The organism is Modestobacter sp. VKM Ac-2983 (assembly GCF_026967885.1).
Taxonomy (GTDB): domain Bacteria; phylum Actinomycetota; class Actinomycetes; order Mycobacteriales; family Geodermatophilaceae; genus Modestobacter.
In genome coordinates, this window is record NZ_JAPVBK010000005.1 from 132,225 (window position 1) to 245,697 (window position 113,473).

Annotated in this window: 111 protein-coding genes and 5 tRNA genes (2 of these 116 only partly in view); 88 read left to right on the top strand and 28 right to left on the bottom strand. The window is 73.7% G+C overall.

Going from position 1 to position 113,473, the window contains the following annotated elements; genetic code table 11:
* The 4 genes from gltB to O2W18_RS19390 all read left to right on the top strand — a co-directional run.
* Positions 1-3,218, top strand: partial view of a glutamate synthase large subunit gene (gene gltB, locus O2W18_RS19375; RefSeq protein WP_269189069.1) — the 3' portion only. Its footprint begins 1,459 nt before the window's first position; 3,218 of the gene's 4,677 nt are visible here — the last part of the coding sequence; its start codon lies off the left edge, out of view; it ends in the stop codon at positions 3,216-3,218.
* Complete coding sequence (locus O2W18_RS19380) at positions 3,211-4,695, top strand: glutamate synthase subunit beta (protein ID WP_269189070.1); 1,485 nt, start codon at positions 3,211-3,213, stop codon at positions 4,693-4,695. Before gltB ends, O2W18_RS19380 begins: the two co-directional genes overlap by 8 nt.
* A gap of 160 nt (positions 4,696-4,855) precedes the next feature.
* Positions 4,856-6,271: a pyruvate kinase gene (pyk, locus tag O2W18_RS19385; protein ID WP_269189071.1), complete on the top strand. Its 1,416-nt coding sequence runs from the start codon at positions 4,856-4,858 to the stop codon at positions 6,269-6,271.
* A complete protein-coding gene (locus tag O2W18_RS19390; RefSeq protein WP_269189072.1) occupies positions 6,268-7,155 on the top strand; it encodes an acyl-CoA thioesterase in 888 nt (295 codons plus the stop codon). The genes pyk and O2W18_RS19390 overlap by 4 nt, the downstream gene beginning before the upstream one ends.
* 83 nt (positions 7,156-7,238) lie before the next feature.
* On the opposite strand, the gene O2W18_RS19395 is transcribed toward O2W18_RS19390, so the two are convergent.
* Together O2W18_RS19395 and O2W18_RS19400 are read right to left on the bottom strand one after the other, a co-directional pair.
* Positions 7,239-9,047, bottom strand: coding sequence for a pyridoxal-dependent decarboxylase (locus O2W18_RS19395; protein WP_269189073.1), 1,809 nt, complete (start codon positions 9,045-9,047; stop codon positions 7,239-7,241).
* Positions 9,048-9,166: 119 nt separating this feature from the next.
* A tRNA-Leu gene (locus tag O2W18_RS19400) sits at positions 9,167-9,240 on the bottom strand.
* Between the two features lie 68 nt (positions 9,241-9,308).
* Here O2W18_RS19400 and O2W18_RS19405 point away from each other — a divergent pair.
* Together O2W18_RS19405 and O2W18_RS19410 are read left to right on the top strand one after the other, a co-directional pair.
* Entirely contained in the window at positions 9,309-9,929 is a 621-nt protein-coding gene (locus tag O2W18_RS19405; protein ID WP_269189074.1) for an ANTAR domain-containing response regulator, read from the top strand.
* A 222-nt stretch (positions 9,930-10,151) separates the two neighbouring features.
* Entirely contained in the window at positions 10,152-11,480 is a 1,329-nt protein-coding gene (locus tag O2W18_RS19410) for an ABC transporter substrate-binding protein (RefSeq protein ID WP_269189075.1), read from the top strand.
* A gap of 118 nt (positions 11,481-11,598) precedes the next feature.
* Here the strand turns inward: O2W18_RS19410 and O2W18_RS19415 are convergent, their stop codons facing one another.
* The 6 genes from O2W18_RS19415 to O2W18_RS19440 all read right to left on the bottom strand — a co-directional run bounded on the left by O2W18_RS19415 (position 11,599) and on the right by O2W18_RS19440 (position 16,983).
* On the bottom strand, positions 11,599-12,015 hold the full coding sequence (locus O2W18_RS19415) for a DUF1772 domain-containing protein (RefSeq protein WP_269189076.1): 417 nt from the start codon (positions 12,013-12,015) through the stop codon (positions 11,599-11,601).
* 79 nt (positions 12,016-12,094) lie between these two features.
* The gene (locus O2W18_RS19420; protein WP_269189077.1) at positions 12,095-12,982 is read right to left on the bottom strand and encodes an ABC transporter ATP-binding protein; all 888 of its coding nucleotides are present in this window, start codon (positions 12,980-12,982) and stop codon (positions 12,095-12,097) included.
* Positions 12,979-14,022, bottom strand: a complete 1,044-nt coding sequence (locus O2W18_RS19425; protein ID WP_269189078.1) for an ABC transporter ATP-binding protein — start codon at positions 14,020-14,022, stop codon at positions 12,979-12,981. Before O2W18_RS19425 ends, O2W18_RS19420 begins: the two co-directional genes overlap by 4 nt.
* On the bottom strand, positions 14,012-15,010 hold the full coding sequence (locus O2W18_RS19430; RefSeq protein ID WP_269189079.1) for a branched-chain amino acid ABC transporter permease: 999 nt from the start codon (positions 15,008-15,010) through the stop codon (positions 14,012-14,014). Before O2W18_RS19430 ends, O2W18_RS19425 begins: the two co-directional genes overlap by 11 nt.
* Positions 15,011-15,013: 3 nt before the next feature.
* Complete coding sequence (locus O2W18_RS19435) at positions 15,014-16,267, bottom strand: branched-chain amino acid ABC transporter permease (protein WP_269189080.1); 1,254 nt, start codon at positions 16,265-16,267, stop codon at positions 15,014-15,016.
* A gap of 308 nt (positions 16,268-16,575) precedes the next feature.
* Positions 16,576-16,983, bottom strand: coding sequence for a PaaI family thioesterase (locus O2W18_RS19440; protein ID WP_269189081.1), 408 nt, complete (start codon positions 16,981-16,983; stop codon positions 16,576-16,578).
* 83 nt (positions 16,984-17,066) lie between these two features.
* Between O2W18_RS19440 and polA the strand changes: the two genes are divergently transcribed.
* On the top strand, positions 17,067-19,817 hold the full coding sequence (gene polA, locus O2W18_RS19445) for a DNA polymerase I (RefSeq protein WP_269189082.1): 2,751 nt from the start codon (positions 17,067-17,069) through the stop codon (positions 19,815-19,817).
* 18 nt (positions 19,818-19,835) lie between these two features.
* Here the strand turns inward: polA and O2W18_RS19450 are convergent, their stop codons facing one another.
* Positions 19,836-20,402 (bottom strand): 2'-5' RNA ligase family protein, encoded by a 567-nt coding sequence (locus tag O2W18_RS19450; protein ID WP_269189083.1) that lies wholly within the window; start codon positions 20,400-20,402, stop codon positions 19,836-19,838.
* 107 nt (positions 20,403-20,509) lie between these two features.
* Positions 20,510-21,370 carry a class I SAM-dependent methyltransferase gene (locus tag O2W18_RS19455; RefSeq protein WP_269189084.1) on the bottom strand — a complete coding sequence of 287 codons (861 nt, stop codon included), beginning with the start codon at positions 21,368-21,370 and terminating at the stop codon, positions 20,510-20,512.
* A 230-nt stretch (positions 21,371-21,600) separates the two neighbouring features.
* On the opposite strand from O2W18_RS19455, the gene rpsA reads away from it, so the two are divergent.
* Positions 21,601-23,067, top strand: a complete 1,467-nt coding sequence (gene rpsA, locus O2W18_RS19460; RefSeq protein WP_269171741.1) for a 30S ribosomal protein S1 — start codon at positions 21,601-21,603, stop codon at positions 23,065-23,067.
* Between the two features lie 324 nt (positions 23,068-23,391).
* Here the strand turns inward: rpsA and O2W18_RS19465 are convergent, their stop codons facing one another.
* A complete protein-coding gene (locus O2W18_RS19465) occupies positions 23,392-23,649 on the bottom strand; it encodes a hypothetical protein (protein WP_269182824.1) in 258 nt (85 codons plus the stop codon).
* Between the two features lie 152 nt (positions 23,650-23,801).
* Between O2W18_RS19465 and coaE the strand changes: the two genes are divergently transcribed.
* Positions 23,802-24,398, top strand: a complete 597-nt coding sequence (coaE, locus tag O2W18_RS19470) for a dephospho-CoA kinase (protein ID WP_269189085.1) — start codon at positions 23,802-23,804, stop codon at positions 24,396-24,398.
* An 81-nt stretch (positions 24,399-24,479) separates the two neighbouring features.
* Positions 24,480-24,971, top strand: coding sequence for a VOC family protein (locus O2W18_RS19475; protein ID WP_269189086.1), 492 nt, complete (start codon positions 24,480-24,482; stop codon positions 24,969-24,971).
* An 82-nt stretch (positions 24,972-25,053) separates the two neighbouring features.
* Here the strand turns inward: O2W18_RS19475 and O2W18_RS19480 are convergent.
* The 4 genes from O2W18_RS19480 to O2W18_RS19495 all read right to left on the bottom strand — a co-directional run bounded on the left by O2W18_RS19480 (position 25,054) and on the right by O2W18_RS19495 (position 26,001).
* A tRNA-Val gene (locus O2W18_RS19480) sits at positions 25,054-25,128 on the bottom strand.
* A 53-nt stretch (positions 25,129-25,181) separates the two neighbouring features.
* A tRNA-Cys gene (locus tag O2W18_RS19485) sits at positions 25,182-25,252 on the bottom strand.
* Positions 25,253-25,294: 42 nt separating this feature from the next.
* Positions 25,295-25,366 (bottom strand) — tRNA-Gly (locus O2W18_RS19490).
* A gap of 119 nt (positions 25,367-25,485) precedes the next feature.
* Positions 25,486-26,001: an SsgA family sporulation/cell division regulator gene (locus O2W18_RS19495; RefSeq protein WP_269189087.1), complete on the bottom strand. Its 516-nt coding sequence runs from the start codon at positions 25,999-26,001 to the stop codon at positions 25,486-25,488.
* Positions 26,002-26,173: 172 nt separating this feature from the next.
* Between O2W18_RS19495 and O2W18_RS19500 the strand changes: the two genes are divergently transcribed.
* The 25 genes from O2W18_RS19500 to O2W18_RS19620 all read left to right on the top strand — a co-directional run bounded on the left by O2W18_RS19500 (position 26,174) and on the right by O2W18_RS19620 (position 48,564).
* Positions 26,174-26,800 carry a sigma-70 family RNA polymerase sigma factor gene (locus O2W18_RS19500; protein ID WP_269189088.1) on the top strand — a complete coding sequence of 209 codons (627 nt, stop codon included), beginning with the start codon at positions 26,174-26,176 and terminating at the stop codon, positions 26,798-26,800.
* Positions 26,797-27,699, top strand: coding sequence for an anti-sigma factor (locus tag O2W18_RS19505; protein ID WP_269189089.1), 903 nt, complete (start codon positions 26,797-26,799; stop codon positions 27,697-27,699). Before O2W18_RS19500 ends, O2W18_RS19505 begins: the two co-directional genes overlap by 4 nt.
* A gap of 14 nt (positions 27,700-27,713) precedes the next feature.
* The gene (locus tag O2W18_RS19510) at positions 27,714-28,205 is read left to right on the top strand and encodes a TIGR02611 family protein (protein WP_269189090.1); all 492 of its coding nucleotides are present in this window, start codon (positions 27,714-27,716) and stop codon (positions 28,203-28,205) included.
* A gap of 26 nt (positions 28,206-28,231) precedes the next feature.
* Positions 28,232-28,303, top strand: a tRNA-Val gene (locus O2W18_RS19515).
* Positions 28,304-28,414: 111 nt separating this feature from the next.
* Positions 28,415-28,822, top strand: a complete 408-nt coding sequence (locus O2W18_RS19520) for an HNH endonuclease (protein WP_269189091.1) — start codon at positions 28,415-28,417, stop codon at positions 28,820-28,822.
* Between the two features lie 10 nt (positions 28,823-28,832).
* The gene (locus O2W18_RS19525; RefSeq protein ID WP_269189092.1) at positions 28,833-29,390 is read left to right on the top strand and encodes an MOSC N-terminal beta barrel domain-containing protein; all 558 of its coding nucleotides are present in this window, start codon (positions 28,833-28,835) and stop codon (positions 29,388-29,390) included.
* Positions 29,391-29,436: 46 nt separating this feature from the next.
* Positions 29,437-30,567 carry a CapA family protein gene (locus tag O2W18_RS19530; protein WP_269189093.1) on the top strand — a complete coding sequence of 377 codons (1,131 nt, stop codon included), beginning with the start codon at positions 29,437-29,439 and terminating at the stop codon, positions 30,565-30,567.
* Positions 30,568-30,649: 82 nt separating this feature from the next.
* Entirely contained in the window at positions 30,650-32,695 is a 2,046-nt protein-coding gene (gene thrS, locus O2W18_RS19535) for a threonine--tRNA ligase (RefSeq protein ID WP_269189094.1), read from the top strand.
* Complete coding sequence (locus tag O2W18_RS19540) at positions 32,692-33,312, top strand: HIT family protein (RefSeq protein ID WP_269189095.1); 621 nt, start codon at positions 32,692-32,694, stop codon at positions 33,310-33,312. Before thrS ends, O2W18_RS19540 begins: the two co-directional genes overlap by 4 nt.
* The gene (pgsA, locus tag O2W18_RS19545) at positions 33,313-33,966 is read left to right on the top strand and encodes a phosphatidylinositol phosphate synthase (protein ID WP_269189096.1); all 654 of its coding nucleotides are present in this window, start codon (positions 33,313-33,315) and stop codon (positions 33,964-33,966) included.
* A complete protein-coding gene (locus O2W18_RS19550; protein ID WP_269189097.1) occupies positions 33,963-34,925 on the top strand; it encodes a phosphatidylinositol mannoside acyltransferase in 963 nt (320 codons plus the stop codon). The genes pgsA and O2W18_RS19550 overlap by 4 nt, the downstream gene beginning before the upstream one ends.
* On the top strand, positions 34,925-36,151 hold the full coding sequence (locus O2W18_RS19555) for a glycosyltransferase family 4 protein (RefSeq protein WP_269189098.1): 1,227 nt from the start codon (positions 34,925-34,927) through the stop codon (positions 36,149-36,151). The genes O2W18_RS19550 and O2W18_RS19555 overlap by 1 nt, the downstream gene beginning before the upstream one ends.
* Positions 36,152-36,162: 11 nt before the next feature.
* The gene (locus O2W18_RS19560) at positions 36,163-36,699 is read left to right on the top strand and encodes a hypothetical protein (protein WP_269189099.1); all 537 of its coding nucleotides are present in this window, start codon (positions 36,163-36,165) and stop codon (positions 36,697-36,699) included.
* Positions 36,700-36,763: 64 nt separating this feature from the next.
* Complete coding sequence (gene pdxS, locus O2W18_RS19565; RefSeq protein WP_442929153.1) at positions 36,764-37,669, top strand: pyridoxal 5'-phosphate synthase lyase subunit PdxS; 906 nt, start codon at positions 36,764-36,766, stop codon at positions 37,667-37,669.
* Complete coding sequence (gene pdxT, locus O2W18_RS19570; RefSeq protein ID WP_269189100.1) at positions 37,666-38,385, top strand: pyridoxal 5'-phosphate synthase glutaminase subunit PdxT; 720 nt, start codon at positions 37,666-37,668, stop codon at positions 38,383-38,385. The genes pdxS and pdxT overlap by 4 nt, the downstream gene beginning before the upstream one ends.
* Complete coding sequence (locus tag O2W18_RS19575; RefSeq protein WP_269189101.1) at positions 38,382-39,134, top strand: YebC/PmpR family DNA-binding transcriptional regulator; 753 nt, start codon at positions 38,382-38,384, stop codon at positions 39,132-39,134. The genes pdxT and O2W18_RS19575 overlap by 4 nt, the downstream gene beginning before the upstream one ends.
* A 74-nt stretch (positions 39,135-39,208) precedes the next feature.
* Positions 39,209-39,790: a crossover junction endodeoxyribonuclease RuvC gene (gene ruvC / locus O2W18_RS19580; RefSeq protein WP_269171760.1), complete on the top strand. Its 582-nt coding sequence runs from the start codon at positions 39,209-39,211 to the stop codon at positions 39,788-39,790.
* Positions 39,787-40,422, top strand: coding sequence for a Holliday junction branch migration protein RuvA (gene ruvA / locus O2W18_RS19585; protein WP_269182842.1), 636 nt, complete (start codon positions 39,787-39,789; stop codon positions 40,420-40,422). The genes ruvC and ruvA overlap by 4 nt, the downstream gene beginning before the upstream one ends.
* Positions 40,419-41,546, top strand: coding sequence for a Holliday junction branch migration DNA helicase RuvB (gene ruvB, locus O2W18_RS19590; RefSeq protein ID WP_269171762.1), 1,128 nt, complete (start codon positions 40,419-40,421; stop codon positions 41,544-41,546). Before ruvA ends, ruvB begins: the two co-directional genes overlap by 4 nt.
* Before the next feature lie 158 nt (positions 41,547-41,704).
* On the top strand, positions 41,705-42,040 hold the full coding sequence (yajC, locus tag O2W18_RS19595; RefSeq protein ID WP_269171763.1) for a preprotein translocase subunit YajC: 336 nt from the start codon (positions 41,705-41,707) through the stop codon (positions 42,038-42,040).
* A gap of 13 nt (positions 42,041-42,053) precedes the next feature.
* On the top strand, positions 42,054-43,700 hold the full coding sequence (gene secD, locus O2W18_RS19600; protein WP_269189102.1) for a protein translocase subunit SecD: 1,647 nt from the start codon (positions 42,054-42,056) through the stop codon (positions 43,698-43,700).
* Positions 43,697-45,193: a protein translocase subunit SecF gene (gene secF, locus O2W18_RS19605; RefSeq protein WP_269189103.1), complete on the top strand. Its 1,497-nt coding sequence runs from the start codon at positions 43,697-43,699 to the stop codon at positions 45,191-45,193. Before secD ends, secF begins: the two co-directional genes overlap by 4 nt.
* On the top strand, positions 45,190-45,777 hold the full coding sequence (locus O2W18_RS19610) for an adenine phosphoribosyltransferase (RefSeq protein ID WP_331254089.1): 588 nt from the start codon (positions 45,190-45,192) through the stop codon (positions 45,775-45,777). Before secF ends, O2W18_RS19610 begins: the two co-directional genes overlap by 4 nt.
* A 100-nt stretch (positions 45,778-45,877) precedes the next feature.
* Entirely contained in the window at positions 45,878-48,283 is a 2,406-nt protein-coding gene (locus O2W18_RS19615; protein ID WP_269189104.1) for a RelA/SpoT family protein, read from the top strand.
* A complete protein-coding gene (locus O2W18_RS19620) occupies positions 48,283-48,564 on the top strand; it encodes a hypothetical protein (protein WP_269189105.1) in 282 nt (93 codons plus the stop codon). The genes O2W18_RS19615 and O2W18_RS19620 overlap by 1 nt, the downstream gene beginning before the upstream one ends.
* 49 nt (positions 48,565-48,613) lie before the next feature.
* On the opposite strand, the gene O2W18_RS19625 is transcribed toward O2W18_RS19620, so the two are convergent.
* Positions 48,614-49,258, bottom strand: coding sequence for a class I SAM-dependent methyltransferase (locus O2W18_RS19625; protein ID WP_269189106.1), 645 nt, complete (start codon positions 49,256-49,258; stop codon positions 48,614-48,616).
* A gap of 41 nt (positions 49,259-49,299) precedes the next feature.
* Complete coding sequence (locus O2W18_RS19630) at positions 49,300-50,103, bottom strand: peptidylprolyl isomerase (RefSeq protein ID WP_269189107.1); 804 nt, start codon at positions 50,101-50,103, stop codon at positions 49,300-49,302.
* 160 nt (positions 50,104-50,263) lie between these two features.
* Between O2W18_RS19630 and O2W18_RS19635 the strand changes: the two genes are divergently transcribed.
* From O2W18_RS19635 to aspS, 4 genes are all read left to right on the top strand, one after another.
* Positions 50,264-50,947, top strand: coding sequence for an MBL fold metallo-hydrolase (locus O2W18_RS19635; RefSeq protein WP_269189108.1), 684 nt, complete (start codon positions 50,264-50,266; stop codon positions 50,945-50,947).
* Positions 50,947-52,212 (top strand): histidine--tRNA ligase, encoded by a 1,266-nt coding sequence (gene hisS, locus O2W18_RS19640; RefSeq protein WP_269189109.1) that lies wholly within the window; start codon positions 50,947-50,949, stop codon positions 52,210-52,212. The genes O2W18_RS19635 and hisS overlap by 1 nt, the downstream gene beginning before the upstream one ends.
* Complete coding sequence (locus tag O2W18_RS19645; protein ID WP_269189110.1) at positions 52,209-53,222, top strand: aldo/keto reductase; 1,014 nt, start codon at positions 52,209-52,211, stop codon at positions 53,220-53,222. Before hisS ends, O2W18_RS19645 begins: the two co-directional genes overlap by 4 nt.
* A 61-nt stretch (positions 53,223-53,283) precedes the next feature.
* Entirely contained in the window at positions 53,284-55,062 is a 1,779-nt protein-coding gene (aspS, locus tag O2W18_RS19650) for an aspartate--tRNA ligase (protein ID WP_269189111.1), read from the top strand.
* 64 nt (positions 55,063-55,126) lie between these two features.
* Here aspS and O2W18_RS19655 read toward each other — a convergent pair whose 3' ends face one another.
* Together O2W18_RS19655 and O2W18_RS19660 are read right to left on the bottom strand one after the other, a co-directional pair.
* On the bottom strand, positions 55,127-55,996 hold the full coding sequence (locus O2W18_RS19655) for a DUF559 domain-containing protein (RefSeq protein ID WP_269189112.1): 870 nt from the start codon (positions 55,994-55,996) through the stop codon (positions 55,127-55,129).
* Positions 55,997-56,196: 200 nt separating this feature from the next.
* Entirely contained in the window at positions 56,197-57,054 is an 858-nt protein-coding gene (locus tag O2W18_RS19660; RefSeq protein WP_269189113.1) for an aldo/keto reductase, read from the bottom strand.
* A 34-nt stretch (positions 57,055-57,088) separates the two neighbouring features.
* Between O2W18_RS19660 and O2W18_RS19665 the strand changes: the two genes are divergently transcribed.
* The 15 genes from O2W18_RS19665 to nusB all read left to right on the top strand — a co-directional run bounded on the left by O2W18_RS19665 (position 57,089) and on the right by nusB (position 71,397).
* On the top strand, positions 57,089-58,423 hold the full coding sequence (locus O2W18_RS19665; protein WP_269189114.1) for a replication-associated recombination protein A: 1,335 nt from the start codon (positions 57,089-57,091) through the stop codon (positions 58,421-58,423).
* A 104-nt stretch (positions 58,424-58,527) separates the two neighbouring features.
* Complete coding sequence (locus O2W18_RS19670; protein ID WP_269189115.1) at positions 58,528-58,953, top strand: DUF948 domain-containing protein; 426 nt, start codon at positions 58,528-58,530, stop codon at positions 58,951-58,953.
* Complete coding sequence (locus O2W18_RS19675; protein WP_269189116.1) at positions 58,953-59,249, top strand: hypothetical protein; 297 nt, start codon at positions 58,953-58,955, stop codon at positions 59,247-59,249. The genes O2W18_RS19670 and O2W18_RS19675 overlap by 1 nt, the downstream gene beginning before the upstream one ends.
* 59 nt (positions 59,250-59,308) lie before the next feature.
* Positions 59,309-61,978 carry an alanine--tRNA ligase gene (alaS, locus tag O2W18_RS19680; RefSeq protein ID WP_269189117.1) on the top strand — a complete coding sequence of 890 codons (2,670 nt, stop codon included), beginning with the start codon at positions 59,309-59,311 and terminating at the stop codon, positions 61,976-61,978.
* A gap of 158 nt (positions 61,979-62,136) precedes the next feature.
* Positions 62,137-62,541 carry a Holliday junction resolvase RuvX gene (gene ruvX / locus O2W18_RS19685; RefSeq protein ID WP_442929154.1) on the top strand — a complete coding sequence of 135 codons (405 nt, stop codon included), beginning with the start codon at positions 62,137-62,139 and terminating at the stop codon, positions 62,539-62,541.
* Entirely contained in the window at positions 62,538-64,601 is a 2,064-nt protein-coding gene (mltG, locus tag O2W18_RS19690) for an endolytic transglycosylase MltG (protein WP_269189118.1), read from the top strand. The genes ruvX and mltG overlap by 4 nt, the downstream gene beginning before the upstream one ends.
* 28 nt (positions 64,602-64,629) lie before the next feature.
* On the top strand, positions 64,630-65,421 hold the full coding sequence (locus O2W18_RS19695) for a shikimate dehydrogenase (protein WP_269189119.1): 792 nt from the start codon (positions 64,630-64,632) through the stop codon (positions 65,419-65,421).
* Between the two features lie 10 nt (positions 65,422-65,431).
* The gene (locus tag O2W18_RS19700) at positions 65,432-66,100 is read left to right on the top strand and encodes a prepilin peptidase (RefSeq protein WP_269189120.1); all 669 of its coding nucleotides are present in this window, start codon (positions 65,432-65,434) and stop codon (positions 66,098-66,100) included.
* Positions 66,101-66,135: 35 nt separating this feature from the next.
* Positions 66,136-67,314: a chorismate synthase gene (aroC, locus tag O2W18_RS19705; RefSeq protein ID WP_269189121.1), complete on the top strand. Its 1,179-nt coding sequence runs from the start codon at positions 66,136-66,138 to the stop codon at positions 67,312-67,314.
* Positions 67,311-67,841, top strand: coding sequence for a shikimate kinase (locus O2W18_RS19710; protein ID WP_269189122.1), 531 nt, complete (start codon positions 67,311-67,313; stop codon positions 67,839-67,841). Before aroC ends, O2W18_RS19710 begins: the two co-directional genes overlap by 4 nt.
* A complete protein-coding gene (gene aroB / locus O2W18_RS19715; RefSeq protein ID WP_269189123.1) occupies positions 67,838-68,902 on the top strand; it encodes a 3-dehydroquinate synthase in 1,065 nt (354 codons plus the stop codon). The genes O2W18_RS19710 and aroB overlap by 4 nt, the downstream gene beginning before the upstream one ends.
* Positions 68,899-69,333, top strand: coding sequence for a type II 3-dehydroquinate dehydratase (gene aroQ, locus O2W18_RS19720; protein WP_036335050.1), 435 nt, complete (start codon positions 68,899-68,901; stop codon positions 69,331-69,333). Before aroB ends, aroQ begins: the two co-directional genes overlap by 4 nt.
* On the top strand, positions 69,330-70,427 hold the full coding sequence (locus O2W18_RS19725) for an aminopeptidase P family protein (RefSeq protein WP_269189124.1): 1,098 nt from the start codon (positions 69,330-69,332) through the stop codon (positions 70,425-70,427). The genes aroQ and O2W18_RS19725 overlap by 4 nt, the downstream gene beginning before the upstream one ends.
* Positions 70,428-70,988 (top strand): elongation factor P, encoded by a 561-nt coding sequence (gene efp, locus O2W18_RS19730; RefSeq protein WP_269156862.1) that lies wholly within the window; start codon positions 70,428-70,430, stop codon positions 70,986-70,988.
* A 4-nt stretch (positions 70,989-70,992) separates the two neighbouring features.
* Positions 70,993-71,397 carry a transcription antitermination factor NusB gene (gene nusB, locus O2W18_RS19735; protein WP_269189125.1) on the top strand — a complete coding sequence of 135 codons (405 nt, stop codon included), beginning with the start codon at positions 70,993-70,995 and terminating at the stop codon, positions 71,395-71,397.
* Between the two features lie 116 nt (positions 71,398-71,513).
* On the opposite strand, the gene bldD is transcribed toward nusB, so the two are convergent.
* A complete protein-coding gene (gene bldD, locus O2W18_RS19740; RefSeq protein WP_269171790.1) occupies positions 71,514-72,056 on the bottom strand; it encodes a transcriptional regulator BldD in 543 nt (180 codons plus the stop codon).
* A 253-nt stretch (positions 72,057-72,309) separates the two neighbouring features.
* Here bldD and pyrR point away from each other — a divergent pair, with 253 nt between their 5' ends.
* From pyrR to O2W18_RS19810, 14 genes are all read left to right on the top strand, one after another.
* Positions 72,310-72,933: a bifunctional pyr operon transcriptional regulator/uracil phosphoribosyltransferase PyrR gene (gene pyrR / locus O2W18_RS19745; RefSeq protein ID WP_269171791.1), complete on the top strand. Its 624-nt coding sequence runs from the start codon at positions 72,310-72,312 to the stop codon at positions 72,931-72,933.
* The gene (locus tag O2W18_RS19750) at positions 72,930-73,859 is read left to right on the top strand and encodes an aspartate carbamoyltransferase catalytic subunit (protein WP_269189126.1); all 930 of its coding nucleotides are present in this window, start codon (positions 72,930-72,932) and stop codon (positions 73,857-73,859) included. Before pyrR ends, O2W18_RS19750 begins: the two co-directional genes overlap by 4 nt.
* Entirely contained in the window at positions 73,856-75,160 is a 1,305-nt protein-coding gene (locus O2W18_RS19755; RefSeq protein WP_269189127.1) for a dihydroorotase, read from the top strand. The genes O2W18_RS19750 and O2W18_RS19755 overlap by 4 nt, the downstream gene beginning before the upstream one ends.
* A complete protein-coding gene (carA, locus tag O2W18_RS19760; protein ID WP_269189128.1) occupies positions 75,157-76,317 on the top strand; it encodes a glutamine-hydrolyzing carbamoyl-phosphate synthase small subunit in 1,161 nt (386 codons plus the stop codon). The genes O2W18_RS19755 and carA overlap by 4 nt, the downstream gene beginning before the upstream one ends.
* On the top strand, positions 76,317-79,631 hold the full coding sequence (gene carB, locus O2W18_RS19765; protein WP_269189129.1) for a carbamoyl-phosphate synthase large subunit: 3,315 nt from the start codon (positions 76,317-76,319) through the stop codon (positions 79,629-79,631). The genes carA and carB overlap by 1 nt, the downstream gene beginning before the upstream one ends.
* Before the next feature lie 13 nt (positions 79,632-79,644).
* Positions 79,645-81,009: a dihydroorotate oxidase gene (locus tag O2W18_RS19770; protein ID WP_269189130.1), complete on the top strand. Its 1,365-nt coding sequence runs from the start codon at positions 79,645-79,647 to the stop codon at positions 81,007-81,009.
* On the top strand, positions 81,006-81,884 hold the full coding sequence (pyrF, locus tag O2W18_RS19775) for an orotidine-5'-phosphate decarboxylase (protein ID WP_269189131.1): 879 nt from the start codon (positions 81,006-81,008) through the stop codon (positions 81,882-81,884). Before O2W18_RS19770 ends, pyrF begins: the two co-directional genes overlap by 4 nt.
* Positions 81,881-82,201, top strand: coding sequence for a hypothetical protein (locus O2W18_RS19780; RefSeq protein WP_269189132.1), 321 nt, complete (start codon positions 81,881-81,883; stop codon positions 82,199-82,201). The genes pyrF and O2W18_RS19780 overlap by 4 nt, the downstream gene beginning before the upstream one ends.
* Positions 82,202-82,408: 207 nt before the next feature.
* Positions 82,409-82,738 carry an integration host factor, actinobacterial type gene (mihF, locus tag O2W18_RS19785; protein ID WP_269171799.1) on the top strand — a complete coding sequence of 110 codons (330 nt, stop codon included), beginning with the start codon at positions 82,409-82,411 and terminating at the stop codon, positions 82,736-82,738.
* Positions 82,739-82,788: 50 nt separating this feature from the next.
* On the top strand, positions 82,789-83,364 hold the full coding sequence (gmk, locus tag O2W18_RS19790; RefSeq protein ID WP_269189133.1) for a guanylate kinase: 576 nt from the start codon (positions 82,789-82,791) through the stop codon (positions 83,362-83,364).
* 83 nt (positions 83,365-83,447) lie between these two features.
* Positions 83,448-83,711 (top strand): DNA-directed RNA polymerase subunit omega, encoded by a 264-nt coding sequence (gene rpoZ / locus O2W18_RS19795; RefSeq protein WP_036335031.1) that lies wholly within the window; start codon positions 83,448-83,450, stop codon positions 83,709-83,711.
* Positions 83,712-83,841: 130 nt separating this feature from the next.
* Positions 83,842-85,080, top strand: coding sequence for a bifunctional phosphopantothenoylcysteine decarboxylase/phosphopantothenate--cysteine ligase CoaBC (coaBC, locus tag O2W18_RS19800; RefSeq protein ID WP_269189134.1), 1,239 nt, complete (start codon positions 83,842-83,844; stop codon positions 85,078-85,080).
* Between the two features lie 126 nt (positions 85,081-85,206).
* On the top strand, positions 85,207-86,427 hold the full coding sequence (gene metK, locus O2W18_RS19805) for a methionine adenosyltransferase (protein WP_269189135.1): 1,221 nt from the start codon (positions 85,207-85,209) through the stop codon (positions 86,425-86,427).
* Positions 86,428-86,512: 85 nt separating this feature from the next.
* Entirely contained in the window at positions 86,513-88,486 is a 1,974-nt protein-coding gene (locus O2W18_RS19810; RefSeq protein WP_269189136.1) for a primosomal protein N', read from the top strand.
* A gap of 19 nt (positions 88,487-88,505) precedes the next feature.
* On the opposite strand, the gene O2W18_RS19815 is transcribed toward O2W18_RS19810, so the two are convergent.
* Positions 88,506-89,000 carry a hypothetical protein gene (locus tag O2W18_RS19815; RefSeq protein ID WP_269189137.1) on the bottom strand — a complete coding sequence of 165 codons (495 nt, stop codon included), beginning with the start codon at positions 88,998-89,000 and terminating at the stop codon, positions 88,506-88,508.
* Between the two features lie 62 nt (positions 89,001-89,062).
* Here O2W18_RS19815 and def point away from each other — a divergent pair, with 62 nt between their 5' ends.
* Genes def through O2W18_RS19830 form a run of 3 tightly spaced genes read left to right on the top strand, consistent with a single transcriptional unit; the run spans position 89,063 to position 91,970 of the window.
* Positions 89,063-89,620 (top strand): peptide deformylase, encoded by a 558-nt coding sequence (def, locus tag O2W18_RS19820; protein WP_269189138.1) that lies wholly within the window; start codon positions 89,063-89,065, stop codon positions 89,618-89,620.
* Positions 89,545-90,558, top strand: a complete 1,014-nt coding sequence (fmt, locus tag O2W18_RS19825; RefSeq protein ID WP_269189139.1) for a methionyl-tRNA formyltransferase — start codon at positions 89,545-89,547, stop codon at positions 90,556-90,558. Before def ends, fmt begins: the two co-directional genes overlap by 76 nt.
* Positions 90,555-91,970 carry an RsmB/NOP family class I SAM-dependent RNA methyltransferase gene (locus O2W18_RS19830; RefSeq protein WP_269189140.1) on the top strand — a complete coding sequence of 472 codons (1,416 nt, stop codon included), beginning with the start codon at positions 90,555-90,557 and terminating at the stop codon, positions 91,968-91,970. Before fmt ends, O2W18_RS19830 begins: the two co-directional genes overlap by 4 nt.
* 64 nt (positions 91,971-92,034) lie before the next feature.
* Here O2W18_RS19830 and O2W18_RS19835 read toward each other — a convergent pair whose 3' ends face one another.
* Positions 92,035-92,472 carry a hypothetical protein gene (locus tag O2W18_RS19835; RefSeq protein WP_269189141.1) on the bottom strand — a complete coding sequence of 146 codons (438 nt, stop codon included), beginning with the start codon at positions 92,470-92,472 and terminating at the stop codon, positions 92,035-92,037.
* Between the two features lie 82 nt (positions 92,473-92,554).
* Positions 92,555-94,033 carry an aldehyde dehydrogenase family protein gene (locus O2W18_RS19840; RefSeq protein ID WP_269189142.1) on the bottom strand — a complete coding sequence of 493 codons (1,479 nt, stop codon included), beginning with the start codon at positions 94,031-94,033 and terminating at the stop codon, positions 92,555-92,557.
* A gap of 372 nt (positions 94,034-94,405) precedes the next feature.
* Here O2W18_RS19840 and rpe point away from each other — a divergent pair, with 372 nt between their 5' ends.
* The 8 genes from rpe (at position 94,406) to O2W18_RS19880 (ending at position 100,369) form a co-directional block, all read left to right on the top strand.
* Complete coding sequence (gene rpe / locus O2W18_RS19845; RefSeq protein WP_269189143.1) at positions 94,406-95,071, top strand: ribulose-phosphate 3-epimerase; 666 nt, start codon at positions 94,406-94,408, stop codon at positions 95,069-95,071.
* A gap of 19 nt (positions 95,072-95,090) precedes the next feature.
* Positions 95,091-96,146 carry a bifunctional diaminohydroxyphosphoribosylaminopyrimidine deaminase/5-amino-6-(5-phosphoribosylamino)uracil reductase RibD gene (gene ribD, locus O2W18_RS19850; RefSeq protein ID WP_269189144.1) on the top strand — a complete coding sequence of 352 codons (1,056 nt, stop codon included), beginning with the start codon at positions 95,091-95,093 and terminating at the stop codon, positions 96,144-96,146.
* A 1-nt stretch (position 96,147) separates the two neighbouring features.
* Positions 96,148-96,765, top strand: coding sequence for a riboflavin synthase (locus O2W18_RS19855; RefSeq protein ID WP_269189145.1), 618 nt, complete (start codon positions 96,148-96,150; stop codon positions 96,763-96,765).
* On the top strand, positions 96,762-98,057 hold the full coding sequence (locus O2W18_RS19860; RefSeq protein WP_269189146.1) for a bifunctional 3,4-dihydroxy-2-butanone-4-phosphate synthase/GTP cyclohydrolase II: 1,296 nt from the start codon (positions 96,762-96,764) through the stop codon (positions 98,055-98,057). Before O2W18_RS19855 ends, O2W18_RS19860 begins: the two co-directional genes overlap by 4 nt.
* 84 nt (positions 98,058-98,141) lie before the next feature.
* On the top strand, positions 98,142-98,651 hold the full coding sequence (ribH, locus tag O2W18_RS19865; RefSeq protein ID WP_269189147.1) for a 6,7-dimethyl-8-ribityllumazine synthase: 510 nt from the start codon (positions 98,142-98,144) through the stop codon (positions 98,649-98,651).
* Positions 98,648-98,911, top strand: coding sequence for a phosphoribosyl-ATP diphosphatase (locus tag O2W18_RS19870; RefSeq protein WP_269189148.1), 264 nt, complete (start codon positions 98,648-98,650; stop codon positions 98,909-98,911). Before ribH ends, O2W18_RS19870 begins: the two co-directional genes overlap by 4 nt.
* Before the next feature lie 95 nt (positions 98,912-99,006).
* Positions 99,007-99,873: an ATP phosphoribosyltransferase gene (gene hisG, locus O2W18_RS19875; RefSeq protein WP_269189149.1), complete on the top strand. Its 867-nt coding sequence runs from the start codon at positions 99,007-99,009 to the stop codon at positions 99,871-99,873.
* 19 nt (positions 99,874-99,892) lie between these two features.
* Positions 99,893-100,369: an SSI family serine proteinase inhibitor gene (locus O2W18_RS19880; RefSeq protein ID WP_269189150.1), complete on the top strand. Its 477-nt coding sequence runs from the start codon at positions 99,893-99,895 to the stop codon at positions 100,367-100,369.
* Positions 100,370-100,387: 18 nt separating this feature from the next.
* Here the strand turns inward: O2W18_RS19880 and O2W18_RS19885 are convergent, their stop codons facing one another.
* Positions 100,388-101,383, bottom strand: coding sequence for a DUF2877 domain-containing protein (locus O2W18_RS19885; RefSeq protein ID WP_269189151.1), 996 nt, complete (start codon positions 101,381-101,383; stop codon positions 100,388-100,390).
* A 329-nt stretch (positions 101,384-101,712) separates the two neighbouring features.
* Between O2W18_RS19885 and O2W18_RS19890 the strand changes: the two genes are divergently transcribed.
* The 3 genes from O2W18_RS19890 (at position 101,713) to O2W18_RS19900 (ending at position 106,136) form a co-directional block, all read left to right on the top strand.
* Positions 101,713-103,608 carry a PucR family transcriptional regulator gene (locus O2W18_RS19890; RefSeq protein ID WP_269189152.1) on the top strand — a complete coding sequence of 632 codons (1,896 nt, stop codon included), beginning with the start codon at positions 101,713-101,715 and terminating at the stop codon, positions 103,606-103,608.
* Between the two features lie 153 nt (positions 103,609-103,761).
* Complete coding sequence (locus O2W18_RS19895) at positions 103,762-105,204, top strand: uracil-xanthine permease family protein (protein ID WP_269171818.1); 1,443 nt, start codon at positions 103,762-103,764, stop codon at positions 105,202-105,204.
* A gap of 173 nt (positions 105,205-105,377) precedes the next feature.
* Complete coding sequence (locus tag O2W18_RS19900) at positions 105,378-106,136, top strand: SDR family NAD(P)-dependent oxidoreductase (RefSeq protein WP_269189153.1); 759 nt, start codon at positions 105,378-105,380, stop codon at positions 106,134-106,136.
* Positions 106,137-106,153: 17 nt separating this feature from the next.
* On the opposite strand, the gene O2W18_RS19905 is transcribed toward O2W18_RS19900, so the two are convergent.
* On the bottom strand, positions 106,154-106,552 hold the full coding sequence (locus tag O2W18_RS19905) for an SRPBCC family protein (RefSeq protein WP_269189154.1): 399 nt from the start codon (positions 106,550-106,552) through the stop codon (positions 106,154-106,156).
* A gap of 140 nt (positions 106,553-106,692) precedes the next feature.
* Here O2W18_RS19905 and O2W18_RS19910 point away from each other — a divergent pair, with 140 nt between their 5' ends.
* Positions 106,693-107,616, top strand: a complete 924-nt coding sequence (locus tag O2W18_RS19910) for a DMT family transporter (RefSeq protein ID WP_269189155.1) — start codon at positions 106,693-106,695, stop codon at positions 107,614-107,616.
* A gap of 168 nt (positions 107,617-107,784) precedes the next feature.
* Positions 107,785-108,609, top strand: a complete 825-nt coding sequence (locus O2W18_RS19915; RefSeq protein WP_269189234.1) for a sulfite exporter TauE/SafE family protein — start codon at positions 107,785-107,787, stop codon at positions 108,607-108,609.
* On the opposite strand, the gene O2W18_RS19920 is transcribed toward O2W18_RS19915, so the two are convergent.
* Entirely contained in the window at positions 108,602-108,991 is a 390-nt protein-coding gene (locus O2W18_RS19920; RefSeq protein ID WP_269171825.1) for an ArsR/SmtB family transcription factor, read from the bottom strand. The genes O2W18_RS19915 and O2W18_RS19920 overlap by 8 nt on opposite strands.
* Before the next feature lie 117 nt (positions 108,992-109,108).
* Here O2W18_RS19920 and arsB point away from each other — a divergent pair, with 117 nt between their 5' ends.
* The 3 genes from arsB to O2W18_RS19935 are packed head-to-tail and all read left to right on the top strand — an operon-like array spanning position 109,109 to position 111,071.
* Positions 109,109-110,242, top strand: a complete 1,134-nt coding sequence (gene arsB / locus O2W18_RS19925; protein WP_269189156.1) for an ACR3 family arsenite efflux transporter — start codon at positions 109,109-109,111, stop codon at positions 110,240-110,242.
* The gene (locus O2W18_RS19930; RefSeq protein ID WP_269189157.1) at positions 110,239-110,649 is read left to right on the top strand and encodes an arsenate reductase ArsC; all 411 of its coding nucleotides are present in this window, start codon (positions 110,239-110,241) and stop codon (positions 110,647-110,649) included. Before arsB ends, O2W18_RS19930 begins: the two co-directional genes overlap by 4 nt.
* Positions 110,646-111,071, top strand: a complete 426-nt coding sequence (locus O2W18_RS19935; RefSeq protein ID WP_269189158.1) for an arsenate-mycothiol transferase ArsC — start codon at positions 110,646-110,648, stop codon at positions 111,069-111,071. The genes O2W18_RS19930 and O2W18_RS19935 overlap by 4 nt, the downstream gene beginning before the upstream one ends.
* Before the next feature lie 8 nt (positions 111,072-111,079).
* Here the strand turns inward: O2W18_RS19935 and O2W18_RS19940 are convergent, their stop codons facing one another.
* Positions 111,080-111,535: a hypothetical protein gene (locus O2W18_RS19940; RefSeq protein ID WP_269189159.1), complete on the bottom strand. Its 456-nt coding sequence runs from the start codon at positions 111,533-111,535 to the stop codon at positions 111,080-111,082.
* Between the two features lie 71 nt (positions 111,536-111,606).
* Here O2W18_RS19940 and O2W18_RS19945 point away from each other — a divergent pair, with 71 nt between their 5' ends.
* Positions 111,607-112,860 (top strand): APC family permease, encoded by a 1,254-nt coding sequence (locus O2W18_RS19945; protein WP_269189160.1) that lies wholly within the window; start codon positions 111,607-111,609, stop codon positions 112,858-112,860.
* Positions 112,861-112,882: 22 nt separating this feature from the next.
* On the opposite strand, the gene O2W18_RS19950 is transcribed toward O2W18_RS19945, so the two are convergent.
* Positions 112,883-113,473, bottom strand: the final stretch of a protein-coding gene (locus O2W18_RS19950) for an FAD-dependent oxidoreductase (RefSeq protein ID WP_269189161.1). 822 nt of this gene lie beyond the right edge of the window; only the last 591 of its 1,413 coding nucleotides appear in the window; its start codon lies beyond the right edge, outside the window; the stop codon is at positions 112,883-112,885.

A 113,473-nucleotide genomic window follows, 5' to 3' on the forward strand; every position in this document is an offset into this window, starting at 1 on the left:
ACCTGCCCCAGCTGCCCGAGCGGCGTCGCTCGCGGCCCAGCCACGAGTCCGTCGTCCGTCGCCAGCAGCTCTTCGGCTACACCGAGGAGGAGCTGCGCATCCTGGTGCAGCCGATGGCCGCCAGCGGCGCGGAGTCGATCGGCTCGATGGGCACCGACACCCCGATCGCGTCGCTGTCGGACCGCTCGCGGCAGCTGTACGACTACTTCACCCAGCTGTTCGCCCAGGTCACCAACCCGCCGCTGGACGCCATCCGCGAGGAGCTGGTCACCAGCCTCGGGCGCACCTTCGGCCCCGAGCAGAACCTGCTCGACGCCACCCCGGCCTCCTGCCGGCAGCTGTTCCTGCCCTACCCGGTCATCGACAACGACGAGCTGGCCAAGATCCTGCACATCGACGACGACGGCGACCTGCCCGGTTTCGCCGCCGTGCGGATCACCGGCCACTTCGACGTCGCCGGCGGCGGCGCGGCCCTGGCCCAGGCGGTCCAGGACCTGCGCACCAAGGTCAGCAAGGCGATCGCGGCCGGCGCCCGGGTCATCGTGCTGTCCGACCGGGACTGCGACGAGAAGCGGGCACCCATCCCGTCGCTGCTGATGACCGCCGCCGTCCACCACCACCTGGTGCGCGAGCGCACCCGGATGCAGGTCGGCCTGGTGGTGGAGTCCGGTGACTGCCGCGAGGTCCACCACGTCGCCCTGCTGCTGGGCTACGGCGCGGCGGCGGTCAACCCCTACCTGGCGTTCGAGAGCGTCGAGGACCTCATCCGCACCGGCACGCTCACCGGCGTCCAGCCCGCCCAGGCGGTCCGCAACGTGGTCAAGGCCATGGGCAAGGGCGTGCTCAAGGTGATGAGCAAGATGGGCATCAGCACCGTCGGCTCCTACACGATGGCGCAGATCTTCGAGACGGTCGGCTTGTCGAAGGCCGTCGTCGACGAGTACTTCACCGGGACGTCGGCCACCCTCGACGGTGTCGGGCTCGACGTGCTCGCCGAAGAGGTCGTGATGCGGCACCGCCGCGCCTACCCGAGCAACCCCACGGAGACGGCGCACCGGCGGCTGGAGACCGGCGGGGAGTACCAGTGGCGCCGCGAGGGCGAGGTGCACCTGTTCAACCCCGAGACGGTGTTCCTGCTGCAGCACGCCACCCGGTCCCGGCAGTACGACGTCTTCCAGCGCTACACCGACACCGTCGACGGTCTCTCGGCCGAGGCGGCGACGCTGCGCGGCCTGTTCACCCTCCGGACCGGTGCCCGGCCCGCCGTCCCGCTGGAGGAGGTGGAGCCGGTCAGCGAGATCGTCAAGCGGTTCCAGACCGGCGCGATGAGCTACGGCTCCATCTCCGCCGAGGCGCACGAGACGCTGGCGATCGCGATGAACCGGCTGGGCGGCAAGTCCAACACGGGTGAGGGCGGCGAGGACCCCGACCGGTTCACCGCCGACCCCAACGGCGACCTGCGCCGCAGCTCGATCAAGCAGGTCGCCAGCGGCCGGTTCGGGGTCACCAGCGAGTACCTGGTCAACGCCGACGACATCCAGATCAAGATGGCCCAGGGCGCCAAGCCCGGTGAGGGCGGTCAGCTGCCGGGGAGCAAGGTCTACCCCTGGGTGGCCCGCACCCGGCACTCCACGCCCGGCGTCGGGCTGATCAGCCCGCCGCCGCACCACGACATCTACTCGATCGAGGACCTGAAGCAGCTCATCCACGACCTCAAGAACGCGAACAACGAGGCGCGGGTGCACGTCAAGCTGGTCGCGGAGTCCGGGATCGGCACGGTGGCGGCGGGGGTCAGCAAGGCCAAGGCCGACGTCGTCCTGGTCTCCGGCTTCGACGGCGGCACCGGTGCGGCGCCGCTGACCTCGCTCAAGCACGCCGGCATCCCGTGGGAGATCGGCCTGGCCGAGACCCAGCAGACGCTGCTGGCCAACGGGCTGCGCGACCGGATCGTGGTGCAGGTCGACGGGCAGATGAAGACCGGCCGGGACGTCATCGTCGCGGCGCTGCTGGGCGCCGAGGAGTTCGGCTTCGCCACCGCACCGCTGGTGGTCGAGGGCTGCGTGATGATGCGGGTCTGCCACCTGGACACCTGCCCGGTCGGCATCGCCACCCAGAACCCGGAGCTGCGCAAGCGGTTCACCGGCAAGCCCGAGTTCGTGGTGACCTACTTCGAGTTCCTGGCCGAGCAGGTGCGCGGGTACCTCGCCGAGCTGGGCTTCCGCTCCATCGACGAGGCGGTCGGCCGCGCCGAACTGCTAGACGTCGCGCCGGCGATCGACCACTGGAAGGCCTCCGGGCTGGACCTGCGGCCGATCCTGGCCGTGCCCGAGCTGCCCGAGGGCACGCCGCGGCACAAGGTCCGCGACCAGGACCACGGGCTCGACGTCGCCCTGGACCAGACGCTGATCCAGCTGTGCGAGGGCGCCCTGCTCGACGCCCGCCCGGTGCACCTCGAGCTCCCCGTTCGCAACGTCAACCGGACCGTCGGCACGATGCTGGGCTCGATGGTCACCCGCCGCTTCGGTGGGGAGGGTCTGCCCGACGGCACCATCGACCTGACCTTCACCGGGTCGGCAGGGCAGTCCTTCGGGGCGTTCCTGCCCCGCGGGATCACCATGACCCTGGTCGGCGACGCCAACGACTACGTCGGCAAGGGGCTGTCCGGCGGCCGGATCATCGTCCGCCCGGCGCCGGAGGCGAGCTTCCCCGCCGAGGACAACGTCATCGCCGGCAACGTGATCGGCTACGGCGCCACCTCGGGCGAGGTCTTCCTCCGCGGCCGGGTGGGGGAGCGGTTCTGCGTCCGCAACTCCGGGGCGCTGGCCGTGGTCGAGGGCGTCGGTGACCACGCGCTGGAGTACATGACCGGCGGCACCGCGGTGATCCTCGGGCCGACCGGGCGCAACATCGCGGCCGGCATGTCCGGTGGGATCGGGTACGTGCTCGACCTCGCCCGGCACCGGGTCAACACCGAGATGGTGGACGTCGAGGCGCTGGACGGGCAGGGCTCGGCCTGGCTGCGCGACGTCCTCGAGCGCTACTGCGCGGCGACCGACTCGGCGGTCGCGACCAGCCTGCTGGCCGACTGGGGCCGCTGGGCGGGCCGTTTCAGCGTGATCATGCCGCGTGACTACCGGCGTGCCATGGAGGCCCGACGGGCCGCCGAGGCCGCCGGCTACGACGTGGACCGAGCCGTGATGGAGGCAGCTCGTGGTTGACAGCACCGGGTTCCTGAGGTTCGACCGTGAGCTGCCGCCCCGGCGGCCGGTCGACCTACGCCTGCTGGACTGGAAGGAGGTGTACCTGACCCGCGACACGGGTGAGGACGCCGTCTTCCCGGTGCAGGCCGTCCGGGAGCAGGCGGCGCGCTGCATGGACTGCGGCATCCCGTTCTGCCACCACGGCTGCCCGCTGGGCAACCTGATCCCGGAGTGGAACGATCTCGCCCGCCGGGACGACTGGCAGGAGGCGATCGAGCGGCTGCACGCGACGAACAACTTCCCCGAGTTCACCGGGAAGCTCTGCCCCGCGCCGTGCGAGTCGGCCTGCGTGCTCAACCTGGAGAACGCGCCGGTCACGATCAAGCAGATCGAGTGGGAGATCATCGACCAGGCGTTCGTCAACGGCTGGGTCACCCCGCAGCCGCCGGCGGAGCTGACCGGCAAGAAGGTCGCCGTCATCGGGTCCGGGCCGGCCGGCCTCGCCGCCGCCCAGCAGCTCACCCGCGCCGGGCACCAGGTGACCGTCTACGAGCGGGACGACCGGATCGGCGGGCTCATCCGCTACGGCATCCCCGAGTTCAAGATGGAGAAGCGCCACCTGGACCGGCGACTGGACCAGATGCGCGCCGAGGGCACCCGCTTCGTCACCGACGTCACCGTCGGCGGCAGCGGGGGCAGCCTGAGCACCGAGCAGCTGCGGGCCGAGCACGACGCCGTCGTGCTGGCGATCGGCACCCCGGTGGCGCGGGACCTGCCGCTGCCGGGCCGGGAGCTCGACGGCGTGCACTTCGCCATGGAGTACCTGCCGCACGGCAACCGCGAGGCGCTCGGCGAGCTCGACGACCCGCCGTTGTCGGCCAAGGGCAAGAACGTGGTCATCATCGGCGGCGGTGACACCGGCGCCGACTGCCTGGGCACCGCGCACCGCCAGGGCGCGGCGAGCGTGGCCCAGTTGGACTACAAGCCGGCGCCCTCGGGGACGCGGCCGGAGGACAACCCCTGGCCGACCTACGAGATGGTCCTGCGGGTCTCCCCGGCGCACGAGGAGGGCGGTGAGCGGTTGTTCGCCGTCAACACCGAGGCCTTCCTCGGCGACGAGCAGGGCCGGGTCCGGGCGATCGAGGTCGTCGAGGTCGAGGTGGTCGACGGCAAGCGCCGGCCCAAGCCCGGGAGCACCCGGGAGCTGCCGGCCGACCTGGTGCTGCTGGCGCTGGGCTACACCGGGCCGGAGACCACCGGGCTGGTCGAGGAACTGGGCTGCGGCGTGGACGAGCGGGGCCGGGTGGCGCGCGACGACGAGTACATGTCCAGCGTCCCCGGGGTGTTCGTGGCCGGGGACATGGGCCGCGGGCAGTCGCTGATCGTCTGGGCCATCGCCGAGGGGCGCGCCGCGGCCGCCGCCGTCGACACCTGGCTGACCGGCGACTCGATGCTGCCCCGCCCGGTCACCCCGCACGCCGTCCCGCTGCGCTGACGAAGGACCCCTCCGCCCCCCACGACGCGCCCCGCACGCCGTGGGCCCCTGCGGAGGGGCCGTTCCAGCACGTCAGACGTCTGGAACGACTGCTGCCCCTCGGGGGGACACGACGGACCCGGTCCGCCGTGCCCGCCCGAGGGGCGACTAGTTTTGCCTCATGTCTCGTCGCGCGAAGATCGTCTGCACTCTGGGCCCGGCGACCGGTTCCCTGGACCAGATCACCGCCCTCGTCGAGGCGGGGATGGACGTCGCCCGCCTCAACTTCAGCCACGGGAAGCACGCCGACCACGAGACGGCCTACCGGCACGTGCGGGAGGCCTCCGACAAGGTGGGCCGCGCCGTCGCCATCCTGGCCGACCTGCAGGGCCCGAAGATCCGGCTCGGCACCTTCGCCGACGGGCCGGTCGTCTGGGCCACCGGCAGCCGGGTGTGCGTGACCGTCGAGGACGTCCCGGGCACCGCCGAGCGGGTCTCCACGACCTACAAGGACCTCGCCAACGACGTGCGGGTCGGTGACCGCCTGCTGATCGACGACGGCAAGCTCGCCCTCACCGTGGTGGAGGTCGACGGCCCCGACGTGTGGTGCCTGGTGCTCGAGGGTGGCCCGGTCTCCAACAACAAGGGCCTGTCCCTGCCCGGCGTCGCCGTCAGCGTCCCGGCCCTGTCGGAGAAGGACGCCGAGGACCTGCGCTTCGCGCTCTCCCTGGGCGTCGACTTCATCGCGCTGTCGTTCGTGCGGCACGCCAAGGACGTCGAGCTGGTGCGCGAGATCATGCGCCAGGAGGACGTCGAGGTGCCGGTGATCGCCAAGCTGGAGAAGCCGGAGGCGGTCGAGAACCTCGAGGCGATCGTCGAGGCCTTCGACGGCGTCATGGTGGCCCGCGGAGACCTGGGCGTGGAGCTGCCGCTGGAGCAGGTCCCGCTGGTGCAGAAGCGCGCGGTGCAGGTGGCCCGGGAGCGGAACAAGCCGGTCATCGTCGCCACCCAGATGCTCGAGTCGATGATCAGCGCCTCCCGGCCCACCCGGGCCGAGGCCTCCGACGTCGCCAACGCCGTCCTGGACGGCGCGGACGCGGTCATGCTGTCGGGGGAGACCTCGGTGGGCAAGTACCCCGTCGTCGCGGTCAAGACGATGGAGCGGATCATCGACGCGGTCGAGTCCGACGCCGTGCGGGTACCCGAGCTGCTGGTGCCGCCGCGGCAGCGCTCCGGGGCGATCGTGCGGGCCGCCAAGGACATCGGTGAGGCCCTCGACGTCGCAGCCCTGGCAGCCTTCACGCTGACCGGGAAGACCGCCCAGCTGCTCGCCGCGCTGCACACCCGGTTGCCGATCCTCGCCTTCACCACCGACCCGGCGGTTCGCAGCCGGCTGGCGCTGTCCTGGGGCGTGGAGACCTTCCTCGTCCCGGAGGTGACCCACACCGACGACATGGTCGGTCAGGTCGACTTCTCGCTGCTGTCCATCGGCCGGCTCAAGGAGGGCGACAAGGTCGTCATCGTGGCCGGCAGCCCGCCGAACACCGCCGGCTCCACGAACCTGGTGCGGGTGCACGAGGTGGGGACCGAGGCGTGACGGCCGGGGTCGCGCAGCCGGGGGAGACCCCGGCTGCGGAGCTGATGCTCGTCCTGGACCTGGAGGAGCGAGGTCCGGACGTCTACGTCGGCCAGACCCCCAGCACGCCGTTGCAGCGGATCTTCGGCGGACAGGTCGCCGCGCAGGCCCTGACCGCCGCGAACGCGACGGTCGGGCCGGGGCGGGTGGTGCACTCGCTGCACTCGTACTTCCTGCGCCCCGGGGACCCGCACGAGGAGATCCGCTACGAGGTCGACCGCATCCGCGAGGGTCGCTCGTTCAGCACCCGACGGGTGGTGGCCCGGCAGACCCGCAAGGGGGAGGACGTCGCGATCTTCGCGCTGACCGCGGACTTCACCGCGGGGGAGCGTGCCGTGGTCGAGCACTCCCTGCCGATGCCCGAGGTGCCCGGGCCCGACGGCCTGCCCGGTCTCGCCGAGGTGACCGCAGCGCACCCCGACCAGGGCGCTGCGTCCGCGGCGATCGGGCGGGCGGTGGAGCAGCGGTACCTCGCCGACCCGTTCGACCCGCAGCCCCGGCTGCCCCCGGACACCGCCTTCCGGGTGTGGTTCCGGGTGGCCGGCCGGCTCCCTGACGACGACCACGTGCACGCGGCCGCGCTGACGTTCGTCAGCGACCTGACGCTGCTGTCGGCCGGGCTGGCCCGCAATGGTGGTGGCTGGAGCGGGTCGATCGTGGGCGCCAGCCTCGACCACGCCGTCTGGTTCCACCGGCCGGTGCGCGCCGACGAGTGGTTCCTCTACGAGACCGACAGCCCCGCGGCCGCCAGTGGGCGCGCGCTGTGCTTCGGTCAGATCTGGGCCGCCGACGGCACGCACGTGGCCACCGTGGCCCAGGAGGGCCTGATCCGCTCCCTGGGCTGACGCCGCAGCTCCAAGTGCCGGCTGTGCACTCAGCGGGGTGACCGGCCTCCGGAGACCCCGCTGACCGCATGACGGCCGCCGGGTCAGCGGGCCGGGTGCTCCGGGTCCGCGGCGTGCAGGTCCGTCTGCGCCTCCGCCTGGGCGGCCGTCTCGTCGCCTGCGGCGGGGGTCTCCACGGTCGGGGTCTCGGTGTCCGTGGTCCCGGCTGTCTCGATCTCGGCGGTCTGCGCGGTCGGGCTCTCGGCGTCCGGGGGCGTGCTCGCTGCCGCCGGCTCGGTCTCCGGGGCCGCCGCGTCTGCTTCGGCAGCTGCGCCCGCCTGCTCAGCTGCAGCCTGCTCGGCCGCGGCCTGTTCCGCCGCGGCCGCCTGCTCAGCGGCGGCCGCTGCGGCGGCGGCCTGACGCTCGGCCTGCTCGCGGGCCCGCTGCTCGGCCTGCTGCTCGGCGAAGTCGTTGGCCAGCCAGTCGTGGCCCTCGCGCAGCAACGTCCACAGCCGCTCCACGTGCGCCCGGGTGGTCGCCGGGGCGCCGATCGCCACCCGCAGCACCGCCCGGCCGGCCACGGTGGTGTGCGTCAGGAAGACCTCGCCGCCGTCGTTGAGCCGGTCCAGCAGGGTCATGGTGGCGACGTCGGCGTCCACGCCACGCGCCCAGCGCGGCTGCAGGCAGACCAGCGACAGCGGGTGGGGGGCGACGACGTCGAACCGGTCGTCGGCCTGAGCCCAGCCGGCCAGCTCCTGGGCGAGCGCGACGTGGCCGCGGACGTGCTCCCGCAGTCCTTCGGCGCCGTACCAGCGGACCACGAACCACAGCTTGAGGGCCCGGAAGCGGCGGCCCAGCTCGATCTGCCAGTCGCGGTAGTCGACGACCGTGCCGGTGTCGGTGGCCGCGTTGCGCAGGTACTCGGGGAGGATCGACAGGGCCCCGGTGAGCGCGGCCCGGTCGGCGACCCAGAACAACGTCGCGTCGAAGCCGGTCAGCAGCCACTTGTGCGCATCGGTGGTGTAGCTGTCGGCCCACTCGACGCCGGCTTGCAGCCGACGGAGCTCCGGGGCCACGGCGGCGACCCCGGCGTAGGCGGCGTCGACGTGCAGCCACACCCCGAAGCGCTGGCAGATCGGGCCGATCTCGGCCAGCGGGTCGATCGCGGTGGTCGACGTGGTCCCGACCGTCGCGCAGACGAGCACCGGGACGAACCCGCGGGCGAGGTCCCGCTCCAGCCGCTGCTGGAGCGCCCGGGGGCTCATCGCCAGCTCGGAGTCGACCTCGACCACGCGGATCGAATCGGTGCCCAGCCCGGCGATCCGGGCCGCCTTCTCCATCGAGCTGTGCGTCTCGGCGGAGACGTAGACGGTGAACTCCTCCGGGCGGACCCCCTGTCGCAGCGTCGCGCCCTTGCTCACCCGGTGCAGGGCCGCCAGCAGGGCGACCAGGTTGGCCCCGGAGCTGGAGTCCTGCACCACGCCGCCGCCGGTGCCGGTGGACAGGAAGGACCCCGGCAGGCCGAGCAGGTCGGCGAACCAGTCCATGACGTGCTGCTCGAGCTCGGTGGCGGCCGGGCTGGTCACCCAGGACATGCCCTGGACGCCGAGGCCCGCGGAGAGCAGGTCACCGAGGACGGACGGGCCGGAGGTGTTGGCCGGGAAGTAGCCGAAGAAACCGGGGTGCTGCCAGTGCGTCAGCCCGGGCAGCACGATCCGCTCCAGGTCGGCCAGGACGGCGGAGACCGGCTCGCCCTGCTCGGGGGCGGTCGTCGGCAGCATGGCCCGGACGTCGCCGGGGGAGACCCGCGACCGGACCGGGTGCTCGGCGATGCCCGTCCAGTAGTCGGCGATCCAGTCGACGACCTCGTGGCCGTGCTGGCGGAACTCCTCTGGGGTCATGTGGCCGGTCACGGGGCCAACATAGGCGGCGCGACGAGACCCGTCGCGTGCTGGTCCTTCGGCCCCTCGGTGCGACTCGGACGCACACTGCGCGGGCTTGTGACTCGCTGCAGTTCGTACTGGTACTTCGGTGCCCCCGGTGCGACTCGAACGCACACTGCGCGGGTTTTGAATCCGCTCCCTCTGCCGATTGGGGTACGGGGGCCAGCTCAACCGGGTGAGCAGCAGGGTATCTGGCGAGGTCCGGCCGCTCGCGGCCGATAGGATCACCCGGTGACCAACGCACCGACCCGGGTCCTCATCGCTGAGGACGAGGCCCTCATCCGCCTGGACCTCAAGGAGATGCTGGAGGAGGAGGGCTACGTCGTCGTCGCCGAAGTCGGCGACGGCCAGGCTGCCGTGGAGCAGGCCCAGCTGCTGCGCCCGGACCTCGTCGTCCTCGACGTCCAGATGCCCGTCCTCGACGGCATCGCCGCGGCCGAGCAGATCGCCGCTGCGCGGATCGCGCCGGTGATCGTGCTGACGGCCTTCAGCCAGCGGGAGCTCGTCGAGCGCGCTCGGGACGCCGGTGCGATGGCCTACCTGGTGAAGCCGTTCTCCAAGAACGACCTGGTGCCCGCGATCGAGGTGGCGGTGGGCCGGTTCCAGGAGATGCACGCCCTGGACGCCGAGGTGAGCGACCTCAAGGAGCGGCTGGAGACCCGCAAGGTCGTCGAGCAGGCGAAGGGCCGGCTCATGTCCGAGCGCGGCATGACCGAGGCCGAGGCCTTCCGCTGGATCCAGCGGACGGCGATGAACGAGCGCACGTCGATGAAGGCCCTGGCTCAGGCGATCCTGTCCACCGACGCGCAGCCGACCGGGGAACCCAGCCCGACCGCTCCCGCCGACTCCTGAGCGCCTCGCCGGGGCAGAGTCCCCGGCGCGTTGCGCCGGTGTGTCGCACCCGTCGACGGTGTGGCGACTGCGCAACGTGCAGGTCACAACCCCATCACGGTGCGGTCGAGGGTGGTCCGGCCTGCCCGACCGGCAGTTAGGTTCTCCGCACTGATCGGCTCCCCGACAGGCAATGGAGCCTGCCGGGGAGCGTGGAGCACACACCTCACTGGGAGTTCCTTGATGCGCACAGGCACGTTTGCCCGCGCGACCGCCCTCTCCGGTGCTGCCCTCCTCGCGCTGACCGCCTGTGGCGGCAGCGACGAGGACGGCGGTACCGCTGCTGAGGATGCAAGCGGCGAGAAGCAGGTCAAGATCTACGGCACCGACGGCAACATGGGCAACGCCCTCGGCGAGGACTTCTCGGACGAGGGTGCGCTCGTCGGGATGAGCGGCACCACGCCGCTGACCGAGCTCTCCGGCGACTTCACCGACCGGCTGCTCGCGATCGACCCCGACCTGCAGGACTACAACTACGCCGGTGAGACCTACGACGCCGTCATCCTGACCGCGCTGGCGGCCCAGGCCGCCGGCAGCAGCGACGCCACCGTGTTCGCGCCGTACCTCAACGGGCTGACCTTCGGTGGCGAGGCCTGCGACAGCTACAGCGCCTGCGTGGAGATCATCAACGCCGGCGGCAACGTCGACTACGACGGTGTCAGCGGGCCGCTGAGCTTCGCCGAGGCCGGCGAGCCGGCCCAGGCCAGCTTCGGCATCCTCCAGTTCGGTGAGGACAATGCGCTCGACGACGAGGCGACCGACTTCGTCATCGCCGGTGACGAGGCGAACGCCGCCACCGACGAGGGCCCGGCCTACGCGCCGGCGGGCGCCACGGGTGACCCCCTGGTGATCGGCACCCTGCTGCCGCTGACCGGGAACCTGGCCTTCCTCGGCCCGCCCGAGGTCGCCGCTGCTCAGCTGGCGGTCAACGAGATCAACGAGGCCGGTGGCGTGCTCGGCCAGCCGGTGCAGCTCGTCGAGGGTGACTCCGGTGACGCCTCGACCGACACCGCGACCCAGACGGTGGACCGGCTGCTGCAGTCCAACGTCGACGCCATCGTCGGTGCCGCGTCGTCCGGGGTGAGCCTCACGGTCATCGACACCATCACCGGTGCCGGTGTCCTGCAGATCTCGCCGGCGAACACCTCCGACCAGTTCACCGAGTACAACGACAACGGGCTGTACTTCCGCACCGCGCCCCCGGACACGCTGCAGGCCCGTGCGCTGGCCGACCTGATCGCCGAGGACGGCAACAACACCGTCGGCATCCTGGCGATCAACGACCCGTACGGCACGGGTCTGGCCGAGAACACCCGCGACAACCTGATCGCCGGTGGTCTGTCCGAGGACAGCATCAAGTACGTCACCTACGACCCGCAGGCGGCGAACTTCGACTCCGAGGTCCAGCAGATGGTGGACTTCAACCCTGACGCCGTCGTGGTCATCGGGTTCGAGGAGTCCTCGCGGATCATCCAGGGCCTCAACGCCCAGGGCATCGGGCCCCAGCGCTGAGCTGAGGCACGAGGCGCTGTGATCGTGCAGCGCTGAGGCAGTCCCACCGTTCCAGGCTGCGGCCCGGCACCCTCGAGGTGCCGGGCCGCAGTGCTGTGCGGGGCACAGTGGGAGTGCCTCAGTCGACCAGCAGCACGGCGAGGACGACGCCGGCGCTCGCCAGGCCCACCCGCACGGCGTCCACGCGGAGCAGCCGGCGGTGGACGGCGGCGTCCCAGCCGGCGTCCAGGCAGCGGTGCAGCGGCACGGCGCCCAGCGCGGTCACCAGCAGGACCAGGGCGGTCACCGTGGCCGCGGCGACGGCCAGGCCCCACGGCGTCCCGGCCGGCCGGTCGACGAGCAGCCAGCCGCTGGTCACCGCCTGTGCGGCGAAGAGGGGCCCCACCACCCGGGCCACCCGGCGCTGGTGCGCACGCTCGTAGGCCGGGAAGGCAGCCGTGGGCACCTGGTCGAACTGGGGGTAGACGAGCCCCCGCACGGTCCACTGGAAGCCGGCGTACGCGCTGACCGCGATCAGGTGGACGAGGAGGAGCACCGGGTGAGTCTGCCTCGCCCGGCGGCTCCGGGGACGACGACGGCCGGCCTCCCAGAGGAGACCGGCCGTCGTCGTGCTGTCACTGGGCCTTGGCGAGGGTCCCCAGGTAGAGCTCGATCACCTTCGGGTCGTTCATCAGCGACTTGCCGGTGTCGGTGTAGGCGTTGCGGCCCTGGTCGAGCACGTAGCCACGGTGGCAGATCTGCAGGCACCGCCGGGCGTTCTGCTCGACCATGATGATCGAGACGCCGGTGGCGTTGATCCGCCGGCAGCGGATGAACACCTCGTCCTGCAGCACCGGGGAGAGACCCGCGGAGGGCTCGTCGAGCAGCAGCACGGAGGGGTCCATCATCAGCGCGCGGCCCATCGCGACCATCTGCCGTTCGCCACCGGAGAGGGCGCCGGCCTTGCCCTTCCGCCGGTCACCGAGCAGGGGGAACAGCTCGGCGACGTAGTCGAAGCGCTCCTTGAACGACTTCGGACGCAGGTAGACGCCCATCTGCATGTTCTCCTCGATGGTGAGCGAGGGGAACACGTTGTTGTTCTGCGGGACGTAGCCGACACCCAGGGAGACCAGCCGGTGGGCCGGGGCCGAGGTGATGTCCTCCCCGCGGAGGGTCACCCCGCCGGACCGGACCGGGATCAGCCCGAACAGCGCCTTGAGCAGCGTGGACTTGCCGGCGCCGTTGGGGCCGATGATCCCCACCAGCTCGCCGTCGGCGAGGTAGAAGTCGCAGCCGTTGAGGATGTTGACCCCGGGCACGTAGCCCGCGACCAGGTCGTCGGCGCGGACCAGGGCCCCCTCGGCGAGCCGCAGGTGCTCCTGCCGGGTGGCCGCCTTTTCCGCGGGCGACATGGTCGTCGCGGTGGCGGCCCCGGGCTCCTCGGCGACCGGCCGGTCCTGCTCGGACTCCGGGACCGAGAACCGGCGGTCCTCCGGCGGACCTGGTACGTCGGCGGTGCTCATCGTCGTGTCCTCCTCTTGCGGCCCCGGTCGGAGCTGATGACGTCCTCGCGCCGGGCACGTTCGGCCGCCTGGTCCTCGGCGAGGAAGCGGTCCTCCTCCTCCTCGGACAGCGGGGCGTCGTGGTGTGCGCCGAGGTAGGCGTCGACGACGGCCTTGTTCTGGCTGATGGAGTCCGGCGCGCCCTCGGCGATGACCTTGCCGGCGGCCATGACGACGACCCAGTCGCTGATGTCCCGGACGACGTCCATGTCGTGCTCGACGAAGATGACCGTCATGCCCTCCTCGCGGAGGTCCTTGACGTGGCCCAGCAGGCTCTGGGTCAGCGCCGGGTTCACCCCGGCCATCGGCTCGTCGAGCATGACCACCTGCGGCTCGCTCATGAGCGCGCGGGCCATCTCGAGCAGCTTGCGCTGGCCGCCGGACAGGCTGCCGGCGAAGTCGTCCTTCTTGGCGTCGAGCTTGAACCGCCGGAGGAGGTCCATCGCCCGCTCGGTGTTGGCCTTCTCCTGCGCCTTCCAGGTGCCGGGCACGAGGGCGCGGAGGAAGCTCTCCCCGCTCTGTCCCTGGGCGCCGAGCAGCATGTTCTGCAGGACGGTGAGTCGGGACAGCGCCTTGGTCAGCTGGAAGGTGCGGACGACGCCGAGCCGGGCGACCTGGTGCGGGCTCAGCTTGCCCAGGTCGCGGCCGTTGAACGACCAGGTGCCGGTGTTGGGCTGGTCGAACCCGGTGAGCAGGTTGAACAGCGTCGTCTTCCCGGCACCGTTGGGCCCGATCAGCCCGGTGATCCCGCCGCGCTGGATCTCCAGGTGGTCGACCGACACCGCGGTGAGGCCACCGAACGTGCGGGTGACGTGGTCGACGACGATCGCCGGGTCGGGCTTGGCGACGCCGACCTCCCAGGGGACGTCCCGGAGGGCCGCCTGGGCCACCCGGGTGGGTCGGGCGCGCGTGGCGCCGGCCGGAGCCGCGGCGCCGGCCGGGATCGTGGCCTCGTCGGACCATGCGGCGTGCGCGCCGTGGGGAGCGGGGTCAGCGGGCATCGAGCATCACCTCTCGTCGGTCACCGAAGATGCCCTGGGGCCGGAACACCAACAACAGCATGAGCCCGATCCCGACCAGCACGTAGCGCAGCTGCGCGACGTCGGTCGAGGAGAGCAGCTCCGCGGGGATGACCCCGTTGGCGATCAGGGAGCGCAGCCCGGTGTCGGCGAACTGCAGGATGAACAGCAGCAGCATGGACCCGATGACCGGGCCGAGCACCCGCGCCGCACCACCCAGGATCAGCGCCGCGTAGGCCAGGAAGGTGTTGGCGTTCTGGTACTGGTCGGGGATCGCCGAACCGGTGCCGACGGCGTAGACCATGCCGCCGAATGCGCCGAAGACCCCGCCGAGGACCAGGGCCTGCATCTTGTAGGCGTAGACGTTCTTGCCCAGCGAGCGGACGGCGTCCTCGTCCTCCCGGATCGCCTTCACCACCCGGCCCCACGGGGAGCGCATGAGCGCCCAGACGAGGAGCGAGCACAGCGCCACCAGGATCCACCCGATGGTGACGACCCAGAGCTCGCTGCCGCTCCAGGTGGTGCCGATCAGGTTGTACCGGCGGCCGGTGTCCCAGGGGGCCAGCGCGATGAAGTCGCGGTTGAAGGCCGACAGGCCCCGGGTGCCACCGGTGACCGGGGTGGCGGAGACCGATCGGAAGACCAGTCTCAGCCCCTCGGCCGTGGCGATGGTGACGATGGCGAGGTAGTCGGCACGCAGGCGCAGCGTGGGCAGGCCCAGCAGCAGGGCGAGCACCACGGCGGCGAGCACCCCGACGATGACGCCGACCCAGAACGGCATCCCCCACAGGCTCACCGAGATGGCGATGCCGAACCCGCCGAGCATGGCGAAGGCGATCTGGCCGAAGTTGAGCAGGCCCGTGTACCCGAAGTGCACGTTGAGCCCGATGGCGAGCAGGGCGAAGAAGATCGCCTGGAACCCGAAGAACGCCTTGCCGGCGATCGCGAACGCGTTGAGGAGGTCGGCCATCGGTCAGCCGATCCTGGCCCGGCTGCCCAGGATGCCCTGGGGACGGATGACGAGGATGACGATCAAGAGGAGCAGCCCTCCGACGTACTTCATGTCATTCGGGATGACGAGGGTGGACATCTGCACGAAGACGCCGACGATGAGGCTGCCGAGCAGGGCGCCGTAGGCGGTCCCGAGCCCACCGAGGGTGACCCCGGCGAACATCAGCAGCAGCAGCCGGAAGCCCATGTCCCACTGGACCTGGTCGGAGAGGCCGAGGAGCACGCCGCCGAGGGCGGCGAGCGCACCGCCGAGCACCCAGACGAAGAGGACCACCCGGTTGACGTCGATCCCGGAGGACGCCGCCAGGTCCCGGTTGTCCGAGACCGCCCGCATCGCCTTGCCGATCTTGGTGCGCTGCAGCATGAGCGCCACCAGCACGAGCACGACGACCGCGATGACGATCGAGGCGATGTCCCGGTCCTGCAGGGTGAACAGGCCGTAGCTGCGCGCCCGCTGCCCCTGGTAGTCGGCGTAGGGGTTGGAGAACCCGCCGTAGAAGATCTGGTAGGTGTAGCGCAGCGCCAGCGAGAGGCCGATCGAGACGACGAGCGCCGCGATGAGCCCGGTGCCGCGCCGCCGCAGCGGCCGCCAGATGATCAGCTCGTTCAGGGCGCCCACGACACCGCCGACCACCATCGCCAGCAGGGCCGCCGGGATGAGCGGCACCCCGCCCTGCACGTTGATGTACCAGGCCGCGATGGCGCCGATGGTGACCAGCTCGCCGTGGGCGAAGTTGGTCAGCCCGGTGGTGCCGTAGATCAGCGACAGGCCGACCGCTGCCATCGCGATCAGGAGCCCGAACCGCAGGCCGTCGACGAACAGCTGGACGGCGCGGATGGTGCCGCCCCCGTCGTTGCGGCTGCCGTCGTTCAGGCCGATGTTGACCGGCTGGGCGCGCCCGGCGTCCACGGTGACGGTCCGGCTGGGCTCGCCGTTGAGCTCGACGCCCTCCGGCAGGTCGTCGGGGTCGACGCTGACGACGTACTGGCCGGGACCCGGGAGGTCGACCTCCCAGCGGCCGTCCTCGCCGGTCTGGACGGTGTCCACGGTCTCGCCGTCGGGGGTGGCCACCTCGACGGTGACCCCTTCGATCGGACCGCTCAGGCTGGTCTGCAGGGTGCCGCGCACCTGCTCGCCTGCTTCGGCCGCAGAGGCGACGCCGGGCACCAGGGTGGCGAAGGCCATCCCGAAGGCGGCGACGAGCAGGGCCAGCACCAGTGGACGGTGGGCGCTGCGCCACCGGCGTGGGCTCCGCCGGCGTCCGGGTGGGTCCTCCCGGGTGGTGCTGCGTTCCCCGCACCTCGCGGCACGGTGGGGCGCGTGCGTCACTCGACCTCCCAGCCGTTGGATGTGAGCCGGGACAGTAACCCACCGCTGTTACGGGGATCGACCTGCTGGGACACACTGTGACCCTTCTGCGACACGCCGATGTGCTACTCGCCGGTAGTCCGGGGACGACGTGTCGCCCGGGCGCACGGCCCCGCCCCTTCCCTGGAGCGGGTGCAGGCAGTCCCGCTCCGGGTTCAGCGCGCGGGGCGGATCAGGCAGGTGAGCCGGGCGCTGGCGGTCGGCCGGCCGGCCTCGTCGCTCACCGCGATCAGGAAGGTCGCCAGGGTGCGGCCCCGCCGGACCGGCGTGCAGACCGCGGTGACCAGGCCGGAGGTGGCCGCCCGCAGGTAACTGGCGTTCAGCTCGATGCCGACCACCGTCCCGCCGGGCCCGGCGTGCAGCACGGCCGCCCACGAGCCGATGCTCTCGGCGAGGGCGCAGGTGGCCCCGCCGTGCAGCAGGCCGAAGGGCTGTTCGTTGCCGGCGACCGGCATGGTCGCCACCAGACGGTCGGGGGTGTAGTCGGTGATCTGGATCCCGAGCTTGTCGTCCAGGGGCCCCTGGGTGTCGAACGGCAGCCAGTCCGGACGCGCGGTGGTCATCCGCGCACCGTAGCCACCGGCGGTGCCCGGTCGGCTCGTGCACCGGGCCGGACCGTCGGTGGCCGCCCCTAAGCTCGTGGTCGATGTCCGCACCGGTGAGCACCCCAGCCAGCAGCACAGCGTCCGCCTCCGACCCGGCCCCCGGGGCCCGTCCGCGGCTGCTGCTGCTCGACGGCCACTCGCTGGCGTACCGGGCCTTCTTCGCCCTGCCGGTGGAGAACTTCTCGACCACCACCGGGCAGCCGACCAACGCCGTCTACGGCTTCACGTCGATGCTGATCAACGTGCTGCGCGACGAGCAGCCCAGCCACCTCGCGGTGGCCTTCGACGTCAGCCGGAAGACCTTCCGCAGCGAGATCTACGCCGACTACAAGGCCAACCGCGCCGAGAGCCCGACCGACTTCCGCGGCCAGGTGAGCCTGGTGCAGGAGGTCCTCGGTGCGCTGCACGTCCCGGTGATCACCGCGGAGAACTACGAGGCCGACGACGTCATCGCCACCCTCACCGTGCAGGCGGTCGAGCAGGGCATGGACGTGCTGATCTGCACCGGCGACCGGGACGCGCTGCAGCTGGTCAACGAACACGTGACGGTGCTCTACCCGCGCAAGGGCGTCTCCGACCTCACCCGGTTCACCCCCGAGGAGGTGGAGGCCAAGTACGGCCTCACCCCCACCCAGTACCCCGACTTCGCCGCACTGCGCGGCGACCCCAGCGACAACCTGCCCAACATCCCGAGCGTGGGGGAGAAGACCGCCGCCAAGTGGGTGCGTGAGTACGGGTCGCTCGACGCGCTGGTCGACCAGGTCGACACGGTGAAGGGCAAGGTCGGGGAGAAGCTGCGGGAGCACCTCTCCTCGGTGCTGCAGAACCGCCGGCTCACCGAGCTGGACCGCGCCGTCCCGCTGGAGGTCGGGCCGCAGGACCTGGCCGTCCAGCCCTGGGACCGCAACGAGGTGCACACCCTCTTCGACAACCTGCAGTTCCGGGTGCTGCGGGACCGGCTCTTCGCCACGCTCGCCACCCCGGAGCCGGAGGTCGACGGTGGTTTCGAGGTGACCGCCGACCGGCTGGCCCCGGGTGACCTGGCCGGGTGGCTCGCCGCGCACGCGCGCACCGGGCACACCGGGGTCGTCTTCCGGGGCACCTGGGGCCGCGGTGTCGGCGAGCTCACCGGCCTCGCGCTGGCCGCCGCCGACGACCACGCCACCTTCGTCGACCTGGGCCCCGACCTCGACACGGCCGACGAGCAGGCACTGGCCGGCTGGCTGGCCGACCCGGCGACCCCCAAGGTCGTGCACGAGGTCAAGGGCCCGCTGCTGGCGATCTGGAGCCGCGGCTGGGACCTCCAGGGCATGGTCAGCGACACCGCGCTCGCGGCCTACCTGGTCAACCCCGGGCAGCGGTCGTTCGACCTCGGCGACCTGGCGGTGCGCTACCTGCGTCGCGAGCTCAAGGACGCCGCCGAGCCGGAGGGCCAGCTGACCCTCGACGGGCTCGGGCCCTCGGAGGAGGACGTCGCCGCGGCGGCCGCGCACGCCGACGTCCTCAAGGCGGTGGCGGTCAACGACCTGTCCGACGCCCTGGAGCAGGTGCTCGGGCAGAAGGGCGGCGACCAGCTGCTCGGGGACATCGAGCTGCCGCTGACCCGCGTGCTCGCGGCCATGGAGCACCGGGGCATCGCCGCGGACCTGGACTCCCTGCGCGAACTGCAGCGCGAGTTCGCCGCCGCGGTGACCGAGGCGGCGGACGAGGCCTACGCGGTCATCGGCAAGGAGATCAACCTCGGCTCGCCCAAGCAGCTGCAGGCGGTCCTCTTCGATGAGCTCGGCCTGCCCAAGACGAAGAAGAACAAGACCGGCTACACCACCGACGCCGAGGCCCTGACCTCGCTGCTGGCCTCCACCGGGCACCCTTTCCTGGAGCACCTGCTGCGGCACCGGGACGTCACCCGGCTGCGCACCGTCATCGACGGGCTGATCCCGATGGTCGACGAGGTGGGGCGGGTGCACACCACCTACCAGCAGACGATCGCGGCGACCGGCCGGCTCTCCTCGACCGACCCGAACCTGCAGAACATCCCGATCCGCAGCGCCGAGGGCCGCCGGATCCGGCAGGCGTTCGTCGTCGGCAGCGGCTACGAGTCGCTGATGACCGCCGACTACAGCCAGATCGAGATGCGGATCATGGCCCACCTGTCCGAGGACGCCGGCCTGATCGAGGCGTTCACCTCGGGGGAGGACCTGCACTCCTTCGTCGCGTCGCGGGCGTTCGACATCCCGATCGAGCAGGTCGACCCGGAGATGCGCCGGCGGATCAAGGCGATGAGCTATGGCCTGGCCTACGGGTTGAGCGCCTACGGCCTGTCCCAGCAGCTGCGAATCACCCCGGAGGAGGCGCGCGGTCAGATGCACGCCTACTTCGAGCGGTTCGGCGGCATCCGTGACTACCTGGACGGGGTGGTGGACGACGCCCGGCAGACCGGCTACACCGAGACGACGCTGGGCCGCCGCCGCTACCTGCCCGACCTGACCAGTGACAACCGGCAGCGCCGGGAGATGGCCGAGCGGATGGCGCTGAACGCCCCGATCCAGGGGTCGGCCGCCGACGTCATCAAGGTGGCGATGCTGAACGTGGAACGGGCGATCGCGGCCGAGGGGCTGAGCTCTCGGATGCTGCTGCAGGTCCACGACGAGCTGGTGCTCGAGGTGGCGCCGGGTGAGCGGGAGACCCTGGAGGCGCTGGTGCGGCGGGAGATGGGCGGCGCGGCCCAGCTGTCGGTGCCGCTGGAGGTCTCGGTCGGCTTCGGCACGAGCTGGGACGACGCCGCCCACTGAGCGAGGCCGCGGGGGCGGTCAGCGGGCGGGGCGGCCCAGGGGGAACCTCGCGACCTGGTGCCAGGAGCCGGCTTCCCGGGTGCCGGCGTAGAGCGCGGCGGTGTCGATGCGGGTGCGCAGCGGCATCGCCGCGCACAGCACCTCCTGGGCCTGCTCCAGTCCGGCCAGGTCGCCCTGCCGGCGCTGGCCGATGCTCAGGTGCGGCACCGGATCGCCGTGCGCGCCCCGGTAGGGCGGGTGGTCGGGGAACGCCTCGGCGACGATGCGGGTCAGCCGCCGGAAGGGCTCGTCGGGTTCGGGGACCAGGTAGAGCATCTCGTCGCCGAACCACGCCGTCTTGGTGAACGTGCAGTCGAAGGGCGCCTCGGCGGCGAGGACGTCGGCCAGACCGGCCAGCACGGCGTCGTCCACCTGGCGTGGGGTGACGAAGGGGTAGATCACCGACAGGTGGGCCGGGACCCCCCAGGACGCGGAGACGTCGAACTGCTGGCGGTGTGGGTCGACCAGCGGGTCGGCGTCCGGGACCAGCACCACCACGGCGCTCTCGGTCGCATCGCCCAGGACGGACTGTGCACTCTGGTCCACCGCGCGGCTCCCTCGCTCCGGTCCGGCGTCACCGGGCGGGGCTGGTGACGCCGGACAGCCTGGCAGGTCCGCGCCCCGATCGGCAGGTCGACGGCCGGCCCGGCACCTCAGCCGGGCAGGTCGCAGACCAGGATGAGCGTCCCGGGCATCAGCGCCCCGCGCTGCGGGGACCACTGCCCCCAGGTCTCGGTCCTCCCGGGCGTCCACTCGGGTTCGAGGAGGTCGCGCAGGACGAACCCGGCGCCGACGACGGCCCGCACCCAGTCGCCGATCGTGCGGTGGTGTTCGACGTAGACCGTCGTCCCGGCCTCGTCGGTCTCCACGTACGGCGCGCGGTCGAAGTAGGAGGAGACGACGCGCAGGTCGGCGGGATCGGGGGAGTCGGGCATCGGCCACCGCATCGGGTGGTTCACCGAGGCGACCAACCGGCCACCCGGCCGCAACACCCGGGCGACCTCGGCGAGCACGGCCTGCGCGTCGGCCACGAAGGGGAGGCCGCCGAACGCCGAGCAGGCCAGGTCCACGCTCGCGTCCGCCAGGGGCAGCGCCCCCGCGTCGGCCTGCAGCAGCGGGACGTCGATGCCGGTCGACCGGTTCAGCTCCGCCGCGCGGGCGAGCATGCCCCCGGACACGTCGAAGGCGACCGGTGAGGCGCCGGCCGTGCGCAGCCAGCGGGCGCAGGCTGCCGACCCGCAGCCGATCTCCAGCACCCGGCGCCCGGCGACCTCGCCCAGCAGGTGCGCGTCGGCCTCCCGCAGCCCTTCGGGGCACCAGAGGAAGTCGGCGTCGCCGAGGTCGCTGCCGTGCTCGGCGAGGTAGGCCGGTGCGGCGGCGTCCCACCAACCCCGGTTGGCCCGGGCGGACTCGGCCGGGCCGGCCGCACGGCGGGTCACCCCACCGGCCGCCGGGTAGCCGTCCTCGGCCAGCGGCAGCGGGGTGACGGAGGGGCGCGCGGGGGTGCTGTCCATGGCGCGCCGATGGTGACACGCCGTCGGGTGGGCGACCGTCCCGGCCGGGCCGCACCCCTGGTGGACCACCCCTCGCCGGGTCCGTACGATGGGGATCACGCCAGAGGTCTGTGGCGTCGACCTCCCTGTACGGGGGTCGGCATCGCCGTCTCCCGTGAACCTCCCTGCGGTCGTCCTCGGCCGCGGGTGATCCTGTCCCTACGCATCCCCCGTCCGGAGCACTCGACCACATGACCTCCACTCAGGTCCGTCCCGACAGCACCCCCCAGATCGCGGTGAACGACATCGGCACCGCCGAGGACTTCCTCGCCGCGATCGACCAGACGATCAAGTACTTCAACGACGGCGACATCGTCGAAGGCATCATCGTCAAGGTCGACCGGGACGAGGTGCTGCTGGACATCGGCTACAAGACCGAGGGCGTCATCCCCTCGCGTGAGCTGTCCATCAAGCACGACGTCGACCCGACCGAGGTCGTCAAGGTCGGCGACGAGGTGGAAGCCCTCGTCCTCCAGAAGGAGGACAAGGAAGGCCGGCTCATCCTGTCCAAGAAGCGGGCTCAGTACGAGCGCGCCTGGGGCACGATCGAGGCCAAGAAGGAAGCTGACGAGGTCGTCACCGGCACCGTCATCGAGGTCGTCAAGGGCGGCCTCATCCTCGACATCGGCCTGCGCGGGTTCCTCCCCGCCTCGCTGGTCGAGATGCGTCGCGTCCGCGACCTGCAGCCCTACGTGGGCCGCGAGCTCGAGGCGAAGATCATCGAGCTCGACAAGAACCGCAACAACGTCGTGCTCTCCCGTCGTCAGTGGCTGGAGCAGACCCAGTCCGAGGTCCGCAGCGAGTTCCTCAACAAGCTCGCCAAGGGCCAGGTCCGCACGGGCGTCGTCTCCTCGATCGTCAACTTCGGTGCCTTTGTGGACCTGGGTGGCGTCGACGGTCTGGTGCACGTCTCCGAGCTGTCCTGGAAGCACATCGACCACCCGTCCGAGGTCGTCGAGGTCGGCCAGGAGGTCACCGTCGAGGTCCTCGACGTCGACCTGGACCGTGAGCGGGTCTCGCTGTCGCTGAAGGCGACCCAGGAAGACCCGTGGCGTCAGTTCGCCCGCACGCACCAGATCGGTCAGGTCGTGCCGGGCAAGGTCACCAAGCTGGTCCCCTTCGGTGCGTTCGTGCGCGTCGACGAGGGCATCGAGGGCCTGGTGCACATCTCCGAGCTGGCCGAGCGCCACGTGGAGATCCCGGAGCAGGTCGTGCAGGTCGGCGACGAGATCCTGGTCAAGGTCATCGACATCGACCTGGACCGTCGGCGCATCTCGCTGTCCCTCAAGCAGGCCAACGAGGGCGTCGTCGGCGACGAGGAGCAGTTCGACCCGGCCGCCTACGGCATGGCCGCGCAGTACGACGAGCAGGGCAACTACGTCTACCCCGAGGGCTTCGACGCCTCCACCGGCGAGTGGCTCGAGGGCTACGACGAGGCCCGCGAGACGTGGGAGCGGCAGTACGCCGAGGCGCAGGCCCGGTTCGAGGCGCACCGCAAGCAGATCGCGGCGGCCAAGGAGGCCGACGCCGAGGCTGCGGCAGGCGGCAGCTACTCCAGCGAGCCGGTCGACACGCCGGACGCCCCCTCGACCGGTGGCACCCTCGCCTCCGACGAGGCACTGGCGGCCCTGCGGGCCAAGCTCGCCGGCGGCGAGTGACCCCGCAGCTCGGCTGAGCAGCACCAGACCGTGCGCCGTCCACCTCCGGGTGGGCGGCGCACGGTCGTCTGTGCAGGAGGGTGGGCCGACCTGCCGGTCGGTCACCCGTAGCGCGACGACCCCGTCGACCGTGGAGGTCGACGGGGTCGTGGCTGTTCGTGGCTCAGCCCTGAGCCCTGAGCTCTGAGCCGTCGGACGGTGGCGCGGCCCTGGTTCGGACGCCCGCCGTCGGAGGGCGGGCTGCGGGGGCGGCTCAGCCGTGGATCGCGCGCGCCCGCAGCGGCTTGCCGTGCGCTCGCGGACGATGCGGCCCGGCGCCCTGAGTCAGAGGCTGAGGATGATGGCGAACGCGGTCCGCGGACGGCCGCCGGCGTTGGCCAGGAAGTCCCAGGTGTGCCGGCCGGAGCGGACGCTGGGCATCAGGGCGCGGAAGAACGCGGCTCCCCGGCGGCTCTGCGGCAGGCGCTCACGCACGCCCGGCAGGTCCGAGCAGCGCACCCCGGCGGGGTTGTCGAGCCGGTGCCGACCACGGCGGGGAGTGCCAGCGGCCGACAGTGCGCCATCGAGCGTGGAACGGGACATGGTCGGTTCTGCCTCTCTCCTGTGGCGGGGGAAGTCCACCGGGACGAAAGGTAGGTCCTGTGACTGGTGTGACTGGTGCGACGCGCCGAGGGTGGCGTCGCCGTGACCTCCCCGAGACCTGCGGGTGGGGTGCGCCCTCCTAAGGTCGGCCCGTGCTGAAGATCGGGTTGACCGGGGGCATCGGTTCGGGGAAGAGCACCGTGGCGGCCCTGCTGGCCGAACGTGGTGCGGTCGTCGTGGACGCCGACCGACTGGCTCGGGAGGTCGTGGCGCCCGGCACGCCGGGGCTGGCGGCGATCGCCGAGGAGTTCGGGTCCGACGTGCTCGCCGAGGACGGTGCGCTGGACCGCGCGGCGCTCGCCGCGGTCGTCTTCGCCGATCCCGCCGCCCGGGCCCGGCTGGATGCGATCGTCCACCCCCGGGTCCGCGCCCGGGCCGCTGAGCTGGCCGCTGCCGCACCATCGGGGTCGGTCGTGGTGCAGGACGTGCCCCTGCTGGTGGAGACCGGCCAAGCGGGCTCCTTCGACCTCGTGCTGGTCGTGGAGGCCGATCCGGAGACGCGGGTGGCCCGGCTGGTGGACCGGGGGCTGTCCGCCGCCGACGCGCGGGCCCGGATCGCCAGCCAGGCCACCGACGAGCAGCGCCGTGCGGTCGCCGACGTCGTGCTGCACAACGACGGTGGGCCAGCGGCGCTGGCGGAGCAGGTGCAGCGGTTCTGGACCGAGCGGGTGGAGCCGGCCACGCGCTGACCGCGGCGATGAGTTCCGCCGGCCGTTGCAGTCCTCACTGCAGACCCCGGTGCGGGGTACCGGTCGAGGAGCGGAGCTGAGATGGCCCAGCAGAAGATCGTCCCGAACCTGTGGTTCGACACCCAGGCCGAGGAGGCGGCGCAGTACTACATCGACGTGTTCGGGGCGGGGCGGGTGATCGACGTCATTCGGTACCCGGAGGGGGCGCCCGGCCCGACCGGGTCGGTGATGACGGTGGAGTTCGAGCTCGCCGGCCAGCGGTTCGTCGGGATCAACGGTGGCCCGCAGTTCCCCTTCACCGAGGCCGTCTCCTTCCAGATCGACTGCGCCGACCAGGCCGAGGTCGACCGGTACTGGGACCGGCTCGTCGGCGACGGGGGAGAGGAGAGCCAGTGCGGGTGGCTGACGGACCGGTACGGACTGTCCTGGCAGGTGGTCCCGGCCGGCATGGCCGAGATCTTCGCCGACCCGGACCCGGCGAGGGCGCAGCGTGCCGTGCAGGCGATGCTCGGCATGCGGAAGCTGGACGTGGCGGCGCTCCGCGCAGCCGCGGACGGTGTGCCGGTCGGCTGAGTGGGGATCGTCACAGTCGAACCGGAGCGCCCGCAGAGACGACAGCAGGCCCCAGGTCCGTGGACCTGGGGCCTGCTGGAGCTGGTGGGCGATACTGGGATCGAACCAGTGACCTCTTCCGTGTCAGGGAAGCGCGCTACCGCTGCGCCAATCGCCCGTACCGGTCTGCCGACCGGCCTGCCTCCACACCCGTGCTCCGTGGAGGAGACGAGGTGGAGACGGGATTTGAACCCGTGTAGACGGCTTTGCAGGCCGTTGCCTCGCCTCTCGGCCACTCCACCGCACACCGGGCGCCGGTCCAGAGACCAACCCCCGGGGTTCCGAGCGGACGACGGGATTCGAACCCGCGACCCTCACCTTGGCAAGGTGATGCTCTACCACTGAGCCACGTCCGCGTTGCGGATCAAGTCCGCGTTACGGGGAGAACTCTAACCGACCCGATTCGGGCCTCCAAACCGGGGGGGTCCGGGGGGTGTCGGGAGGGGGATCTTCGCTGGTCAGCGGCGCGTGGAGGTCAGTGCGACGTGGGGTTGTCGGTGCCGCCGCGCAGCAGCGCGGTGAGCTCCTCGTCGACCTGCAGGAGCTCGCTCTCCGCGCCGACCGGCACGAGGGCGTCGGTCTCGCGCAGGAACTGGCCGACCGCGGCGCCGGACACCTCGAACAGCGCTTCGCCCGAAGGGGCGCGCAGCTGCAGGAAGACCACGTCCAGCCCGTTGCGGGCCGGCCACAGCCGGACGTCCCCCTCGCCGACCGGTCCGATCAGGCCGGCCCGCAGCAGGTCGCGGCTGAGCAGCCACTCGACGCTGCCCTCGTCGTCCGGGTCCGTGTCGTCGAGGTCGGGCGCCTGCGTGGCCGCCTCGTCGTCGTGGACGTCGATCTCCACCGCACTGTCGTCGCCGAAGCGGACGCGCACCGCGAAGGGGTCGGTGGAGTCGTAGACCAGGGCGGCTGGGACGGCCGTCCAGGACTGGGGGCCGATGAGGTGGAACGTCGTCCGAGCGGTGCAGCCGGACATCGAGTGGCGGGGCATGCCTCCTTAACGACCCAGAACGGCCCTTGGTCACGCATGGTCTCGGCGTGTCGCGTCACACCGGTCACATGCGCCCCAGGAGTCGACACCCGACACGGCCTGCCGCGGTCGCCGAGCCCGGCACGAGGTGGTGAACCGATCAGCGCCGACGTGTCGAACGCCGCGTGTGACCATGGGCCTCGTGAGCCGACCAGTGCGCAGTCCCGAGGACGGCGCAGCCGACCTCGAACTGGTCCGCCGGATGGCGGCCGGTGACCGCACGGCGGTCGACGACCTGTACCTGCGCTTCCGGCGCCCGGCGTTCGCCCTGGCCCGCCGTGTGCTGGCCGACGAGGTGCTGGCCGAGGACGTGCTCCAGGACGTCTTCCTGGGCATCTGGCGCAACCCGGGCGCCTTCGACGGCAGCCGGGGCAGCGTCGCCTCCTGGGTGCTGACGATGGTCCACCACAAGGCGGTGGACGCCGTCCGGCGTGAGGAGTCGCACCGCCGCCGCACGGCACGGGCGGAGGAGGACATGGCGCTCGCGGCACCGACCGAGACACACGACGTCGAGGACGAGGCCTGGGAGCGGGTGGAGGCCGGTCGCGTGCGGACGGCGCTGCGCTCCCTGCCTGATCCGCAACGGGAGGCGCTGACCTTGGCCTACTACGGCGGGTACACCCAGCGGGAGGTGGCCGCCCTGACCGGCGCCCCGCTGGGGACGGTCAAGACCCGGATGCTGGCGGGCATGCGCCGGCTCAAGGAGACGCTCGGCACGGGGTTGCCCGGGGCCACGCCGGCCGACGGGTCCTCCCGATGACCGCGCCGGCGAGCGGCCAGGACGACGAGCACCGCCGCTGGGAGGAGCTCGCCGTCGGCTGGGCGCTGCACGCCCTCGAGCCCGAGGACGAGGACCTCTTCGCCGCCCACCTCGCCGACTGTGACCGCTGCGCGGACACGGTCGCCGAGACCGCCGAGGTGATGACGGCGATGTCCAGCGACCTGCCCCAGGCGGAGCCGTCGGACGCGCTGCGCGACCGGCTGCGCGCAGCGGTCGAGGAGACCGAGCAGCTGCCGCAGAACACCCGCCCCGGGCGTCGGCGTGAGCAGTCCCCGGCTGCGCCGACCCGTCCCGCCGCCCGGTCGGCCCCCCCGCGCGCCGGCACGGGCAGCACCTCCGCACGGGACCTGCAGCTGCCCCTGCCTGCCCGGTTCGCCGACCCCCGCCCAGCCTGGAAGCGGGTGCTGCCGACCGCACTGGTCGCCGCCGGGGTGGCCGCGGTGCTGGCGCTGGGCGCCTGGAACGTCGCGCTCACCAGCGCCCGCGACGAGGCCGTGGCCGCAGCGGCCGAGCAGGCCCAGGTGCTGGACGCGCTCCTGGAGCCAGGGCAGGCCACCATCGCCCCGCTCGTCGGGGACGAGGACGGGTCGGACCTCGCCACCGTCGTCGCCCGGGACGGTCAGCTCCAGGTGCTGGCCGACGGACTCCCGGTCAACGACCCCAGCGAGAGCACCTACGTCGTCTGGGGGTTGCCCGATGGTCCCCCGGTGGCCATCGGCACGTTCGACGTGGTCACTTCTGAGATGGACCTGCGAACCGTAGGCTCAGCGGCGACCGGACTCGACGAGTACCCCGCCTACGGCGTCAGCATCGAGCCCGGTCGACAGGCTCCGTCGGAACCGACGGACATCGTCGCGACCGGGCAGGTGACCAGCTGAACGGACAGGACACGATGGCAGCGCCGGGTGAGCACGTGCCGGGCCCGGCGGGCCCGGACGTGCCCGAGACCGCAGAGCAGCGCCGCGCCCGCTACGACGCCGACGAGGTCCACAGCCTGCGTGAGCGGGTCGCCGAGGCGGGCTGGCGCCGGTGGATCGCCGCCCGCCGCAGCATGGACACGCCGTACCGGGGCGCGGTGGGCCTGGTGGGCGGCCTGGTCGTGACCTTCGGCATCGTCACCATCCCGCTCCCGGGGCCCGGCTGGCTCACCGTGATCGCCGGGCTGTTCCTGCTGGCCACCGAGTTCACCTGGGCGGAGCGGGTGCTGGAGTTCACCCGGCTGCACGTCGCCCGGTGGTCGGACTGGCTGAACCGCCAGCAGCTGGTCGTCCGGCTGGCCATCGCGGCCCTGACCGCGGCGTTCGTGGTGGCCGTGCTGCTCGTGACGCTGCACATGACGGGCGTCCCGGACTGGGTGCCGGGGTGGGTGCCGCTCTGGCGTTGAGCATCTGGCAAGATGTTCGACGCACCGGGCGATTGGCTCAGCGGTAGAGCGCTTCGTTCACACCGAAGAGGTCACTGGTTCGATCCCAGTATCGCCCACCGGATGCAAGGGCCAGGTGAACCCGGAGACGGGGGAGCCTGGCCCTTCGTCGTCCCGGGGGATCTCGCTGGACCGGCGCACCCGTCGCGAACCGGCGCACCATGGACGCGATGGCACTGGACCGGGCCGCCCGACTGCGGGTCGCCGTGCAGCGCGACGGACCCACCTGCGTGTGGTGCGGCCGGACGTTCGGCGGTCAGGTGCTCCCGACCACCGAGCACGTGGTGCCACGGGTCAAGGGTGGGCCGTCCTGGCTGGAGAACGAGGTGGCCGCCTGCCGCCGCTGCAACTCCGAGCGCGGGCACACCGCGCCGGTCGCGTGGCTGGAGGAGTGCGAGCGCCGCGGCTGGCACCCCGACGAGCTCCGGCTGACCCGGGTGCTCACCGCCCTGGACGAGGCCATCGCCGAGCGCGGGGGGCAGCGCCGGGCCCGTCCGCACGTGGAGGCGCAACTGCGGCGACTGCGACGCCGGGGGAGCCCGTCGGCCGGGCAGGCCGCCCGATCGCGCCCCGCGTAGCGTCGGGGAGGTGAGCGCTGCGGTGGGCAAGGTCGGTCAGATCTCGGTGTACCCGGTGAAGTCCCTGGCGGGCCGGGTGGTCCCGGCCGTGGAGGTCGAGGACGCGGGCCTGCACGGTGACCGGGCGTGGTCGGTCGTCGAGGTCGACACCGGCGAGCGGGTCACCGTCAAGACCACCCCCCGGATGCGCGAGGTCGTGCCCACCGGCGACACCGAGGCCGACACCCTCACCCTCACCGAGGTGCTGGGGCGGCCGGTCCGGCTGACCGCCGCTGCGCACGGCCCACAGGTCGACGCCGCCGCCGTCCACCTGGTGTCCCGCGGGGCCGTCGAGCGGGCCGCGGAGGGCGACGTCCCCGAGGGCTGCTCGGCCGACGACCCGCGCGCAAACCTGCTGCTGCACCTGCCCGACGGGCACGACGAGCGGTCCTGGGTCGGCCGGCGGCTGCGGATCGGCACCGCGGAGCTCGACGTGGTCCGCACCCCCAAGCACTGCCTCGGCGTGTACGCCGAGGTCCGCACCCCGGGCCTGGTCGCCGAGGGTGACGAGGTCCAACTGCTCGACTGACGTGGCCGCAGCGGTTCACGGTGCGGCGGTCGCTAACCTCCGGACCGTGACCCGGAGAGCTGCGGTGGCCGCGTGCGTGGCCCTGCTGACCGGTTGTGGCGCCGACGCCCCGTCCCCGGTCGCGGAGAGCCCGACCCCGCCGTCGTCCTCGGCCCCGGCTGCTGTGCCGTCCGCGCCCCCGCCGGCGCCTGACTCGTTCACCCTCGTCGCCACCGGGGACGTGCTGGTGCACCAGGGCCGCGCGCTGACCGCCGGCGCCCAGCAGCCCGACGGCAGCTGGGACTTCTCCGCCGTCTTCGCCGGGGTGGCGCCGGTGCTGCAGGCCGCCGACCTGGCGATCTGCCACCTGGAGACGCCGGTCGCACCGGTCGGCGGGCCGTACTCGGGCTACCCGTCCTTCGCCGTCCAGCCCGAGGTCGTCGACGCCCTCGCCGACGCCGGCTACGACCTGTGCTCGACCGCCTCCAACCACTCCCTGGACGACGGCTTCGACGGGCTGGTGCGCACCCTGGACGCCCTCGACGCCGCGGGGATCGCGCACACCGGCACTCACCGGAGCGCGGCGGAGAGCGAGCAGCCGGTGGTCGTCGACGTCGGGGGAGTGCGGGTCGGGCACGTGGCGACGACGTTCTCGCTCAACGGCGTCCCGCTGCCGGCCGACGCGCCCTGGGCGGTGGACACCTTCGCGGTGCCCGACGTCAGCGGGGTGCTGGCCGATGCGGCCGCGGCCCGGGCGGCCGGCGCGGAGGTGGTGGTGGCCAGCGTGCACTGCTGCGCCGAGTACGACCACGCACCGACCGCGGCCCAGGAGGAGGCGGTGCGCACGCTGCTCGCCTCAGCCGACGTCGACCTGGTGCTCGGGCACCACGCCCACGTCGTCCAGCCGTTCGAGCAGATCGACGGCGAGTGGGTGGCCTACGGCCTGGGCAACCACCTGGCCGAGCACGCCACCCGCGGGTACGACACCGAGGACTCGGTGATCGCCCGCTTCACCTTCACCCGGGGCGAGGACGGCCGGTTCACCGTGTCGCAGGCAGAGGCGGTGCCGGTCCGGATCGAGGTGGCCGTCGACGCCGTCCGACTGGTGCCCGCCGACCCGGAGAGCGCCGCGCGGATCGGCGGGGTGCTCGACGACCGCGGCGCTGTGGCCGCAGGGCTGGCGATCGTCCCCGGCTGACCCGGACCGTCGTCCCGGCGCACTAGTCTCGACTGCGCCCGGCCGACCGGTCGGGCCCGTCGCCTGACCTCCGGGAGCTCTCGTGTCCACCCCGCCTCCGCCCACCGTCGTCACCGCGATCCGGGTGCCGGCCGGGACGACGGCCCTCCAGGCGCTCAAGGACGCCGGGGTGCCGCTGAAGGGCCCGGACGGTGCGGTCGTCGTCCGCGACGTGGTCTCGGGCGACCTCAAGGACCTCGGCTGGACCCCGGACGCCGACGCCGAGGTCGAGCCGGTGCCCGCCGCCAGCCCCGACGGTCGCGCGGTCATTCGGCACTCCACCGCCCACGTGCTGGCCCAGGCGGTGCAGGACCTCTTCCCGGGCACCCGGCTGGGCATCGGCCCGCCGGTGGAGAACGGCTTTTACTACGACTTCGACCCCGAGCGGCCGTTCACCCCCGAGGACCTGCAGGCGCTGGAGAAGCGCATGCAGGCGATCGTGAAGCAGGGGCAGAACTTCAGCCGCCGGGAGATCGGCGACGACGAGGCGCGCGCCGAGCTGGCGCACGAGCCGTACAAGCTGGAGCTGATCGGGCTCAAGGGCGGTGCGGGCCAGGACGGGGCCGGCGAGGAGGCCGCCGAGGGCGCCGACGTCGAGGTGGGCGGCGCGCAGCTGACCATGTACGACAACCTCGACCCGCGCACCGGCGACCGGCTGTGGACCGATCTGTGCCGTGGCCCGCACCTGCCCCGCACCAGCACCATCCCGGCGTTCTCCCTCACCCGCAGCGCCGCCGCCTACTGGCGCGGGAGCGAGAAGAACCCGCAGCTGCAGCGGGTCTACGGCACCGCCTGGGAGAGCAAGGACGCGCACAAGGCGTACCTGGAGCAGATCGCCGAGGCCGAGCGCCGCGACCACCGGCGGCTCGGGGTCGAGCTCGACCTCTTCAGCTTCCCCGACGAGATCGGCTCGGGTCTCGCCGTCTTCCACCCCAAGGGCGGGGTGGTGAAGCGGGAGATGGAGGACTACGTCCGCCGCCGGCACCTGGAGGAGGGGTTCGACTACGTCGGCACCCCGCACATCAGCAAGCGCGGGCTCTTCGAGACCTCCGGGCACCTGCCGTACTACGAGGAGACGATGTTCCCGGCCATGGAGCTGGAGAACAGCGAGTACTTCCTCAAGGCGATGAACTGCCCGATGCACAACCTCATCTTCCGGTCGCGCGGGCGGTCCTACCGCGAGCTGCCGCTGCGGTTCTTCGAGTTCGGTTCGGTGTACCGGTACGAGAAGTCCGGCGTCGTGCACGGCCTGACCCGGGTCCGCGGGCTGACCCAGGACGACTCGCACAGCTACGTCACCCCGGAGCAGGCGCCCGGGGAGGTCCGGCACCTGCTGGCCTTCGTCCTCGGGCTGCTGCGCGACTTCGGCCTGGACGACTACCACCTGGAGCTGTCCACCCGGGGCGAGGGCCCGAAGTTCATCGGCTCCGACGAGGAGTGGGCCAACGCCACCGCGGTGCTGGAGGAGGCGGCGCGGGAGACCGGCCTGGAGCTCGTGCCCGACCCGGGCGGAGCGGCCTACTACGGCCCGAAGATCTCCGTCCAGGCGCGCGACGCCATCGGGCGGACCTGGCAGATGTCGACCATCCAGTACGACTTCAACCAGCCGGCCCGCTTCGGCCTGGAGTTCAGCGCAGCCGACGGAACCCGGCAGCAGCCGGTGATGATCCACTCGGCGAAGTTCGGCTCGATCGAGCGGTTCTTCGGCGTGCTGACCGAGCACTACGCCGGCGCGTTCCCGGCCTGGCTCGCCCCGGTCCAGGTGGTCGGCATCCCGATCACCGACGAGCAGGTGCCCTACCTCACCGACGTCGCCCTGCAGCTGCGCCGGCGCGGCATCCGGGTGGAGGTCGACGACTCCGACGACCGGATGCAGAAGAAGATCCGCACCGCCAGCAAGCAGAAGGTGCCCTTCGTGCTGATCGCCGGGGCCACCGACGCCGAGGCGGGGGCGGTCTCCTTCCGCTACCGCGACGGCTCCCAGCGCAACGGCGTCCCGGTGGCCGAGGCGGTGGCCCAGGTGGCCGCCTGGGTCGAGGGCCGGCACAACAGCGACCCGACCGCGGAGACCCCGATGGTGGCCGGATGACCGGGGGCACGGGCATCGGCACGGGCGAGGAACCGGCTGCCTACCGGGTGCCGCTGCGCAACGACGACGACGGGCCGACCTCGGGCTTCGAGCACCTGTGGACGCCCTACCGGATGGCCTACATCCGCGGGGAGAACAAGCCGACCGGCGACCACGACTGCCCGTTCTGCCTGATCCCGGCGATGTCGGACGAGGACGGGCTGATCGTGGCCCGGGGGGAGACGGTGTTCGCCGTCCTCAACCTCTACCCGTACAACGCCGGCCACCTGATGGTCGTGCCGTACCGGCACGTGCCCGACTACACCGACCTGACGCCTCCCGAGGTCGCCGAGCTCGGCGCCTTCACCCAGACCGCGATGCGCGTGGTGCGGTCGGTCAGCGGCGCGCACGGGTTCAACATCGGGATGAACCAGGGCGCGGTCGCCGGCGCCGGCATCGCCGACCACCTGCACCAGCACGCGGTGCCGCGCTGGGGCGGGGACACCAACTTCATGCCGGTGGTCGGGTTGACCCGGGTGCTGCCGCAGGTGCTCGCCGAGACCCGGGCCCTGCTGGCCGGAGCCTGGCCTGCTGCCGGCCAGGGGGCCGGGCCCGCCCCGCACCCGACGGTGGCCTGAGTGCTCGGCGTCAACCTCCGGCCGGCCGTCGGCCGTTTTTGGGCACCCGTGGTGCGCGGCCTGGTCCGGGCCGGGGTCACCGCCGACGCGGTGACCCTCACCGGCACCCTCGGCGCGGTCGCCTCCGCGGTCTTCCTGATCGGGAACGGCCTGCTGTTCTGGGGCGCCCTGGCCGTGACCGTCTTCGTGCTGCTGGACATGCTCGACGGCGCCCTGGCCCGCGCCCGCGGGGGCGGTTCGGTCTTCGGTGCGGTGCTGGACTCCGCCGGTGACCGGGCCGCCGACGCCGCCATCTTCGGCGGGCTGGTCTGGTGGTTCTCCGGCGCCGGGGACAACCGGCTGCTGGTGCTGCTCGCGTTGCTGTGCCTGGTGCTCGGGGTGCTCACCTCCTACATCAAGGCCCGCGCCGAGGGGGTCGGGCTGTCGGCCGACGTGGGGATCGTCGAGCGCACCGAACGGCTGATCCTGGTGCTGGTCGGCACCGGCTTCACCGGCCTCGGCATCCCGTACGCGCTCCACGCCGCGCTGTGGGTGCTGCTCATCGGCAGCGCGGTGACGGTCGCGCAGCGGTTCGCCGCGGTCCGCCGGGAGGCCCACGGACGTCGACTGCCGGCGTCGTCCCCCGACCAGCCGTCCGAGCGCCCCGCCCCGTGAGCCGCCGCGCCGACCTGCTCGCCCGGCTCACCGACGCCGGGTACGCAGCCGGCTGGCGGGCCGTCCGGCTGCTGCCCGAGCCCGTGGCCCGGGCCGGCGCCGCCGCGGGCGGCGCGCTCGCCGTCCGCCGCGGCGGACGGGGTGCCCGGCAGCTGCGGGCCAACCTGGACGTCGTCACCGGCGGCGGCCTGGACGACACCGCGCTGGACGCCCTCACCCGGCGGGCGATGCAGTCCTACGCCCGCTACTGGCAGGAGGCGTTCCGGCTGCCCACGCTGTCCAGCGAGCGCATCCTCGCCGGCTCGGAGCTGCGCGGCCGGGAGCACCTGGAGGCTGCGCGAGCCCAGGGCCGCGGCATCGTCCTGGCCCTGCCGCACAGCGGGAACTGGGACGCCGCCGGGGTGTGGCTGATCGCCTGGCTCGGCGGGCCCTTCCTGACCGTCGCCGAGCGGCTGCGGCCGGAGTCGCTGTACCGCCGGTTCGTCGCCTTCCGGGAGCGGCTGGGCATGCGGGTCGTACCGCTCACCGGCGGTGAACGGCCCAGCTCGGCGGTGCTGCGCGAGTGGCTGGCCGACGGCGGGACCGCCTGCCTGCTGATGGACCGGGACCTGTCCGGCAGTGGTGTGCCGGTCACCTTCTTCGGCCGCCGGACGACGATGCCCGGCGGCCCGGCCCTCGTCGCAGCTCAGACCGGGGCGACCCTGCTGCCCGCCGTCTGCCAGTTCGACGGGGCGGGGTGGCAGTTCGTCGTCCACCCCCCGGTGCCGCTCGACGGGCTGGGCCGGCTGCGGGACCGGGTGACCAGCGCGACCCAGCAGGTCGCCGACGCCTTTGCCACGACGATCGCCGAACGCCCCGAGGACTGGCACGTGCTCGGCCGCGTCTGGCCCGAGGTGGGCCCCGCGGGTCGTGCCCCGGCGTCCCTCGTCGTGACCACGCCCCCGGCGGAGGTGGGGTGATGCGGATCGGGCTGGTCTGCCCTTACCAGTGGGACGTCCCCGGTGGCGTGCAGTACCACGTGCGCGACCTCGCCGAGACCCTGCGCGGGCTGGGGCATCACGTGGAGGTGCTGACCCCGGCGCTGCACGAGGAGTCGCTGCCGGCCGAACACGTGACCTGGGCCGGTCGTGCGGTGCCGGTTCCCTACAACGGCTCGATGGCCAGCGTCTCCTTCGGCCTGGTCTCCGCCGCCCGGGCGCGCCGCTGGCTGCGGGACGGGCACTTCGACGTCGTCCACGTGCACGAGCCGGCGTCGGTGTCCTTGTCGTTGCTGGTCTGCATCATCGCCGAGGGCCCGATCGTGGCGACCTTCCACGCGGCGACCACCCGGTCCAAGGTCCTCGCGGCGCTCGGGCCGTGGGCGCGCCCCTGGCTGGAGAAGGTGGCCGGCCGGATCGCCGTCTCCGACTTCGCCCGCCGCGTCCAGGTCGAGCACCTGGGTGGCGACGCGGTGGTCATCCCCAACGGGGTGCACGTCGCGGCGTTCGCCGAGGGGCCGACGCTGGCCGGGTACCGGCGTGGCACCGACGCTCCGACGATCGGCTTCCTCGGCCGCTACGACGAGCCGCGCAAGGGCCTGCCGGTGCTCCTGGAGGCGATGCGGACCGTGGTCGCCGAACACCCGCGGGCCCGGCTGCTCATCGCCGGCCGCGGCGACCCCGACGAGCTGGACGAGCTGGTGGCCGACGACCTGCGCCCGCACGTCACGGTCCTCGGGGAGCTGGACGAACCGGCGAAGGCGGCCTTCCTCCGATCGGTCGACGTCTACTGCGCCCCGAACCTGCTGGGGGAGTCCTTCGGGGTGATCCTGCTGGAGGCGATGGGCGCCGGCGCGCCGGTGGTCGCCAGCGACCTGGACGCCTTCAGCCGGGTCCTGGCGGACGGCGCCGCCGGGGTGCTGGTCCGGCGTGGGGACGCCGCCGCGCTGGCCACGGCGCTCGGCGGCCTGCTCGCCGACCCCGACCGGCGGGCGGAGCTGCAGGCGGCCGGCCGGCGGGCCGTCGCCGACTACGACTGGGCCGTGGTCGCTCAGCGGATCCTCGCCGTCTACGAGACGGTCGCCCCGCCGGGCGGCACCGGGGTGACCGCCTCCACCGCCGCCGACGCCGCGCTGCTCGGTGATCTCCCCGACGCGACCGGTGCACCCGGGGCGTCAGGGCCCTTCCGCCGGCGGGTCCGCCGCTAACCTGGGAGCCGATGACCACTGCGACCTGGCTGCTGCTCGCCGCCGGGCTCCTGGTGGCCCTGGTGCTCCTCTGGACGGCCTGGACGCTCACCCGGCTGCGCCGGCTGGCCGGGCGGGTGCGCCGCGCGCGGGAGGTCCTCGACGCCGCGCTGCGGCGCCGGGCCGAGCTGGCGGCCGCGCTGGCCCGGGAGCACGCCGGTGACCTCGGTCCCGAGCGCGCCGGCGCCCTGGCCTCGGCCGCAGCCGGAGCCCGGGCGCCGTCGGCCGGGGACCGGGAGGCCGCCGAGAACGCGCTCGGCCGGCTGCTCCGCCGGGTCCCCACCGAGGTGCTCCCCCCGGAGCTCGAGGACGCCGGCATGCGGGTGGGCCTGGCCCGGCGGTTCTACAACGACGCCGTCCGGGACACCCGGACGCTGCGCCGGGGCCGGCTGGCCCGGGTGCTGCGGCTGCACGCCGACCGCCCGCTGCCCCGGTACTTCGACATCGACGACGGCCTCGACGCGGTGCTGACCGGCCCGGGCTCCGGCACCGCGCGGCCGGTCGGCTGATCCGCCGTACGCTGGGCCGTCCCCTCCCGCCGGTCCCCGGCCCGACGACCTGCGAGGCAGCAGCGTGACCCTGAACCAGAGCGAGCCCACCGGCACCGGCACCGAGCGCGTCAAGCGCGGGATGGCCGAGCAGCTGAAGGGCGGCGTCATCATGGACGTCGTCACCCCCGAGCAGGCCAAGATCGCCGAGGACGCCGGCGCCGTCGCGGTGATGGCCCTGGAGCGGGTGCCCGCCGACATCCGCGTCGAGGGCGGCATCGCCCGGATGAGCGACCCCGACATGATCGAGGGCATCATCGGCGCGGTCTCGATCCCGGTGATGGCCAAGGCCCGGATCGGTCACTTCGTCGAGGCCCAGGTGCTGCAGGCGCTCGGCGTCGACTACGTCGACGAGTCCGAGGTGCTCACCCCGGCCGACGAGGCGCACCACATCGTCAAGAGCACGTTCACCGTGCCCTTCGTCTGCGGCGCCACCGACCTCGGGGAGGCGCTGCGCCGGATCTCCGAGGGTGCGGCGATGATCCGCTCCAAGGGCGAGGCCGGCACCGGCAACGTGGTCGAGGCCACCCGGCACATGCGGGCGATCCGGGCCGGCATCAAGCGGCTGGGCACCCTGGACGAGACCGAGCTGTTCGTCGCCGCCAAGGAGCTGCGGGCCCCGTACGACCTCGTGGTCGAGGTCGCCCGCACCGGCGCGCTCCCCGTCGTCCTGTTCACCGCCGGCGGCATCGCCACCCCGGCGGACGCCGCGATGATGATGCAGCTGGGCGCCCAGGGCGTCTTCGTCGGCTCGGGCATCTTCAAGTCCGGCGACCCGGCGCAGCGCGCCGCCGCGATCGTGCAGGCCACCACCTTCTTCGACGACCCCGGCGTGATCGCCAAGGTCTCCCGCGGGCTCGGTGAGGCCATGGTCGGCATCAACGTCAGCACGCTGCCGGAGAGCGAGCAGTACGCCAAGCGCGGCTGGTGACCCCGCCGACGATCGGGGTGCTCGCGCTGCAGGGCGACGTCCGCGAGCACCTCGCCGCGTTGCGGGCGGCCGGCGCGCAGGCGCGGCCGGTGCGCCGGCCCGGTGAGCTCGCCGAGGTCGACGGCCTCGTGCTGCCCGGCGGGGAGTCCACCACGATGGCCAAGCTCGCCGACCGGTTCGGCATGCTGCAGCCGCTGCGGGACGCCATCCGCGCCGGGCTCCCCGCCTACGGGTCGTGCGCCGGGATGATCCTGCTGGCCGACACGGTGCTCGACGCCCCGGCCGACCAGGAGACGATCGGTGGCCTGGACGTGACGGTGCGCCGCAACGCGTTCGGCCGGCAGGTCGACTCCTTCGAGACCGAGGTGCAGCTGGCCGGGGTCCCCGGGCCGCCGCTGCACGCGGTGTTCATCCGGGCGCCGTGGGTCGAGGAGGTCGGCCCGGACGTCGAGGTGCTCGGCCGGGTGGAGGGCGGACCGGCCGACGGTAAGATCGTCGCCGTCCGTCAGGGCCGGCTGGTGGCCACCAGCTTCCACCCCGAGCTCACCGGGGACACCCGGGTGCACGCTCTCTTCGTGGAGCTGGTGCGGGAGGTCGTGGAGCTGGTGCCGGAGGTCGTGGACCTGGTGCCGGAGGCAGCGGCGATGAGGGCACGAGACCATGCGAGCAGTGCCGGCGCCGGAGCGGACGCGGGCAGTGAGGGGAGAACGTCGTGAGCGGGCATTCCAAGTGGGCGACGACCAAGCACAAGAAGGCCGGCATCGATGCCAAGCGAGGCAAGCTCTTCGCCAAGCTGATCAAGAACATCGAGGTCGCCGCGCGCACCGGCGGTGCTGACCTGTCCGGCAACCCGACGCTCTACGACGCCGTCCAGAAGGCGAAGAAGAGCTCGGTGCCCAACGACAACATCGACCGCGCGGTCAAGCGCGGCGGTGGCCTCGAGGCCGGTGGGGTCGACTACCAGGGCATCACCTACGAGGGCTATGCCGCCGGCGGCGTCGCCGTGCTGATCGAGTGCCTCACCGACAACAAGAACCGGTCGGCGATGGAGGTGCGCACCGCGATGACCCGCAACGGGGGGAACATGGCCGACCCCGGCTCGGTGTCCTACCTGTTCTCCCGCAAGGGCGTCGTCGTGGTCCCCGCGACCGGCACCACCGAGGACGACGTGCTGGTGGCCGTGCTGGATGCCGGCGCGGAGGAGGTCCGCGACCTGGGCGACACCTTCGAGGTGGTCTGCGAGCCCACCGACCTGGTCGCCGTGCGCACCGCCCTGCAGGACGCCGGCATCGACTACGACTCCGCCGACATGGGCTTCCTGCCCAGCGTGCAGGTCGAGCTGGACGCCGACGGCGCGGGCAAGGTGTTCCGGCTCATCGACGCCCTCGAGGACCTCGACGACGTGCAGAACGTGTACGCGAACTACGACGTCTCCGACGAGGTCATGGAGTCGATCGACGCGTAGCAGGTCGCGTGTCGGAGGTGGGCCTGTCCGGGCTCGGCGGTTAGCGTGGTTCGAACACGTGTTCGCGTCGGCTGGTGGAGGTCCTCATGCGGGTGCTCGGCATCGACCCGGGGCTCACCCGGTGTGGGTGGGGCGTGGTCGAGGGGCGCCCCGGTGCTCGACCGACGGCCCTGGGGGTCGGCGTCGTCCGCACCTCGCCCGACCTCGACCTGGAACTGCGTCTGCTGGAGGTGCACACCGCCGTGACCGCACTGCTGCGCGAACACCGCCCCACCGCGGTCGCCATCGAGCGGGTGTTCACCCAGAACAACAAGGGGACGGCGACCGGCACCGCGCAGGCCGCCGGCGTCGCCGCCCTGGCCGCCGCCCAGGCCGACGTGCCGGTCGCCTGGCACACGCCCAGCGAGGTCAAGGCCGCGATCTCCGGCAACGGCCGCGCAGACAAGGACCAGGTCACGATGATGGTCACCCGGGTCCTCGGGCTCGCCACCGCGCCCAAGCCCGCCGACGCCGCCGACGCCCTGGCGCTGGCCGTCTGCCACGTGTGGCGGGGGCCGGCGCAGCAGCGGCTGCGGGTCGCGGCCCTGGCCGGCGGCATCGGCGCCCCCGTCCGGCCGGCGACGCTGCCCCGCTGGACGGGGGTGGCGCCGCGATGATCGCCTCGGTGAACGGCCGGGTGGCCGCGGTGTCGCCCGACGGTGCGGTCCTCGAGGTCGGTGGCGTGGGGCTGTCCGTGCAGTGCACCCCCGGCACGATCGCCCGGCTGGCGGTGGGGGAGCAGGCCCGGCTGTCGACCAGCCTGGTCGTCCGCGAGGACTCCCTCACCCTCTACGGCTTCGCCGACGACGACGAGCGCCAGCTGTTCGAGCTGCTGCAGACCGCCAACGGCGTGGGCCCCCGGCTCGCGCAGGCGGTGCTGGCGATCCACCCGCCCCGCGAGGTGCGCCGGGCGGTGTCGATGGGCGACCTCAAAGCGCTGATGCAGGTGCCCGGGATCGGCAAGAAGGGCGCCGAGCGGCTGGTGCTGGAGCTCCGCGACCGGCTGGGCACGACGGCGTCGGACACCTCGCTGGACGGCCCACCGGCGGCCGGCCTCGGCGCGGTCACCCCGGTGGCCCCCTGGCGGGACCAGCTCACCGCGGCCCTGGTCGGGCTGGGCTGGTCGAGCCGGGAGGCGGACACCGCGGTCTCCGCCCTCGAGCCCGTGGCCGAGGAGCAGCAGCTGGCCGGCGGCGTCCAGGTCGCGGTCCTCCTGCGGCAGGCCCTGCAGATCCTGGGGCGGTCGTGAGCACCCCGTTCGACCGCGGGCTCTCCGCCGCCGACGCCGGGCCGGGCCGGTTCCCCGACGACGCGGTGGACCCCCGGGCCGGCGACGAGGAACGGGTCGTCGAGTCGGCGCTGCGCCCGAACTCGCTGGCCGACTTCATCGGCCAGCCCAAGGTCGCCCGCCAGCTGGACCTCGTGCTGGAGGGGGCCAAGCGCCGCGGCCGGCCGCCGGACCACGTGCTGCTCTCCGGCCCGCCCGGGCTGGGCAAGACCAGCCTCGCGCTGATCATCGGAACCGAGCTCGGCACCGCGGTGAAGATCACCAGCGGGCCGGCGATCGAACGCTCCGGCGACCTCGCCGCGATGCTGTCCAACCTCGGCCCCGGCGACGTGCTGTTCATCGACGAGATCCACCGCATAGCCCGGCCGGCTGAGGAACTGCTCTACATGGCCATGGAGGACTTCCGGGTCGACGTCGTCGTCGGCAAGGGACCGGGCGCCACGGCCATCCCGCTGGAGATCCACCCGTTCACCCTGGTCGGTGCCACCACCCGTGCCGGGCTGCTGACCGGGCCGTTGCGCGACCGGTTCGGCTTCGTCGGGCAGATGGAGTTCTACGAGGTCGCCGACCTGGAGCGGGTGCTGGCGCGCAGCGCCGACCTGCTCGGGGTCCAGCTCACCGACGACGGGTCCGCGGAGATCGCCGGGCGCTCCCGCGGCACCCCGCGGATCGCCAACCGCCTGCTGCGCCGGGTCCGCGACTACGCCGAGGTGCGGGCCGACGGCCGGATCACCCGGGACGTCGCCCAGGCAGCGCTGGCCCTGTACGACGTGGACGACCTCGGGCTGGACCGGCTGGACCGGTCGGTCCTCGAAGCCCTGGTCGTCCGCTTCGGCGGTGGCCCGGTGGGGGTGGCGACCCTCGCGGTGGCCGTGGGGGAGGAGCCACACACGGTCGAGGAGGTCTGCGAGCCGTTCCTCGTGCGGGCCGGGCTGCTGGCCCGCACCTCGCGCGGGCGAGTGGCGACCGAGGCGGCCTTCCGTCATCTCGGGCAGGCCGTGCCTCGGGGTGGACTGCCGCTCAGCAGCCTCTCAGCCGACCCGCCGTCGGACGCGCCGTCGTCACAGACCCTCTTCGACGCATAGACTCCTCTGCGCTGGCGCGCAACCCGGCTGCAGCCGGGGCGCCCCGCCCCGGAGCCACCCTGCGCAGGCGGGCGTGCGCCGGCGCCGATGTACCCGAGCGGCCCGATCCCGGGCCGCACCCACCGCGCGACTCGCTGCGGTAGAGAGGCTCACCCGTCGTGGAACAGTTCTTCCCGTTGATCCTGCTCGTCCTGGCCTTCGGCCTGCTGATCGTGCTGCCCGCCCGGCAGCGCAAGAAGCTGCAGGCGAAGGCCGAAGCGCTGCAGTCCTCGCTGACCGTGGGCACCCCGGTCATGCTGACCAGCGGGATCCACGGCACGGTCGCCTCGCTGGGCGAGGGCACCGTCGGCCTGGAGGTCGCCCCAGGCGTCGTCATCACCGTGGCCCGCCCGGCGGTCATGGAGATCCGCCAGTCGGCGTCCGGCGCCGTCCCGCCCGAGGGGGCCACCGGCACCATCGACGGCGACGGCGACTCCACCGACCGCACCCGCTGAGCCGGGTCGACGCATGGCCGCCCGTCAGCTCCCCGCCCGCCGGTACTTCGCAGCGTTCCTCCTGATCGTCGCCGGGCTGTACTCCCTGGTCTTCCTCACCGGCGACCAGCGCACGCCGCAGCTCGGTCTGGACCTGCAGGGCGGGACGACGGTGACCCTCGAGGCCCGCACGCCCGACGGTCAGGCACCCGACCCCGAGGACCTCGATCTCGCCCGCGAGATCATCGAGCAGCGGGTGAACGGCCTGGGCGTCGCCGAGGCCGAGGTCGTCACCGAGGGCGACAGCAACATCGTCATCTCGGTGCCGGGCGAGGACGGCGACCAGGCCCGCGAACTGGGGGCCACCGCGCAGCTGCGGTTCCGTCCGGTCCTCGTCGGTCCGGAGCCGGCCGCCACGGACCCGGCAGCGACCGACCCCGCGGTCACGGACCCGGCGGCCACGGACCCGGCAGCGACCGACCCCGCGGCGACCGACCCCGCGGTCACGGACCCGGCAGCGACCGACCCCGCGGCCACGGACCCGGCGGCCACCGAACCTGCTGCTGCCGACCCGGATGCACCGGTCGTCACCCAGGAGGAGGCGCTCGCCGAGTACGCGACGCTGACCTGCGACACGACCACCACCGAGGTCGACCAGCCCGGGTCCTACATCGCCGCGTGTTCCGACGACGGCACCGCGAAGTTCCTGCTCGGGCCGGCGGTCATCGAGGGCACCGACGTCGCCGACGCCACGGCCGGCACCGAGGTCGGCACCGGCGAGTGGGTCGTCAACCTCGACTTCACGTCCTCGGGCTCGGCCGCCTGGGCGGAGTACACGACGGCCAACGTCGGCAACAACGTGGCGATCACCCTCGACGGGCGGGTCGTCTCGGCGCCGACGATCAACTCGGCCATCGTGGGTGGCACCACCCAGATCACCGGCAGCTTCGACCAGGCCGCCGCCACCGAGCTGGCCAACCAGCTCAAGTACGGCGCCCTGCCCCTGACGTTCAGCCAGGCGACGGCCCAGACCATCACCACCGAGGTGGGCGAGGAGCAGCTGCGCGCCGGGCTCATCGCCGGCGGGATCGGCGTCGCCCTCGTGTTCGTCTACGCGCTGCTGTACTACCGGCTGCTCGGCCTGGTGATGATCGCCAGCCTGATCCTCTCGGCCGTGGTCGTCTACGCCTGCCTGGTCCTGCTCAGCCGGGAGATCGGCTTCGCGCTGAGCCTCGCCGGGATCGCCGGGTTCATCGTGTCCATCGGCATCACCGCCGACTCGTTCGTCGTCTACTTCGAGCGGCTCAAGGACGAGGTGCGCGAGGGGCGGAGCCTGCGCAGCGCCACGCCGCGAGCCTGGGTGCGGGCCCGCCGGACGATCCTCTCCGCCGATGCGGTGAGCTTCCTCGCCGCGGCCATCCTGTACTGGCTGGCCATCGGTGACGTGAAGGGCTTCGCGTTCACCCTGGGCCTGTCCACGGTGCTCGACCTGATCGTCGTCTTCCTCTTCACCCACCCGTTGATGGTGGTGCTCAGCCGGTTCAAGGGGTTCGGGACCAACCGCTTCTCCGGGCTGGGCCGGGTGGACCACAGCCGGCGGCCGGTCCAACCGTCACGGAGCGACCGCGAGCTGGTCGGCGCCGCCACCGGCAGCAGCAGCACGAACGGGAGCAACCGATGACCCCCCGCGACCGCACCGGCGCCGACGGCGCCGTCCCCGAGGGCCACGGCTGGGGAGAGCTGGCCCCGGAGGAGCAGGACCCGGTGATCCGTCCGGATGCCCCCACCGCCGGACCCGCCCCCGACCCGGTGGACGAGGCCGGGCGCGAGGAGGAGCCGGACGACGAGGAGGTCGACGACTCCGACGTCCGCGACGAGGCGGCCGGTGACAGCAGCGGCGACCAGGCGCTCGCCGACGCCGGGCTCCCCGCCGAGGGGACGGCCCCGGGTGCCGCCCGGGCACGCCCCCGGGCGTCCCTGGCGCACCGGCTGTACAACGGCGAGGTCGGCCTGGACGTGGTCGGCCGTCGGCGCTTCTGGTTCCGGGTCACCGCCGTCGTGATGCTGCTGTGCGTGGCGGCGATGGTGTTCCGCGGGTTCAACTTCGGCATCGAGTTCGCCGGCGGGAACAGCGTGCGGGTGCCGGCCACCAGCGCCGAGCTCGGCGAGATCCGCGAGGCCGCCGAGGAGGCTGGTGCCCAGGTCTCCAGCGCCCAGGTGGTCGGTGGCGACTCCGTCCTGCTGCGCACCAGTGCGCTGGACAACGAGGCCGAGACGGCCGTGGTCGCCGCGGTCGCCGACGCTGCCGGCGTCGACCCCTCCCAGGTCAGCCCGCAGTCGGTGAGCGCGGACTGGGGCGGCAACGTCACCAACCAGGCGCTGATCGCGTTGGCCGTCTTCCTGGTCGCGGTGGTGGCCTTCCTGGCCATCCGGTTCCGGCCGACGATGGCGATCGCCGCGATCGCCGCCCTGCTGCACGACATCGTCGTCACCGCGGGGATCTACGCGCTGGTCGGCTTCGAGGTCTCGCCCTCGACGGTCATCGGGCTGCTGACGATCCTGGGCTTCTCGCTGTACGACACCGTCGTGGTGTTCGACAAGGTCGACGAGAACACCAAGGACCTCGACAAGAGCGCCCGGTCCACCTACGGCGAGGCCGCGAACCTGGCGGTGAACCAGACCCTGATGCGCTCGATCAACACCTCGGTCATCGCGCTGCTGCCGGTCGCCGGGCTGCTGTTCGTCGGCGCCGGGCTGCTCGGGGCCGGCACGCTGAAGGACCTCGCACTGGTCCTCTTCGTCGGTCTGGCCGCCGGCACCTACAGCTCCATCTTCCTGGCCACCCCGGTGCTCGCCGAGCTGGAGGAGCGCCGGCCCGAGCAGCAGGCGCTGCGCCGGCGGGTGCTGGCCCGCCGGTCGGCCGAGGCCCGCCAGGGCGGCGCGCGGGTCGACGCCCCGGTCGCGACGGCCCGGCGGGGGAGCGGGTCGACCCGCCGCACCGCGGTCGCGGTCGCCGAGCGCGAGGAGAACCTGCCGAGCCAGCCGATGGCCGATGTGCAGATCGAGTCACCGGCCTCGGTGGGCCCCGGCGCCCGGGGTGGGACCACCACCCCACGGCCCGGTCAGCGGCCGAGCCGGCCGGGGCAGCGTCCGGCAGGCCGGAAGCGACGGTGAGCACCCTGCAGGACGGTGAGCTGCCGATCGAGGAGCTGATCGCCAGCTTCTCGGTGGACGTGCCCGACTTCCCCGAGCCCGGGGTGTTGTTCCGCGACCTGACGCCGGTCTTCGCCGATGCCGGCGCGTTCCGGCGGGTCGTCGACGCGCTCACCGAGCCCGCCGACGTCGACCCGCGGGCGGCTGCGCTGGGCCGGGCCGACGGCGGGCCGGGCTTCGACGTCGTCGCCGGCGTGGAGGCCCGCGGCTTCCTGCTCGCGGCCGCCGTCGCCCTGGACGCCGGGACCGGCGTCCTCCCGGTGCGCAAGGCGGGCAAGCTGCCCCGCGAGGTCGTCACGGCCGAGTACGTCCTGGAGTACGGGACGGCGACCCTCGAGCTGCACGCCGATGCGATCACCCCCGGCCAGCGGGTGCTGCTGGTCGACGACGTCCTGGCCACCGGCGGCACGCTGGAAGCGGCCATCGCGCTGGTCGAACAGCTCGGCGGGGTGGTGACCGCGGTCGCCGTCGTCGTGGAGCTCATGGCCCTCGGCGGGCGGGAGCGCCTGGCCCCGCACCCGGTGCACGCGCTCTGGCGGGTCTGAGCCCGACCTCACCCCATCCCGGGTGAGCGCCGGGGGCGCGACCCGGTGCGGCGCGGCTAGCATGGACAGGGTCCACCTCCTCAACAGTGCAGGAGCACCCGTGGCCTCTGACGTCGTCGTACCGCAGACGTCCGGCGCGCCCGCCGTCGAGGAGGCGCCGCCCCGGGTGCCCCTGCCCGAGCGACCCGCCGTCCGTCGCCCCGACGACGTGGCCCCCGAGCCGGGCGGGGAGGCCGAGACCGCACCCCGGCGACGGGTCCGCGACCGGCTCGCCCGGCGGATCGTGGCCGGGCAGCGTTCCACCGGCATCCGCCCGGTGCTGGAGCCGCTGTCGGTACTGCACCGGCAGAGCCACCCGAAGGCCGACCTCGCCCTGCTGCAGCGCGCCTACGACGTCGCCGAGGAGGCGCACGCCGAGCAGAAGCGCAAGAGCGGCGACCCCTACATCACCCATCCGCTCGCCGTCGCCACCGTGCTCGCCGGCCTGGGCATGGACACCACGACGCTGGTCGCCGCCCTGCTGCACGACACGGTCGAGGACACCGGCACCACGCTGGAGTCCATCACCGCCGACTTCGGCCCCGAGGTGGCGCACCTCGTCGACGGCGTCACGAAGATCGACAAGGTCAAGTTCGGCGACGGCGCGCAGGCCGAGACGATCCGCAAGATGATCGTCGCGATGTCCCGCGACCCGCGGGTGCTGGTCATCAAGCTCGCCGACCGGCTGCACAACATGCGCACGCTGCGCTTCCTCCCGCCGGAGAAGCAGGAGAAGAAGGCGCGCGAGACGCTGGAGATCCTCGCCCCGCTGGCCCACCGGCTGGGCATGAACACGATCAAGTGGGAGCTCGAGGACCTGGCCTTCGCCACCCTCTACCCCAAGCGGTACGACGAGATCGTGCGGCTGGTGGCCGAGCGGGCGCCGTCCCGGGACACCTACCTGGCCGAGGTCACCTCGGCGGTGACCGAGCAGCTCAAGGCGGCCAAGATCGAGGCCGCCGTCACCGGCCGGCCCAAGCACTACTACTCGATCTACCAGAAGATGATCGTCCGTGGCCGGGACTTCACCGACATCTGGGACCTGGTCGGCATCCGGATCCTGGTCGAGTCCGTCCGCGACGTCTACGCCGCACTCGGCATCATGCACGCGCACTGGCAGCCGGTGCCCGGCCGGTTCAAGGACTTCGTGGCGATGCCGAAGTTCAACATGTACCAGTCGCTGCACACCACGGTGATCGGCCCGCAGGGGAAGCCGGTGGAGCTGCAGATCCGCACCCACGACATGCACCGCACCGCCGAGTACGGGATCGCAGCGCACTGGAAGTACAAGGAGAAGGCGCGGGCGGCCGGCGGCAAGGCCGACCTCACCCCGGCCCCCGGCGCCCCGGGCGACGACATGCTGTGGCTGCGCCAGCTGCTGGACTGGCAGCGCGAGGCGCAGGAGCCCGGCGAGTTCCTGGAGACGCTGCGCTACGACCTCGGTCCGCAGGAGGTCTTCGTCTTCACGCCCAAGGGCGACGTGATCAGCCTGCCGGGGGAGTCGACCCCGGTCGACTTCGCCTACGCGGTGCACACCGAGGTCGGGCACCGGTGCATCGGCGCGCGGGTCAACGGCAACCTGGTGTCCCTGGACAGCCGGCTGTCCAACGGCGACGTCGTGGAGGTCTTCACCTCCCGGTCGCCCAGCGCCGCCCCCTCGAAGGACTGGCTGACCTTCGTCGGCAGCTCGCGGGCTCGCACCAAGATCCGTCAGTGGTTCACCAAGGAGCGTCGCGAGGACGCCGTCGAGGCGGGCAAGGACGCGCTGACCAAGGCGATGCGCAAGGCCGGCCTGCCGTTGCAGCGCCTGCTGGGCGGGGAGTCGCTGGCCACCCTCGCCGCCGACCTGCACTACCCCGACGTCAGCGCGCTGTACGCGGCGGTGGGGGAGAACCAGGTCTCGGCGCACTCGCTGGTCGAGAAGCTGATCACCGCCCTGGGCGGGTCGGAGGGCGCGGCCGAGGACATCGCCGAGACGGCGATCCCGACGAAGCGCACCGTCGCCCGCACCGCCAGCGGTGACCCGGGCGTGGTCGTGCACGGCATGCACGACGTGTGGGCCAAGCTCGCCAAGTGCTGCACCCCGGTGCCCGGCGACGAGATCCTCGGCTTCGTGACCCGCGGTGGCGGCGTGAGCGTCCACCGCACCGACTGCACCAACGCAGCAGACCTGCAGGCCAAGCCGGAGCGGCTGGTCGAGGTCGACTGGGCGTCCCAGCCCGGTGCGGTGTTCCTGGTCGCGATCCAGGTGGAGGCGCTGGACCGGCACCGGCTGCTCTCCGACGTCACCCGCGCACTGGCCGACGAACGGGTCAACATCCTGTCCGCCTCGGTGCAGACCAGCCGCGACCGGGTGGCGATCAGCCGGTTCACCTTCGAGCTCGCGGACCCGGCGCACCTGGGCGCGGTGCTGCAGACCGTGCGCAACGTCGACGGCGTCTTCGACGTGGAGCGCGTCACCGCCTGATGGACGTCGGATCGGTCGATCCGCGGGACGTGCGCTGGGAGATCGACGAGCCGCGGTACCGGGTGCACTTCTGGACCGAGTCGGCCGACCCCGTGACCGGCACCATCGGCCGGGGCGCTGACGAGCAGGAGCTCTCCGGCCCGGACGTGCACGGGGCCGCTGTCCTCGCCTGGGCCGCGGACGAGGCGGCAGAGCGCGGCGCCGACTGGTTCGAGGTCTTCGTGGTCGTCGACCGCACCCCGGGCGACCGTGGCCTGGTGCGGCTGACGCCGCTGCGCTGACCGCGCGTGGGCAGCGCCCGGCCCCGGAGGGGTGGCTGTGGCGGGCCCCTCAGGGGAGCCGGGTGGCGACGACGGCGTACAGCGGGTCGCCGGTGCCCGGCGGGGTGCGCAGCGTGACCGTCGGCTCGGTGAACCGCCCGCTGCGCCGCACCAGCTCCGCGACGACGGCCCCGTGCTGCCGGTCGTCGGTGGCCAGCCAGCCGCGGACGGCCTTGGTGGGGAAGCAGCGGTCGGAGAAGGTGACCGCCAGCCGGCCGCCGGGGCGCAGCACGCGGCCCACGTCGGCGAGCACCTCGACGGGCCGGGTGAGGTAGTCGATCGACACGCAGCAGACGGCCGCGTCGGCGTCCCCGTCGGGCAACGGGACGTGCGGATCGGCGTTCAGGTCGTGCACCAGCCGCTGGGTGGCCGCCGGGTTGGCGGCCAGCTCCTCGTCGTTCATGCCGAGCACCACCAGTTCGGCGGGGGGCGTGCGGAAGTGCGACACCCACGAGGACATCAGGTCCAGCACCCGCGTCGGTCGGGGCGCGGCGCCGTCGATGCCCAGCTCGGCGTACAGCTCGCCGACGGCGGCGATCGCACCCTCGTCGATGTGCGTGACGAGCCGGGGCCGGTCGTAGAACCCGGCGTCCGGCCCGTCGTCGCTGCGGTCGAAGAAGCCCGGCGGGAAGCCGGCGTACGGGTCGGCGTCCATCACACCCCAGTGTGCGCGGGGCGGCGCCGCCCCGCGCACGGTCAGGGTGCGGCGACGGTCGTCGACTCGATCGTCACCGGCGTGGCCGGCGCGCCGTCGGTGGCGCCACCCTCGATGCCGGCGGCCGCGATGGCGTCCAGCGTCGCGAGCCCTGCGTCGTCGATGGTGCCGACGACGGTGTAGTCCGGCTGCAGCTGGCTGTCGGCGTAGACCAGGAAGAACTGGCTGGCGTCGGTGCCCTGCCCGGCGTTGGCCATCGCCAGCGTGCCGCGGGGGTAGGTCTCCGACCCGGTCACCTGGGTCGGGAAGTCGTAGGTGGGGCCGCCGGTGCCGGTGCCGCTCGGGTCACCGCACTGCAGCACGCTCAGACCGCCGCTGGTCAGCCGGTGGCAGGGCGTGCCCTCGAAGAAGCCCTGCTCCGCCAGGTAGACCATGCTCGCCGAGGCACAGGGGGCGTTCGCCTGGTCCAGGGTCAGCCCGATGTCACCGGCGGAGGTGGCCAGCGTCAGGTCGGTGGTGCCGGTCGTCGGCACCTCGGCCGGCGGGATGCCGACGTCGGTGAGGGTCTCGCTGCCCGAGGTGTCCGGGACGAAGTCGCAGGTCCCGTCGCTGCCGTCGACGACCGGGGCGGCAGTGGTCGCCTCGGGCGTGGCCGTGGCGTCCGCGGGCTCGTCGTCGCCCAGGCCGATGACGACGAAGACCGCCCCGGCGATGGCGAGGACGGCCAGGACGGCCACCCCGATCAGCGTGTTCCGCCGGCGCTTCTGGGCGAGCTCCTCGCGGCGCTCGAGCTGCCGCTGCAGCCGTCGCTGCGCGGCCTGACGACGCTGCTTGTTGGTCGGCACTCTTCTCGGGCTCCTCGGGCTCTGCGCTCTGCCGCCGGTGGTCGCGACCCGGGTCGCGTGCCCACACCGCGGTGTGTGTCGAGTGCGGAGTGTAGGTGGGCTGCCTGTCCGGACCCTGGCAGCGCCAGCTGGGCGGATCTCGCCCGCGTAGCCTGCACGGGTGCTCATCCGCTCCTTCCCCGCCGGCGCGTTCGGCACCAACTGCTACGCCGTCGCCCCGGGGCCCGGGCAGGAGTGCGTCGTCGTCGACCCGGGGATGGACGCGGTCGAGCCGCTGGCCCGGATGCTGGCCGACGACGGGCTCAAGCCGGTCGCGGTCGTGCTGACCCACGGCCACCTCGACCACACCTTCTCCGTGCTGCCGGTCTGCTCCGGCTACGACATCCCCGCCTACCTGCACCCCGAGGACGCCGGCATGCTGTCGGACCCGGCGCGCTGGCACGGTCCCCAGCTCGCCCCGCTGATCACCGGCGTGCAGCTCCCGGACCCCGCCGACGTCCTGCCGCTGGCCGACGGGGAGACGATCTCACTGGCCGGCGTGGACCTGACCGTGCGGCACGCGCCGGGCCACACCCGGGGCTCGGTGGTCTTCTCGCTGGACCTGGGAGAGGCCCCCGGCCTGCTCGCCGGTGACGTGCTCTTCGCCGGTTCCGTCGGCCGGGTCGACCTCCCCGGCGGCTCCTGGGACGACATGCTCGGCTCGTTGCGTGACGTCGTCCTGCCGCTGGACGACGAGACCGTCGTCCTCCCCGGGCACGGGCCGGCCACCACGATCGGGCGCGAACGCGCCAGCAACCCGTACCTCGCCGAAGCGGCGAGCTCACCCAAGGGACGAGGTCTCTGATGAGCGAGCCCATGCGGGCTCCGAAGGGCACGTTCGACACGCTGCCCCCCGACTCGGCGCAGTTCCTCGCCGTCCGGGACACCCTGACCGCGCCGCTGCGGCGGGCGGGCTACGGCTACATCGAGACCCCGACGTTCGAGGACACCGCCGTCTTCTCCCGGGGGGTGGGGGAGTCCACCGACGTCGTCTCCAAGGAGATGTACACCTTCACCGACCGCGGTGGCCGGTCGCTGACGCTGCGCCCCGAGCTCACCGCCGGGCTGATGCGGTCGTTCATCGAGCACCGGCTCTACGCCGGTGCCCTGCCGGTGAAGCTGTGGGCGGTCGGGTCGGCGTTCCGCTACGAGCGCCCGCAGGCCGGCCGATACCGGCACTTCACCCAGGTCGACTGCGAGGCCCTCGGCGTCGACGACCCGGCGCTGGACGCGGAGATCGTGGCCTTGGGGGTGCAGGGCTTCCGGGATCTGGGCCTGCGCGACTTCGAGCTGCTGCTGACCTCGCTGGGGGACGCCACCTGCCGCCCGCAGTACCGCGAGCTGCTGGTCGAGTTCCTCGCGAAGCTGGACCTGGACTCCGACACCCGGCGCCGGGCGGAGATCAACCCGCTGCGGGTCCTCGACGACAAGCGCCCCGAGGTGCAGGCCCAGCTGGACGACGCCCCGCTGATGGTCGACCACCTCTCCGACTCCACCAAGGCCCACTACGACGCCGTCCGGGAGCACCTCACCGACCTCGGCGTCAGCTGGACCGAGGCGCCCCGGCTGGTCCGCGGGCTGGACTACTACACGAAGACGACGTTCGAGTTCGTGCACTCCGGGCTCGGCTCCCAGTCGGCGATCGGGGGCGGGGGCCGCTACGACGGGCTGTCCGCGGCTCTCGGCGGGCCCGACCTCTCCGGCATCGGCTACGCCGTCGGCGTCGACCGCACGCTGCTGGCGGTGCAGGCCGAGGGGCTGGACGTCGCGACGTCGTCCGGCGTGCAGGCCTTCGTCGTCCCGCTGGGCGCGGAGGCCAAGCGGCTCGCGGTGAAGCTCGTCGGGCAGCTGCGGGAGGCCGGGGTCTCCGCCGACACCGTCTACGGCGACCGCGGGCTTAAGGGCGCGATGAAGGCCGCCGACCGGTCCGGCGCCTCGCACGCGGTGGTGCTCGGTGACCGCGACCTGGCCGAGGGGGTGGCCCAGCTGCGCGACCTGCGGTCGCACGAGCAGGTCGCCGTCCCCCTGGCCGAGCTGTTCGACCGGGTGCGTGCGACGGTGGGCGCATGACCGCGACACCCACCGCCAGCACCCCGCTCGAGACCCGGCCCCTGGGCCGCACCGGCGCCGACGTCTCCGTCGTCGGCCTGGGCACCTGGCAGCTGGGCGGTGACTGGGGGAACGTCTCGGAGGACGATGCCGCCGCCGTCCTCGACGCCGCGCTGGACGCCGGCGTCACGCTGCTGGACACCGCCGACGTCTACGGCGACGGCCGCTCCGAGGAGCGCATCCGCAAGGCGCTGGCCGCCCGGGGCGAGCGCCCCTTCGTGGCCACCAAGGCCGGCCGCCGCGCCGACCCGTTCGCCGCGGAGACCTACACCCCGGAGAACCTGCGCGCCTGGATCGACCGGAGCCGCCGCAACCTCGGCGTCGACACCCTGGACCTGGTGCAGCTGCACTGCCCGCCGCCGGCCGTCTACTCCGACGAGCGGGTCTACGAGACCCTCGACGCACTGGTCGAGGAGCAGGCGATCGCGGCCTACGGCGTCTCGGTCGAGACCGTCGCCGAGGGCCTGACCGCCCTGCAGCACCCGGGCGTGCAGTCGATCCAGGTGATCCTCAACGTCTTCCGGCGCAAGCCGCTGGAGCAGCTGCTGCCCGCCGCCCAGCGCGCCGAGGTCGGCATCCTGGCCCGGGTCCCGCTGGCCAGCGGTCTGCTGTCGGGGAAGTACTCCACCGACACCACCTTCGCCGCCGACGACCACCGGAACTTCAACCGCAACGGTGAGGCCTTCGACGTCGGCGAGACCTTCGCCGGGGTGCCCTTCGAGGTCGGTGTCGCCGCCGCCCGTGAGGTCGCCGAGATCGCCGGCCCCGACGTCACCACCGCGGCCTTCGCGCTGCGCTGGGTCATCGACCAGCCGGGCGTCACCACCGTCATCCCGGGCGCGCGCAACGTGCAGCAGGCACTGGGCAACGTCGCCGCCGCCTCCCTGCCGTCGCTCAGCGCCGGCCAGCTCGCCGACCTCGAGCGGTTGTACGACGAGCGCATCCGCGGCCACGTGCACGACCGCTGGTGACCCGCACCTCCTGACACCCGCACGTCCTACAGACAGCGCACCTCCTGAGAAAGGCACTCCCTTGCTCCGCACCCACGACGCCGGCACGCTCCGCGCGACCGACGCCGGTTCCACGGTCACCCTCGCCGGCTGGGTCGCCCGCCGGCGCGACCACGGCGGGGTCGTCTTCCTCGACCTGCGCGACGCCTCGGGCTACGCCCAGGTCGTCGTCCGCGAGGAGGAGGCGCACGCGCTGCGGAACGAGTACTGCGTGCTCGTGACCGGCGACGTCCAGCGGCGTCCGGCCGGCAACGAGAACCCCGACCTGCCGACGGGTGAGATCGAGGTCGTCGCCAGCACGCTGCAGGTCCTCTCGGCGTCCGCGCCGCTGCCGTTCCCGATCGAGACGGCGCAGGCCGCCGGCGACGACGTCCGGTACGCCCACCGCTACCTGGACCTGCGCCGCCAGGGGCCGGCGTCGGTGCTGCGGCTGCGCAGCGAGGTCAACCGGATCGCCCGGGGGGTGATGGCCGGCCACGGGTTCGTCGAGGTGGAGACGCCGTCGCTGACCCGATCCACCCCCGAGGGCGCCCGGGACTTCGTCGTCCCGGTGCGGCTGCAGCCGGGGCACTGGTACGCCCTGCCGCAGTCCCCGCAGCTGTTCAAGCAGCTGCTGATGATCGGCGGCCTGGAGCGGTACTACCAGATCGCCCGGTGCTTCCGGGACGAGGACTTCCGCGCCGACCGGCAGCCGGAGTTCACCCAGCTGGACTTCGAGATGAGCTTCGTCGACCGCGACGACGTGCTCGCGATCGCCGAGGACGTCATCCGGGCGCTGTGGCAGGAGCTGGCCTCCTACACCGTGCCGGAGATCCCGCGGATGACCTACCGGGAGGCGATGGACCGGTTCGGCTCCGACAAGCCCGACCTGCGCTTCGGCATCGAGCTGACCGAGCTGACCAGCTACTTCGCCGAGACCCCGTTCCGGGTCTTCCAGGCGCCCTACGTGGGCGCGATCGTGATGCCCGGTGGCGGTTCGCAGCCACGGCGGGCGTTCGACGCATGGCAGGACTGGGCCCGCTCGCGCGGCCACAAGGGCCTGGCGTACGTGACGATCGCCGAGGACGGCACGCTCGGTGGCCCGGTGTCGAAGAACATCTCCGAGTCCGAGCGGGCCGGCCTGGTCGAGGCCGTCGGTGCGAAGCCGGGGGACTGCGTCTTCTTCGCTGCCGGCCCCCGCCGTGGCGCGCAGGAGCTGCTCGGGGCCGCGCGCAACGAGATCGCCAAGCGGCTGGAGCTCATCGAGCCGGGTTCGTGGTCGTTCCTGTTCGTCGTCGACTTCCCGATGTTCGAGGAGACCGAGGACGGCGACTGGACCTTCATGCACCACCCGTTCACCTCGCCCACCCCGGAGTGGCGCGAGCGGTTCGCCGAGGAGAAGGGCGCGGCGCTCTCCGACGCCTACGACCTGGTCTGCAACGGCAACGAGCTGATGAGCGGTTCGGTCCGGATCGCCGACGCCGCGCTGCAGGAGCGGGTGTTCCAGACCCTGGGCATGACCCAGGAGGAGGCCCGGGCACAGTTCGGCTGGTTCCTGGAGGCCTTCGACTACGGGCCCCCGCCGCACGCCGGTGCAGCCATCGGCTGGGACCGCACCGTGGCGCTGCTGGCCGGCGTCGACTCGATCCGCGAGGTCATCGCCTTCCCGAAGACCGGGGCCGGCTTCGACCCGCTGACCGGCGCCCCCACGCCGATCACCGCAGCCCAGCGCACCGAGGCCGGCATCGACGTCGACCCCGACGCCGAGCCGGCCCCCGGCGAGCCCGGCGCCCCCGGCCCGACCGACCCCTCGAAGAAGTGACCCTTCGTTGATCATCGGCGAGTGGTTGCTCGCACCGGCGTGTCGGGCAGCCACTCGCCGATGATCAACACTGCTGTGGGCGCCAGCCACGGCTGAGCAGGGCGCGGCGGGTCCGGTCGACGACCACGTGCGGCCGGAGCAGGTGCGTCCGCGCGAACCGGAGCACCAGCCACCCGTCCGCGGCCATCAGCGAGTACCGGTCGACATCCCGGGCGAACTGCTCCGGGTCGGCGTGCTGCCGTCCCTCGTACTCGAGCAGCAGCTTCCACTCGCGGTACCCCAGGTCGCCGTGCGCCACCTCGCGGCCCCGTCGGTCGGTCACCGGAACCTGGGGTTCGGGGTCGGGCAAGTCGCTGACGACCAGCCAGTACCGCATCACGCTCTCCGGTCGGGACTGGGCCAGCGGGCTGAGCAGCGGTGCGCAGGCGCGGGCCCGCACCACGCCGCGCACCCGGTCGGCGCGCCTGAGCCGCGCCTCGAGGCGTTCCTCGTCCAGGTGGCCGGCTCGCAGCAGGGCGTCCCCCACGGCCACCAGTTCCTGGGGTGGGAGGACGGCAGACACGTCCAGGAAGGTCTGTGCTCCGGAGGTGACCCGGAGGCCCCGGTCCACGACCACGTCCTCGGCCTCCAGATGTCGACCGTGCACGACCAGTCCGGCGTGCTGGGGGAGCACCCGGCGCGGGGTCAGCGCGACATGGGGGCGAGGAGGCGCCGGTGTCGGCGCGCCGAGCAGAGCAGCGGCCGTCTGGTGGCTGAACGCGGCGTCCGCCGGCAGCACGGTGGCCAGCAGCCCCAGTCTCGCGCGTTCGTCGATGGCGTCCTCGAGGCGCACCACCACCCCGTGTGCCAGTCGGACGAAGGACGGTCCGCGTAGAACCGACCGGCTGAGGCCGGCGGAACGTGCAGTCGCTGTAGTGAAGAGCTGCGGTGTCATGCTCGGCACCGTCGGCGCTGCGCCCGGTCAACGGGAGTGCCTCAGAGCATCTGTGGACCCGTCGCGATCCTGTGGACGGCGCCCTTCTGGTGGGTGCTCATCGTGATCATCGGCGTCTGGCTGGTCGACACGCCGAGGTCAGCAGCCAGTTGCCGATGATCAACGAGGTATCAGGCTCAGGCTCAGGCTGAGGTTGAAGGTCAGGCGGCGTTGAGGCGGGCTAGGTGCTCGGGGGGCAGGTGCAGTTCGGATCCCGCAGCCGAATCGGTGATCGACTCCGCGCGCGAGGCACCGGGGATGGGCAGGACGACGTCGGCCTGGGCCAGGTGCCAGGCCACCGTCACCCGGTACACCGACACCCCCAGCTCATCGGCGACGGCGGCGAACTCCGCGGCCGTCGAGCCCAGCGACTTGGCCGCCGACACCCCGCCGAACGGGCTCCACGGCAGGAAGGCCAGCCCGTGCTCCGCGCAGTGCGCCAGCTCGTCGGCCGAGGAGCGCCAGCCGGGGGAGAACTGGTTCTGCACGCTGACCAGCGCATCGCCCACGATCTCCCGGGCCGCGTCGACCTGGCCGACGTCGGCGTTGGAGATCCCGGCCAGCTGCACCAGCCCGTCGTCCACCAGTCCGCGGAGCGCCCCCATCGACTCCTCCCACGGTGTCGCCGGGTCGGGCCGGTGGAACTGGTAGAGCCCGATCGCCTCGACGCCCAGCCGGCGCAGCGAGGCCTCGCAGGCCCGGCGCAGGTAGTCCGGTGAGCCGTCGAGGCCCCACTCGGCGCCCTGCCGGGTGTGCCCGCCCTTGGTCGCCACCAGCACGTCGTCCACCCGGCCGTAGGAGGCCAGCGCGCGGGCGACCAGCTCCTCGTTGTGGCCGAAGTCCGCGTCTGTCTGCGAGTAGGCGTCCGCGGTGTCGATCAGCGTGACGCCGGCGTCGAGCGCGGCGTGCACCACGGCCACGGCCTCGTCCGGCGAGGGGCGCGGGTCCTTGGTGGACAGGGGCATCGCCCCCAGCCCCACTGCGCTGACGGTCCTGTTCCCGATGCGTCGCTTCTGCATGGGACCGTCGTGCCCCGCGGGTAGCGTCGCAACCGTGACCTCCCTGTTCGACCCCGATCCCGAGGAGGGTCCACCGGCGGTCGACCCGGGTGCTCCCCTGGCTGTCCGGATGCGGCCGCAGTCGCTGGACGAGGTGGTCGGCCAGCAGCACCTGCTCGGCCCGCGCGCCCCGCTGCGCCGGCTGGTCGAGGCCGACGAGCCGATGTCCCTGGTGCTCTACGGCCCGCCCGGTACCGGGAAGACGACGCTGGCGCACGTCATCTCGCTGGCCACCCAGCGCTCCTTCGTCCAGCTGTCCGCGCTGGACTCCGGGGTCAAGGAGGTCCGCGCGGTCATCGCGAACGCCAAGCGCGAGCTGACGCACGCCGGCCGGCGCACCGTGCTGTTCATCGACGAGGTGCACCGCTTCTCCAAGACCCAGCAGGACTCGCTGCTGTCCGCCGTCGAGGACCGGATCGTCAGCCTGATCGCCGCCACCACGGAGAACCCGTTCTTCTCCGTGGTGAGCCCGCTGCTGTCCCGCAGCCTGGTGCTGGCGCTGCAGTCACTGGACGACGAGGACGTGCGCACCGTGTTGCGCCGGGCGCTGACCAGCGAGCGCGGCCTGGACGGCGCGGTGACGCTGACCTCCGAGGCCGAGGAGCACCTGTTGCGGGTCGCCGGCGGCGACGCCCGCAAGGCGCTGACCGCGCTGGAGAGCGGCGCCGGGGCGGCCCGGGCGGCCGGCTCCGACGTCCTGGACCTGGCCACCCTGGAGACGGCGGTCGCCCAGGCGGCGGTGCGCTACGACCGCTCCGGCGACCAGCACTACGACATCGCCAGCGCGCTGATCAAGAGCATCCGGGGCAGTGACGTCGACGCGGCGCTGCACTACCTGGCGCGGATGGTGGAGGCGGGGGAGGACCCGCGCTTCATCGCCCGCCGGCTGGTGATCTCCGCGAGCGAGGACATCGGCATGGCCGACCCGACTGCGCTGCTCACCGCGGTCGCCGCCGCCGACGCGGTCGCCTTCATCGGCATGCCGGAGGGGCACTTCCCGCTGGCGCACGCCGTCGTCCACCTGGCCACGGCGCCGAAGTCCAACGCGATCACCACGGCGATGGGGGAGTCGGTCGCCGACGTGCGCGCCGGGCTGGCCGGGCCGGTGCCGCCCGGGCTGCGCGACGCCCACTACGCGGGAGCGAAGAAGCTCGGGCACGGCGGGACCTACGTCTACCCGCACGCCCACCCCGACGGCGTCGTCCCGCAGCAGTACCCGCCCGATGCGCTGGTCGGGCGGGACTACTACCGGCCGACCGGGCGCGGGGTCGAGGCGCAGATCGGCGCGCGGCTGGCCAAGCTGCGGGCGATCGTCCGGCGTCGCAGCTGACGCTCCCCGGCGCTGGCGGTCGGGTCGGGGCCCCGGCGGCTAGTGTTGCGCGACCGGTGGCCACTCACCGGGAACGTGCACGAGACGACGAAGGGGACCCTCGAGTGTCCGCAGGAGAGATCGCCGGGCTCATCGCCGCCGGCGCGTTGGTGCTGCTCGTGATCCTGGTGGCGGTGCCGCTGCTCAAGCTCGGGCGGACGCTCGACGAGACCACGCTGACCATCCGCCAGGTCCGGGAGCAGAGCCAGCCGATCCTGAGCCAGGCGTCGACGACGGTCACGCACGTCAACGCCAACCTCGAGCGGGTCGACGACATCACCGGCAACGCCGCGAACGTCTCCAGCAACGTCGCCGCCCTCACCAGCGTGTTCGCCGCCACCCTCGGCAGCCCGCTGATCAAGGTCGCCGCGTTCAGCTACGGGGTCCGCAGTGCCGCCCGCAAGAAGCGGGAGGGCCAGGCCGTCGCCGACGCCCAGCGGACCGCCCGTGAGGACCGTCGCGACCGGCGCGCAGCCCGGCGGGCCGCCTGATGCGCCGGCTGTTCTGGCTCGCCATGGGGATCACCATCGGTGCCCTCGTCGTCCGCAAGCTGACCCAGACGGCGGAGAAGCTGACCCCGCAGAGCCTGGCCGGCAACCTCGCCGACGGGCTGCGCGAGCTGGCCGACGCGATCGGCGACTTCGGTGCCGACGTCCGCGCCGCGGCCGCGCTCCGGGAGGACGAGCTGCGCGCCGGCACGGGCCTCGACGCCCCACTGCCCGACAGCAGCCAGGTCTCCCTGTCGGAGGCGCTGCCCCGCCGCGGCGCCCACGCCGCGGACAGCTGAGCCATCCCCTCCGGGCGCCGCGCGCGCCCACCCCGCGCTGAAGGACCGAGACCACCCGCATGCAGACCGCCGAGATCCGCCGCCGCTTCCTGGAGCACTTCGAGAAGCGCGGGCACACCGTCGTCCCCAGCGCCTCGCTGGTGTCGCCGGACCCCTCACTGCTGTTCACCGTCGCCGGGATGGTGCCGTTCATCCCGTACCTGACCGGTCGTGAGCCGGCGCCCTACCCGCGCGCGACGAGCGTGCAGAAGTGCGTGCGCACCCTCGACATCGAGGAGGTGGGCAAGACCACCCGGCACGGCACGTTCTTCCAGATGAACGGCAACTTCTCCTTCGGCGACTACTTCAAGGCCGAGGCGATCGCCTTCGCCTGGGAGCTGGTCACCGGTGCGGTGGCCGACGGCGGCCTGGGCCTGGACCCGGAGCGGATCTGGCCGACCGTCTACCTCGACGACGACGAGGCGTTCGACGCCTGGCGGGCCTACGTCCCGGCCGAGCGCATCCAGCGCCGCGGCAAGGACGACAACTACTGGTCCACCGGTGCCGCCGGCCCGGCCGGGCCCTGCTCGGAGATCCACTACGACCGCGGCCCCGCGTACGGCCCGGACGGCGGGCCGGAGGGCGATCCCACCGGCGACCGGTTCCTGGAGATCTGGAACCTGGTCTTCATGCAGTACGAGCGGGGCCCGGGGGAGGGCAAGGAGTTCCCGATCCTCGGCGAGCTGCCGAAGAAGAACATCGACACCGGCATGGGCCTGGAGCGGGTGGCCTTCCTGCTGCAGGGCGTCGACAACATGTACGAGATCGACCAGGTCGCGCCGGTGCTGCACCGGGCCGCGGAGCTCGCCGGCGTGCGCTACGGCGCCGACCACGAGGCCGACGTCCGGCTGCGGGTGGTCGCCGACCACGTGCGCAGCGGCCTGATGCTCATCGGCGACGGCGTGACCCCGGGCAACGAGGGGCGCGGCTACATCCTGCGCCGGCTGCTGCGCCGGGCGGTCCGCTCGATGAAGCTGCTCGGGGTCGAGGAGGCGACGCTGCCGGAGCTGCTGCCGGTCTCCCGCGACGCGATGAGCCCCAGCTACCCCGAGCTGGCCACCGACTTCGCGCGCATCGCCGGGATCGCCTACGCCGAGGAGGAGGCGTTCCGCCGCACCCTCACCGCCGGGACGGCGCTGTTCGACACCGCCGTCGGCCAGGCGAAGAGGGCCGGCACCCCGGCGCTGTCGGGTGAGCAGGCCTTCTCGCTGCACGACACCTACGGCTTCCCGATCGACGTGACCCTGGAGATGGCGGCCGAGCAGGGCGTCAGCGTCGACGAGGAGGGCTTCCGGGCCCTGATGAAGGAGCAGCGGGACCGGGCACGGGCCGACGCGCGCGCCAAGCGCACCGGCGCGGTCGACGTGCTGGCCTACCGGCGGCTGCTGGCCGAGCACGGGCCCACCGACTGGCGGGCCTACGACACGCTGCACACCGACTCCCGGGTCCTCGGCGTGGTCGACGAGTCCGACACCGACGGGGAGCCGGTCGTCGGTCCGGGCTCGGTCACCCGGGTCGTGCTGGACCGCACGCCGTTCTACGCCGAGTCCGGTGGTCAGGTCGCCGACGCCGGCGAGCTGACCTGGGACGGCGGCCGGGCCGAGGTCATCGACGTGCAGCGCCCGGTCAAGGGCCTGGTCGCCCACCAGGTGCGGGTGCTGGAGGGTGAGCTCCGGGCAGGCACCGAGCTCACCGCCCAGGTCGACCGCGAGTGGCGGCTCTCGGCCTGCCAGGCGCACTCCGGCACGCACGTGCTGCACGCGGCGCTGCGCCAGGTGCTCGGCCCGCAGGCGCTGCAGTCCGGGTCCTACAACCGGCCCGGCCACCTGCGGCTGGACTTCGCCTGGCAGGGCGCGCTGTCCGCGCAGCAGCGGATCGACGTCGAGGACGTCGCCAACGCCGCAGTCCGGGCCGACCACGGGGTCCGCGCGCTCTACATGACGCTGCCGGAGGCGCGGGAGTTCGGGGCGCTCGCGCTGTTCGGGGAGACCTACGGCGAGCAGGTCCGCGTCGTGGAGATCGGCGGCGAGTGGTCGCGGGAGCTCTGCGGTGGCACCCACGTGCACGGCAGCGCCCAGATCGGCACCCTGGCGCTGACCGGTGAGAGCTCGGTCGGCTCCGGTTCCCGGCGGGTGGAGGCCGCCGTGGGCCTGGAGGGCTTCCGGTACCTGGCTCGTGAGCGCGACCTCGTCCGTCAGCTCGCCGACCTGCTGAAGACGCCGCAGGACGGCGTCGCCGACCGGGTGAGCAGCATGCTGGAGCGGCTGCGGGAGGCCGACAAGGAGCTGGCCGACCTGCGCGCCCGGCAGACCCTGGCCGCCGCCGGCGACCTGGCGGCCGGCGCCCGCGAGCTCGGCGGCGTCGCCGTCGTGACCGGTGCACCGGCGGGGCTGTCCGGTGGCGACCTGCGCAGCCTCGCCCTGGACGTGCGCGGCCGGCTCGGTGATCGGCCGGCGGCCGTGTTGCTGGCCTCGGCCGCGGACGGCAAGGTGGCGCTGGTGGCCACCGTCAACCCGGCGGCCCAGCAGCAGGGCCTGTCGGCGAGTGACCTGCTGCGGGCAGCGGCGCCGGCCGTGGGTGGTCGCGGTGGTGGCAAGGCCGACGTGGCGCAGGGTGGCGGGACCGATCCCGCCGGCATCCCCGCGGCCCTGGCGGCCGTCGAGCAGATGATCGGAGCGGCCACGACGTGAGCGGGGCGTCCGACGGACCCGGTGGCGGGCCGGTGGCGGGGGAGACCAGCCGGTCCGCCCCTCCGCCGGCGCCGGCGGCCGCCCCGCCGGACGATGCCCCGCCGGCCTGGGTGCCCGGTCGGCGACTGGGCGTCGACGTCGGGACCGTGCGGGTCGGGGTGGCCCTCTCCGACGCCACCGGCATGCTCGCCAGCCCGCTCGAGACGGTCCGGCGGGCGAAGGACCAACGCGACCTGGACCACCTCGCTGAGCTGGTTGTGACACACGAGGTGGTCGAGGTGGTTGTGGGGTTGCCAAAGCACCTCTCCGGAGCGTCGGGCGCATCGGCAAGAGATGCCAGTGCATACGCTGAAGCCCTGGCCAGTCGCATCGGGAACGTCCCGGTGCACCTCGTCGACGAGAGGCTCTCCACGGTGACCGCAGCGAGTCATCTGCGCGCCGGTGGCATCGATGCCCGCCGCCAGCGCTCGGTGATCGACCAAGCGGCTGCGGTGGTCATCCTGCAGAGCCATCTCGACGAGCGACGACGCACTGGCCCCGACCTCAGGGGGCGCCACTCGTGACGGACCCGACCCAGCCGCACGCCCGCGGTCGCCACTCCCAGGCCGACGCCGACGCCGGCGCCGGTCGCCCGGCCGCCGAGCTGCTGGCCGCGTGGGCGGGCGCTGCGACCCTGCAGCTCCCCGACGACGACGCGACCCTGCGCCCGCGCCGGCGCCGCCGGTACGTGGCCGACACCGACGCCCGGGCCCGCTCGGCGGGCGGTGGCGTCGACGTGGCGGACGTGGAGATCACCGGCCTGGCCGCCCCCGGCATCGCCGACGCGGGCCTCGCCGCCGCCGGCCTCGACGTGAGCGCCTTCGACCTCGGCCGGCGGACCACCAGCCCGGCGGCCCCAGAGCTCCGTCGGAGCCCGGGTGGGAGCGTTCCGGGCCCAGCAGCCCGGGAGGTGACCGTCCCGCAGACCGCCGAGATGCCGGCCGCCCCGCCGGCCGTCCCGAGTCTCGGGGCGACCGCGCACGGGACCGGCCCGGCAGCCGGACGGCGGGTCCCGGCCCCCCGGCCCGCTGCCGAGCCCACCACCGCCGACCACGTCCGCGCGGACCGGTTCGCCGACGCCGGGACAGACCCTGGTTGGCTGTCGGCATCCAGCCGTCCCGTCCCCGGGACGGCCGGATCGTCGCCGGTCCCGGCGAACGGGCCCTCCGGTGCACTCGCCGGGCTCGTCACCGGACCGGGCGACGCCGGGGTGCGCACCGCATCTCGGGACATGCCCGTCGAGGAGCCGGCGACCGTGGTGCACGCCGCACTGCCCGCCGACGACCTCGACCCGGACGAGGAGCGCTGGCGGATGGTCTCCGAGCGGCACGGGAGCGACGAGGGCGACGAGGGCGACCTCGATCCCACCCATCTCGACCCCCACGACGACGGCGCATCAGCGGCCCATGCGTCCCCCGAGACCGGCGGCCTCGACGTCATCGGTGGCGGTGACCGCGAGCACCACGACGAGTACTACGACGTCGACGCTGACGACCACGACGCAGCCGCCCCCGGCGGCGGGACCGGCGGAGGCCGGGGCGGGCGCCGACGCCGCGGTCCGGTGGTGGTCGGCCTCTCCCTGGTGGTGCTCGCCGCACTCTTGGCGGGGATCTTCCTCGGCGGCAAGGCCCTCTGGGAGCGGGTGAACCCGGTGGCCGAGGACTACGCCGGCGCCGGCACCGGCGAGGTCGACGTCCGCGTCGAGTCCGGTGACTCGCTGCGGGCCATCGGCGACACCCTGGTGGAGGCCGGCGTCATCGCCTCGGTGCCGCCGTTCACCGAGGCCGCGGAGGCCAACCCGGCCGCGACCGGCATCCAGCCCGGCGTCTACCGCCTGCGCGAAGAGATGTCCGGCCAGGCCGCACTGGACCTGCTGCTGGACCCGGCGTCCCGGCAGGTCACCCGGGTGACCCTCCCGGAGGGCCTGCGGGTCAGCCAGGTGCTGCAGCGGCTGGCCGACGAGGGCGGGCTGCCGCTCGCCGACCTCGAGGCCGCCGCCGCCGACCCCGCGCAGCTGGGGCTGCCGGCCTACGCCAACGGCTCGCTGGAGGGCTTCCTCTTCCCGGCCACCTACGACATCGAGCCGGGCCAGACGGCCGTCGACGTGCTCAGCAGGATGGTGGCGCGCACCGATCAGGTGCTCACCGACCTGCAGGTCCCGGTCGACCAGCGGCTCGCGACGCTCACCGAGGCCAGCATCGTCCAGGCCGAGGCCGGCACCCCGGAGGACATGGGCAAGGTGGCCCGGGTGATCGAGAACCGGTTGATGGACGGCATGCGGCTGCAGATGGACAGCACCGTCAACTACGCCAGCGGCGAGACCGGGCTCCTCACCACCCCGGAGGACCGGGCCAACCCCTCGCCGTACAACACCTACGCGAACGCCGGCCTGCCGCCGGGCCCCATCGGCAACCCCGGGGAGGCGGCGTTGCGTGCGGTCCAGTCGCCGACCGAGGGACCCTGGCGGTTCTTCGTGCTGACCAACCCGGAGACCGGCGAGTCGGCCTTCGCGGAGACGGCCGAGGAGCACCAGCGGAACGTGCTGGTGTTCCAGCAGTGGCTGCGGGACAACCCGGGCAATTGACGCAGCGTCACGACCCGGTCCGGCCGGCATGAGGGCAGCCGTCCTCGGCCGGCCGGTCGGGCACTCCCTCTCACCCCGGCTGCACCGGGCCGCCTACGCCGCACTCGGCCTGGACGACTGGAGCTACGACGCCCTGGACGTCGGGGCCGAGGACCTGCCGGTGCTGCTGGCCGGGCTCGGCCCGGAGTGGCGCGGGTTCTCGGTGACCATGCCGTGCAAGCAGGCGGCGGTGGCGGTCGCCGACGACGTCGACCAGCTGCCGCGGCTGCTCGGCGCGGCGAACACCCTGCTGCGCACCGACGCCGGCTGGCGCGCGGAGAACACCGACGTCGCCGGGGTGGGGATGGCCCTCCAGCTGGGCGGTGTCGAGGAGGTCGAGCACGCCGCCGTCCTCGGGGCCGGGGGGACGGCGGCCGCAGCGGCCACCGCGCTCGCCTCCCTCGGCGCCCAGCAGGTGGACGTCGTGGTCCGGGAGCCCGCCCGCGCCGCCGACCTGCTCCGGGTGCTGGCCGCCCTCGGGGTGAGCGCCGACGTCCAGCGGCTGGACCGCACCGGGGCGGTCACCGCGCCGGTGGTGGTGAGCACGGTCCCCGCCGGCGGCCAGGCCGCCGTCGCCGACCTCGCCTGGCGGCGCGGACAGACGGTGCTGGACGTGCTCTACGCAGGCTGGCCGACCCCGCTCGCCCAGCGCGTGCAGGCCGCCGGCGGGCGGACCATCAGCGGCCTGGAGGTGCTCTTCTGGCAGGCCACCGCCCAGGTCGAGCTGATGACCGGCCGGCCGGCGCCGATCGAGGCCATGCGCGCCGCGCTGGACGCCTGACCACACCCAGGTGACCGGGGTGCTCATCGGGGCCGCCGCCGTCCTGGGCCTGCTGCTCGGCCCGTGGCTGGCGGCCCTCACGGTGCGGCTCGCCGAGCGCGACCGGGCGGCGCGTGCGTCGTCCCGGCGGGTGGTGGTCACGGCGGTCGGCACCGCGGTGGCGCTCGCCGCTGCCCCCGCGGTGGCCGGTCTGCGACCGGCCACCGTCGCGTTCGCCTGGTTCGGGGCGGCCGCGGTGGTGCTGGCCGGGGTCGACCTGGCCCGGCACCGGCTGCCCGACCGGGTCATCTTCCCGGCGGTCGCGGCCTGTGCCCTAGCCCTGCTCGTGGACGCCGCCGTGCTGGGCACCTGGCCCGCGCTGGCCCGGGGGGTCGTCGCCGCAGCGGGGGTCGCCGGCCTGGGCACCCTCGCGCGGCTGGTCCAGCCTGGCGGTCTCGGCGGCGGCGACGTCAAGCTGCTCGGCCTGCTCGCTCTCCTCCTGGGCTGGATGGGCTGGAGCGTGCTGCTGGCGGGGGTGCTGGCCGGGTTCGTCCTCGGCGCGCTGGGGTCGCTGCTGCTCATCGCCCTGGGCCGGGCCGGCTGGCGCACGGCCGTGGCCTTCGGCCCGCCCTTGCTGGTGGGCGCCTACGTCGCCCTGGCGCTGGCCGCCGCCATGCCCATGCCGATGCCCATGCCGTGACGGGAGGTGCTCCGTCGACTGGCAGAATCGCCGGCATGTTGCGCTGGTTGACCGCAGGTGAGTCGCACGGTCAACAGCTCACCGCCATCCTGGAGGGGCTGCCCGCCGGGGTGCGGGTGCAGACCACCGACCTCGACGCCCAGCTCTCCCGCCGCCGCCTCGGCCACGGCCGCAGTGCGCGGATGAGCTTCGAGGAGGACGTCGTCACCCTCACCGGCGGCGTCCGGCACGGGGTGACCCAGGGCGGGCCGATCGCCGTCCAGGTCGGCAACACCGAGTGGCCGAAGTGGCAGAGCGTGATGGCCGCGGACCCGGTTGACCCCGAGGTGCTGGAGGGGCAGGCGCGCAACGCCCCGCTCACCCGCCCACGCCCCGGTCACGCCGACCTCGCCGGCATGCAGAAGTACGGCTTCGACGACGTCCGCCCCGTGCTGGAGCGGGCGAGCGCTCGGGAGACCGCCGCGCGCGTCGCGCTGGGCACCGTGGCGCAGGCTTTCCTGCACCAGGTGCTCGAGGTGCGGGTGGTCAGCCACGTGGTCGCGATCGGGCCGGTCGCCGTCCCCGACGGGGTGCTGCCCGGGCCGGAGGACAACCCGCGGCTGGACGAGGACCCGGTGCGCTGTGCCGACCCGGCCACCAGTGCGCGGATGACCGCCGAGATCGACGACGCCCGCCGGTCCGGCGACACCCTGGGCGGGGTGATCGAGGTCGTCGTCCACGGCCTGCCGCCGGGCCTGGGGAGTCACGTGCACTGGGACCGCCGGCTGGACTCCCGGCTGGCCGGGGCGCTGATGGGGGTGCAGTCGGTCAAGGCCGTCGAGGTGGGTGACGGGCTGGAGACCGCCCGCCGGCGCGGCTCGGTCGCCCACGACGAGATCGACGTGGACGGCGACCAGCTGTCCCGGCGCACCGACCGGGCCGGCGGCATCGAGGGCGGCATGACCAACGGCGAGGTGCTGCGGGTCCGCGCCGCGATGAAGCCGATCAGCACCGTGCCGCGTGCGCTGGCCACGATCGACACCGCCACCGGCGAGGCCGCGGTCGCGATCAACCAGCGCAGCGACGCCTGTGCCGTGCCGCGCGGCAGCGTGGTCATGGAGGCGATGGTCGCGCTGGTGCTCGCCGATGCGGTGCTGGAGAAGTTCGGCGGGGACTCGGTGCCGGAGACCCGCCGGAACGTGCAGGGCTATCTCGACGCCCTGACCTACCGGTGACCGGCCCCGCGCTGGTCGTGGTGGGGCCGCCCGCGTCGGGCAAGACGACGGTGGGCGCAGCGGTCGCCCGGGCCCTCGACCTGCCGTTCCGGGACACCGACGCCGACGTGGAGGCGCAGACCGGGACCACGGTGGCCGACCTCTTCGTGCAGCAGGGGGAGCCGCACTTCCGGGCGCTGGAGGAGCAGGCCGTGGCCCGCGCGCTCACCGAGCACGACGGCGTCCTGGCCCTCGGCGGCGGCGCGGTCACCAGCGCGGCCACCCGCGAGCGGCTGGTCGCCCACGGGCGGGCCGGCGGCGCGGTCGTCTGGCTGGACGTCGACGTCACCTCGGCGGCCAAGCGGGTCGGGCTCTCCCGGGACCGGCCGCTGCTGGCGGTGAACCCACGCGCCATGCTGCGGACCATGCTCGAGACCCGCGCCCCGCTCTACGCCGAGGTCGCCACCGCGACCGTCGTCACCTCCGCCCGTCCGGTCGAGGACGTGGTGGCCGACGTGCTCACCGCCGTCGGGGCGGGCACCCCGTGACCGCCCAGCGGATCACCGTCGGCGGCGACCGGCCCTACGACGTGCTCATCGGCCCGGGGGTGCAGGCCCAGCTGGGGCTGGTGCTCGACGGCACCGCCCGCGCCGCCGTGGTGCACAGCCGCGCGCTGGCCGGGGCGGCCGGTGCCGCGGTCGAGACGCTGCAGCAGGCCGGGGTCGCCGCCGAGGCGGTCGTCGTCCCCGACGGCGAGGCCGCCAAGACCGCCGAGGTCGCCGCCGGCGCCTGGGAGGAGTTCGGCCGGCTGGGGCTCACCCGGTCCGACGCCGTGGTCGGCGTCGGCGGGGGAGCGGTCACCGACCTGGCCGGCTTCCTGGCCGCCACCTGGACCCGCGGCATCCGGGTGGTGCAGGTGCCCACCAGCCTGCTGGCCATGGTCGACGCCGCGGTCGGGGGCAAGACCGGCATCAACACCGCGGCCGGCAAGAACCTGGTCGGGGCCTTCCACCCACCGGCGGCGGTGCTGGCCGACACGGATGCGCTGGCCGGGCTGTCCGAGGCGGAGTTCCGCTCCGGGCTGGCCGAGGTGGTCAAGTGCGGCTTCATCGCCGACGGACGCGTCCTGGAGCTGCTGGCGGCCGACCCGACCGGCCGCGCGGACACCGCCGAGCTGATCGCGCGGGCCGTGCAGGTCAAGGCCGACGCCGTGGCCGACGACCTCTACGACACCGGCCGCCGGGAGTTCCTCAACTACGGCCACACCCTCGCCCACGCCATCGAGCGGGTCGAGGACTTCGGCTGGCGGCACGGCGAGGCGGTGGCGGTCGGGCTGGTGTTCGCCGCCGAGCTGGCCTGCCGGGCCGGACGGCTGTCCCGCGCCGACGCCGACCGGCACCGCGAGCTGATCGCCGCCATGGGGCTGCCCACCACCTACCGGGGCGACTGGGCCCAGCTGCAGTCGGTGATGCGGGTGGACAAGAAGGCCCGCGGTGCCTCGCTGCGCTTCGTCGTCCTCGACGGGCTGGGCGCGCCGGCCATCCTGACCGACCCCGACCAGGCCTGGCTGGACGCCGCCTGGGCAGCCGTGAACGGAGACCGTGCATGACGATCCAGGTGCTCAACGGCGCCAACCTCGGCCGGCTCGGCACCCGCGAGCCCGAGGTCTACGGCACGACCACCCACGCCGAGCTGGTGCAGCTGATCGAGGCCGCCGCCGCCGAGCTGGGGCTGGACGTCGTCGTCCGGCAGACCGACTCCGAGGGCGAGCTGCTCGGCTGGGTGCACGACGCGACCGACGCCGGCGACCCGGTGGTGATCAACCCCGGCGGGTGGTCGCACACCTCGGTGGTCCTCCGGGACGCGCTCGCGGCGGTTCCCGCCCCGGTGGTGGAGGTGCACATCAGCAACGTGCACACCCGCGAGCCGTTCCGGCACCACTCCTACGTATCGGCCGTGGCCGACGGGGTGATCGTCGGGCTCGGGGTGCAGGGGTACGAGCTGGCGCTGCGCCACCTGGCCGCCCGGGGAGCCCGGTGACCCGCCCCGAGGCCGGCCGCCGGGACCGGCTGCGCGCCGCTGCAGCGGCCGCCGGGCTGGACGCCGTCCTGGTCACGGACCTGCTCAACGTCCGCTACCTGACCGGCTTCACCGGCTCCAACGGTGCACTCCTGCTCCGCACGGACGGCGGGGACCTCTTCGGCACCGACGGCCGGTACACCACGCAGGCCGGCACCCAGGTGCCCGACGTGGAGCTGCTGGTCGACCGGGCCACGATGCCCGCCCTGGCCCGGGCCGCCCGCACCGGCGGTGCGACCCGGCTGGGCTTCGAGTCCCACGTGGTGACCGTCGACGAGCTGCACGGCCTGGAGCGGCTGCTCGGTGAGGACGGCGCCGCGGTGGAGCTGATGAGCATCCGCCGGGCGGTGGAGGCGCTGCGCGCGGTCAAGGACGAGGGCGAGATCGAGGCGCTGCGGCGGGCCTGCGCGGTCGCCGACGCGGCGCTGGCCGAGCTGGCCGCCGAGGGGGCCCTGCGTCCCGGGCGCACCGAGCTGCAGGTGGGCCGGGAACTGGACGCCCGGATGCTCGCGCTGGGTGCCGAGGCGCCGAGCTTCGAGACGATCGTGGCGACCGGGGCGAACTCCGCCATCCCGCACCACCGGCCCGACTCCACCGAGCTGACCGAAGGCGACTTCCTGAAGCTGGACTTCGGGGCGACCGTCGACGGCTACCACTCCGACATGACCCGCACCCTGGTGCTGGGGCACGCGGCGGACTGGCAGCGCGAGGTGTACGAGCTGGTCGCTGCCTCGCAAGCGGCCGGCCGGGCGGCGCTGGCGGTCGGCGCGGAGGTGACCGCAGTGGACGCCGCGGCCCGGGACGTCATCGTCGCTGCCGGGCACGGCGAGCACTTCACCCACGGTCTGGGGCACGGGGTCGGCCTGGAGATCCACGAGGCTCCGGGCATCTCGGCACTGGGCGCAGGTACCCTGGCCGCTGGCATGGCCGTCACCGTGGAGCCAGGGGTGTACCTGCCCGGCCACGGCGGTGTCCGGATCGAGGACACCTTGATCGTCACGGACGACGAGCCCGAGTTGTTGACCCTCACGAGCAAGGAACTGCTGGTCCTCTAGATGGCTACCACCAACGACCTCAAGAACGGCACCGTCCTCAACCTGGACGGCCAGCTGTGGACCGTGACCGACTTCCAGCACGTGAAGCCGGGCAAGGGCGGCGCCTTCGTGCGCACCACCCTGAAGAACGTGCTCTCCGGCAAGGTCGTCGACCGGACGTTCAACGCCGGCCTGAAGATCGAGACGGCCAACGTCGACAAGCGGTCGATGACGTTCCTCTACGCCGACGGCACCGACTACGTCTTCATGGACGGCGACACCTTCGAGCAGATCTACGTCCCCGCCACGACCCTCGGGGACGGTGCGAACTACCTGCTGGAGAACACCGAGGTCACGGTGGCGGTGCACAACGAGACCCCGCTGTACGTCGAGCTGCCGGTGACCATGGAGCTGGTCGTGCAGCACACCGACCCGGGCCTGCAGGGCGACCGCTCCACCGGCGGCACGAAGCCGGCGACCCTGGAGACCGGTGCGGAGGTCCAGGTCCCGCTGTTCATCACCACCGGCGAGAAGCTGAAGATCGACACCCGCGACGGTCGCTACCTCGGCCGGGTCAGCTGACCTCGTGGCAGCCCGCACCAAGGCGCGCAAGCGCGCGGTCGACGTCCTCTACGAGGCCGACCTGCGCTCCAGCGACCCGCTCACGGTCCTGCGGGACCGCATCGCCGACGGCAACCCGCCGGTGCCCGAGCACGCCGTCCGGCTGGTCGAGGGCGCTGTCGCGCAGCAGGCCCGGATCGACGAGCTGATCGAGGAGCACGCCTCCGGCTGGTCGCTGGACCGGCTCCCCGACGTCGACCGGGCGATCCTGCGGATGGCCGTCTTCGAGCTGCTGTGGGTCGAGGACGTCCCCGACGCGGTGGTCATCGACGAGGCGGTGGAGCTGGCCAAGGCGCTGTCCACCGACGACTCGCCGGCCTACGTCAACGGCGTCCTCGGTGGCATCGTCCGCGCCGAGATCCCCACCTGATGAAGGGCCCCGTTGCCCCCCACCACTCGCAGGCTCGCGGCGGGGCCCTGCAACGGGGCCACTGACGCCGATGGCCCACTCCGCAGCGCGGAGTGGGCCATCGGCGTCAGGTCCGGCTAGCGCGGCGCGCGGCGGCGCTCGCCCCAGGAGGCGTCGTCGTCCTCCTCGGTGGCGTAGCCGACGCCGTCGACGCCCGGGGAGAGCACACCCCACTCGATGAGCCGGGTGGTCAGCTCGTCGGGGCTCATGTCGTAGATGATCGCCAGCGACTTCAGGTCCTCGGCGCGGATCGAGAGCACCTTGCCGTTGTAGTCGTGCCGCTGTGCCTGGATGGTCGAGGCGTAGCGGGCCAGCGGGCCGGCCTCGTCGGCGGGCAGCGAGCCCAGCGACTCCAGGTTGAGCACGATCTTGGTGCTCTTGGTGACCGCGGAGCTCGGCCGCGGGTCGGGCAGCAGCTCGGACACCGGCACGCCGTAGAAGACGGCCAGCTCGGACAGCCGCTGCACGGTGACCGCACGGTCGCCGCGTTCGTAGGAGCCGACGACGACGGCCTTCCACCGGCCGTGGGACTTGTCCTCCACGCCCTGCAACGACAGCCCTTGCTGGTTGCGGATGGCCCGCAGGCGGGCGCCCAGCGCCCTGGAGTAGTCGGTGCTCATGACCTCTGCTCACTGACTGTCGTCGGTAGGGAACGGTTCTGGTCACGCAGAGTACTGGCACAGCCGGTGTGGCGACAGTCCGGGAGCCTCCAATGGGTCAGAAGCCTTCCCGGGGGCCGCCTGCCGGGTGCGACGCAGGCCACCTCCGGCGGTGCAGTACCGTCTTCGGCGGTCCACCTCGTCGTCGGCCGGTCCGGCCGGCGGCGCTGAACTCCTTTAACGACCCGTCCCGTGAGGCGGGGAAGGAGGCTTGATGACCACGTCATCAGAGCTGCCCGTGCCACCGTCCACCGAGCCGCCCGCCGGTGGCCCCCCGCCGTTGCTGAGCGCGGACGACGTCGCCCGGGTGGTCGACCGGATCGCCCACCAGCTGATCGAGCGCGCGGCGAGCGCCTCGTCCGCCGGCACCGCCGACGGTGGCCTCGGTGACCTGGTGCTCGTCGGGATCCCGACCCGCGGCGCCCCGCTGGCCCGCCGGCTGGCCGCCCGGATCGAGGCGTTCAGCGGCACCGCGGTCGACGTCGGCACCGTCGACATCACCCTCTACCGGGACGACCTGCGACTGCGCGGCGTCCGGGCCCTGGAGGACACCCGGCTGCCGGGTGCCGGGGTCGACGGCCGGCTCGTGGTGCTCGTGGACGACGTGCTGTTCTCCGGCCGCTCGGTGCGCGCGGCCCTGGACGCGCTGCGGGACCTCGGTCGGCCGCGCGCCGTGCAGCTGGCGGTGCTGGTCGACCGCGGCCACCGGGAGCTGCCGATCCGGGCCGACTACGTGGGCAAGAACGTGCCGACCTCCCGCACCCAGTCGGTGAAGGTGCACCTGGCCGAGGTCGACGGGCTGGACGAGGTCCTGCTGACCGAGGGGGAGGGCGCGTGAAGCGGCACCTGCTGGAGGCCGCGGACCTGGACCGGGCCGACGCGACCCTCGTCCTGGACACCGCCGGCCAGATCGAGTCGGCGCTGGCGGGCCGGGAGGTCAAGAAGCTCCCGACCCTGCGCGGGCGCACCGTGGTCAACCTCTTCTACGAGGACTCCACCCGCACCCGGATCTCCTTCGAGCTGGCGGCCAAGCGGCTCTCCGCCGACGTCATCAACTTCTCCGCCAAGGGCAGCAGCGTCTCCAAGGGCGAGAGCCTGAAGGACACCGCGCTGACCCTGGAGGCGATGGGCAGCGACGCGATCGTCATCCGGCACCAGGCGTCGGGGGCGCCGCACCGGCTGGCCCGCTGGGTGAAGGGCAGCGTGGTGAACGCCGGCGACGGCACCCACGAGCACCCGACCCAGGCGCTGCTGGACGCCTACACGATCCGGCAGCGGCTGGGCCGGCTCGACGGCGTGCGGGTGGCGATCGTCGGCGACGTGCTGCACAGCCGGGTCGCCCGCTCCAACGTCTGGCTGCTGTCCACGCTGGGCGCCGAGGTCACCCTGGTCGCCCCGCCGACGCTGCTGCCGGTGGGCGTGGGCAGCTGGCCGGTGGCGGTCAGCTACGACCTGGACGCCGTGCTGCCCAAGGCCGACGTGGTGATGATGCTGCGGGTGCAGGCCGAGCGGATGAACGCCTCGTTCTTCCCCAGCGCCCGCGAGTACAGCCGCCGCTACGGCCTGGACGGGCGCCGGATGGCCACGCTGCCCGACGACGCGATCGTCATGCACCCCGGCCCGATGAACCGCGGCATGGAGATCGCCGCCGAGGTGGCCGACTCCGCCCGCTCCACCATCGTCGACCAGGTCGGCAACGGCGTGAGCGTGCGCATGGCCGTCCTGTACCTGCTGCTCGGCGGCGCACCTGAGGGGACCTCGTGACCAGCTACCTGATCAAGAACGTGAAGCCGTACGGCGAGGACGCCGTCGACCTGCTGCTGGCCGACGGCGTGATCGCCGCCATCGGCACCGACCTGTCCGCCGACGGCGCCCAGGTGGTCGACGCAGCCGGGCTGGTCGCGCTGCCCGGGCTGGTCGACCTGCACACCCACCTGCGCGAGCCGGGCCGGGAGGACGCCGAGACGGTGGAGACCGGCAGCCGGGCCGCGGCGCTGGGCGGGTTCACCGCGGTGCACGCGATGGCCAACACCGACCCGGTCGCCGACACCGCCGGCGTGGTCGAACAGGTCTGGCGGCTGGGCCAGGAGGCCGGACTGGTCGACGTCGTCCCGGTCGGGGCGGTCACCGTCGGCCTGCGCGGGGAACGGCTGGCCGAGCTCGGCGCGATGGCCGACTCCGCCGCCCGGGTGCGGGTGTTCTCCGACGACGGGCACTGCGTCGCCGACCCCGCGCTGATGCGCCGCGCCCTGGAGTACGTCAAGGCCCTGGACGGCGTCGTCGCCCAGCACGCCGAGGAGCCCCGGCTCACCGTGGGTGCGCAGATGAACGAGGGCGACCGCTCCGCGCGGCTGGGGCTGGCCGGCTGGCCGGCCGCGGCCGAGGAGGCGGTGATCGCCCGGGACGTGCTGCTGGCCCGGCACGTGGGCGCGCGGCTGCACGTCTGCCACGTCTCCACCGCCGGGTCGGTGGAGATCCTGCGCTGGGCGAAGTCCCGCGGCGTGCAGGTGACCGCCGAGGTCACCCCGCACCACCTGCTGCTCACCGACGAGTGCGCGGAGACCTACGACCCGGTGTTCAAGGTCAACCCGCCGCTGCGCACGGACGCCGACGTGCAGGCGCTGCGGGCCGGGCTGGCCGACGGCACGATCGACGCCGTCGCCACCGACCACGCCCCGCACGCGGTGGAGGACAAGGAGAGCGAGTGGGCCTCGGCCCGGCCGGGGATGCTCGGCCTGGAGCAGGCCCTCTCGATCGTCGTGCAGACCATGGTGGAGCCAGGGCTGCTCGACTGGCGCGGGGTCGCCGACCGCATGTCGGTCCGGCCGGCGGCCATCGGCCGCCTCGACGATCGTGGTGCGGACGCCCACGGCCGACCGCTCGCCGTCGGCGAGCCGGCCAACCTGCTGCTGCTGGACCCCACGCACCGGGCCACGGTCGACCCGGCCACGCTGGCCAGCCGCAGCCGCAACAGCCCCTATGCCGGCCGGGAGCTCCCCGGCCGGGTGGTCGCCACGTTCCTGCGGGGGACGGCGACCGTGATGGACGGGAAGGCACAGAAGTGAGCGACGCGATCCTCGTCCTCGAGGACGGCAGGACCTTTCACGGCGACGCCTACGGCGCGACCGGCACGACCGTCGGCGAGGCGGTGTTCTCCACCGGGATGACCGGCTACCAGGAGACGCTCACCGACCCCAGCTACGCGGGCCAGATCATCACGATGACCGCGCCGCACGTGGGCAACACCGGCGTCAACGGCGAGGACGACGAGAGCCGCCGGATGTGGGTGGCCGGCTTCGTGGTCCGCGACCCGGCCCGACGCCCGGCCAACTGGCGGGCCACCGGCAGCCTGGACGACGAGCTGGTCGCCCAGGGCGTGGTGGGGATCAGCGGCATCGACACCCGCGCGCTGACCCGGCACCTGCGGGACCGCGGCGCGATGCGGGCGGGGATCAGCACCGAGCTGGGCGTCGACGAGCTGCTGGCCCGGGTGACCGCCAGCCCGAACATGTCGGGGGCCGACCTGGCGCCGAGCGTCACCGCCAGCGAGCCCTACGTGGTGCCGGCGGTGGGGGAGAAGCGGTTCACCATCGCCGCCCTCGACCTGGGCATCAAGACGGCCACCCCGCGGTACCTGGCCGAGCTCGGCGTCGAGACCCACGTGCTGCCGGCCACGGCGACCGCCGAGCAGCTGCTCGAGCACGGGGTGGACGGCGTCTTCGTCTCCAACGGGCCCGGCGACCCGGCCGCCGCCGACTACGCGGTCGCCGCCGTGCGCGGCGTGCTGGAGGCCCGGCGCCCGCTGTTCGGCATCTGCTTCGGCAACCAGATCCTCGGCCGGGCCCTGGGCCTGGGCACCTACAAGCTGCGCTTCGGGCACCGCGGGCTCAACCAGCCGGTGCTGGACCGGGTCAGCGGCACGGTGCGGGTCACCAGCCACAACCACGGCTTCGCCGTCGACGCCCCGCTGGACCGGCCGGTCGACACCCCCTTCGGGCCGGTGGAGGTCAGCCACGTCGGGCTCAACGACCAGGTGGTCGAGGGCCTGCGGCTGCTGGACACCCCGGCGTTCAGCGTGCAGTTCCACCCGGAGGCCGCAGCCGGGCCGCATGACGCCAACCCGCTGTTCGGCCGGTTCGTCGACCTGATGGCGGCTTCGAAGAAGGGCAACGCGGTGACACCTCCACCCGTCGTCGAGTCGAGCACGGGGGAGAACGCCTGATGCCCAAGCGGACAGATCTGCAGCACGTGCTCGTGATCGGCTCCGGGCCGATCGTCATCGGCCAGGCCAGCGAGTTCGACTACTCGGGCACCCAGGCCTGCCGGGTGCTCAAGGCCGAGGGGCTGCGGGTCAGCCTGGTCAACAGCAACCCCGCCACGATCATGACCGACCCCGAGGTCGCCGACGCCACCTACGTGGAGCCGCTGACGCCGGAGTTCGTCGAGCGGGTGATCGCCAAGGAGCGCCCCGACGCGCTGCTGGCCACCCTGGGCGGCCAGACCGCGCTGAACCTCGCCATCGGCCTGTACGAGAACGGGGTGCTGGAGAAGTACGGCGTCCAGCTCATCGGCGCCGACGTCGACGCGATCAACCGCGGCGAGGACCGGCAGAAGTTCAAGGACATCGTGCGCTCCATCGGCGCCGACGCCCCGCGCTCGACGGTCTGCGGGACCGTCGAGGAGGCGCTGGCCACCGCCGCCGAGGTCGGCTACCCGGTGGTCATCCGGCCCAGCTTCACCATGGGCGGGCTGGGCTCGGGGATCGCCACCGACGAGCCGATGCTGCGCCGGATGGCCGGCCACGGGCTCGCCGACTCACCCGTGCACACCGTCCTGATCGAGGAGTCGGTGCTCGGCTGGAAGGAGTTCGAGCTCGAGCTGATGCGCGACCGCAGCGACAACGTCGTGGTCATCTGCTCGATCGAGAACATCGACGCGATGGGCGTGCACACCGGTGACTCGGTGACCGTCGCCCCGGCGATGACGCTCACCGACCGCGAGTACCAGCAGATGCGCGACGTCGGCATCGCCGTGCTGCGCGAGGTCGGCGTGGACACCGGCGGCTGCAACATCCAGTTCGCCGTCCACCCCGAGACCGGCCGGCTGGTCGTCATCGAGATGAACCCGCGGGTGTCACGGTCCAGCGCCCTGGCCTCCAAGGCCACCGGCTTCCCGATCGCCAAGATCGCCGCCAAGCTGGCCATCGGCTACACCCTGGACGAGATCACGAACGACATCACCGGGGTCACCCCGGCGTCGTTCGAGCCGTCGCTGGACTACGTGGTGGTGAAGATCCCGCGCTTCGCCTTCGAGAAGTTCCCCGGTGCCGACCCGCGGCTCACCACGACGATGAAGAGCGTCGGTGAGGTCATGGCGATGGGTCGCAACTTCACCGAGGCGCTGGGCAAGGCGATGCGGTCGACGGAGACCTCGGCGGCCGGGTTCTGGACCGACGCCGCCCAGCCCGCGGACGCCGCCGCACTGGTGGAGCAGCTGCGCACCCCCGTCGACGGCCGGCTGTACACCGCCCAGCGGGCCCTGGCCGCCGGCGCCACCGTCGAGCAGGTGTCGGAGGCCAGCGGCTTCGACACCTGGTTCGTCGACCAGATCGCCATGGTCAACGAGATCGGCGAGGAGGTCCGGGAGGCGCCGTCGCTGACCCCCGAGCTGCTGCGCCGGGCCAAGCGGCACGGCTTGTCCGACCGCCAGGTGGCCGTGCTGCGGCCGGAGCTGGCGGGGGAGGACGGCGTCCGCACGCTGCGCTGGCGGCTGGGCATCCGGCCGGTCTACAAGACCGTGGACACCTGCGCCGCCGAGTTCGCCGCCCGGACGCCGTACCACTACTCCTCCTACGACTCCGAGACCGAGGTGGAGCCGCGGGAGAAGCCGGCGGTGCTGATCCTCGGGTCGGGGCCGAACCGGATCGGGCAGGGGGTGGAGTTCGACTACTCCTGCGTGCACGCGGTGATGGCCCTGCAGGACGCCGGTTACGAGGCGGTGATGGTCAACTGCAACCCGGAGACCGTCTCCACCGACTACGACACCGCCGACCGGCTGTACTTCGAGCCGCTCACCTTCGAGGACGTGCTGGAGGTCGTCGAGGCCGAGCGCGCCGCCGGCCCGGTCGCCGGGGTCATCTGCACCCTCGGGGGGCAGACCCCGCTCGGCCTGGCGCAGCGGCTCAAGGACGCCGGCGTCCCGGTGCTGGGCACGTCCCCGGAGGCGATCGACGCCGCCGAGGACCGCGGCGAGTTCTCCCGGGTGCTGTCCGACACCGGCCTGCTCGCGCCCAAGCACGGCATGGCGACGACGTCGGCCGAGGCCGTGGCGATCGCGGCCGCCATCGGGTACCCGGTGCTGGTGCGGCCCTCCTACGTGCTCGGCGGGCGCGGGATGGAGATCGTCTACGAGGACGCCATGCTCGAGGCCTACATCACCAAGGCCACCGACGTGAGCGCCGACCACCCGGTGCTGGTCGACCGGTTCCTCGAGGACGCCGTGGAGATCGACGTCGACGCGCTCTACGACGGCACCGACCTGTACCTGGGCGGGGTCATGGAGCACATCGAGGAGGCCGGGATCCACTCCGGTGACTCGGCGTGCGCGCTGCCGCCGATCACCCTGGGCGGGGAGGACCTGCAGACCATCCGGCGGGCCACCGAGGCGCTCGCCGCCCGGATCGGCGTGCGCGGGCTGATGAACGTGCAGTACGCGCTGAAGGACGACGTCCTCTACGTGCTGGAGGCCAACCCGCGCGCCAGCCGCACGGTGCCGTTCGTGTCGAAGGTGACCGCGGTGCAGCTGGCCAAGGCGGCGGCGCGGATCGCGGTCGGCCAGACGATCGCCCAGCTGCGCACCGAGGGCGTGCTGCCGGCCACCGGTGACGGCACCGACCTGCCGGTCGACGGCCCGATCGCGGTGAAGGAGGCGGTGCTGCCCTTCCACCGCTTCCGGACGATGGAGGGCCAGGGGGTGGACACCGTCCTCGGGCCGGAGATGAAGTCGACCGGTGAGGTGATGGGCATCGACGCGGAGTTCGGCACCGCGTTCGCCAAGTCCCAGGCCGCCGCCTACGGCGACCTGCCGACCGGGGGCACGGTGTTCGTGTCGCTGGCCAACCGGGACAAGCGCTCGGCGGTCTTCCCGGTCAAGCGGCTGGCCGACCTGGGCTTCCGGGTGCTGGCCACGGTGGGCACCGCCCAGGTGCTCCGCCGCAACGGGGTCGCCTGCGAGGTGGTCGGGAAGTTCTCCCAGGGCCCGGGCAACGTCGTCGAGCGGATCCTGGCCGGCGAGATCGACCTGGTGGTCAACACCCCGTTCGGCACGCCGGGCAACAGCGGGCCGCGGCTGGACGGGTACGAGATCCGGGCCGCCGCAGTCAGCGCCGGCATCCCGTGCATCACCACCGTGCAGGGGATGGCGGCCACCGTGCAGGGCGTCGAGTCGCTGCGCCGCGGTGACATCGGGGTGCGCAGCCTGCAGGACCTGCACCAGGCCCTGGCCGCCGCCCAGGCGGCGGCCGGGACCACGGCATGACCGGGGGAGCGGCGTGACCGGGGGCGGGGGCGCAGCAGCCGTGGCCGAGCTGGGCCGGGAGGCGCGCGCGGCCGGGCTGTCCGGCCCGGTGCTCCGGGCCCTGCACGCCGCGGCCGTCGCGCGGCTGGACGGCGCCCCCGCTCCCGAACCGGCCTGGCTGGTCCGGCTCACGACCGCGCTGGACCGGGACGGGCTGGCCGCCGACGACCTGCCCGCCCTCGTCCGGCTGCTGGCCACCGCGGGACAGCACCGGCTGCTGGCCCGCTCGGGGGTGCGCTTCCCGGCCTACGCCCTCACCGACGACGTGGCCGCCGCGCGCGTCGGGCCGCCCGGGCCCCGGTTGCCGGTCCGCCCGCGGGCCGCCGGCAGCTGGTCGGTGCTGGGCCGGCGGACCGGCTTCCCGATCGGCGTCCCGGCCTGCCCGATGACCGGCACCGCCGCCTGGGTGCAGTACCTGGCCGGCAACGGCTTCAACCTGCTCACCTACAAGACCGTCCGCAGTCGCGCGCACCCGGCCAACCAGTTCCCCAACTGGGCGTTCGTCCCGGCGGTGCGCGAGCCGTTCGCGGTCGACGGGCGGCCGCCGGTGGTCATCGCCGAGCCGTCGGACTGGGTGCCGCCCGGCGACCCGGCGGTGACGTCGGCGAACTCCTTCGGGGTGCCGTCGCCGGACCCGGCGGTCTGGACCGAGGACGTCGCCGCCGCGGTCCGCTGCCTGGCCCCCGACCAGCTGCTGCTGGTCAGCGTGCTGGGGGAGGACGTCGGCGAGGGCCCGCCGCAGCTGCAGGCGATCGCCGAGGACTTCGCCCGGACGGCGCGGCTGGCCGAGTCCGCCGGCGCCCCGGTGGTGGAGCTCAACCTGTCCTGCCCCAACGCGCTGGACGCTGCCCAGGGTGGGGTGCGGCCACCGATCTGCCTGGACGCCGAGCTGACCACCGCGATCGTCGAGACCACCCGGCGTGCGCTGTCCAGCAGCACCGGGCTGGTCGCCAAGCTCTCCTGGCTGGACGGACCCGCCCTGGCCGGCCTGCTGCCGCGGATCGCACCGCACCTGGACGGGGTGGCCGCGATCAACACGGTGCAGTGCGCGGTGCAGCGCGCCGACGGGCGGCCCACCTTCCCGGGGCGGCCGCTGGCCGGGGTGTCCGGCGCCGCGGTGCGCGACCTGGCGCTGGACTTCACCGCCCGGCTGCTGGACCTGCGGACGGCCGGCGGGTTCCACTTCGACGTCCTGGCGATGGGCGGGGTGACCGACCCGGCGAGCTGCGCGGCGCTGCTGGAGCTCGGCGCGGCCGGCGTGCAGACGGCCACCGGCGCCTTCGCCGACCCGTTCCTCGCCCGGGCGTGCGTCGACGAGCTCGCCGGGGCCGCGGCGTGAGCGGCACCTTCGGGGAGCGGCTGGCCGACGCCGTCGCCGCCCGCGGTCCGCTCTGCGTGGGCATCGACCCGCACGTGCCGCTGCTGGAGCGCTGGGGGCTGCCCGACAGCCCCGAGGGGCTGGCCCGGTTCACCGACGCCGTCGTGGACGCCCTCGCCGGGCACGTCGCGGTGCTCAAGCCGCAGCTGGCCTTCTACGAGCGGCACGGCTCCCGCGGGCTGGCCGTGCTGGAGGAGGCCGTGGTCCGCGCCCGGGCGGCCGGGGCGCTGGTGCTGCTGGACGCCAAGCGCGGGGACATCGGCTCGACGATGGACGCCTACGCCGACTACCTCCGCCCGGAGCACCCGCTGGCCGTGGACGCCCTGACGGTCAGCCCCTTCCTGGGGCCGGGGTCGCTGCAGCCGGCCGTCGACACCGCACGGTGGACCGGCGGGGGGCTGTTCGTGCTGGCCCGCACCTCCAACCCGGACGCCGGCACGCTGCAGCACGCCCTGGTCGGTTCCCGCAGCGCGGCCCAGGTGGTGGTGGACACCGTCCGCGGCTGGAACACCCCGGGGTGGGTGGTGGGTGACCCGCTGCCGGACGTGGCCGCGGTGCGCGACGTGGCGGGCCGGTGGGGGCCGGCCACGGGCTCCTTCGGGGTCGTCGTCGGCGCCACCCTGCCCGACCTGGACGTCGACCTCGACGGGCTCGGCGGTCCGGTCCTCGCTCCGGGCCTGGGCGCGCAGGGCGGGTCGGTCGCGGACCTGCGCCGGCTGTTCGGCACCGGGCGCGCCGTCGTCCCCACCGTCTCCCGGGACGTGCTGCAGGCCGGGCCGGACGCCACCGCGCTGCGGGCCGCCGCCGACCGCTGGACGGCGGAGCTCACCGCGTGAGCCGCGCGGCGCCCCGGCTGGTGCTGGCCCTCGGGGCGGCGCTGTGCGCGCTGGGCATCGCGCTGTTCTGGCGGACCAACCGGTCGGGCTCACCGGCCGACGGCGGCTGGGCCGCCTACACGCCCCTGCCGGCGGGGACGGCGTACCAGAGCCGGCTGACCCTCTCCTTCGACGACGACCGCTGGGCGGTGCTCTGGACCGCCGGCCACGTCGTCGGTGCCGGGCTGGTCGTGGCCGGGCTGCTGGTGCTGTCCGGCCTGACCGGGTGGCTGCTCGGCCGGCGTCGGGCCGGACGACGGCCTGCTGACCAGCGGTGACGGCCCGGTTACTGCACTGTCCGGTCCGATCGCGTGTCCGTGCAGCACACCGGCCCGGCGCAGATGACACGGGGTCCAGGATGACCAGCGGGTTCGAGGTGACTAGGTTGGCGCGCAGGCTCACACCGAGGGCCGCCGTCCAGGCACACTCCACACCGAACGACACCGCCGGTCGCAGCGCCGGCACGATCACGATTGGGTTGCTCCGTGCCCCTTCCCGAGTTGTCCCCCGAACAGCGCGCCGCAGCCCTGGAGAAGGCCGCCGCGGCCCGCAAGTCCCGCGCCGAGCTGCGTGAGCGGCTGAAGACCAAGGGCGCGACGGTCGGCGACGTCCTCAAGCAGGGCGAGACCGACGAGGTCATCGGCAAGATGCGGGTCTCCGCGGTGCTGGAGTCCCTCCCCGGTGTCGGCAAGGCGCGCGCGGCCAAGATCATGGAGCGGCTCGAGATCTCCCCGACCCGTCGCGTCCGTGGCCTCGGCGCCAACCAGCGCAAGGCGCTGGAGGCCGAGTTCGCCGGCGAGGTCGTCGAGCCCTGAGCCCGTCCCTGTCCCGACCGATCCGCACCCCCAGCCCGAGGACGCCGAGCGTGGCCCGCACCCCTGCCCGCCTGACGGTCCTCTCCGGCCCCTCGGGGGTGGGCAAGGGCACGGTCGTCGCCGAGGTCCGGCGCCGGCACCCGGAGGTCTGGGTGTCGGTGTCGGTCACCACCCGTGCCCCCCGCGCGGGTGAGGTCGACGGCGAGCACTACTGGTTCGTCGACGACGACTACTTCGACTGGCTGATCGAGCACGACGGCCTGCTGGAGTGGGCGGAGTACGCGGGCAACCGCTACGGCACCCCGGTGGCGCCGGTGCGGGAGCAGCTGGCCTCCGGGGCCCCGGCGCTGTTGGAGATCGAGCTGCAGGGCGCCCGGCAGGTGCGCGACCGCGCGCCGGAGGCCCAGCTGGTCTTCCTGGCCCCGCCGTCCTGGGCGGAGCTGGTCAGCCGGCTGGCCGGCCGGGGCACCGAGCACCCCGAGGTGCAGTCCCGCCGGCTGGCGCTCGCGCAGGCCGAGCTGGACGCCTCCGGGGAGTTCGACGTGGTCGTCGTCAACGACGACGTGGCCAGGGCCGCCGACGAGTTGGTAGGCTTGCTGACTGGGTCTCCGCCCGCTGGTCCCTGACCGCGGTCGAGGGCGCACCCGAGGCGACCGTGCGGAGCCATCCGCCGCCCGCCCGCACACCGAGTTGAGGAGCACGCCCGCCCGTGTCCGGAGTCGCACCTGCCCCTGAGGGCATCACCAACCCGCCGATCGACGAGCTGCTCGAGCGGACCACCAGCAAGTACGGGCTGGTCATCTACGCCGCCAAGCGTGCGCGCCAGATCAACGCCTACTACAGCCAGCTCTCCGAGGGCCTGCTGGAGTACGTCGGCCCGCTGGTCGACACCGCGCCCCAGGAGAAGCCGCTGTCGATCGCGCTCCGCGAGATCAACGAGGGCCTCCTCGCCCACACCGCCGGCGAGAACTGACGAAGGACCCCCTCGCCCCCCACCGCTCGCAGGCTCGCGGCGGGCCCCTGCGAGGGGGCCGGTACCCCGTACTGATGACGAAGCCCCCGGCTGGTGCCGGGGGCTTCGTCGTGCGTGGAGGATGGACCGCATGAGCCAGATCGTCCTGGGCGTGGGTGGCGGCGTCGCGGCCTACAAGTCCGCGCTGCTGCTGCGCGCCCTCACCGAGTCCGGCCACGACGTCCGGGTGGTGCCCACGGCCTCGGCGCTGCGCTTCGTCGGCGCCGCGACGTTCGAGGCGCTCAGCGGGAACCCGGTGTCCACCGAGGTCTGGGACGACGTCCCCGAGGTCGCCCACGTCCGGATCGGGCAACGTGCCGACCTGGTCCTGGTCAACCCGGCCACCGCGGACCTGCTGGCCCGGGCGGCGGCCGGGCGGGCCGACGACCTGCTCACCGCGACGCTGCTCACCGCGCACTGCCCGGTCGTCTTCGTCCCGGCCATGCACACCGAGATGTGGCAGCACCCGGCCACCCAGGACAACGTCGCGACGCTGCGCCGCCGCGGTGCGGTCGTGCTGCCCCCCGCGGTGGGGCGGCTCACCGGCCCGGACTCCGGCCCCGGGCGGCTGCCCGAGCCCGCCGACGTCGCGGCGCTGGCCGAGCTGGTGCTCTCCGCCGGTGCCGGTGCGCTGGCCCCCGACCTCATCGGCCGCCGAGTGGTGATCAGCGCCGGCGGCACCCGGGAGCCGCTGGACCCGGTGCGGTTCCTGGGCAACCGCTCGTCCGGCCTGCAGGGCTGGGCCCTGGCCCGGGTCGCCGCGGCCCGGGGTGCCGAGGTCGTGCTGGTCGCCGCCAACGTCGAGCTGCCCGCCCCGTTCGGGGTGCGGGTGGTGCCGGTGGAGAGCGCCGAGGAGCTGCGGACCGCGATGCACACCGAGTCGTCCGGGCAGGGAGCGGCCCAGTCGGCCGACGTCGTCGTCATGGCCGCCGCGGTCGCCGACTTCCGGCCCGCCGCGGTCGCCGGCAGCAAGCTGAAGAAGGGCGGGTCCGCCGAGCCGAGCTCGGTGGAGCTGGTCCGCAACCCCGACGTCCTGGTCGAGCTGGTGGGCTCCCGGCCGCCCGGGCAGCTCGTCGTCGGCTTCGCCGCCGAGACCGGTGACGCCGAGGGTGACGTGCTGACCCACGCCCGCGCCAAGCTGGCCCGCAAGGGCGCGGACCTCCTGGTGGTCAACGACGTCTCCGCCGGCCGGGTCTTCGGGCGGGCCGAGAACGAGGTGACGGTGCTGGCCACCGACGGGTCGACGACCGCCGTGCCACCCGGCCGCAAGGACGCGGTCGCCGCCGCGATCTGGGACGTGGTGTCCGACCGGCTGCCCCGGCAGGCGTGACACGACCGCCTCACCGAACGGGCGGGAGGTCCCGCCGGTAGCCTCAGCCGTCGGGCCGCCCACCACCTGGTGCAGCCCGGCCGACCGCGAGCAACGCGCTCGGCAGCCGACCGCAGGGAGAACCGAGTGCCACGCCGTCTCTTCACGTCCGAGTCGGTGACCGAGGGCCACCCCGACAAGATCGCGGACCAGATCAGCGACTCGATCCTGGACGCGATGCTCGCCCAGGACCCGCGCAGCCGCGTCGCCGTCGAGACCCTCATCACCACCGGCCAGGTGCACATCGCCGGTGAGGTCACCACCTCCGGCTACGTCGACATCGCCGACATCGTGCGCAAGACGATCCTCCGCATCGGCTACGACTCCTCCCGCAAGGGCTTCGACGGTGCCTCCTGCGGCGTCAGCGTCTCCATCGGCGCCCAGTCCCCGGACATCGCCCAGGGCGTGGACATCGGCTACGAGGCCCGCACGGCCGAGCTGAGCGCGGCCGAGCACCGGGCCGCGGCGGCCGACGACCTGATCGCGCGGCAGGGCGCGGGCGACCAGGGCCTGATGTTCGGCTACGCGACGGACGAGACCCCCGAGCTGATGCCGCTGCCGATCGCGCTGGCGCACCGGCTGTCCCGGCGGCTGTCGGCCGTCCGCAAGGACGGGTCGGTGCCCTACCTGCGCCCCGACGGCAAGACCCAGGTCACCGTCGTCTACGAGGACGACCGCCCGGTCGCCGTGGACACCGTGGTGCTCTCCTCCCAGCACGCCGAGGACATCTCCATCGACACGCTGCTCGCCCCGGACATCCAGGAGTTCGTGGTCGAGCCCGCGCTGCGCGAGCTGGGCCTGCCCACCACCGGCTACCGGCTGCTGGTGAACCCGACCGGGAAGTTCGTCATCGGTGGCCCGATGGGCGACGCCGGGCTGACCGGTCGCAAGATCATCGTCGACACCTACGGCGGCATGGCCCGGCACGGCGGCGGCGCGTTCTCCGGCAAGGACCCCTCGAAGGTCGACCGGTCCGGGGCCTACGCGATGCGGTGGGTGGCGAAGAACGTCGTCGCCGCCGGGCTGGCCCGCCGGTGCGAGGTGCAGGTCGCCTACGCGATCGGTGCTGCCCACCCGGTCGGCCTCTTCGTGGAGACCTTCGGCACCAACACGGTGCCCGAGGAGGTGCTGGAGAAGGCGATCACCGCGGTGTTCGACCTGCGGCCCGGCGCGATCGTGCGGGACCTGGACCTGCTGCGGCCGATCTACGCCCCGACGGCGGCCTACGGCCACTTCGGCCGCACCGACATCGAGCTGCCCTGGGAGCGGCTGGACCGGGTCGACGCGCTGAAGTCGGCGGTGGCCTGAGGACCTCCGGGCGCCCCGCTGCGCGACCGCGCGCAGCGGGGCACTGCAGGAGGGCCGTGCCAGCACGTCGCCGGGAACTGTCGGAGTGAGCGGGGAGACTGACCCGGTGCGGGTGGCCCGGGTCGTCGTCGACGTGCCGTTGGCCCACCTGGACCGGCCCTTCGACTACGCCGTCCCCGAGGAGCTCTCCGAGCAGGTGGTGGCCGGCTGCCGGGTCCGGGTGCGCTTCGCCGGCAAGCTGGTGGACGGCGTCGTCCTGGAGCTGGCCGCCGACACCGACCACACCGGCAAGCTGGCCCCGCTGGCCAAGGTGGTCTCCGCCGAACCGGTGCTCACCCCGGAGGTCGCTGAGCTGACCCGCTCGGTCGCCGACCGGTACGCCGGATCGCTGACCGACGTGCTGAGGCTGGCCCTGCCGCCGCGCCGCGGCGCCCCGGAGAAGCGACCCCGGCTCGACCCGCCACCACCACCTGCGGCCCCCGACCCGGCGGGCTTCGCCCGCTACCCGACCGGGCCGCAGCTGCTGACCGCCGTGGCCGAGGGGCGGGCGGCGCGTGCGGTCTGGACGGCGCTGCCCGGGGAGGACTGGCCGACCAGGCTGGCCGAGCTGGCGCAGGCCGCGCTCTCCGGCGGTCGGGGCGCGCTGGTGGTGGTGCCCGACGGCAAGGACCTGGACCGGCTGGCCGCCGCGGCCGACCGGCTGCTGCCGGCCGGCTCGGTCGCCGTGCTGCGCGCGGACTCCTCCCCGGACACCCGCTACGGCCGCTTCCTCACCGCGTCGCGCGGCACCGCCCAGGTGGTGCTCGGCACCCGCGGTTCGGTCTTCGCGCCGGTGCGGGAGCTGGGCCTGGTGGTCATCTGGGACGACGGCGACGACCTGCACGCCGAGCCGCGGGCGCCCTACCCGCACGCCCGGGACGTGCTGGTGCACCGGGCGCACCTGGCCTCCTGCGCGGCCGTGGTCGCCGGGACCGCGCGGACGGCGGAGGCGGCGCTGCTGGTGGAGTCCGGGTGGGCGCACGAGCTGATCGCCGACCGTGCCACCCTGCGCGCCGCGGCACCGCGGGTGGAGGCGCTGGGCAGCGACTTCGAGCTGGCCCGGGACCCGGCCGCACGGTCGGCCCGGCTGCCCACCCTCGGGTTCACCGTGGCCCGGCGCGCGCTGGCCGACGGTGCGCCCGTGCTGATCCAGGTGCCCCGCTCGGGCTACGTGCCCTCCCTGGTCTGCGACCGGTGCCGTGCGCCGGCCCGCTGCGCGCACTGCGCCGGCCCGCTGGGGATCGCACCGTCGCCCGGGCCCGGTGGCGTGCGGATCGCGGCCTGCCGCTGGTGCGCCCGGCCTGCGGCGACCTTCGACTGCCCGCACTGCCACGGCACGAAGCTGCGAGCCGCCGTCATCGGCGCCTCGCGCACGGCCGAGGAGCTGGGCCGGGCGTTCCCGGGCGCGGCCGTGCGGGTCTCCGGCCGCACCTCCGGTGTGCTGGCCACGGTCTCCGGTGACCCGGCGATCGTGGTCGCCACCCCGGGCGCCGAGCCGGTGGCCGAGGGCGGCTTCGGCGCGGCGCTGCTGCTGGACTCCTGGGCGCTGCTCGGCCGGGCGGACCTGCGGGCGGGGGAGGAGACGATGCGGCGCTGGATGAACGCCGCCGCGCTGGTGCGACCCGGCGGGCAGGTGGTGGTCGCCGCCGACGCGGCCCACCCGGTCGTGCAGGCGCTGGTCCGCTGGGACCCGGCCGGGCTGGCCACCCGGGAGCTGGCCGACCGCCGGGAGCTCGGTTTCCCGCCGGTCACCCGGATGGCCTCCCTGGCCGCGTCCCCGGCTGCGCTGGCGGACTTCCTGGCGGCGCTGCGGCTGCCCGAGGGCGCCGACGTCCTCGGGCCGGTGCCCGAGCCGCCACGGCCCGGGCAGGAGGGCGAACGGGAGCGCTACCTGGTCCGGGTGCGGCGCAGCGACGGGGCGGCGCTGGCGCGGGCGCTGCACGACGTCCAGGGGGTGCGGAGCGCGAAGAAGGTCGCCGAGCACGTCCGCGTGCAGCTGGACCCGCTCGACCTCGCCTGATCACCCGCCTGGGAGGACGTCAGCTGGTCGGCTGGTCCAGCAGCTGCGCCAGCTCGGCGTCCAGCTGGGCGGTGGCCAGGTCGTCGATGGCCCGCTCGGTGGCCCGGCGCCAGCGCACCGGGAGCGTCGACGCGGCGGCGCCCACCCCCACCACGACCCCCACCACCAGGTGCGGACGGCGGTGGCCGCGCCGGCGCAGCGCCCGGACGGCCGGGCGGTGGACGGCCGTCGCCGCCAGCCCCCAGGCCATCGTCGCCAATGCCTGGTGGCGGGTCACCGCCTGGTCGGCCGGGGGCGTCGGCTCGGTCGGCATGCCCTGGAAGGTGCGCCGCAGCGCGGGCAGGTCGTGGGCGATCGTGTCGGCGGCCGTCGCGCCCATCAGGGCCAGGTAGACGCGCAGGCGGGCCGCGGACCGGGGCGGCAGGTCGAGGGCGGCTTCGGCGCCGCCGACCAGCAGTCCGTCGACGAGGGTGCTGATCACGGCGTGGACGCGGTGGGCGGCGAGTGAGGCCATTGCAGCACCGTAGCCAGATCACCCTGCAGGCGCCGCAGTCACCGGCACCTACGATCGTCCGCGTGAGCGTGACCCCCATCCGGATCATGGGCGACCCGGTGCTGCGCACCCCGGCCGCCCCCGTCGTCGACTTCGACGCCGAACTGCGTCAGCTCGTCGCCGACCTGACCGACACGATGCACGCTGCCGGCGGTGCCGGCATCGCCGCGCCGCAGATCGGCGTCGGCCTGCGCGTCTTCACCTGGTACGTCGACGGCGAGGTCGGCCACCTGGTCAACCCCGACGTCACGCCGGTGGGCGAGGAGACCGAGGAAGACGCCGAGGGGTGCCTGTCCATCCCCGGTTTCCGGTTCGACTGCCGCCGGCACCTGTACGTCGCCGCGACCGGCTGGAACATGCACGGCGACCCGGTCCGGGTGGAGGGGTCGCACAAGCTGGCCCGCGCCATCCAGCACGAGACCGACCACCTCGACGGCGTGCTGTTCGTCGACCGGCTCGACACCGAGGCCCGCGCGGCCGCGCTCGCCGTCCTGCAGGACGCGGAGTGGCAGGGGGCGCAGTCCTGGCTGCCCGACGGCGCACCGGTGCCGGCGCCCATGGTGAAGGTGAGCCCCCACTGAGGCTCCTGTTCGCCGGTACCCCGGCGCCGGCCGTCGTCGCCCTCGACGCACTGCTGGACTCCGCCCACGAGGTCGTCGCCGTCCTCACCCGGCCGGATGCGCCCGCCGGCCGCGGCCGGCGCACCAGCCGGTCACCGGTCGCCGAGCGGGCCGATGCCGCCGGCGTCCCCGTGCTCCAGCCACGCTCGCCCCGTGAGCCGGAGTTCCTGGCCCAGCTCGCCGACCTCGCCGTCGACTGCGCTCCGGTCGTCGCCTACGGCGCCCTGGTGCCGCCGGCGGCGCTGGACGTCCCGCGGCACGGCTGGGTGAACCTGCACTTCTCGCTGCTGCCCGCCTGGCGCGGTGCGGCACCGGTGCAGCACGCGATCATGGCCGGCGACGAGGTCACCGGCGCGGCCACCTTCCAGCTGGAGGCGGGGCTGGACACCGGCCCGGTCTTCGGCGTCGTCACCGAGCCGATCGGGGCCACCGACACCGCCGGCGACCTGCTGGACCGGCTGGCGGTCAGCGGCGCCCGGCTGCTGGTCGCGACCCTGGACGGCATCGCCGACGGGTCGCTGCGGCCGGAGCCCCAGCCGGCGGAGGGGGTCAGCCTGGCGCCACGGATCGAGACCGCGGACGCCCAGGTCGACTGGGCGCTGCCGGCCCACGTCGTCGACCGCCGGGTGCGCGGGGTGACGCCGGCCCCCGGCGCCTGGACGACGTGGCGCGGCAACCGGCTGCGGCTGGCGCCGGTCGAGCCGCTGTCCTCGTCGCTGGCGCTCGCGCCCGGTGAGCTGTCGATCGGGTCGACCGGTGTCCTGGTGGGCACCGGGCGCGGTGCGGTGCGGCTGTCGTCGGTGCAGCCGGCGGGCAAGAAGATGCTCGCGGCGGCCGACTGGGCGCGCGGCGCGCGCCTGGAGCCGGGCGAGCGACTCGGTGCGCAGGTGACCGCGTGAGCGGCCCCGCGGACCGGGCCGGCCACAAGCGGCGCAACGACCCCGGCACGGGGAACCAGCGCCCGCAGTCCCGTCGGCACCGGCCCGTCCTGGACGGTGCCCGGCTGACCGCCTACGACGTGCTCGACGGGGTCTCCAGCCGGGCTGCATACGCCAACCTGCTGCTGCCCCAGCTGCTGCGCGAGCGGCAGCTCGAGCCCCGGGACGCCGCCTTCGCCACCCAGCTGGCCTACGGCACGCTGCGCGCCACCGGCACCCTGGACGCCGTCCTGACCACGCTGGTGTCCCGGCCGCTGGCCGAGCTCGACCCCAAGGTGCTGGACCTGCTGCGGCTGGGCTCCTACCAGCTGATCGACCTCCGGGTGCCGGCGCACGCTGCGGTCGACACCACGGTGGCGCTCACCCGGGCGATCGTCGGCACCGGCGCCTCCGGGCTGGTCAACGCCGTGCTGCGCAAGGTCGCGGCCGGCGGTGACCGGGCGGCCTGGGTCACCGCACTCGCACCGGCCGACGACGACGAGCGGCTGACCCTCACCACCGACCACCCGCGCTGGATCGTCGACGCCTGGCGCGACGCGCTCGCCGACGACGCCGAGGTGGAGGCCGCGCTGCTCGCCGACGACGCCGCGCCCGAGGTGCACCTCGTCGCCCGGCACGTCGACCGCGACGAGCTGGCCGCCGACTCCGGTGGCGAGCCCGGCCCGTGGTCCCCGCACGCCGTCCGGCTGCACGGCGGTGACCCGGGCAAGCTCGCCGCGGTCCGTTCCGGCGCGGCGGCGGTGCAGGACGAGGGGAGCCAGCTGGCTGCCCTCGCCCTGGTCCGGGCGCCGCTGGAGGGCCCCGACGTGCGCTGGCTGGACATGTGCGCCGGCCCGGGTGGCAAGGCGGGGCTGCTGGCCGCCGTCCGGCCGGCCGGGGTGCACCTGACCGCTGTCGACCGCAGCGAGCACCGCGCCGAGCTGGTCCGCGGCGCGCTGGCCGGCGCCGAGGACGTCGAGGTCCTGGTCGCCGACGGCACCGCACCGGACTGGCCGGCCGGGTCGTTCGACCGGGTGCTGCTGGACGCACCGTGCACCGGCCTGGGCGCCCTGCGCCGCCGGCCGGAGGTGCGCTGGCGCCGGACGCCGGACGACGTCCCGCCGCTGGCCGAGCTGCAGCGGCAGCTGCTGGACAGCGCGCTGGCCTCGGTGCGGCCCGGGGGAGTGGTCGCCTACGTGACCTGCTCACCGCACACCGCCGAGACCGTTGCCATCGTCGACGCGGCCGCCGGCCGGGACGACGTCGAGGTGCTCCCCGTGGCCCCGCTGTTCCCCGAGGTGCCCGGCATCGCGCGCGGCGAGCACGCCCAGCTGTGGCCGCACCGGCACGGCACCGACGCGATGTTCATGGCCCTGCTCCGCCGCACCCGCTGACCGGAGCGGCACGCCTCTCAGCGTGCCGCTCCGTGCACCGCCACCGGCTCGACCCGCTGGACGCTCAGCCTCCGCCGCCGGCCGGGGCGGTGCCTCGGCTGGTCAGCAGCACGTGGCGCTGCTCCGCCTCCCGCTCGCCGGCCAGGCCCAGCCGGTCGGCGATCTGTGCCCAGGTCAGCCCCTCACCGCGGGCCATGGTCAGGAGGCCGAGTTCCAGGTCGTCGGTCTCCGCCCGGAGCAGCGGGAACAGGCTGAGTGCGGCGACCAGGTCCTCGCCCTGCACCGAGGGCTCGGCGTCGTCGGTGTAGGCGAGGCTGCCACCGGCCAGGCCGGCCACCAGCCGGACAGCCTCGTGCGGGCTGAGCGTGTACGGGTTCAGCAGCCGGGCCCGGGCGTCCGGGGTGGCGGCGTACCGCTCCCGGATGCGGAACAGGGCGGCGTGGTGGTTCATCGGCGGGCTGGGCGAGGGCGCGGCGCCCAACTCGTCCGGGTGCAGGGCCATGCCGTCAGCGTGGGGTGCCGGGCGGCCGGCGGGCAACGCAATTGCCCACCGACCGCCCGCCAGGCGACCCCGCGGGAACGACTCAGAAGGGGAACTTCCGCTTGGTGTGCTGGACGCTCACCCAGTGGTCGGTGGTGAACTCCTCGATCGCCCAGTCGCCGCCGAACCGGCCCAGCCCCGACTCCTTCTCCCCGCCGAAGGCGGTGTTGTTCTCATCGTTGAGCGGGGAGTCGTTGACGTGGGTCATCCCGGCGTCCACCCGCAGCGCGAACTGCACCCCGCGCAGGGTGTCCTCGGTGAACACGGCGCTGGACAGGCCGTACTCGGTGTCGTTGGCGATCGCCAGCGCGTCGTCCTCGTCGCGGGCCCGGATGATCGTGGCCACCGGGCCGAACACCTCCTGGCGGGCGGTCGCGACGTCGTTGCCGCCGAGCAGCACGTGCGGGGGCAGCACCGAGCCGATCGGGCCGGTCGGGTCACCGCCGAGCACCTGCTGGGCGCCGTCGGCGATCGACTGGGCGACCTTCTCCTGGATGCCCTCCAGCTGCTTGGCGTTGATGATCGGGCCGATCACCGTGTCCTCCTCGGCCGGGTCGCCGGCCTTGAGCCCGCGCACCCGCTCGACGTAGCGCTCCACGAACTCGTCGTGCACGGCGTCGTCCACGATGATCCGGTTGGTGATCATGCAGACCTGGCCCTGGTGGAAGAACTTGCCGAAGACGGCGGCGTCCACCGCGTAGCCGAGGTCGGCGTCGTCCAGCACCACCAGCGGCCCGTTGCCGCCCAGCTCCAGCGAGAGCTTCTTCAGCCCGGCCTTCTCCGCGATCCCCTTGCCCACCGGGGTGGAACCGGTGAAGGAGACGACCCGCGGCGTCGGGTGGGAGACGATCGCGTCGCCGATGTCCCGGCCGGCGCCGATCAGCACCGAGAGCAGGCCCTCGGGCAGTCCGGCCTCCTCGTAGACCTTGGCCAGCAGCAGGCCGCCGGTGACCGGGGTGTCACCGGCGGGCTTGAGGACGACGGCGTTGCCGACGGCCAGGGCCGGGGCGACGGAGCGGTTGGACAGGTGCATCGGCACGTTCCACGGGCTGATCACCGCGACCACCCCGACCGGGCGCCGGTAGACCCGGCTCTCCTTGCCCTCGATGTCGGCCGGCAGGATCCGCCCCTCGACGCGGTAGGGGTAGGACGACGCCTCGTAGAAGTCGCGCAGCGTGATCGCGTACTCGAAGGCGGCGGCCGGGGCGGCGGCGCCGCTCTCCTGGACGTGCCAGTCGATGATCTCGTCCTTGCGGGCCTCCATGACCCGGGCGGCGCGGCGCATCACGTCGGCGCGCTCGCTGGGCAGCCGGGCGGCCCAGTCCCGCTGGGCCTCCTTCGCCCGGGCGTAGGCCTCGTCGAGGTCCTCGGCGTTGGCGAGCGGGATCTCGGTCAGGGTCTCGCCGGTGTAGGGGTTGGTGTCGGTCGCGGTCTTCCCGGCCCGGCCGGCGCGCCAGGTGCCGGCGATCGGCATCCGGTCGAAGCCGTCGTAGCGGGCAGGTGCTGAGTTCTCCGAAGCCATGGGGGATCGCCTACCCGGTCGTGCCCAACGGACACGTCCACCGCCGGGTCCGTCGAGTGTCGGGCTGCCGACGTCTCGGGGTCGGGCGAGGCGTCGAGGAGTCCACGGTCGATGCGCGGCCACGGCCACCCAGGCCGCGCGGCCGGCCCAGCGGGCGTAGCCGCCGGTCAGCACGACGATCGTGGCCATCCAGCCGGCCGACAGCGGCACGTCGGCCCAGTTCCGGAGCTGGGTCCGCCGTCCGAGGGCGACCCAGTCGACGTCCTGGCTGCTCGGCACGGCGGCAGCCTGGGGGAGTGCCGGCCGGTCCCGGGCCGCTGCCGCCTCGGTCGCCCGTCCGGGACACCAGGGGGCGGCCCCTACGATCAGCGCGTGTCCCGGGAACCCATGATCGCGCCCAGCCTGCTGTCCGCGGACTTCGCCCGGCTCGCCGACGAGGTGCAGCGGATCGCCGATGCCGACTGGGTCCACGTCGATGTCATGGACGCCCACTTCGTGCCCAACCTGACCCTCGGCCTGCCGGTGGTCAAGGCGATCCAGGCGGTCAGCCCGGTCCCGCTGGACTGCCACCTGATGATCACCGACCCGGCGCGCTGGGCCCCCGGCTACGCCGAGGCCGGCGCCCGCAACGTCACTGTGCACGCCGAGGCCTGCACCGACCCCCGTGCCGTGGCCCGCGACCTCCGGGCCGCCGGGGCGCTCGCCGGCCTGGCGATCAAGCCGGGCACGCCGCTGGAGGACTACCTCGACGTGCTGCCGGAGTTCGACACCCTGCTGGTGATGACGGTGGAGCCCGGCTTCGGTGGGCAGTCGTTCATGCCCGAGGTGCTGCCGAAGGTGCGGGAGGCCCGGCGGCTGGTCGAGGCCGGCCATCTCCAGCTGTTCCTGGAGGTCGACGGCGGGATCAACGCCGACACGATCGAGCAGGCCGCCGAGGCGGGCGCCGACGTCTTCGTCGCGGGCTCGGCCGTCTACGGCGCCGACGACCCCGCCCAGGCGATCGCCGCCCTGCGGGCCCAGGCCGCGCGCGCCCGGTGAACACCGCCGAGCAGGCCCGGTGAACACCGCCGAGCAGGCGGCGATGGCCCGGGCCCGGGAGCTGGGGCTGCGGGTGCTGGGCACCACCAGCCCGAACCCGCCGGTGGGTGCGGTCGTGCTCGACGCGGCCGGCGCCGTCGTGGGGGAGGGGGCGACCTCCCCGCCGGGCGGCCCGCACGCCGAGGTGCACGCGCTCGCCTCGTCGGGGGAGCGCGCCCGCGGGGGCACCGCCGTCGTCACCCTGGAGCCGTGCGCGCACACCGGCCGCACCGGGCCCTGCGCCGACGCGCTGATCGCCGCCGGGGTCGCCCGGGTCGTCGTCGCCGTCCCCGAGCCCACCCGGCTGGCCACCGGGGGTGCGGACCGGCTGCGCGCGGCCGGGATCGACGTCGAACTGGGCGCCGAGCAGGCCGCCGCCGCCGAGGGAGCCCTGGCCGGCTGGCTCACCGGGGTGCGGGAGCACCGGCCGCAGGTGGTCTGGAAGGTCGCCACCACCCTCGACGGGCGGGTCGCGGCCGCCGACGGCACCAGCCGCTGGATCACCGGTCCCCAGGCCCGGGCCGCCGTGCACGAGCTGCGGGCCACCTGCGACGCGGTGCTGGTCGGGTCCGGGACGGCGCTCGCCGACGACCCGCAGCTCACCGTCCGCGACGCCGACGGCCGCCCCGCCGACCGCCAGCCGCTGCGCGTGGTGCTGGACCGCCGGGGCCGGGTGCCGGCCACCGCCCGGGTGCACGACGACGCCGCACCCACGCTGGTCAGCCGGGCCGTCACCCCGGCCGCGCTGCTGGCGGAGCTGTTCACCGCCGACGTCCGCCGGGTGCTGCTGGAGGGCGGACCGACGCTGGCCGCTGCCTTCCTCGCCGCCGGCCTGGTCGACGAGGCCGTGGTGCACGTCGCGCCGACCCTGCTCGGCGCCGGCGCCGGCATGGTGGGCGGCCTGGGAATCAGCACGATCACCGATGCGCTGCACCTGCAGGTCACCGACGTCACCCGCATGGGCGGGGACGTGCAGATCCGGTTGCGGCCCACCGGGCACACTGGGCGGGCAACGTCGACCGGCGGAGGGAGCTGACGTGTTCACCGGCATCGTGGAAGAGCTCGGCACCCTGGTCGTGCGTGAGGACGGCGCGGACAGCGCCGTGCTGCGCATCCGGGCCCGCAAGGCGCTGCAGGACGTCGCGCTCGGCGACTCGATCGCGGTCAACGGTGTCTGCCTGACCGTGACCGGGGTCGAGCCCGGCCCCGACGGCAGCGGCGTGTGGAGCACCGACGTGATGGCCGAGACCCTGCGCCGCAGCAGCCTCGGTGCCACCGGCGCCGGCGACCGGGTCAACCTCGAGCGCGCCGTCACCCCGCAGACCCGGCTGGGCGGCCACATCGTGCAGGGCCACGTCGACGGCGTCGGCACCGTCGTCTCCCGCACCCCCGGTGACGACTGGGAGGTCGTGCGGATCGCCGTCCCGGCCGAGCTCGCGCGCTACGTCGTGGAGAAGGGCTCGATCACCGTCGACGGCGTCTCGCTCACCGTCAGCGCGCTCGCCGACCACCCCGAGCCCTGGTTCGAGGTCAGCCTCATCCCCACCACGCTCCGCGAGACCACCCTGGGCGACCGCGCCCCCGGTGACCGGGTCAACCTGGAGGTGGACGTCATCGCCAAGTACGTCGAACGACTGTTGGGAGCACGCCGATGAACGGGTTCCGGTTGGACTCCGTGGAGAGCGCGATCGCGGCGGTCAAGAGCGGCCGGCCCGTCGTCGTCATCGACGACGAGGACCGGGAGAACGAGGGCGACCTGATCTTCGCCTCCGAGCTCGCCACCCCCGAGGTGGTGGCCTTCATGGTCCGCTACACCTCGGGCTACATCTGCGTCGCGGTCACCGAGTCCGACGCCGACCGGCTCGACCTGCCCCCGATGTTCCGCGTGAACCAGGACCGCCGCGGCACCGCCTACACCGTCACCGTCGACGCCCGGGAGGGCGTGACCACCGGCATCTCGGCCGCCGACCGGGCGCACACCATCCGCACCCTGGCGTCGGCGGAGGCCAGCTCCGCCGACCTGGCCCGCCCCGGACACGTGGTGCCGCTGCGCGCCAAGGACGGCGGCGTGCTGCGCCGACCCGGCCACACCGAGGCCGCCGTCGACCTCGCCGTCCTGGCCGGCCTGCGCCCCTCGGGGACGCTGTGCGAGGTGGTGAGCGAGAAGGACCCGACCGGCATGGCGCGCGGGGAGGAGCTGCGGGTCTTCGCCGACGAGCACGACCTGGTCATGGTCTCGATCGCCGACCTCATCGCCTACCGCAAGCGCTTCGACAAGCTGGTCGAGCGGGTCGCCGAGGCCCGGGTGCCGTTGCGCGCCGGGGAGTTCACCGCGGTCGGCTACCGCAGCTCCTACGACGAGCGCGAGCACGTGGCCTTCGTCTACGGCGACATCACCGCCAACGACGGCGAGGACGTGCTGGTGCGCGTGCACTCCGAGTGCCTCACCGGTGACGTCTTCGGCTCGCTGCGCTGCGACTGCGGCCCGCAGCTGGACGCCGCGCTCGCCGCCGTCGCCCAGGAGGGCCGCGGCGTCGTCCTGTACATCCGCGGTCACGAGGGCCGGGGCATCGGCCTGCTGCACAAGCTGCAGGCATACCAGCTCCAGGACACCGGCGTGGACACGGTCGACGCCAACCTCGACCTCGGGCTCCCCGCCGACGCCCGCGACTACGGCACCGGCGCACAGATCCTGGTCGACCTGGGCATCCACACCATGCGGCTGCTGACCAACAACCCGGCCAAGCGCGCCGGGCTGGAGGGGTACGGCCTGAAGATCACCGGCCGGGTCGCCCTGCCCAGCAACGTCACCGTCGACAACGTCGGGTACCTGCGCACCAAGCGCGACCGGATGGGCCACCTGCTGGAGATCATCGAGCCCGACGCCCCCGACGCCGGCGGCCAGCCGCCCGCGCCGGGACGGCGCGCCGACGAGCAGCCGATGTGACCGGGTCGCACCGCGGCCCACGGCACACTGCACCGTCCCTTACCGACCGTCCCAGCTGAGGACGAACAGCACCGAGGAGAACTCATGAGCGGGTCCGGAGCGCCGGGGCAGGAGCCCATCGACGCCGCGGGGCTGACCCTGGGGATCGTGGCGACCACCTGGCACGGCGACATCACCGAGTCGCTGCTGCAGCGGTCGATCGCCTGCGCGAAGGCCGCCGGCATCCCCGAGCCGACCGTCGTCCGGGTGCCCGGCGCCATCGAGCTGCCCGTGGTCGCCCAGGCCCTCGCCGCGACGCACGACGCGGTCGTGGCCCTCGGGGTCGTCGTCCGCGGGGGCACGCCGCACTTCGAGTACGTCTGCGACTCGTTCACGGCGGGCCTGACCCGGGTGGCGCTGGACTCCGGCAAGCCGGTCGGCAACGGCGTCCTCACCACCGAGGGCGAGCAGCAGGCGCGCGACCGCGCCGGCATGGACGACTCCGGCGAGGACAAGGGCTGGGAGGCCACCGCCGCGGCGCTGCAGACCGCCCTCGTGCTGCGTGACCTGCGCAGCCCGAAGCAGAGCACCGGTTTCGGGGTCGGCCCGGCGTGAAGACGTTCGACCAGCTGTTCGCCGAGCTGAGCGAGAAGGTGTCGGCGGGCGACCCCGCCTCGGGCACGGTCACCGCCGTGCGCGACGGCGTGCACGCCGCCGGCAAGAAGGTCGTGGAAGAGGCGGCCGAGTCCTGGATGGCCGCCGAGCACGAGGGCGCAGAGCGGACGGCGGAGGAGATCAGCCAGCTGCTCTACCGGGTGCAGGTGCTCATGCTGGCCCGAGGGCTCGACCTGGACGACGTCTACGCTCACCTCTGAAGAAGGACCCCCTTCTCCTCACCCCTCGCGAGCTCGGGGCGAGCCTCTGAAGGGGGCCGACGGTCTCACCCCTGGGTTCAAAGGAGCTGTTCGCTGTGCTGCGCGTTGCCGTGCCCAACAAGGGTGTCCTCAGCGAGCCCGCGGCCGCGATGCTGGCCGAGAGCGGGTACCGGCAGCGCCGCACCTCCAGCGAGCTGGCGGTGTACGACCCGGAGAACGACACCGAGTTCTTCTACCTGCGCCCGCGGGACATCGCGATCTACGTGGCGGCCGGCACGCTGGACGTCGGCATCACCGGCCGGGACATGCTGCTGGAGACCACCCCGCCCGAGGGTGGCGACGCGGTGGCGGCCGAGGTGATGCCGCTGGGCTTCGGCCGGTCGTCGTTCCGCTTCGCCAGCCCGGCGGACTCCCCGGTCGACGAGGTGGCGAAGCTGGAGGGCAAGCGGATCGCCACCGCGTACCCGGGCCTGCTGCAGCGCTTCCTGGACGAGACGGGCATGAAGGCCGCCGTGGTGAAGCTCGACGGAGCCGTGGAGACCGCCTGCCGGCTCGGCGTCGCGGACGCCGTCTGCGACGTGGTGGAGACCGGCACCACGCTGCGCGCGGCCGGGCTGCGGATCATCGGCGAACCGGTGCTGGCCAGCGAGGCCGTCCTCGTCGGCCGGGCCGGAGCCGACGAGGTGCCGGCCGTCGCGCAGCTGCGCCGCCGGCTGCAGGGCGTCCTGGTCGCCCGGCGGTACGTGATGCTCGACTACGACTGCCCCAACGACCTGCTCGCCCAGGCCACGGCCCGCACCCCGGGGCTGGAGGGCCCGACGGTGAGCCCGCTGCAGACGCCGGGCTGGTCGGCCGTGCGGGCGATGGTCCGCAAGGAGGACACCAACCGGGTGATGGACGAGCTGTGGGAGCTCGGCGCGCGGGCGATCCTGGTCACCAGCATCGCAGCGTCCCGCATCTGACCCGGGCAGACTGGCGGGCATGCGCCGCGCCGTCCTGCTGTCCCTGGTCGTCCCGTTGATGCTGCTCGCCGCCTGCGGGACCGCGGACGACGCCGGTGAGACGGTCGGCTCCTCGACGCCACCGACGACCTCGTCGGACCCGGCCACCACCCCCGCTCCCGGCGACGCCGACGGGGCCGACTCCGCCCTGGTGGTGGAGTACGACCCGGGTGAGGGTGCGCCGGTGGAGCGCTACACCCTCACCTGCGGAGGCACCGTCGAGGGCGACCTCCCCGACGCCGAGGCGGCCTGCGAGAACCTGAGGGAGCTCGAGGAGCCCTTCGCCCCGGTACCGGACGACGCGATCTGCACCCAGCAGTACGGCGGGCCGCAGACGGCGCACGTCTCCGGCGTGTGGCGGGGCGAACCGGTCGACCTGCAGCTCTCCCGCACCGACGGCTGCCGGATCGCCCAGTGGGAACGGCTCGGGCCGCTGCTCCCCGGACCGGCCGGCTGACCGGTCGACCCGCCCGGCTCAGCGGGGCCGGCTGGTCCGGTCGACGAGGTCGATCGCGGTGCACAGCCCCAACGCCATCGCCCGCCCGCTGGTCGACCCGGTGGTCAGCAGGGTGGTGATCGCCGGGGCGAGCGCGCCGTGGCCGACCAGGCCCCGCAGCACGGCGGCGAACTCCCCGCTGACCCGGCCGGCGGCGGCGTGCCGGAGCAGCGCCCGGGACAGCTCGGTCGTGCGCCCGGCGGCCAGCCCGGTCACGCCGGCGCCGAAGCGCTCGGCGGCGGGGTGCCCCAGCAGCACGAGACCCGCGGTGACGCCGGCCAGCACGTCGTCGCCGGCGGGGGTGAGGCCGGGGCCCAGCCCGATCAGCCGGGTCGCGGTGCGCAGTGCGGCGTCGACGTCGGCTCGGCGGACGGCGCCGCGCAGCGCGGCCAGCGGGCCGCTGGGACCGCTGGGCAGGCCGGGGAGGACGAACGCGCTGTGCGGCACGCCCTCGCCGTAGAGGGCCGAGCGGAGCTGGCGGACCCCTTCGGGGAGCAGCGCCGGGCGTGCGGTGGGCAGCTTGGGCCGGGGGTCCCACCATGCGGCGGCGCTGATGGTCAGGTCGCCGACGGTCAACCGGCCGCCGCCCATCCGGGCGGGGGCACCGCTGGGCACCGAGACCAGAGGCCGGCCGTTCGAGGGCCGGAAGAGCACGCAGCCCAGCGGCAGCCGGGCGGCGTCCGAGGTCAGCACCCCCACCACGTCGGGGCCATGCGGGGTCTGCACGGTCAGGTACACCGCTGCCGGGACCGACAGCAGGACCCGCGCCGACCGGACCGGCCCGCGCAGCAGGTCGGCGATGCCGGTGCTGGCCTGGGCGGGGACCGTCGTGCCGGGGGTCCGGGCGCCGGCGGCTGCGGACTCACGAGGCAGGGGGATGGTCGGGACGCCGGCCCGGGCGGCCTGCCCGGTGCGGGTGTCATCTGGGGTCGTGTCCCGGCCGTGGCCGGCGGTGCTCTCGTCGATGGTGCGCATGTGCCCTCCACCCGTGCGGTCGACGGGCGACGCCTGCAGCGGGGCCCGTCCCGGTCTGGCTCGCCCGGCCGGGACGCCGGACCGCCCGTCGATCGACGGAGCCGCCTACCATCCGAGCCGGACACAGGACCGGGGCTCGAACCTACTGGCGCGTCCCCCGTGCCTGTATGGCGATTCTCGCCAAGCGTGCCTTCTGCCGTCCAGAGACGTCTGACAGAATCTCGCGCAGCAGGCTCGTGCACGGTGTTTTGGGGGAACGTACAGTGACCGAACGTGATTCGTCCGTGACATACGCTTCGCAGAGCGACCGGATGGCTACTTTCAGTACCGTGCCCGCGTCGGCCGAGCCGGTGCTCTCCCAGCTCCCGCCGGCCGACCGGACCGCCCTCCAGGACAGCATGGGCCTGACCGTCGACCAGCTCCTGCAGCTGCCGGGGCTGACCGGCGCGCTCGTCGTCGGCGGCGCGACCGGCACCCGCCGGATCGTCCGGCACGTGGCCGTGCAGGACCCGGGCGACCCCGTCGCCGGTGCCGGGCCCGACCTGCTCGTCGTCCTCGGCGCCCGGCTGCCCAGCGGCGACCCGGCGCAGAGCCGGGCCCTGATCGATCGGCTCCACCGGGCCGGCAGTGGCGCTCTCGCCTACCGCTCGGAGGCCGGCTCGGGCAACCCGGCCGGCGACGTCCCCGCCGAGCTGCTCGCCGAGGCCGACCGCCGTGGCTTCCCGGTGCTGGCCCTGCCCGCGCGGGCCCGGCTGGACGAGGTGGTCGCCGAGGTGCTCGGCGCCATCATCGACAAGCAGACCCAGGCGCTGAGCCTCGCCAACCGGATGCACAACCAGTTCATCGACGTGGCGCTGTCCGGCGGGGGGCTGTCCGAGGTCACCACCCAGGTGTCGACCTTCCTCGCCGGGGCCGCCGTGCTCGGCCTGGGCCCCGACCGTGAGGTCGCCACCCATGCCGGCCCGCCGGAGGAGGTCACCGAGATCCGCGACTGGCTGTGGCTGCTCGACGCCGCGGCCGACGACGCGTTCGCCGACCTCACCCCGTCCCGCCGGCTGTCGGGCAACCGTGCCGACCAGAGCGTGGTCACCCCCGCCGACGTGCTCGCCGACGCCGACCTCTCACCGGCCGACGGCATCCTGCTGGTGCCCGGGCACCACGAGCTGCCCGGCGGGGTCGGGGAGTACGCGGTGGCGCCGATCATGGCCGGTGACCAGCGGCACGGCTGGCTGGTCGCGGTGAACCGACACGGCCCGATGCTGCTGGGCGCCGGTGCGGTCCTCGAGCAGGCCGCGGTCATCGCCGCGCTGTCGGAGATCCGCTCGCAGGCGGTGCACTCGGTGGAGCTGCGGTTCCAGGGCGACATGGTCCGCCGGCTGGTCGGCGGCACCTTCGCGCACACCGAACGGGCGCTGGCCTACGCGCGCTCGTTCGGCTGGCGGCTCGACGGCCCGGTCGTCGTCCTGGTGACCGCCACGGAGACGGTCGCCGACGCCGGCGCGGACCCGACCCGGGCGCTGGACGTCCTGGACCGGCTGGCCGACGGCTGGCGGGCCGCGGTCGACAGCGAGGTCGCCGGAGCCGCCGTCGCCGGGCTCGCCACCGAGATCGTCACCGTTCTCCCGCTGGACGGGCGCACGCCCGAGGAGCTCTCCAGCCTGGTCGCCTCGGTGACCGCCCGGGTCAACGCCCGGCTGCGTCGGGTGGGCCGGCTGCTCGGCACCGGGATCGGCCGGCCGGCCGAGTCGCTGTCGGCGCTGGGGGAGGCCTACCAGCAGTCCCAGCGCGCGCTCGTGGTCGGGCAGGAGATCCACGGCGGCCACGCGGTCACCCACTTCGACCAGCTCGGCGTCTTCCGGCTGCTGTCGCTGATCCCGGACAGCAACGAGCTGCGCTCCTACGTCGACGAGGTGCTCGGCACCCTCGCCGACTCCTCCGACGCGGACGCGGTGGACCTGCGGGAGACCTTGCGCGTGCTGCTGGAGACCAACCTCAACGTCGCGGAGTCCGCCCGCCGGCTGCACTTCCACTACAACACGATGCGCTACCGGATCGGCAAGCTGGAGCGGCTGCTCGGCCCGTTCACCACCGACCCCACGCTGCGGCTCAACCTGCTGCTCGCGCTGCACGCCGCCCGCATCCGCGGGCTGGACCAGCCGCACCGGCCGCCGGTGGAGAGCGTGGTCGCCGCCGTCCTGGACGACGGGCTCGAGTCCCTGGTCTGAGGCGGTCGCGAGTCGGGCGTGTTCCGACCGTGTTCATCTGGCGGTCCGTGATGGGAACGTGTCCAGGACCCCCTGGTGTGATCCACGGACTTCTGCCACTGTCCGGTACCTCAGCGCTGAGCTATCTGTTCGGCGGAGGTGCGAGGAGGACCGATGGCGTTCGGCTGGAAGCTCTACGGGGACGGGAAGACCCCACCGCTGGGTGAGGCGGTGGCGCCCGACGAGCGGCTGTCCTGGCCGTTGACCGTCGGCATCGGCGCCCAGCACGTGGTCGCCATGTTCGGCGCCACGTTCGTCTTCCCGCTCATCATGGGGCTGGACGCCAACCTGGCGATCATGATGAGCGGGATCGCCACGATCATCTTCCTGCTGATCGTGCAGGGGAAGGTGCCCTCCTACCTGGGCACCAGCGCCGCGTTCGTCGGCGGTGTCGCCGCGGTCCGCGCCCAGGGCGGGGACAGCTCCGACGTGGTCGGCGCGATCCTCGTCTCCGGCATCGTGCTGGCGCTGGTCGGGCTGCTCATCCAGGCCGCCGGTGTGGCCGTGGTGAACCGGGTGCTGCCCCCGGCAGTGACCGGCGCGGTGGTCCTGCTCATCGGCTTCAACCTCGCACCCGTCGCCGCGGGCCTGTACTGGCCGCAGGACCAGTGGGTCGCGTTGGCCACCATGGCGTTCGTCATCGTGGTCTCGCTGGCGCTGCGTGGGTTCTGGGCCCGGATCTCGATCCTGCTCGGCCTGGTGTTCGGCTACCTGCTCTCGCTGCTGCTGGACACCTTCTCCCAGGCCGTGACCTACGACGCCGCGGGTGTGGGGGTCGCGCACGACCGGGTCGACCTCAGCGGCGTCGGCGAGGCCTCGTGGTTCGGGCTCCCCGAGCTCACCGCGCCCTCGTTCTCGGTGAACTTCGCGCTGCTGGTGCTGCCCGCGGTGATCGCGCTGGTCGCGGAGAACGCCGGCCACGTCAAGGCGGTCGGCGAGATGACCAAGCGCGACCTGGACCCGGTGCTCGGCCGGGCGGTCTTCGCCGACGGCGCCGCCACCGTGGTCGCCACCTCGGTCGGTGGCTCTCCGACCACCACCTACGCGGAGAACATCGGTGTCATGGCCGCCACCCGGGTCTACTCGACCGCGGCCTACTACGTCGCCGCGCTGGTGGCGATCATGCTCGGGCTGGTGCCCAAGTTCGGCGCCATCGTCAACGCCACCCCCGGTGCGGTGCTCGGCGGGATCACCGTCGTCCTCTACGGGATGATCGGCCTGCTCGGCGCCAAGATCTGGAAGGAGAACCGGGTCGACTTCGCCAACCCGATCAACCTGGTGCCCCTGGCCGCCGGGATCATCATCGGCATCGGCGACGTCCAGTTGCGGTTCAGCAGCGAGTACTCCATCGGTGGCATCGCGCTGGGCACGATCGTCGCCGTCGTCGGTTGGCACGTCGCCCGGATGCTGGCCCCGGCGGAGATGAAGGCGTCGCTGTACCAGGAGGGTGGCTTCGCCGCCGGCACCGGACCGGCGCTGGGGGCGACCGGCAGTCACAACACCGATCCGGGCGGCCCCGACCCCTCCGACGTCGACCGGGTCAACCGGACCCGCTGACCTGATCGCGCACCGGCCCGGCCCCTCGCAGAGGAGCCGGGCCGGTCGCACGTCCAGTCCACGTCACGCCCCGCAGGTCGACGAGCGCGCCGCGCAACGGGTGCGTGGCGGGCGCACGGCCGGGGCACTGGGGCACCGGGGGGCCGCACCGTCGGCCCGGGAGAGAGGAACGCATGACCGAGAACAGCCGGCCGCTGCAGGGGAAGGTCGCCCTGGTCACCGGGGCCTCGTCGGGGATCGGCGAGGCGACCGCGATCGCGCTGGCCGAGGCGGGGGCGGCGGTCGCCATCGGCGCCCGGCGCAAGGACCGGCTCGACGCGCTGGCCACGAAGCTGCGCGACGGTGGTGCCCGGGTGCTGCAGCTGGACCTGGACGTCACCGACGAGCAGGCCTGCGCGGCGGCGGTGGCCCGCACCCGCGAGGAGCTGGGCGGGCTCGACGTCCTGGTCAACAACGCCGGGGTGATGCTGCTGGGCACCATCGTCGGCGCGGACCCCGAGGACTGGCGCCGCATGATCGACACCAACGTGCTGGGTCTGCTGTACATGACCCACGCCGCGATCGAGGGCATGGTCGAGCAGGGCTCCGGCGACGTGGTGAACATGTCCAGCGTCGCCGGCCGGACCGCCCGCAAGGGCGCCGGGGTCTACAACGCCAGCAAGTGGGCGGTGAACGCCTTCAGCGAGTCGCTGCGCCAAGAGGTCACCGGCCGCGGGGTACGGATCAGCCTGGTCGAGCCGGGCGCGGTGGCCACCGAGCTGACCGACCACATCACCCAGCCCGAGGCCAAGCGGGCCTCGCAGGAGATGGCCGCGGGGATGACCCGGCTGCAGGCCGAGGACATCGCCCGGGCGGTGCTCTACGTGGTCAGCCAGCCGAGCCACGTCGCGGTCAACGAGGTGTTGGTGCGCCCCACCGACCAGGAGCGCTGAGGCGGCAGCAGTGGGGGTCAGCCGGCCTCGAGCACCCGCTTCAGGGTCTCGAGGTCGGCGGCCACCGCCACGGAGTCGGCCTCGAACTCCTCGGCCGGGGCGCCGGCCGCCCGGCGGAGGGTGAAGACCACCTCGCTGCCTGCGCCGTCGGCGAGCACCCGCACCGGGTTGGTGGTGGCCGTGCCGTCGGGCAGGACGACGTCGTGGTCGAGCACCCCGTACTCGTTGACCGGCACGAAACGCACCAGCACCCGGCCCATCGGGGAGTCGGCCACCCACTCGCCCCGCTCCCGTCGGACCCCGCTGGCCAGGCCGGCGGCCCACAGCGGCAGGTGGGCCGGGTCGCGGACCCAGGAGTAGACCGCAGCGGCGGGGCGGTCGATGGAGACGCTCAGGTGGCGGGACTCGGTGGGCATGCCCGGCATGCTGCCCCATGCCTGCGACAGGGCCGGGCGACCGCGTCGTTCCGGCCCGCTTCCGCAGCGCGACGGCCAGGTCGGCTGCCGTGTCCGGAAACCGCCGGATCCCGTCGGCGGCGCCCCCTAGCGTCCGGTGCGTGTCCAGCCCCGTCCCGCGCGAACCGCTCACCCTCCTCGCCGTCAGCGTCACCGTCCTGGCCTGGGCGTCGGCGTTCATCGGCATCCGCGCGGTCGGTGAGGACCTGTCACCCGGTGCCCTGGCGCTCGGCCGGCTGGTCGTCGGCACCGCCGTCCTCGGCGCGCTGCTGGCCCGGCGTGGCTGGGTGGCCCCGACGGCGGGGGAGTGGCGGCTGCTCGCCGTGTGCGGGATCGGCTGGTTCGGCATCTACAACCTGGCGCTCAACGCCGCAGAGCAGCACCTGGACGCCGGCACCACGGCGATGCTGGTCAACATCGGCCCGGTGCTGATCGCGGTCTTCGCCGGCCTGCTGCTGGGCGAGGGCTTCCCGCGCTGGCTGGTCATCGGCCTGGGCGTGGCCTTCTGCGGGGTGCTGCTGATCGGCTTCGCCACGCGCGACGCCGGGGCCGACCTGCTGGGCGTCGTCCTGTGCGTGGTCGCGGCGGTCACCTACGCCGCGGGGGTGGTGGCGCAGAAGCCGCTGCTGCGCCGGCTGCCCGCCCTGCAGGTGACCTTCACCGCCTGCGCCATGGGGGCGGTCTGCTGCCTGCCCTGGGCCGGCGTGCTCGTCGACGAGCTGGGCACCGCGCCCGCCTCCTCGATCGCCGGCACCGTCTACCTCGGGGCGGTGCCGACCGCGCTGGCCTTCAGCACCTGGGCCTACGCGCTGCGCCGGATGGACGCCGGCCGGCTGGGGGCGACCACCTACCTGGTGCCGCCGATCGTCGTGCTGCTGGGCTGGGGTCTGCTGGACGAGGTGCCGCCGGCGCTGGCCGTCGTCGGGGGCGGCGTCTGCCTGCTGGGCGTCGCCCTGTCCCGCCGACGCGCCCGGGTGACCCGGCCCGTGCCGGTGCCGCAGGAGGCCGGGACCTCGACGGTCTGAGCGGCATCCTCCGGCGGGCGCGTGGTGGCCGGCGACGGAGTTGCCGAGCTCTCACGCGTCGTCTCACGGGCCGAGGGTGGGTGGGACGCAGACTCTCCGTGACAGGCCGTGCCGTCCCGTTCCGCTGACGGGAGAGGACCGGGTCGAGGAGAGGGGTTCGTGGCCGGGATGACGGACGTGTTCCCGGGTGACCTGCTCCCTGCGGGGCTGACCCCCGAGGTGCTCGTGCTCGTGCTGGTCGCGGCACTGGCGGCCGGGTGGATCGACGCCGTCGTCGGTGGCGGCGGCCTCCTGCAGCTGCCCGCGTTGTTGCTGGTCCCGGGGATGAGCCCGGTCCAGGCCCTCGCGACCAACAAGCTGGCCTCCGTCTTCGGCACCACGACGAGCGCCGTCACCTACTACCGGCGCGTGCACCCCGACCTGCGGACCGCCCTCCCGATGGCGGGGGTCGCCCTGGTGTGCAGCTTCGCGGGCGCCTCGGTGGCAGCAGCGCTGCCGGCCAGCGTGTTCAAACCGGTCATCGTGGTCGCGCTCATCGCGATCGCGGCGTTCACCGTGCTGCGTCCCTCCATCGGGGAGGTGACCGCGCTGCGCCACAGCGGCCGTCGCCACCACGGCGTCGCCGCCGTGACGGGCGCCGGGATCGGCTTCTACGACGGCATCCTCGGGCCGGGAACCGGGTCGTTCCTGGTGTTCGCCATGGTCTCGCTGCTGGGGTACGACTTCCTCCACGCCAGCGCCAAGGCCAAGATCGTCAACGTCGCCACCAACCTGGGGGCCCTGCTCTTCTTCGCGCCCTACGGCGCGGTCTTCTGGGGTCTGGGGCTCCTCCTCGGTGCGGCCAACACGTTCGGGGCCTACCTGGGTGCCCGGACGGCGACCGCCCGGGGCAGCCGCTTCATCCGGGTCGTCTTCCTGGTCGTCGTGACCGCGTTGATCGGCCGGGTCGGCTGGGACGTCTGGACGGAGAACCTGAGGCCTCTCCTCAGCTGAGGTCGCTGTGCTGCCGGACGCCGGGCAGTGCGGTCACGACCGCGTCCAGCGCCCCGGGCACCAGGGAGAAGTAGGCCCAGACGCCGCGCTTGTCGCGGGCGAGGAAGCCGGCGTCCACCAGCACCTTGAGGTGGTGGGACACGGTCGGCTGGGACAGGCCCAGCGGTTCGGTCAGGTCGCAGACGCAGACCTCGCGGCCCTCGTTGCCGGCCACCAGGGCGAGCACCCGCAGCCGCGCCGGGTCCGCCAGCGCCTTGAGGGTCCGGGCCAGGTCGGCGGCCTGCTCCGCGCTCATCGCGCCGGCGAGCTCGGCAGGGGAGCACCCGGGCGCACCCACGTCGACCAGCTCGAGGTCCAGCCCCGCCGTTCGGCTGCTGTTCACCCGGCCAGTATCGGTGTGGCATTGACGGCTGTCGATACCCCCGGCATCCTCTGGGACAGATAGACCGACGTCGATGCACAGCCTCCCTCACCGGGGGGCAGAGGAGCAGCCCACCCCATGAGCGATCTCGCCGCGGAGACCCCCCGCTCCGGCACCGACCTCGAGACCCCGGTGCTGGCCCGGTTGTCGACCCTGGACCGGTTCCTGCCGGTGTGGATCGTCGCCGCGATGGTGCTCGGCCTGCTGCTCGGCCGGTTCGTCCCCGGGCTGGACGACGCGCTGGACGCCGTCCGGGTCGGTGAGGTCAGCCTGCCGATCGCCATCGGGCTGCTGCTGATGATGTACCCGGTGCTGGCCAAGGTGCGGTACTCCGAGCTCGACCGGGTCACCGGCGACCGCAAGCTCCTCGGCGCCTCGCTGGCCCTGAACTGGCTCGTCGGGCCGGCGCTGATGTTCGCGCTCGCCTGGTTGCTGCTGCCGGACCTGCCCGAGTACCGCACCGGGCTGATCATCGTGGGCCTGGCCCGCTGCATCGCCATGGTGCTGATCTGGAACGACCTGTCCTGCGGTGACCGGGAGGCCGGCGCCGTGCTCGTGGCGATCAACTCGGTGTTCCAGATCCTCGCCTTCGCCGTCCTCGGCTGGTTCTACCTCCAGGTGCTGCCCGGCTGGCTGGGGCTGTCGACCACGTCGGCGGAGTTCAGCTTCTGGGCGATCGTGCTCTCGGTGCTGGTCTTCCTCGGCATCCCGCTGCTCGCCGGCTTCCTCACCCGCACGATCGGCGAGCGCGCCAAGGGCCGCGACTGGTACGAGGGCCGGTTCCTCCCGAAGATCGGCCCGGTCGCCCTCTACGGCCTGCTGTTCACCATCGTCATGCTCTTCGCGCTGCAGGGCGACGCGATCACCTCGAACCCGTGGGACGTCGCCCGGATCGCACTGCCGCTGCTGGCTTACTTCGCGCTGATGTTCGGCGGCTCCTTCCTGCTCGGCATGCGGCTCGGGCTGGGCTACGCCAAGACCGCGACGCTGGCCTTCACCGCGGCCGGCAACAACTTCGAGCTCGCCATCGCGGTGGCGATCGGCACCTTCGGCGTCACCTCCGGCCAGGCGCTGGCCGGCGTCGTCGGCCCGCTTATCGAGGTGCCGGTGCTGGTCGGGCTGGTCTACGTCTCGCTCTGGGCTGCCCGCCGCTGGTTCCCTGGTGACCCCACCGTCCCCGCCGTCCCCGAAGCCTCCCGGAGGAGCGCATGACCAAGCCCAGCGTCCTGTTCGTCTGCGTGCACAACGCCGGCCGTTCCCAGATGGCCGCCGGCTGGCTGCGCCACCTGGCCGGCGACGGCGTCGAGGTGCGCTCGGCCGGCTCGGTGCCCGGTGACCAGGTCAACCCGTCGGCCGTCGCGGCGATGGCGGAGGTCGGCATCGACATCTCCGACCAGCGGCCCAAGGTGCTGACCACCGACGCGGTCGAGGCCTCCGACGTGGTGATCACCATGGGCTGCGGGGACGCCTGCCCGGTCTTCCCCGGCAAGCGGTACCTCGACTGGGCGCTGGAGGACCCAGCCGGCAAGGGCGTGGAGTCGGTGCGCCCCATCCGGGACGAGATCGAGGGCCGGATCCGCGGCCTGCTCGCCGAGCTGCAGGCGCCCGTCACCCGATGACCGGCCGGCCCAGCGTGCTGTTCGTCTGCGCGCGCAACTCCGGGAAGTCGCAGCTGGCCGCGGCGCTGATGGCGGACCTGGCCGGAGACGCCGCCGAGGTGCGCTCCGCCGGGACGGTGCCCGGCGACGCGCTGAACGAGCAGTCGGTCCGGGCCCTGGCCGAACTGGGCATCGACCTCACCGGCGAGCGCCCGAGACCGGTCACCGAGCAGCTGGTGCGGGACGCCGACGTCGTGGTGACCCTCGGCCAGGAGGCCCGGGTCGAGCCGGTGCCCGGCACCCGCTTCGTGACCTGGGACGTCGACGAGCCGTCCGCGCGCGGGATCGAGGGGATGGCCCGGATGCGGCTGGTCCGGGACGACATCGCCACCCGGGTGCGGGCGCTCGCCACCGAGCTCGGCGTCGGCCCGCGCCGGCAGTGAGCCGGGGATCAGGCCCGGGCGTCGGCGTCCCGGTCGGCCGTCAGGTGGGTGACGGTGATGCCGGTGACCTTGCGCAGCCGGGACGGGAGGTCGCGGTGCAGCCACCGCGAGAGCCCCTGGGGCAGCGTGGAGACGATGATCTCGTCGGCGGTGAAGTGGCGCAGCGTGGTGCGGACCGCCTCCAGGGCGTCCGGATCGCCCACCTCGCCGGTGACCGTGGCCCCCAGCGACCCGAGCTGGTCGAGGGCGTGGTCCAGGCGCTGCGCCGCGAGCGCGTAGGCGCGGTCGGCCGGAGCGGGGCCCAGGTGCCGGTAGGCGCTGGGGACGTCCACCTGGTCGTCCAGTGGCGTGGCCGGTGCCACGACGTGGAACTCGTGCGTCTCGGCGGCGACCCGCTCCTCCACGGCCGCGCTGAGGGTGTCGGTGGTGAGGGTCTGGTTGGCGACGATCAGGCAGCGGCGCATCCTCGTCCTCCCGTCGGGTCGGGCACCCACTGTGACCCTCGTCATGGTCACGCGCCAGCCCTGGTGCTGCGGTGAGCGTCGGACCGGGTCTGTCCCGCCGGCTCGGCACCGGCGACGCCGTCGTCATCGGGCTGGGATCGATGATCGGGGCGGGCGTGTTCGCCGCCTTCGCCCCGGCCGCGCAGGCCGCCGGTGCCGGCCTGCTGATCGGGCTGGCGATCGCCGCCGTGGTCGCCTGGTGCAACGCCACCGCCTCGGCCCAGCTCGCCGCGCAGTACCCCGCCTCCGGCGGCACCTACGTCTACGGGCGGGAGCGGCTCGGGGACTGGTGGGGCTTCCTCGCCGGCTGGGGGTTCGTGATCGGCAAGACGGCCAGCTGCGCGGCGATGGCGCTCACCTTCGCCGCGTACGCCGCGCCGGCCGGCTGGCAGCGCCCGGTCGCGGTGGCCGCCGTGCTCGCGCTCACCGCGACGAACTACCGCGGCGTGTCCCGCACCGCCGGGCTGACCCGGGTGATCGTCACCGTCGTGCTGGCCGCGCTGGCGGTCGCGGTCGCCGCGATGCTGCTCGGCGGTTCGGCGGGCCGGACGGCGCCGGGGGACTGGGCGGTCGAGGGCGGCGTCCTCGGGGTGTTGCAGTCGGCCGGGCTGCTGTTCTTCGCCTTCGCCGGCTACGCGCGCATCGCGACCATGGGCGAGGAGGTCCGCGACCCGGCGCGGACCATCCCGCGCGCGATCCAGCTGGCGCTGGGGCTCACGGTCGCGGTCTACCTGGTGGTCGCGGTGTCGCTGCTGACGGCGCTGGGCGCCGACGGCGTCGCGGCCACCGCCGAACCGCTGGCCGCCGCGGTGGCCGCCGGCAGCTGGGACTGGGCCGGGCCGGTCGTGCGGATCGGCGCGGCCGCGGCGGCGCTCGGCGCGCTGCTGGCGCTGATCGCCGGGGTGGGGCGGACCAGCCTGGCGATGGGCCGGCAGGGCGACCTGCCGCGGTACCTGGCCGCGGTGCACCCGCGCTTCTCCGTGCCGCACCGGGCCGAGGTCACCGTCGGCGTCGTCGTCTGCCTGCTCGTGCTGACCGTCGACCTGCGCGGCGCGATCGGGTTCTCCTCCTTCGGGGTGCTGCTCTACTACGCCGTCGCCAACGCCGCGGCGTTCACCCAGGACGGCGAGCACCGCCGGTTCCCCCGGGTACTGCAGGTCCTCGGCCTGGTGGGCTGCCTGGTCCTGGTGGCGACCCTGCCGTGGCAGGCCGTGGTCGGCGGCACCGCGGTCTTCGCCGTGGGGATCGCCTACCGGGCCACCCGGCTGCGGTTGGCGGCCCGGTGACCCCCGGATGGGCGTGAGGCGGTCACCGGCCTGAGGAGGAGGCCCCGGAACTGACCGGCTGCGGGGTCGCGCCGCAGCAGCTCACCGCCTCGGGCTCCTCGACCGACCACCCGTGGGCACTGCCGGTGGGGAAGCCGACGCCGGCGGACTCGGCGGCCTCCCGGTCGCCCAGGTCGGTGCTGCAGACGCCGGTCGAGGGCAGGTGCAGCTGCACCGAGTCCGCGGCCTCGGTGTCCCCGGCCAGCGCGGCGGCGATCGAGCGCACCTGCTCGTAGCCGGTGGCCAGCAGGAACGTGGGCGCGCGCCCGTAGGACTTCATGCCGACCAGGTAGAAGCCCTCGTCGGGGTGGGCCAGGTCGCGGTGCCCGTGCGGCGGCACGGTGCCGCAGGAGTGGGAGTTCGGGTCGATCAGCGGCGCCAGCCGGGCCGGGGCCTCGAGGGCGGCGTCCAGGTCGAGCCGCACCTCGCGCAGCAGGTCCAGGTCGGGGCGGAAGCCGGTCGCGGCGGCCACCGCGTCGACCGCCAGCTCCAGCGGGGCGCCGTCCCGGCCGGTGCCGAGCAGGCGCAGCCGGCCGTCACCTGTCGGTGCCAGCTCGGTCCAGGTGACCTCGCG

Excerpts from the sequence above, each read along its gene's own strand:
- pyk (WP_269189071.1), top strand. The coding sequence starts at position 4,856 with ATGTCTCGTCGCGCGAAGATCGTCTGCACTCTGGGCCCGGCGACCGGT.
- O2W18_RS19410 (WP_269189075.1), top strand. The coding sequence starts at position 10,152 with ATGCGCACAGGCACGTTTGCCCGCGCGACCGCCCTCTCCGGTGCTGCC.
- O2W18_RS19420 (WP_269189077.1), bottom strand. The coding sequence starts at position 12,982 with ATGAGCACCGCCGACGTACCAGGTCCGCCGGAGGACCGCCGGTTCTCG.
- O2W18_RS19425 (WP_269189078.1), bottom strand. The coding sequence starts at position 14,022 with ATGCCCGCTGACCCCGCTCCCCACGGCGCGCACGCCGCATGGTCCGAC.
- O2W18_RS19430 (WP_269189079.1), bottom strand. The coding sequence starts at position 15,010 with ATGGCCGACCTCCTCAACGCGTTCGCGATCGCCGGCAAGGCGTTCTTC.
- O2W18_RS19440 (WP_269189081.1), bottom strand. The coding sequence starts at position 16,983 with ATGACCACCGCGCGTCCGGACTGGCTGCCGTTCGACACCCAGGGGCCC.
- polA (WP_269189082.1), top strand. The coding sequence starts at position 17,067 with ATGTCCGCACCGGTGAGCACCCCAGCCAGCAGCACAGCGTCCGCCTCC.
- O2W18_RS19455 (WP_269189084.1), bottom strand. The coding sequence starts at position 21,370 with ATGGACAGCACCCCCGCGCGCCCCTCCGTCACCCCGCTGCCGCTGGCC.
- rpsA (WP_269171741.1), top strand. The coding sequence starts at position 21,601 with ATGACCTCCACTCAGGTCCGTCCCGACAGCACCCCCCAGATCGCGGTG.
- O2W18_RS19465 (WP_269182824.1), bottom strand. The coding sequence starts at position 23,649 with ATGTCCCGTTCCACGCTCGATGGCGCACTGTCGGCCGCTGGCACTCCC.
- O2W18_RS19475 (WP_269189086.1), top strand. The coding sequence starts at position 24,480 with ATGGCCCAGCAGAAGATCGTCCCGAACCTGTGGTTCGACACCCAGGCC.
- O2W18_RS19495 (WP_269189087.1), bottom strand. The coding sequence starts at position 26,001 with ATGCCCCGCCACTCGATGTCCGGCTGCACCGCTCGGACGACGTTCCAC.
- O2W18_RS19500 (WP_269189088.1), top strand. The coding sequence starts at position 26,174 with ATGGGCCTCGTGAGCCGACCAGTGCGCAGTCCCGAGGACGGCGCAGCC.
- O2W18_RS19505 (WP_269189089.1), top strand. The coding sequence starts at position 26,797 with ATGACCGCGCCGGCGAGCGGCCAGGACGACGAGCACCGCCGCTGGGAG.
- O2W18_RS19510 (WP_269189090.1), top strand. The coding sequence starts at position 27,714 with ATGGCAGCGCCGGGTGAGCACGTGCCGGGCCCGGCGGGCCCGGACGTG.
- O2W18_RS19520 (WP_269189091.1), top strand. The coding sequence starts at position 28,415 with ATGGCACTGGACCGGGCCGCCCGACTGCGGGTCGCCGTGCAGCGCGAC.
- O2W18_RS19540 (WP_269189095.1), top strand. The coding sequence starts at position 32,692 with ATGACCGGGGGCACGGGCATCGGCACGGGCGAGGAACCGGCTGCCTAC.
- O2W18_RS19555 (WP_269189098.1), top strand. The coding sequence starts at position 34,925 with ATGCGGATCGGGCTGGTCTGCCCTTACCAGTGGGACGTCCCCGGTGGC.
- O2W18_RS19560 (WP_269189099.1), top strand. The coding sequence starts at position 36,163 with ATGACCACTGCGACCTGGCTGCTGCTCGCCGCCGGGCTCCTGGTGGCC.
- ruvA (WP_269182842.1), top strand. The coding sequence starts at position 39,787 with ATGATCGCCTCGGTGAACGGCCGGGTGGCCGCGGTGTCGCCCGACGGT.
- secD (WP_269189102.1), top strand. The coding sequence starts at position 42,054 with ATGGCCGCCCGTCAGCTCCCCGCCCGCCGGTACTTCGCAGCGTTCCTC.
- secF (WP_269189103.1), top strand. The coding sequence starts at position 43,697 with ATGACCCCCCGCGACCGCACCGGCGCCGACGGCGCCGTCCCCGAGGGC.
- O2W18_RS19620 (WP_269189105.1), top strand. The coding sequence starts at position 48,283 with ATGGACGTCGGATCGGTCGATCCGCGGGACGTGCGCTGGGAGATCGAC.
- O2W18_RS19625 (WP_269189106.1), bottom strand. The coding sequence starts at position 49,258 with ATGGACGCCGACCCGTACGCCGGCTTCCCGCCGGGCTTCTTCGACCGC.
- hisS (WP_269189109.1), top strand. The coding sequence starts at position 50,947 with ATGAGCGAGCCCATGCGGGCTCCGAAGGGCACGTTCGACACGCTGCCC.
- O2W18_RS19645 (WP_269189110.1), top strand. The coding sequence starts at position 52,209 with ATGACCGCGACACCCACCGCCAGCACCCCGCTCGAGACCCGGCCCCTG.
- O2W18_RS19655 (WP_269189112.1), bottom strand. The coding sequence starts at position 55,996 with ATGACACCGCAGCTCTTCACTACAGCGACTGCACGTTCCGCCGGCCTC.
- O2W18_RS19660 (WP_269189113.1), bottom strand. The coding sequence starts at position 57,054 with ATGCAGAAGCGACGCATCGGGAACAGGACCGTCAGCGCAGTGGGGCTG.
- O2W18_RS19675 (WP_269189116.1), top strand. The coding sequence starts at position 58,953 with ATGCGCCGGCTGTTCTGGCTCGCCATGGGGATCACCATCGGTGCCCTC.
- alaS (WP_269189117.1), top strand. The coding sequence starts at position 59,309 with ATGCAGACCGCCGAGATCCGCCGCCGCTTCCTGGAGCACTTCGAGAAG.
- O2W18_RS19695 (WP_269189119.1), top strand. The coding sequence starts at position 64,630 with ATGAGGGCAGCCGTCCTCGGCCGGCCGGTCGGGCACTCCCTCTCACCC.
- aroC (WP_269189121.1), top strand. The coding sequence starts at position 66,136 with ATGTTGCGCTGGTTGACCGCAGGTGAGTCGCACGGTCAACAGCTCACC.
- aroQ (WP_036335050.1), top strand. The coding sequence starts at position 68,899 with ATGACGATCCAGGTGCTCAACGGCGCCAACCTCGGCCGGCTCGGCACC.
- efp (WP_269156862.1), top strand. The coding sequence starts at position 70,428 with ATGGCTACCACCAACGACCTCAAGAACGGCACCGTCCTCAACCTGGAC.
- bldD (WP_269171790.1), bottom strand. The coding sequence starts at position 72,056 with ATGAGCACCGACTACTCCAGGGCGCTGGGCGCCCGCCTGCGGGCCATC.
- pyrR (WP_269171791.1), top strand. The coding sequence starts at position 72,310 with ATGACCACGTCATCAGAGCTGCCCGTGCCACCGTCCACCGAGCCGCCC.
- carB (WP_269189129.1), top strand. The coding sequence starts at position 76,317 with ATGCCCAAGCGGACAGATCTGCAGCACGTGCTCGTGATCGGCTCCGGG.
- coaBC (WP_269189134.1), top strand. The coding sequence starts at position 83,842 with ATGAGCCAGATCGTCCTGGGCGTGGGTGGCGGCGTCGCGGCCTACAAG.
- O2W18_RS19815 (WP_269189137.1), bottom strand. The coding sequence starts at position 89,000 with ATGGCCTCACTCGCCGCCCACCGCGTCCACGCCGTGATCAGCACCCTC.
- O2W18_RS19835 (WP_269189141.1), bottom strand. The coding sequence starts at position 92,472 with ATGGCCCTGCACCCGGACGAGTTGGGCGCCGCGCCCTCGCCCAGCCCG.
- O2W18_RS19840 (WP_269189142.1), bottom strand. The coding sequence starts at position 94,033 with ATGGCTTCGGAGAACTCAGCACCTGCCCGCTACGACGGCTTCGACCGG.
- O2W18_RS19860 (WP_269189146.1), top strand. The coding sequence starts at position 96,762 with ATGAACGGGTTCCGGTTGGACTCCGTGGAGAGCGCGATCGCGGCGGTC.
- ribH (WP_269189147.1), top strand. The coding sequence starts at position 98,142 with ATGAGCGGGTCCGGAGCGCCGGGGCAGGAGCCCATCGACGCCGCGGGG.
- O2W18_RS19880 (WP_269189150.1), top strand. The coding sequence starts at position 99,893 with ATGCGCCGCGCCGTCCTGCTGTCCCTGGTCGTCCCGTTGATGCTGCTC.
- O2W18_RS19885 (WP_269189151.1), bottom strand. The coding sequence starts at position 101,383 with ATGCGCACCATCGACGAGAGCACCGCCGGCCACGGCCGGGACACGACC.
- O2W18_RS19895 (WP_269171818.1), top strand. The coding sequence starts at position 103,762 with ATGGCGTTCGGCTGGAAGCTCTACGGGGACGGGAAGACCCCACCGCTG.
- O2W18_RS19900 (WP_269189153.1), top strand. The coding sequence starts at position 105,378 with ATGACCGAGAACAGCCGGCCGCTGCAGGGGAAGGTCGCCCTGGTCACC.
- O2W18_RS19905 (WP_269189154.1), bottom strand. The coding sequence starts at position 106,552 with ATGCCCACCGAGTCCCGCCACCTGAGCGTCTCCATCGACCGCCCCGCC.
- O2W18_RS19915 (WP_269189234.1), top strand. The coding sequence starts at position 107,785 with ATGACGGACGTGTTCCCGGGTGACCTGCTCCCTGCGGGGCTGACCCCC.
- arsB (WP_269189156.1), top strand. The coding sequence starts at position 109,109 with ATGAGCGATCTCGCCGCGGAGACCCCCCGCTCCGGCACCGACCTCGAG.
- O2W18_RS19930 (WP_269189157.1), top strand. The coding sequence starts at position 110,239 with ATGACCAAGCCCAGCGTCCTGTTCGTCTGCGTGCACAACGCCGGCCGT.
- O2W18_RS19935 (WP_269189158.1), top strand. The coding sequence starts at position 110,646 with ATGACCGGCCGGCCCAGCGTGCTGTTCGTCTGCGCGCGCAACTCCGGG.
- O2W18_RS19940 (WP_269189159.1), bottom strand. The coding sequence starts at position 111,535 with ATGCGCCGCTGCCTGATCGTCGCCAACCAGACCCTCACCACCGACACC.